At 43.9% G+C, this 115,343-nt stretch carries 104 protein-coding genes and 2 tRNA genes (1 of these 106 running past the window's edge); 44 read left to right on the forward strand and 62 right to left on the reverse strand.

Annotation, left to right across the window (positions count from 1 at the left end; translation table 11 throughout):
• The coding region (locus DLM76_RS05145) for a methyl-accepting chemotaxis protein (protein WP_147455779.1) at nucleotides 1-1,103 on the reverse strand (1,103 nt) is incomplete at its 3' end.
• Nucleotides 1,104-1,499: 396 nt separating this feature from the next.
• Between DLM76_RS05145 and DLM76_RS05155 the strand changes: the two genes are divergently transcribed.
• Complete coding sequence (locus DLM76_RS05155) at nucleotides 1,500-1,949, forward strand: OsmC family protein (protein WP_118964577.1); 450 nt, start codon at nucleotides 1,500-1,502, stop codon at nucleotides 1,947-1,949.
• Nucleotides 1,950-1,981: 32 nt separating this feature from the next.
• Here DLM76_RS05155 and DLM76_RS05160 read toward each other — a convergent pair whose 3' ends face one another.
• From DLM76_RS05160 to DLM76_RS05170, 3 genes are all read right to left on the reverse strand, one after another.
• Nucleotides 1,982-5,149, reverse strand: a complete 3,168-nt coding sequence (locus DLM76_RS05160; protein ID WP_118964578.1) for a SpoIIE family protein phosphatase — start codon at nucleotides 5,147-5,149, stop codon at nucleotides 1,982-1,984.
• A gap of 197 nt (nucleotides 5,150-5,346) precedes the next feature.
• Nucleotides 5,347-6,807: an NAD-dependent succinate-semialdehyde dehydrogenase gene (locus DLM76_RS05165; protein WP_118964579.1), complete on the reverse strand. Its 1,461-nt coding sequence runs from the start codon at nucleotides 6,805-6,807 to the stop codon at nucleotides 5,347-5,349.
• A 104-nt stretch (nucleotides 6,808-6,911) separates the two neighbouring features.
• The gene (locus DLM76_RS05170) at nucleotides 6,912-8,732 is read right to left on the reverse strand and encodes a GMC family oxidoreductase (protein WP_118964580.1); all 1,821 of its coding nucleotides are present in this window, start codon (nucleotides 8,730-8,732) and stop codon (nucleotides 6,912-6,914) included.
• A gap of 119 nt (nucleotides 8,733-8,851) precedes the next feature.
• On the opposite strand from DLM76_RS05170, the gene DLM76_RS05175 reads away from it, so the two are divergent.
• From DLM76_RS05175 to DLM76_RS05190, 4 genes are all read left to right on the forward strand, one after another.
• A complete protein-coding gene (locus DLM76_RS05175; RefSeq protein ID WP_118954582.1) occupies nucleotides 8,852-10,285 on the forward strand; it encodes a flavin-containing monooxygenase in 1,434 nt (477 codons plus the stop codon).
• Nucleotides 10,266-11,303, forward strand: coding sequence for an alpha/beta hydrolase (locus DLM76_RS05180; RefSeq protein WP_118964581.1), 1,038 nt, complete (start codon nucleotides 10,266-10,268; stop codon nucleotides 11,301-11,303). The genes DLM76_RS05175 and DLM76_RS05180 overlap by 20 nt, the downstream gene beginning before the upstream one ends.
• 105 nt (nucleotides 11,304-11,408) lie before the next feature.
• Nucleotides 11,409-12,737 (forward strand): alkaline phosphatase D family protein, encoded by a 1,329-nt coding sequence (locus DLM76_RS05185; protein ID WP_118964934.1) that lies wholly within the window; start codon nucleotides 11,409-11,411, stop codon nucleotides 12,735-12,737.
• Nucleotides 12,738-12,742: 5 nt separating this feature from the next.
• Nucleotides 12,743-13,567 carry an alpha/beta hydrolase gene (locus DLM76_RS05190; protein ID WP_174714641.1) on the forward strand — a complete coding sequence of 275 codons (825 nt, stop codon included), beginning with the start codon at nucleotides 12,743-12,745 and terminating at the stop codon, nucleotides 13,565-13,567.
• Nucleotides 13,568-13,574: 7 nt separating this feature from the next.
• Here DLM76_RS05190 and mtnP read toward each other — a convergent pair whose 3' ends face one another.
• The 7 genes from mtnP to folE all read right to left on the reverse strand — a co-directional run bounded on the left by mtnP (nucleotide 13,575) and on the right by folE (nucleotide 22,011).
• Nucleotides 13,575-14,438, reverse strand: a complete 864-nt coding sequence (gene mtnP, locus DLM76_RS05195; RefSeq protein ID WP_118954580.1) for an S-methyl-5'-thioadenosine phosphorylase — start codon at nucleotides 14,436-14,438, stop codon at nucleotides 13,575-13,577.
• A gap of 95 nt (nucleotides 14,439-14,533) precedes the next feature.
• Nucleotides 14,534-16,102, reverse strand: coding sequence for a methyl-accepting chemotaxis protein (locus DLM76_RS05200; protein WP_118964582.1), 1,569 nt, complete (start codon nucleotides 16,100-16,102; stop codon nucleotides 14,534-14,536).
• Between the two features lie 135 nt (nucleotides 16,103-16,237).
• Nucleotides 16,238-17,350, reverse strand: a complete 1,113-nt coding sequence (locus DLM76_RS05205) for a poly(ethylene terephthalate) hydrolase family protein (RefSeq protein ID WP_118964936.1) — start codon at nucleotides 17,348-17,350, stop codon at nucleotides 16,238-16,240.
• Between the two features lie 99 nt (nucleotides 17,351-17,449).
• The gene (locus DLM76_RS05210) at nucleotides 17,450-18,286 is read right to left on the reverse strand and encodes a bifunctional helix-turn-helix domain-containing protein/methylated-DNA--[protein]-cysteine S-methyltransferase (protein ID WP_118964583.1); all 837 of its coding nucleotides are present in this window, start codon (nucleotides 18,284-18,286) and stop codon (nucleotides 17,450-17,452) included.
• Between the two features lie 170 nt (nucleotides 18,287-18,456).
• Nucleotides 18,457-19,230 (reverse strand): cobalamin-binding protein, encoded by a 774-nt coding sequence (locus DLM76_RS05215; RefSeq protein WP_118954577.1) that lies wholly within the window; start codon nucleotides 19,228-19,230, stop codon nucleotides 18,457-18,459.
• A gap of 11 nt (nucleotides 19,231-19,241) precedes the next feature.
• On the reverse strand, nucleotides 19,242-21,206 hold the full coding sequence (gene acs, locus DLM76_RS05220) for an acetate--CoA ligase (RefSeq protein ID WP_118964584.1): 1,965 nt from the start codon (nucleotides 21,204-21,206) through the stop codon (nucleotides 19,242-19,244).
• Between the two features lie 253 nt (nucleotides 21,207-21,459).
• Nucleotides 21,460-22,011 (reverse strand): GTP cyclohydrolase I FolE, encoded by a 552-nt coding sequence (gene folE, locus DLM76_RS05225; RefSeq protein ID WP_118964585.1) that lies wholly within the window; start codon nucleotides 22,009-22,011, stop codon nucleotides 21,460-21,462.
• Between the two features lie 186 nt (nucleotides 22,012-22,197).
• On the opposite strand from folE, the gene DLM76_RS05235 reads away from it, so the two are divergent.
• Nucleotides 22,198-23,460 (forward strand): glycosyltransferase family 4 protein, encoded by a 1,263-nt coding sequence (locus DLM76_RS05235; protein WP_118964587.1) that lies wholly within the window; start codon nucleotides 22,198-22,200, stop codon nucleotides 23,458-23,460.
• 82 nt (nucleotides 23,461-23,542) lie between these two features.
• Here DLM76_RS05235 and DLM76_RS05240 read toward each other — a convergent pair whose 3' ends face one another.
• The 4 genes from DLM76_RS05240 to DLM76_RS05255 form a co-directional block, all read right to left on the reverse strand.
• Complete coding sequence (locus tag DLM76_RS05240) at nucleotides 23,543-23,731, reverse strand: DUF1289 domain-containing protein (RefSeq protein WP_118954572.1); 189 nt, start codon at nucleotides 23,729-23,731, stop codon at nucleotides 23,543-23,545.
• Between the two features lie 5 nt (nucleotides 23,732-23,736).
• Nucleotides 23,737-25,524: a cation:proton antiporter domain-containing protein gene (locus tag DLM76_RS05245; protein WP_118954571.1), complete on the reverse strand. Its 1,788-nt coding sequence runs from the start codon at nucleotides 25,522-25,524 to the stop codon at nucleotides 23,737-23,739.
• A gap of 270 nt (nucleotides 25,525-25,794) precedes the next feature.
• Nucleotides 25,795-26,340, reverse strand: a complete 546-nt coding sequence (gene hpt / locus DLM76_RS05250; protein WP_118964588.1) for a hypoxanthine phosphoribosyltransferase — start codon at nucleotides 26,338-26,340, stop codon at nucleotides 25,795-25,797.
• Complete coding sequence (locus DLM76_RS05255; protein WP_118964589.1) at nucleotides 26,337-26,882, reverse strand: SixA phosphatase family protein; 546 nt, start codon at nucleotides 26,880-26,882, stop codon at nucleotides 26,337-26,339. The genes hpt and DLM76_RS05255 overlap by 4 nt, the downstream gene beginning before the upstream one ends.
• Nucleotides 26,883-26,929: 47 nt before the next feature.
• Between DLM76_RS05255 and DLM76_RS05260 the strand changes: the two genes are divergently transcribed.
• Nucleotides 26,930-27,604, forward strand: coding sequence for a hypothetical protein (locus DLM76_RS05260; protein ID WP_118964590.1), 675 nt, complete (start codon nucleotides 26,930-26,932; stop codon nucleotides 27,602-27,604).
• A 144-nt stretch (nucleotides 27,605-27,748) separates the two neighbouring features.
• Here DLM76_RS05260 and DLM76_RS05265 read toward each other — a convergent pair whose 3' ends face one another.
• The 7 genes from DLM76_RS05265 to DLM76_RS05295 form a co-directional block, all read right to left on the reverse strand.
• Nucleotides 27,749-28,333: a hypothetical protein gene (locus DLM76_RS05265; RefSeq protein ID WP_429946404.1), complete on the reverse strand. Its 585-nt coding sequence runs from the start codon at nucleotides 28,331-28,333 to the stop codon at nucleotides 27,749-27,751.
• A gap of 25 nt (nucleotides 28,334-28,358) precedes the next feature.
• Nucleotides 28,359-29,798, reverse strand: a complete 1,440-nt coding sequence (locus DLM76_RS05270) for a M43 family metalopeptidase leptolysin (protein ID WP_118954567.1) — start codon at nucleotides 29,796-29,798, stop codon at nucleotides 28,359-28,361.
• A 110-nt stretch (nucleotides 29,799-29,908) separates the two neighbouring features.
• Nucleotides 29,909-31,027, reverse strand: coding sequence for a quinone-dependent dihydroorotate dehydrogenase (locus DLM76_RS05275; RefSeq protein ID WP_118964591.1), 1,119 nt, complete (start codon nucleotides 31,025-31,027; stop codon nucleotides 29,909-29,911).
• Nucleotides 31,028-31,053: 26 nt separating this feature from the next.
• Nucleotides 31,054-32,145, reverse strand: a complete 1,092-nt coding sequence (locus DLM76_RS05280) for an ABC transporter permease (RefSeq protein WP_118964592.1) — start codon at nucleotides 32,143-32,145, stop codon at nucleotides 31,054-31,056.
• A complete protein-coding gene (locus DLM76_RS05285) occupies nucleotides 32,142-33,098 on the reverse strand; it encodes an ABC transporter ATP-binding protein (RefSeq protein ID WP_118964593.1) in 957 nt (318 codons plus the stop codon). Before DLM76_RS05285 ends, DLM76_RS05280 begins: the two co-directional genes overlap by 4 nt.
• 67 nt (nucleotides 33,099-33,165) lie before the next feature.
• A complete protein-coding gene (locus DLM76_RS05290) occupies nucleotides 33,166-33,897 on the reverse strand; it encodes an SDR family oxidoreductase (protein WP_118964594.1) in 732 nt (243 codons plus the stop codon).
• Between the two features lie 61 nt (nucleotides 33,898-33,958).
• Nucleotides 33,959-34,849, reverse strand: coding sequence for a fructosamine kinase family protein (locus DLM76_RS05295; RefSeq protein ID WP_118954563.1), 891 nt, complete (start codon nucleotides 34,847-34,849; stop codon nucleotides 33,959-33,961).
• A gap of 111 nt (nucleotides 34,850-34,960) precedes the next feature.
• Here DLM76_RS05295 and DLM76_RS05300 point away from each other — a divergent pair, with 111 nt between their 5' ends.
• Together DLM76_RS05300 and DLM76_RS05305 are read left to right on the forward strand one after the other, a co-directional pair.
• On the forward strand, nucleotides 34,961-35,890 hold the full coding sequence (locus DLM76_RS05300) for a glycosyl hydrolase family 18 protein (protein ID WP_118964595.1): 930 nt from the start codon (nucleotides 34,961-34,963) through the stop codon (nucleotides 35,888-35,890).
• A gap of 192 nt (nucleotides 35,891-36,082) precedes the next feature.
• Nucleotides 36,083-37,498 (forward strand): hypothetical protein, encoded by a 1,416-nt coding sequence (locus DLM76_RS05305; protein WP_118964596.1) that lies wholly within the window; start codon nucleotides 36,083-36,085, stop codon nucleotides 37,496-37,498.
• Here the strand turns inward: DLM76_RS05305 and DLM76_RS05310 are convergent.
• Nucleotides 37,491-38,471 carry a GlxA family transcriptional regulator gene (locus DLM76_RS05310; RefSeq protein ID WP_118964597.1) on the reverse strand — a complete coding sequence of 327 codons (981 nt, stop codon included), beginning with the start codon at nucleotides 38,469-38,471 and terminating at the stop codon, nucleotides 37,491-37,493. The genes DLM76_RS05305 and DLM76_RS05310 overlap by 8 nt on opposite strands.
• A 157-nt stretch (nucleotides 38,472-38,628) precedes the next feature.
• Between DLM76_RS05310 and DLM76_RS05315 the strand changes: the two genes are divergently transcribed.
• Nucleotides 38,629-39,018, forward strand: coding sequence for a DUF1304 domain-containing protein (locus tag DLM76_RS05315; protein WP_118964598.1), 390 nt, complete (start codon nucleotides 38,629-38,631; stop codon nucleotides 39,016-39,018).
• A 132-nt stretch (nucleotides 39,019-39,150) separates the two neighbouring features.
• On the opposite strand, the gene DLM76_RS05320 is transcribed toward DLM76_RS05315, so the two are convergent.
• The 8 genes from DLM76_RS05320 to DLM76_RS05355 all read right to left on the reverse strand — a co-directional run bounded on the left by DLM76_RS05320 (nucleotide 39,151) and on the right by DLM76_RS05355 (nucleotide 48,918).
• Nucleotides 39,151-39,972 carry an NADH-quinone oxidoreductase subunit B family protein gene (locus tag DLM76_RS05320; protein WP_118964599.1) on the reverse strand — a complete coding sequence of 274 codons (822 nt, stop codon included), beginning with the start codon at nucleotides 39,970-39,972 and terminating at the stop codon, nucleotides 39,151-39,153.
• Nucleotides 39,969-41,378: a hydrogenase large subunit gene (locus DLM76_RS05325; RefSeq protein WP_118964600.1), complete on the reverse strand. Its 1,410-nt coding sequence runs from the start codon at nucleotides 41,376-41,378 to the stop codon at nucleotides 39,969-39,971. Before DLM76_RS05325 ends, DLM76_RS05320 begins: the two co-directional genes overlap by 4 nt.
• A complete protein-coding gene (locus tag DLM76_RS05330; protein WP_118964601.1) occupies nucleotides 41,379-42,587 on the reverse strand; it encodes a proton-conducting transporter transmembrane domain-containing protein in 1,209 nt (402 codons plus the stop codon).
• Nucleotides 42,584-43,204 carry a formate hydrogenase gene (locus DLM76_RS05335; RefSeq protein ID WP_118954555.1) on the reverse strand — a complete coding sequence of 207 codons (621 nt, stop codon included), beginning with the start codon at nucleotides 43,202-43,204 and terminating at the stop codon, nucleotides 42,584-42,586. The genes DLM76_RS05330 and DLM76_RS05335 overlap by 4 nt, the downstream gene beginning before the upstream one ends.
• Nucleotides 43,205-43,219: 15 nt before the next feature.
• Nucleotides 43,220-44,107: an NADH-quinone oxidoreductase subunit H gene (locus DLM76_RS05340; RefSeq protein WP_118964602.1), complete on the reverse strand. Its 888-nt coding sequence runs from the start codon at nucleotides 44,105-44,107 to the stop codon at nucleotides 43,220-43,222.
• On the reverse strand, nucleotides 44,074-45,795 hold the full coding sequence (locus tag DLM76_RS05345; RefSeq protein WP_118954553.1) for a proton-conducting transporter transmembrane domain-containing protein: 1,722 nt from the start codon (nucleotides 45,793-45,795) through the stop codon (nucleotides 44,074-44,076). The genes DLM76_RS05340 and DLM76_RS05345 overlap by 34 nt, the downstream gene beginning before the upstream one ends.
• 21 nt (nucleotides 45,796-45,816) lie before the next feature.
• Nucleotides 45,817-47,781: an alginate export family protein gene (locus DLM76_RS05350; protein ID WP_118964603.1), complete on the reverse strand. Its 1,965-nt coding sequence runs from the start codon at nucleotides 47,779-47,781 to the stop codon at nucleotides 45,817-45,819.
• A 168-nt stretch (nucleotides 47,782-47,949) separates the two neighbouring features.
• Nucleotides 47,950-48,918 carry a sodium-dependent bicarbonate transport family permease gene (locus tag DLM76_RS05355; RefSeq protein ID WP_118954551.1) on the reverse strand — a complete coding sequence of 323 codons (969 nt, stop codon included), beginning with the start codon at nucleotides 48,916-48,918 and terminating at the stop codon, nucleotides 47,950-47,952.
• Between the two features lie 679 nt (nucleotides 48,919-49,597).
• Here DLM76_RS05355 and DLM76_RS05360 point away from each other — a divergent pair.
• From DLM76_RS05360 to purT, 3 genes are all read left to right on the forward strand, one after another.
• Nucleotides 49,598-51,229, forward strand: a complete 1,632-nt coding sequence (locus DLM76_RS05360; RefSeq protein WP_118964604.1) for a helix-turn-helix domain-containing protein — start codon at nucleotides 49,598-49,600, stop codon at nucleotides 51,227-51,229.
• A 168-nt stretch (nucleotides 51,230-51,397) separates the two neighbouring features.
• Entirely contained in the window at nucleotides 51,398-52,558 is a 1,161-nt protein-coding gene (locus DLM76_RS05365) for a FecR family protein (RefSeq protein WP_118954549.1), read from the forward strand.
• Nucleotides 52,559-52,665: 107 nt separating this feature from the next.
• On the forward strand, nucleotides 52,666-53,829 hold the full coding sequence (purT, locus tag DLM76_RS05370; protein ID WP_118964605.1) for a formate-dependent phosphoribosylglycinamide formyltransferase: 1,164 nt from the start codon (nucleotides 52,666-52,668) through the stop codon (nucleotides 53,827-53,829).
• Here purT and DLM76_RS05375 read toward each other — a convergent pair.
• Nucleotides 53,826-56,249: a 1-acyl-sn-glycerol-3-phosphate acyltransferase gene (locus DLM76_RS05375; protein WP_118954637.1), complete on the reverse strand. Its 2,424-nt coding sequence runs from the start codon at nucleotides 56,247-56,249 to the stop codon at nucleotides 53,826-53,828. The genes purT and DLM76_RS05375 overlap by 4 nt on opposite strands.
• A gap of 107 nt (nucleotides 56,250-56,356) precedes the next feature.
• Between DLM76_RS05375 and DLM76_RS05380 the strand changes: the two genes are divergently transcribed.
• Entirely contained in the window at nucleotides 56,357-57,148 is a 792-nt protein-coding gene (locus tag DLM76_RS05380; protein ID WP_118954547.1) for an LIC13411 family adhesin, read from the forward strand.
• A gap of 4 nt (nucleotides 57,149-57,152) precedes the next feature.
• Here the strand turns inward: DLM76_RS05380 and DLM76_RS05385 are convergent, their stop codons facing one another.
• Nucleotides 57,153-57,524, reverse strand: coding sequence for an LIC13410 family lipoprotein (locus tag DLM76_RS05385; protein ID WP_118954636.1), 372 nt, complete (start codon nucleotides 57,522-57,524; stop codon nucleotides 57,153-57,155).
• Nucleotides 57,525-57,652: 128 nt separating this feature from the next.
• Between DLM76_RS05385 and DLM76_RS05390 the strand changes: the two genes are divergently transcribed.
• A complete protein-coding gene (locus DLM76_RS05390) occupies nucleotides 57,653-58,627 on the forward strand; it encodes an NAD-dependent epimerase/dehydratase family protein (RefSeq protein WP_118964606.1) in 975 nt (324 codons plus the stop codon).
• Here the strand turns inward: DLM76_RS05390 and DLM76_RS05395 are convergent.
• Together DLM76_RS05395 and DLM76_RS05400 are read right to left on the reverse strand one after the other, a co-directional pair.
• A complete protein-coding gene (locus DLM76_RS05395; RefSeq protein WP_118954545.1) occupies nucleotides 58,624-59,070 on the reverse strand; it encodes a MarR family winged helix-turn-helix transcriptional regulator in 447 nt (148 codons plus the stop codon). The two genes, DLM76_RS05390 and DLM76_RS05395, sit on opposite strands and share 4 nt — an antisense overlap.
• Nucleotides 59,071-59,108: 38 nt before the next feature.
• Nucleotides 59,109-59,594: a glutathione peroxidase gene (locus tag DLM76_RS05400; RefSeq protein WP_118964607.1), complete on the reverse strand. Its 486-nt coding sequence runs from the start codon at nucleotides 59,592-59,594 to the stop codon at nucleotides 59,109-59,111.
• A gap of 177 nt (nucleotides 59,595-59,771) precedes the next feature.
• Here DLM76_RS05400 and DLM76_RS05405 point away from each other — a divergent pair, with 177 nt between their 5' ends.
• Complete coding sequence (locus tag DLM76_RS05405) at nucleotides 59,772-60,527, forward strand: type 1 glutamine amidotransferase domain-containing protein (protein WP_118964608.1); 756 nt, start codon at nucleotides 59,772-59,774, stop codon at nucleotides 60,525-60,527.
• A gap of 47 nt (nucleotides 60,528-60,574) precedes the next feature.
• Nucleotides 60,575-62,371, forward strand: coding sequence for a monovalent cation:proton antiporter-2 (CPA2) family protein (locus DLM76_RS05410; protein ID WP_118964609.1), 1,797 nt, complete (start codon nucleotides 60,575-60,577; stop codon nucleotides 62,369-62,371).
• A 316-nt stretch (nucleotides 62,372-62,687) separates the two neighbouring features.
• On the opposite strand, the gene DLM76_RS05415 is transcribed toward DLM76_RS05410, so the two are convergent.
• From DLM76_RS05415 to DLM76_RS05440, 6 genes are read right to left on the reverse strand one after another with little or no spacing between them, the layout of a single operon-like run.
• A complete protein-coding gene (locus DLM76_RS05415) occupies nucleotides 62,688-63,482 on the reverse strand; it encodes an LA_1326/LA_4305 family lipoprotein (protein ID WP_118964610.1) in 795 nt (264 codons plus the stop codon).
• Between the two features lie 49 nt (nucleotides 63,483-63,531).
• On the reverse strand, nucleotides 63,532-63,786 hold the full coding sequence (csrA, locus tag DLM76_RS05420) for a carbon storage regulator CsrA (RefSeq protein WP_118954540.1): 255 nt from the start codon (nucleotides 63,784-63,786) through the stop codon (nucleotides 63,532-63,534).
• The gene (gene fliW / locus DLM76_RS05425; protein ID WP_118954539.1) at nucleotides 63,787-64,239 is read right to left on the reverse strand and encodes a flagellar assembly protein FliW; all 453 of its coding nucleotides are present in this window, start codon (nucleotides 64,237-64,239) and stop codon (nucleotides 63,787-63,789) included.
• 52 nt (nucleotides 64,240-64,291) lie between these two features.
• Nucleotides 64,292-65,557, reverse strand: coding sequence for a flagellar hook-associated protein 3 (locus DLM76_RS05430; RefSeq protein WP_118954538.1), 1,266 nt, complete (start codon nucleotides 65,555-65,557; stop codon nucleotides 64,292-64,294).
• 39 nt (nucleotides 65,558-65,596) lie between these two features.
• Nucleotides 65,597-67,507: a flagellar hook-associated protein FlgK gene (flgK, locus tag DLM76_RS05435; protein ID WP_118954537.1), complete on the reverse strand. Its 1,911-nt coding sequence runs from the start codon at nucleotides 67,505-67,507 to the stop codon at nucleotides 65,597-65,599.
• A 31-nt stretch (nucleotides 67,508-67,538) separates the two neighbouring features.
• Entirely contained in the window at nucleotides 67,539-68,066 is a 528-nt protein-coding gene (locus DLM76_RS05440; RefSeq protein WP_118954536.1) for a flagellar protein FlgN, read from the reverse strand.
• A gap of 281 nt (nucleotides 68,067-68,347) precedes the next feature.
• On the opposite strand from DLM76_RS05440, the gene DLM76_RS05445 reads away from it, so the two are divergent.
• The gene (locus DLM76_RS05445) at nucleotides 68,348-69,397 is read left to right on the forward strand and encodes a M23 family metallopeptidase (RefSeq protein ID WP_118964611.1); all 1,050 of its coding nucleotides are present in this window, start codon (nucleotides 68,348-68,350) and stop codon (nucleotides 69,395-69,397) included.
• A gap of 78 nt (nucleotides 69,398-69,475) precedes the next feature.
• Here the strand turns inward: DLM76_RS05445 and DLM76_RS05450 are convergent, their stop codons facing one another.
• Nucleotides 69,476-69,772, reverse strand: a complete 297-nt coding sequence (locus tag DLM76_RS05450; protein ID WP_118964938.1) for a DUF1905 domain-containing protein — start codon at nucleotides 69,770-69,772, stop codon at nucleotides 69,476-69,478.
• Between the two features lie 83 nt (nucleotides 69,773-69,855).
• Nucleotides 69,856-70,953, reverse strand: coding sequence for a hypothetical protein (locus tag DLM76_RS05455; RefSeq protein ID WP_118964612.1), 1,098 nt, complete (start codon nucleotides 70,951-70,953; stop codon nucleotides 69,856-69,858).
• Between DLM76_RS05455 and DLM76_RS21530 the strand changes: the two genes are divergently transcribed.
• Nucleotides 70,952-71,548: a hypothetical protein gene (locus DLM76_RS21530; RefSeq protein WP_158586022.1), complete on the forward strand. Its 597-nt coding sequence runs from the start codon at nucleotides 70,952-70,954 to the stop codon at nucleotides 71,546-71,548. The genes DLM76_RS05455 and DLM76_RS21530 overlap by 2 nt on opposite strands.
• A gap of 94 nt (nucleotides 71,549-71,642) precedes the next feature.
• Here the strand turns inward: DLM76_RS21530 and DLM76_RS05465 are convergent, their stop codons facing one another.
• Nucleotides 71,643-71,972, reverse strand: coding sequence for a hypothetical protein (locus tag DLM76_RS05465; RefSeq protein WP_118964613.1), 330 nt, complete (start codon nucleotides 71,970-71,972; stop codon nucleotides 71,643-71,645).
• Nucleotides 71,973-72,001: 29 nt separating this feature from the next.
• On the reverse strand, nucleotides 72,002-73,240 hold the full coding sequence (rocD, locus tag DLM76_RS05470) for an ornithine--oxo-acid transaminase (RefSeq protein WP_118964614.1): 1,239 nt from the start codon (nucleotides 73,238-73,240) through the stop codon (nucleotides 72,002-72,004).
• Nucleotides 73,241-73,404: 164 nt separating this feature from the next.
• Between rocD and DLM76_RS05475 the strand changes: the two genes are divergently transcribed.
• The 3 genes from DLM76_RS05475 to DLM76_RS05485 are packed head-to-tail and all read left to right on the forward strand — an operon-like array spanning nucleotide 73,405 to nucleotide 74,778.
• The gene (locus DLM76_RS05475; RefSeq protein ID WP_118964939.1) at nucleotides 73,405-73,779 is read left to right on the forward strand and encodes a TRL-like family protein; all 375 of its coding nucleotides are present in this window, start codon (nucleotides 73,405-73,407) and stop codon (nucleotides 73,777-73,779) included.
• Between the two features lie 6 nt (nucleotides 73,780-73,785).
• Nucleotides 73,786-74,373, forward strand: coding sequence for a hypothetical protein (locus DLM76_RS05480; protein ID WP_118964615.1), 588 nt, complete (start codon nucleotides 73,786-73,788; stop codon nucleotides 74,371-74,373).
• 18 nt (nucleotides 74,374-74,391) lie between these two features.
• Complete coding sequence (locus tag DLM76_RS05485) at nucleotides 74,392-74,778, forward strand: DUF423 domain-containing protein (protein WP_118964616.1); 387 nt, start codon at nucleotides 74,392-74,394, stop codon at nucleotides 74,776-74,778.
• On the opposite strand, the gene DLM76_RS21670 is transcribed toward DLM76_RS05485, so the two are convergent.
• Complete coding sequence (locus DLM76_RS21670) at nucleotides 74,775-75,104, reverse strand: hypothetical protein (protein ID WP_167450730.1); 330 nt, start codon at nucleotides 75,102-75,104, stop codon at nucleotides 74,775-74,777. The two genes, DLM76_RS05485 and DLM76_RS21670, sit on opposite strands and share 4 nt — an antisense overlap.
• Nucleotides 75,097-76,650 carry a carboxypeptidase M32 gene (locus DLM76_RS05490; RefSeq protein WP_167450731.1) on the reverse strand — a complete coding sequence of 518 codons (1,554 nt, stop codon included), beginning with the start codon at nucleotides 76,648-76,650 and terminating at the stop codon, nucleotides 75,097-75,099. The genes DLM76_RS21670 and DLM76_RS05490 overlap by 8 nt, the downstream gene beginning before the upstream one ends.
• 75 nt (nucleotides 76,651-76,725) lie before the next feature.
• On the opposite strand from DLM76_RS05490, the gene DLM76_RS05495 reads away from it, so the two are divergent.
• Nucleotides 76,726-76,797, forward strand: a tRNA-Gly gene (locus DLM76_RS05495).
• A gap of 75 nt (nucleotides 76,798-76,872) precedes the next feature.
• Nucleotides 76,873-77,487, forward strand: coding sequence for a DUF6935 domain-containing protein (locus tag DLM76_RS05500; protein ID WP_118954528.1), 615 nt, complete (start codon nucleotides 76,873-76,875; stop codon nucleotides 77,485-77,487).
• A gap of 108 nt (nucleotides 77,488-77,595) precedes the next feature.
• Here the strand turns inward: DLM76_RS05500 and DLM76_RS05505 are convergent, their stop codons facing one another.
• The gene (locus DLM76_RS05505; RefSeq protein WP_118954633.1) at nucleotides 77,596-77,793 is read right to left on the reverse strand and encodes a hypothetical protein; all 198 of its coding nucleotides are present in this window, start codon (nucleotides 77,791-77,793) and stop codon (nucleotides 77,596-77,598) included.
• A 60-nt stretch (nucleotides 77,794-77,853) separates the two neighbouring features.
• A complete protein-coding gene (lpxD, locus tag DLM76_RS05510; protein WP_118964617.1) occupies nucleotides 77,854-78,912 on the reverse strand; it encodes a UDP-3-O-(3-hydroxymyristoyl)glucosamine N-acyltransferase in 1,059 nt (352 codons plus the stop codon).
• A 283-nt stretch (nucleotides 78,913-79,195) separates the two neighbouring features.
• Between lpxD and DLM76_RS05515 the strand changes: the two genes are divergently transcribed.
• Nucleotides 79,196-80,128 carry a ferredoxin reductase domain-containing protein gene (locus tag DLM76_RS05515; RefSeq protein ID WP_118964618.1) on the forward strand — a complete coding sequence of 311 codons (933 nt, stop codon included), beginning with the start codon at nucleotides 79,196-79,198 and terminating at the stop codon, nucleotides 80,126-80,128.
• Nucleotides 80,129-80,354: 226 nt separating this feature from the next.
• Nucleotides 80,355-80,570, forward strand: coding sequence for a transcriptional coactivator p15/PC4 family protein (locus DLM76_RS05520; RefSeq protein ID WP_118954526.1), 216 nt, complete (start codon nucleotides 80,355-80,357; stop codon nucleotides 80,568-80,570).
• Between the two features lie 21 nt (nucleotides 80,571-80,591).
• On the opposite strand, the gene DLM76_RS05525 is transcribed toward DLM76_RS05520, so the two are convergent.
• Nucleotides 80,592-82,211, reverse strand: a complete 1,620-nt coding sequence (locus DLM76_RS05525; protein ID WP_118954631.1) for an anti-sigma factor antagonist — start codon at nucleotides 82,209-82,211, stop codon at nucleotides 80,592-80,594.
• Nucleotides 82,212-82,398: 187 nt separating this feature from the next.
• On the opposite strand from DLM76_RS05525, the gene DLM76_RS05530 reads away from it, so the two are divergent.
• The 5 genes from DLM76_RS05530 (at nucleotide 82,399) to recR (ending at nucleotide 85,358) form a co-directional block, all read left to right on the forward strand.
• Nucleotides 82,399-82,818 carry a nucleoside deaminase gene (locus tag DLM76_RS05530; RefSeq protein WP_241548203.1) on the forward strand — a complete coding sequence of 140 codons (420 nt, stop codon included), beginning with the start codon at nucleotides 82,399-82,401 and terminating at the stop codon, nucleotides 82,816-82,818.
• A 35-nt stretch (nucleotides 82,819-82,853) separates the two neighbouring features.
• Nucleotides 82,854-82,937: transfer RNA gene (locus DLM76_RS05535), tRNA-Ser, on the forward strand.
• Between the two features lie 10 nt (nucleotides 82,938-82,947).
• The gene (gene dnaX / locus DLM76_RS05540; protein ID WP_118954524.1) at nucleotides 82,948-84,420 is read left to right on the forward strand and encodes a DNA polymerase III subunit gamma/tau; all 1,473 of its coding nucleotides are present in this window, start codon (nucleotides 82,948-82,950) and stop codon (nucleotides 84,418-84,420) included.
• A 4-nt stretch (nucleotides 84,421-84,424) separates the two neighbouring features.
• Nucleotides 84,425-84,772: a YbaB/EbfC family nucleoid-associated protein gene (locus DLM76_RS05545; RefSeq protein WP_118954523.1), complete on the forward strand. Its 348-nt coding sequence runs from the start codon at nucleotides 84,425-84,427 to the stop codon at nucleotides 84,770-84,772.
• Nucleotides 84,765-85,358: a recombination mediator RecR gene (gene recR, locus DLM76_RS05550; RefSeq protein ID WP_118954522.1), complete on the forward strand. Its 594-nt coding sequence runs from the start codon at nucleotides 84,765-84,767 to the stop codon at nucleotides 85,356-85,358. Before DLM76_RS05545 ends, recR begins: the two co-directional genes overlap by 8 nt.
• On the opposite strand, the gene DLM76_RS05555 is transcribed toward recR, so the two are convergent.
• The 5 genes from DLM76_RS05555 to DLM76_RS05575 form a co-directional block, all read right to left on the reverse strand.
• Nucleotides 85,355-86,929: a hypothetical protein gene (locus tag DLM76_RS05555; RefSeq protein WP_118954521.1), complete on the reverse strand. Its 1,575-nt coding sequence runs from the start codon at nucleotides 86,927-86,929 to the stop codon at nucleotides 85,355-85,357. The genes recR and DLM76_RS05555 overlap by 4 nt on opposite strands.
• Nucleotides 86,930-86,932: 3 nt before the next feature.
• Nucleotides 86,933-87,781 (reverse strand): transporter substrate-binding domain-containing protein, encoded by an 849-nt coding sequence (locus DLM76_RS05560; RefSeq protein ID WP_118964620.1) that lies wholly within the window; start codon nucleotides 87,779-87,781, stop codon nucleotides 86,933-86,935.
• A gap of 62 nt (nucleotides 87,782-87,843) precedes the next feature.
• Nucleotides 87,844-89,157: an OmpA family protein gene (locus DLM76_RS05565; protein ID WP_118964621.1), complete on the reverse strand. Its 1,314-nt coding sequence runs from the start codon at nucleotides 89,155-89,157 to the stop codon at nucleotides 87,844-87,846.
• Between the two features lie 201 nt (nucleotides 89,158-89,358).
• Entirely contained in the window at nucleotides 89,359-90,612 is a 1,254-nt protein-coding gene (gene serS / locus DLM76_RS05570) for a serine--tRNA ligase (protein WP_118954518.1), read from the reverse strand.
• Nucleotides 90,605-91,414, reverse strand: a complete 810-nt coding sequence (locus DLM76_RS05575) for a TatD family hydrolase (protein ID WP_118954517.1) — start codon at nucleotides 91,412-91,414, stop codon at nucleotides 90,605-90,607. The genes serS and DLM76_RS05575 overlap by 8 nt, the downstream gene beginning before the upstream one ends.
• 119 nt (nucleotides 91,415-91,533) lie before the next feature.
• Between DLM76_RS05575 and DLM76_RS05580 the strand changes: the two genes are divergently transcribed.
• Genes DLM76_RS05580 through DLM76_RS05590 form a run of 3 tightly spaced genes read left to right on the forward strand, consistent with a single transcriptional unit; the run spans nucleotide 91,534 to nucleotide 93,410 of the window.
• Nucleotides 91,534-92,553 (forward strand): M23 family metallopeptidase, encoded by a 1,020-nt coding sequence (locus DLM76_RS05580; RefSeq protein WP_118964622.1) that lies wholly within the window; start codon nucleotides 91,534-91,536, stop codon nucleotides 92,551-92,553.
• Nucleotides 92,554-92,901 carry a bactofilin family protein gene (locus DLM76_RS05585; protein WP_010573154.1) on the forward strand — a complete coding sequence of 116 codons (348 nt, stop codon included), beginning with the start codon at nucleotides 92,554-92,556 and terminating at the stop codon, nucleotides 92,899-92,901.
• Entirely contained in the window at nucleotides 92,898-93,410 is a 513-nt protein-coding gene (locus tag DLM76_RS05590) for a YaaR family protein (RefSeq protein ID WP_118954515.1), read from the forward strand. The genes DLM76_RS05585 and DLM76_RS05590 overlap by 4 nt, the downstream gene beginning before the upstream one ends.
• Nucleotides 93,411-93,460: 50 nt before the next feature.
• Here DLM76_RS05590 and DLM76_RS05595 read toward each other — a convergent pair whose 3' ends face one another.
• From DLM76_RS05595 to DLM76_RS05615, 5 genes are all read right to left on the reverse strand, one after another.
• Nucleotides 93,461-94,483: a metallophosphoesterase gene (locus DLM76_RS05595; protein WP_118964623.1), complete on the reverse strand. Its 1,023-nt coding sequence runs from the start codon at nucleotides 94,481-94,483 to the stop codon at nucleotides 93,461-93,463.
• A gap of 198 nt (nucleotides 94,484-94,681) precedes the next feature.
• Nucleotides 94,682-95,557, reverse strand: a complete 876-nt coding sequence (locus DLM76_RS05600; protein ID WP_118964624.1) for a ParB/RepB/Spo0J family partition protein — start codon at nucleotides 95,555-95,557, stop codon at nucleotides 94,682-94,684.
• A 2-nt stretch (nucleotides 95,558-95,559) separates the two neighbouring features.
• Nucleotides 95,560-96,321, reverse strand: a complete 762-nt coding sequence (locus tag DLM76_RS05605) for a ParA family protein (RefSeq protein WP_118954512.1) — start codon at nucleotides 96,319-96,321, stop codon at nucleotides 95,560-95,562.
• A complete protein-coding gene (locus DLM76_RS05610; protein WP_118964625.1) occupies nucleotides 96,299-97,063 on the reverse strand; it encodes an RsmG family class I SAM-dependent methyltransferase in 765 nt (254 codons plus the stop codon). Before DLM76_RS05610 ends, DLM76_RS05605 begins: the two co-directional genes overlap by 23 nt.
• 609 nt (nucleotides 97,064-97,672) lie before the next feature.
• Complete coding sequence (locus DLM76_RS05615) at nucleotides 97,673-99,127, reverse strand: M20/M25/M40 family metallo-hydrolase (protein ID WP_118964626.1); 1,455 nt, start codon at nucleotides 99,125-99,127, stop codon at nucleotides 97,673-97,675.
• Nucleotides 99,128-99,281: 154 nt separating this feature from the next.
• Here DLM76_RS05615 and DLM76_RS05620 point away from each other — a divergent pair, with 154 nt between their 5' ends.
• On the forward strand, nucleotides 99,282-100,010 hold the full coding sequence (locus DLM76_RS05620) for a hypothetical protein (protein WP_118964627.1): 729 nt from the start codon (nucleotides 99,282-99,284) through the stop codon (nucleotides 100,008-100,010).
• 126 nt (nucleotides 100,011-100,136) lie between these two features.
• On the opposite strand, the gene DLM76_RS05625 is transcribed toward DLM76_RS05620, so the two are convergent.
• Both DLM76_RS05625 and mnmG read right to left on the reverse strand, forming a co-directional pair.
• On the reverse strand, nucleotides 100,137-100,337 hold the full coding sequence (locus DLM76_RS05625; protein WP_118964940.1) for a DUF1963 domain-containing protein: 201 nt from the start codon (nucleotides 100,335-100,337) through the stop codon (nucleotides 100,137-100,139).
• 1,143 nt (nucleotides 100,338-101,480) lie between these two features.
• Nucleotides 101,481-103,388, reverse strand: coding sequence for a tRNA uridine-5-carboxymethylaminomethyl(34) synthesis enzyme MnmG (gene mnmG, locus DLM76_RS05630; protein WP_118964628.1), 1,908 nt, complete (start codon nucleotides 103,386-103,388; stop codon nucleotides 101,481-101,483).
• A 141-nt stretch (nucleotides 103,389-103,529) separates the two neighbouring features.
• Between mnmG and DLM76_RS05635 the strand changes: the two genes are divergently transcribed.
• The 9 genes from DLM76_RS05635 to dusB form a co-directional block, all read left to right on the forward strand.
• Entirely contained in the window at nucleotides 103,530-104,453 is a 924-nt protein-coding gene (locus DLM76_RS05635) for a branched-chain amino acid transaminase (protein ID WP_118964629.1), read from the forward strand.
• Nucleotides 104,454-104,458: 5 nt separating this feature from the next.
• Nucleotides 104,459-105,397, forward strand: a complete 939-nt coding sequence (locus tag DLM76_RS05640; protein WP_118964630.1) for a DNA polymerase III delta subunit-related protein — start codon at nucleotides 104,459-104,461, stop codon at nucleotides 105,395-105,397.
• A gap of 309 nt (nucleotides 105,398-105,706) precedes the next feature.
• Nucleotides 105,707-107,047, forward strand: a complete 1,341-nt coding sequence (gene dnaA, locus DLM76_RS05645; RefSeq protein WP_118964941.1) for a chromosomal replication initiator protein DnaA — start codon at nucleotides 105,707-105,709, stop codon at nucleotides 107,045-107,047.
• A gap of 310 nt (nucleotides 107,048-107,357) precedes the next feature.
• Nucleotides 107,358-108,479: a DNA polymerase III subunit beta gene (gene dnaN / locus DLM76_RS05650; RefSeq protein WP_118954505.1), complete on the forward strand. Its 1,122-nt coding sequence runs from the start codon at nucleotides 107,358-107,360 to the stop codon at nucleotides 108,477-108,479.
• A gap of 3 nt (nucleotides 108,480-108,482) precedes the next feature.
• Nucleotides 108,483-109,580: a DNA replication/repair protein RecF gene (gene recF, locus DLM76_RS05655; protein WP_118954504.1), complete on the forward strand. Its 1,098-nt coding sequence runs from the start codon at nucleotides 108,483-108,485 to the stop codon at nucleotides 109,578-109,580.
• On the forward strand, nucleotides 109,577-110,041 hold the full coding sequence (locus tag DLM76_RS05660; protein ID WP_118954503.1) for a DciA family protein: 465 nt from the start codon (nucleotides 109,577-109,579) through the stop codon (nucleotides 110,039-110,041). The genes recF and DLM76_RS05660 overlap by 4 nt, the downstream gene beginning before the upstream one ends.
• 66 nt (nucleotides 110,042-110,107) lie before the next feature.
• Nucleotides 110,108-112,033: a DNA topoisomerase (ATP-hydrolyzing) subunit B gene (gyrB, locus tag DLM76_RS05665; RefSeq protein WP_118964631.1), complete on the forward strand. Its 1,926-nt coding sequence runs from the start codon at nucleotides 110,108-110,110 to the stop codon at nucleotides 112,031-112,033.
• 18 nt (nucleotides 112,034-112,051) lie between these two features.
• Nucleotides 112,052-114,556, forward strand: coding sequence for a DNA gyrase subunit A (gyrA, locus tag DLM76_RS05670; protein ID WP_118964632.1), 2,505 nt, complete (start codon nucleotides 112,052-112,054; stop codon nucleotides 114,554-114,556).
• A 4-nt stretch (nucleotides 114,557-114,560) separates the two neighbouring features.
• On the forward strand, nucleotides 114,561-115,343 hold the 5' portion of the coding sequence (dusB, locus tag DLM76_RS05675; protein WP_118964633.1) for a tRNA dihydrouridine synthase DusB. 174 nt of this gene lie beyond the right edge of the window; 783 of the gene's 957 nt are visible here — the first part of the coding sequence; it begins with the start codon at nucleotides 114,561-114,563; its stop codon lies off the right edge, out of view.

Genomic DNA, 115,343 nt, shown 5'->3' on the forward strand with positions numbered 1-115,343 from the left:
TTCAAAGAAAGAAGATTCGTTCGATCCGCAACCTCCGACATGATCCGATTCACTTCTCCCACGCTCCGGAAAGAATCCCCTAAAGAAGATAACGATTTGGCAAGTTCTTCCACAAAACCCGTCACCATCGAACCGGATTTACGAACCTTATCCATACTTTGATCCAAGGTTTCGTTAAACTGCGAAATTCTTTCGATGATCGATTTTAGATTACTGCTATGTCCGATCAAACTTTCAATATTGCTAAATTGATTTTTTACGTTATCGGAAGAATTCTCCGTTTGCGATTGAAATTCCTCCATTGTCGAGCTGATCTCCTCGAAGGAAGACGCGTGATCCGAAACCAATGTAGAAAAATCGTTCATAAAGTTCTTTAAGTTTAAGGAAGATTCTTTAAGTGCGCGAGCGGATTCTCTCATTTTATCGCTTCTTTCGGCGATCAATCTATGAGAGTCTTCCAATTCTTTTTGTCTAAATTCGGAGTTTTCTCGAAGTCGCATAAACAGTTTCACGAGAATTCTCACGATAAACGTGCAGGCAAAGATGAACAGAATCTTGGTGATTTGTTCGGAGAATGCCGCGTGCCCTAAAGAATTGGCAAGTTTCGGTTCCTCGGTAAGAACCAAACCGTATTGTGTGGCCGTATAAACGACGACAATATGCGCGAGCGCGGACGAGGACCCGACCACAAGAATAAAGTTAGGCGCAAGCAGCAAACCGGCATAGATGATGTAAAGATAACTGATTCCGTACAATACGGAACTTTTAACCATTCCCGACGTATAATCGGGGCTATCCATCGCTGCGCCGAACATCGCGCAAAATAGAGCGCCGACGTCCGCCAAAATAAACACCTTACTTAAGGTATGGGAAAGAGTTCCGGTGGTCTTAATTTTATAAAGACTATAAAAGAAATACAGAAGCATCGTCGTAGTTCCGCTCAGATACAAAGTGTTCTGAACTACGTTGCTCCGGTTCCAACCGATCGCGATCGAAGAATAATACAGCAGAATTAATCCGAGCCGAATCCAGTTGATGTAAGAGGGACCAGAGGCAATGATTTCCTCGTCCGTTTTTCGTGAGGATTCTTTCTTGGATGTCATGGTACTAATGACGAGAATTTACTTCGAAAAATCAATGGTTTTTCTAAAATGGAAATTTATAATTTACAAATTCGGATTTACAATTCGGAAGAACGTTAAGCGGCTTGTATTCTTATAACTTGCCGTTCCGAAAATCGAATTTTAGGAAACATTGATTCACTTTTCTCGAATGTTTTCCGCAGAGTCGCGGTCGCTCTTAAACGATTGCATATTCCGAATGCGTTCATTATAAGATTCCACCCCATTAGGGACGGTTTTTTTTGTTCATTCGATCCGCATTTTGATCGGGCTTCATTCATTTTGCCGCATTCATTTTTTTTAACCTGCGTCGAATAAGAAATTTCTTTTTGAATTCGATCTGATTCAATAGGACTTTTATAATTAGAGGGAATGATCATGTCTGAACATAAAATTGGCTTATATTGGAAAAAAGGACCCGAAGAATTCAAATATGACTCGTATGACCGAACACATTCGATTCAATACGACGGCGGTCAGAAGTTATTCGGATCTTCCACTCTGGAAACCTACGGGAAAGCGGAACATACCAATCCGGAAGAATTGTTGGCGTCTTCCGTTTGTAGCTGTCATTTTTTAACCTTTCTTGCGGTCGCGGCAAAGAGCAGATATGTCGTGTCCGAATATCAAGACCATGCGGTCGCCACATTGGAAAAGAACGCGGAAGGTAAGATGGTCGTAACGAAAATCGATCTTTATCCAAAGATAACATTCGAAGGCGAGAAGATCCCCGATTCGGAGGCATTAGCCGATCTTCACGCGAAATCTCATCGGAATTGTTTTATTTCGAATTCGATCAAATCGGAAGTCACGATCCATCCTCAGTGAAGGAGGATGAACGACGGATATTAAGGCCGAACTTATTCGGTTTCGGCCATCGTATGCGAATACTTTCTGAGCACTTCCTGAATCTTTAAAATCACTTCGTGGTGCGGATCCACCGAAAGCGCGATCTCCACCATTTCCATCGCTCGTTTATAATTCTTTAATGCGATGTAAATTTGCGCTAGATTCACGAGATTTTTCATGTGAGTCGGTTCTCTCAGTTTCAATCGTTCTCCGAAATCCAACGCCTTCTGAAGACTTCCGGCTTTGCGTGCGGCCGTAGAAGCGATATATAGAATTTCCTTATCAACCGGTTTTAAGTTCAAGTAATCTTCCGCGTAGAGAGCCGCGTTTCTGTAGTCCTTCTTTTTCAAAAAAAGACTTACGAATAACTTTTTGACTTCGGGAACTTGGTTGTTCAAAGATTCGGCTTGTTCGAGATAGGAAATCGCTTCTTCGATTTCTTTGTTGCCCGCGCCTTCCTTCGCTTTTTTGAGAAGTTCCCTAATTTGTTCCCTCTCGTGAGCTTGTGCGATTTTCGACTGGGTTAGATTTTCCTTAAATGAAACTCGAACCAAAGAAAGGTCGTCCGTTAAACTTCCTTGTTTTCGAATACCGTCGTAAATCGATTGAAGTTCTCCGTTGGCCTCTTCTACCTTTCTCAAGAATAATTTTTCGTCGTCGTTGATGATTCTTCCACCCTCGCGATCGGTTCCGATCAACAGATCGTCTCGTCCGTCCGAACCCGCGATGATGATATCACCCGGTTCCATTTGGAAGGTTTTGATAAAGACGCTTCCTTCCATACCGGTCGTTCCGAGTTTTCGGAACATCAGATCGTCTTCGATAAAACTTGCGATTCCGTCCCGATACAACACGGTCCAAGGGTGTTCCGCGTTGATAAAGTAAAGAAGTCCCGCTTCATCATCCACAACGCCTAACACGAGTGAGACGAGCATAGACCCGTCGAAACTTTCAAAGACCTTGTGTAATTCTAAAAATGCGTTTTTCAACCAGCGTTCGGGAGATTGTTCCTTCATCGTGGCGGCCATTTTCGTTCTTTCGATGATCGATTCAAAAACGGCCCCGAGTACGAGCGCCCCGCCCGCACCTTGCATGGATTTTCCCATCGCGTCCGCGTTTAAGAAAACGGTATAATATCGATCCTGCAGTTCGATTCCGTTGGAGATATTGATGTCCCCTCCGATCTCGTCGTTGAATCTTCTAAAAGAGAACTTCTTTTTTTGTTCGATCAGAAAATCCACTTTTACGTTTTCCTGACGAGCCTTGTTCGAACCGAGAGGTTTGATCAAAAGAGAAGTTAAGAAATAATCTCCGTCCTGTTGTTGTTTCAATTCCTGAACTTCTTCGAGAGTTTGCTGAAGTTCTTTGGTTCTTTCTTTTACCTTCTCTTCCAGTTCTTCCGCGTATTGCTGCAGACGTTTTCTCGCGGCTTGAATCGACCTCGCCATTCTGTTAAACGAACGGGCGATAAATCCGATCTCGTCCTCGACTTTCACTTGAAGACGGTATTCTAAGTTGCCGGAATTCGCTTCCCTCAAACCGATCACGACGTCTTCCAATGGATTGAGAAGCGCGCCTTGAAAGAAAAAGCGGAAACCGAAAAGAACTAAAACCAAAATGCAAAGCGCGGATATATAAAGAATCTTTCCCGTCGAATGGAGATATTCGCGGAGCGATTCGTATCGAAACCCGACTTCGTATATTTTGGAACCGGCCTCGGAAACGTAAAAATAAGAGATATAGTGCTTAGGAACATGGCCGCCTAACTCGTATATGCGTTCGCCTTTGTACGTTCTTTCATCCTGTTTTCTTATCTGAGTCAGGAGCGTTTGAAAGATCTGATCTCTTTTCGCTGAATCGGTCACGTTCGAATTCAAAGCGGCCTTTTTAAGTTCCTTCAAATACGCGTCGATTCCCGGAACATTCGATTGAAATAACTTCTCCAGTGCGACCGGGTCGTTTTTTTCCTTCGCAGGAAGATGAAAGTATTTATTTCTAAGTACAACCAGTTTCTTTTCCAAGTCGTCGAAAAAAGACTCCAGATCCTTTCCCGAAAGGTTTTTCGAATCCTTTTTCGAGGAAAGATATTCCCTCACGCCGGCTTTGTAGGCTTCAAATCCGGGAGGAGAATTTTTTAAAATGGAATCCGATCTTTCAATCAATTCTTCGTTTCCAAGAACCGGAAGTTCGAAAAGGGTATGTGCAATTTTAAAAAAACGGAATTCTCGCAAAACCGATTCGTTCGGCTGAAGTGAATTTTTGATCGAACTGGATTTCGCGGAATCTGATTCCGAATCGTATTCGAAAACGTATTCGATGTCTTTTGAAACTTCCAAACCGGATACGGATAAGCGGACCTCTTTTCGTTTGATCAGATCGTAGGATTCTTCGTATTTATTGAAGATGAACAAACTGACGATTTGTAAAATTAAGAAGAAAGTCGCGAGCGTGATTCCGGTAATTCTGGAAAGGATCGAAGTCTTTTCACTCGTATAGTTGATATAACCCACGAGAATTACGAACAACCCGATCACGAGAGAAATATCCAATACGGTTTGATATAATTCTCTCGAAACCGCCCCGTCGCGGCTCATCGCATTCAAAATTCCGGGGAAAAGAGTGACTAACGTCAAAGGAATGAGAATGATACCCGTGATGATTCTTTCCTTACCTTTGAGCTTAACCATTCTCCAGACGCCGATCCCCATGAAGATGAAGGTATAAAGAATGATGACCGCCGAATAAATCTTATAAAAGTAATTGATCTGAAAGTCCCAGTAATGCCCCGAAAAGTAGAACACTCTTTTGGCGGGAAAGGATTCATACAAATACCAAGCGCAAATGAAGAGAACTCCTGCTAACGCGATGGAAAAAAGCGGTACCACGATCTTTCTGGAAACCGGTTCCGGATAGTGAAGAAAGAACATGATCAAAAATAGAAATCCGAAAAACGGGGAAGGAATTACGATCCATCGATGAAACACGGACCAAGGTCCGTAAAAAGGAAATCCCACCATGTAACCGAGATGAAATATCCCGAGACAAAGCAAACCGATGCTGATATACATCGTGCCGGATGCCTTTTCCTGGATGGAGAAGAAAAAGAAGGTTGTGAACCCGATAAAGAGGACTCCGATCAACGAAGCCAATGAAAAGTAATTTAAATAAATCAGATCCATAAGACAGGCACTCTAAAAACCGCTTAAAATTATTATCGTCAAGCAAAAAGGAAATTTGAGCTCGTATATCGTACGTTATACATTACAAATCATCAAAAACTTCTGTACAAGAACGAAAGTTCGAATAGAAATCATCGAAATCGAATGTTGCTCTGCATAAAGAGATATCACACAAACGAACTGTGATTGTTTGCTACTCAAAAACCACCGATACAGACATATTTGACGTTAAGATATTCATGAATTCCGTATTTTGATCCTTCTCTACCGAAACCCGATTCCTTAACTCCTCCGAAAGGAACTTGTTCGCTGGAAATCAACCCTTCGTTGATCCCCAACATTCCCGATTCGATCCGTTCGGAGAGAAGACGAATCTTTTTGTAATCGGTCGAATACGCGTATGCAGCTAACCCGGAAGGTGTAGAATTCGCGATTTGGATCGCTTCTTCTACGGAATCGAAACGATAAATCGGCGCTATGGGACCGAAAATCTCTTCCCGCATCGAAAGGGAATCTTCGCTCACATCGGAAATAACCGTTGGAGAGAAAAATAATTTGCCCGGTTCGATTCTTTTCCCGCCTAGCAGCAGTTTTGCGCCGGTCGTCTTTGCATTTTCAACGTGATGTTCCATTTTAAGAACCGCCGCTTCGTTGATGAGCGGTCCCACGTTTACGTCCTTTTCCAACCCGTTGCCGGTCTTTAATTGTAATACCGCTTCTGAAAACAAACTTATAAACTCGTTATAAATTCCTTTCTGAACCAGAAATCGATTCGCACAAACGCAGGTTTGACCCGAGTTTCTAAATTTGGAAAGAATCGCACCTTTCACCGCAGCTTCTAAATCCGCATCGTCGAAAATCAGAAACGGGGCGTTCCCTCCTAATTCGAGGGATAAACGTTTCAAAGTTTTGGAACTTCTTTCCATGATCAACTTTCCCACTCGAGTGGATCCGGTAAAACTGATCTTCTTCACATCGGGATGATCGATTAAAGTGTTCGCGATTTCTTCGGGATAACCCGTGAGGACTTGAAAGACACCTTCCGGAATTCCCGCTTCTTGCGCAAGTGCTGCTAAAGCTAAAGCGGAGAATGGCGTGAGTTCCGAAGGTTTGCTGATCACCGTACAACCCGCGGCCAAGGCCGCCGCTGCTTTGCGCGTAATCATCGAAGAAGGAAAATTCCAAGGCGTTAAAATCCCGCAAACTCCCACGGGAAGTTTTAAGACTTCGATCTTCGTATCTTTTCTATGACTGGGAATGATATCGCCGTACGTTCGCTTCGCTTCTTCGGCAAACCATTCCAAAAAGGAAGAAGCGTAATCGATTTCACCTCTGGATTCGTTCAGAGGTTTTCCCTGTTCCAGAGTCATGAGAAGCGCGAGGTCTTCGCGATTCTTTTTCATCTTATCGGCCCAGTTCCGAATGAGAACCGCACGTTCTTTGGCGGGTCTCGCGGACCAATCGGAAAACGCTTCCTTGGAAGTATCGATCGCTTCCAACGTTTCCTTTTGTCCCAAAGCAGGAACGGCGCCTAACACTTCTAAGCTGGCTGGATTTTGAACCTGAATTTTCAGATCCGGATTTCCCTCGTTCCAAGAACCGCGCCAATACGCTTCCTGTTTGAATAATTCTTGTCTATGCAGAAATTCTAAACTCAAAATCGGACCTCGTCCTCATCTTCGTTCTGAAAACGAGGAAATGAAAGAAGAATATACCGTGCATTCGAAATTTTTTGAAACGAACTCACGATCCTCGAATTCGGTTATTTGCGAATCTTGCTTCCTTTCACTCCGTTTGAATTCCGTTTTTGTTTGACCGTCGCCTTCGATTTAGAACTTGGATCGGACTTCGACGCCGTTTGCTTTTTCGAACCGGACTTCTTTTCGCGAGTACCGAGAATCGAAGAGATTCCGAATTCTTTCTCGAAACGATATTCGATCGGTTGAAATCCTTCTTTCGGAGGAATCAAGGACATCGCTCGTTCGGTGATCGCCGTAATCGAAAGACTCGGATTGACTCCGAGATTGACGGTGATCATCGAGCTGTCGCAGATTCTCAGATTTTGATAACCGAAGACCCTGTTTTGAAAATCGATCACTCCTTCCTTTTCGGAATCTCCCATAACGCAACCGCCCATGATATGCCCCGTAATCGGAGCGTTTAACAGAACGTCGTTGATCGAACTTCTAGGAACTCCTCCGGTTTTTCGGGCGATCTTTCGTGCGGTGTCGTTCGCGATCGGAATGTAAGAAGGCGTTTTTTCTCCTTCGGTCAAAGCCGAACTCATCGTCTTTTCAAACGGCCAAGCGAATCGTCTGGTTCGAACCAAACGAATCTTGTTATCCAACGTCTGCATCACCAAAAGAATCAAGGACCGTTTTGCAAAACCGAAAGGCCACGAAGCTTGAAAAAAATACAACGGATTGGTAAATAAGGTAAGAAAGTATTTGAGTGGCCTCGGAAATTTTCCGCCTCCATCGGTAAGTACGGATGCGATCGTTCCGAAAAAATCCGAACCCTTCGGATATCGAACCGGTTCCATGTGAGTATGTTCATCCGGATGAATGGAAGAAGTGATCGCAACCCCGTTGGAATAATCCACGTCCTTCTTAAAATTAGTAATCGCTAATACGGTTTCGCTATTCGTACGAACGCTGTCGCCTAAGACAGCCGAAACCCTCGGCATCTTTCCCTTTTGTTTCATTTTCAGAAGCAAACCGACCGTTCCCATAACGGCCGCGGAAAGAATTACGTTTTTTGCATAGAATGTCTTTTTCGGAAACCCGAAAAGACCGGTCGTAGATCGGGTTTGAATTTGATATCCGAATTCTCCCGTGGCTGCTGGGTCGGGAACGCCGGATTCGTTCAGAGGTATCAGAGAAACGACTTTAGTTTCCGGAAAAATTTTAGTCCCCATCCTTTCGGCAAAATAAAGATAATTCTTATCAAGCGTATTCTTTGAATTGAATCTGCATCCGACCATACAACCGCCGCAGTGATTGCAAGTCACACGGTCCGGACCCTCCCCCAAGAAATACGGATCTTTCGTAAGTTTTCCCGGCTTTTCTCCAAAAAAAACTCCGACGGGCGTTGGACGGAATGTTTCCCCTCTTCCCATCTCTTCCGCGATTTCCTTTAAAATAAAATCGGATTCGTAGAGCTGGGGATTTTGGGTAACACCTAACATGCGTGATGCGACCGAATAAAACGGAAGCATTCCGGACTTTCCTCCCATTTTTTTAAAAGCCGGAGAATCGAGAACCTTATCGCCCGGAACATAAAGAGTATTCGCATATACTAAACTTCCGCCGCCGACTCCCGCGCCGCTAACAAGAAAGAAATCCTTCAAAAGATTCAAACGTTGAATTCCGTAAAAACCGATGCGGGGCATCCAAAGATATTTGTTAAGCGACCAGTTTGATTTCGGAAAATCCTCGGATCTCCATCGCTTTCCCGATTCAATCACGGCAACGGAATAACCTTTCTGACTCAAACGCATCGCCGATACGCTTCCACCGAAACCGCTGCCTACGTTCACATAATCGAAATCATAGTGAACATTTGTTCTCTTTTTCTGTTCCATAAGGATTCATTCCTATTTCCGTGAAATATAAATTCAAAACATTTTTTAATTGACTATGTTATAATTTAAAAGCTGTATCATAATTCCTAACGTATCATCGATAAAAACAGGAGAAGGATATGTCTTCATTGCCGAGTGTTTGTGTGATCGGGGCGGGTTCAAGCGGCATCGCCGTTTGCAAGGCCCTCAAAGAGAAAGGGATTCCGTTCGATTGTTACGAAGCAGGAAGCGAAGTAGGAGGCAACTGGAGATTCAACAACGATAACAAGATGAGTAACATCTACAAGTCTCTGCACATCAATACGCATCGTGATCGTATGGAATACAGAGATTATCCGATGCCCCGCACGTATCCCGATTATCCTGGTCATCAAAAAATTCTGGAATACTTTATCGATTACGTGAATCATTTCGGATTTCGTAAGAACATTCACTTCAAAACGCCCGTTGTTCACGTCGAACGTCAAGAAGACGGAACTTGGTTGGTTCAAACCGGTGACGGTAAACAAAAATACTACGACGCGCTCGTAGTATCGAACGGCCATCACTGGTCGCAACGATGGCCCAATCCTCCATTCCCCGGCAAGTTTACCGGAAAGATCATTCATTCGCATTCTTACGTTGATCCCGATAATCCGATTAAATTAACCGGAAAACGAGTCGTCGTTCTCGGTATGGGAAATAGTGCGATGGATATCACTGTGGAGCTTTGTCGTCCCGGCGTCGCAGCGAAGGTTTTCTTAGCGGCGAGAAGAGGCGCTTATATTATTCCGAATTACCTTTTCGGAAAACCGCTCGACAAGTCCACCGAACTGATTCCGGTTCACACACCGTTCTGGTTGAAGAGTTTTATCATGGGTCTCGTATTACGTTTCGGAGTAGGAAACGTGCAGGACTTCGGTTTACAAAAACCGGATCACAAACCGGGAGCGGCCCATCCTACGATCTCACAGGATATTCTCGTTCGATTGGGAAGAGGAGACGTGACTCCGAAACCGAATATCGAATCGTATAACGGCAATAAGGTGCGATTCGTCGACGGAAGCGAAGAGGAAGTCGACGCAGTCATTTATTGCACAGGCTACGACGTGAAGTTTCCTTTCTTCGACGAAAATTTTCTTTCCGCAAAGGACAACCACCTTCCGCTCTTTCACAGAATGATAAAACCGGAATACAACAATCTTTTCTTTGTCGGTTTGTATCAACCTCTGGGGGCGATTATGCCTCTCGCGGAGTTCCAAGGAAAATGGATTTCCGAATATTTAACCGGAAACTACGAACTTCCTTCCTCGGAGGAAATGAATCGATCCATCGAAAAATACGAATCGAAAATGAAGAAACGTTATGTGGCATCAACAAGGCACACGATGCAGGTGGACTTTGAGGACTTCTTATACGATATGAAATCGGAATTGAAACAAGGAACCAAACGCGCTTCCAAAAACGGAAACAAACTTTCGGTAGAAGCGATCGCACAGCACAAATCCACATTCAAGAACGGAGTTTCGTCGAACGGATTCAAAAAGAAAACTCGTGCTCTCGCGAAAGTTTGAACGATTCCTTTTAAAGTGGATTCTCCGTTTACCGGAAAACTTTCTTCGGAAAATTTCCGGCGGAACGACTACCAAACGGGGAAGAATTCTCGACGCGAAAATTCAAATCGGACTTTTTCTCGCTCGTATTAAACCGAAGATCGAAACCCTTGCTCCGAAAGAAGCAAGGATCTTCTTTAAAAATTCCATGTTCCTCTTTGATCTGGAACCGGACCTCGGAATTCAAATTGAGAATCTCCTAATTCCGGTCGAGGACGGAAATATCCAAGCTCGATTGTATCGATCGAATTCATCCATCGAAACAACACCGGCGATCGTTTATTTTCACGGAGGCGGTTTTGTTATCGGCGACTTAGAAACGCACGATCCGCCGTTGCGTTATATCGCTAAGAGTTCCGGAGTTACCGTAATCGCGGTCGATTATCGTTTAGGACCGGAGCATAAATTCCCAACGGCGGTCGAAGATGCCTTTGTCGCTTATCAATGGATCCTGAAAAACGCAAAGACGTTGAGAATTCTCCCTAAAAAAATCGCGGTCGGCGGCGACAGTGCGGGAGGAAACTTAGCCGCAAACGTTTGCATTCTTTCTAAAAAGAAAAAAATACGATCCCCGTTCTTTCAACTTTTGATTTATCCGTATTTGGATCTTTTTCGAATGAGCAAAAGCAGATATGAATTCGGAAAAGGGTACGCGTTAACCAACGACCTATTGGACTTTTTCAACGCGCATTATCTTCATTCTCCTCGGGAGGGAAAAGAAATCGCAGCTTCTCCGATTCTTCATAAAAAGATTTCGGACTTTCCACGCACGTTCGTGCAGTTAGCGGGTTTCGATCCTCTGCAAGACGAAGCGATCGAGTTTATCGAAGCGTTAAAAAAGGTCAAAGTCCCGGTTGAATTTCAGATGTATGAAACATTGGTTCACGGATATTTCAACTTTGCCGGGTTAATCCCCGACGCAAAGAAAGCCCTCGACGGCGCTGTTTTGTTAATTCGAAAGGGATTCGGGATCAAATAAAAGCGGATTCTTTTTGAAGCAGAATCGTTTTTCATTTTATACAAACTTTATCTTGAATTTTTAAGCGTTTCAACCAGGGTAATGGATTCAATGGCTATTCCGTTTATGAAATTCCGAATTCTTAAAAACCCATCCATTCTACTTTCTTTTTTGATCGTTTCCGTTTTTCCTTTGAGCGGGGAACCCGCAAACATCGTTTCCGGACCGATGCTCGGGTATTCCACTCTCAAAGAGGTTCTTGTTTGGGTGCAGATGGATCGAAAATCCATCGTAACATTAGAATATTCTGAAATTGGAAATCCCAAAAACAAATTCATATCCGAAGAAATCCATACGAATGCGAAAACGGGTTTTATCGCAAAGTTGATCGCGGATAAGGTTACTCCCGGTAAAAAGTATCATTACAATTTACTCGTAGACGGAAAACGAATCGAAGCAAAACATCCGCAAACGTTTCAAGCTCAATCGTTTTTTGCGGCCGGACAAGATCCTCCTTCTTTTTCCTTTGCGCTGGGAAGTTGCGCCTATGTCAACGAAACCGAATACGATGTTCCGGGCAAACCTTACGGCGGGGAATATTTTATCTATAACTCCATCCTTTCAAAAAAGCCGGATTTTATGCTTTGGCTTGGAGATAATATCTATCTTCGGGAAACGGACTGGGATTCAAGAAGCGGATTCTTTCATCGGTATCGACATCAGCGCGGAATTTCGGAACTCGCGCCGTTCTTCGCGTCCGTTCATCAGTATGCGATCTGGGACGATCACGATTACGGCCCGAACGACGGCGATTCTTCCTTTTGGATGAAAGATACTGCGGAAGAGATGTTCAAGCTTCATTGGGGAAATCCAAATTATGCCAAAGAAGGGACTTACGGTTCCTTTACTTGGGGAGACGTTCAGTTTTTTCTTTTGGATGACCGAACGTTTAGAACGGCTAACAGCAATAAGGTGATCGGTCCGCGACAGATTCTGGGGGAAAAACAATTTCAATGGCTCGTAAATTCTTTGGCTTTTTCGAAAGCCGCATTCAAGTTTGTCGCGATCGGAGGACAGTTTCTCAATCCGAACGCGGTTTACGAAAACTACGCGACGTATCCCGAAGAACGGAATAAAATTCTTTCCGCGATTCGCGATTTGAAAGTAAAGAATCTGATTTTTTTGACGGGCGACCGCCATCATACCGAACTCAATCTTCTTAAGGAAGAAGGAGCGGAACCGATCTACGATTTTACCGTTTCGCCTTTGACTTCGGGTTATTATTCTCCGATCACCGAAAAGAATTCTTTACGCGTGGAAGGGACGCTCGTGGATCGAAGAAACTTCGGGATGATTTCTGTCTCCGGAAAACGGGGAGAAAGAAAACTTACATTACAAATCTTTGATGCAATGGGTAAAGAAGTCTGGAAGAAGGAAATTCCTCCGAGTCCGTGAGCAGTATGAAAACTTCCATGAATCTGATTTTCTTATTTTTATTCGGTTTTATCCTTTTCGTTTTGTTTCTGATTTGGTGGAATCAGGACAAGCTCGTCTTTTTTCCGGAAAAACTCCCGGACGATTTTACGTTTCATTTTCCGGAGGCGTCTCAAGAAATCAAACTTCAAACACCGGACGGCGAAACGAGTTACGCCCTTTACTTCGAGGCAAAAAAGAACGACTCCCAAAAAACGATCTTATTCTTTCATGGAAATGCGGGGAGTCTACGCACTTGGGGCGGAATCTACGAAGACTTTCTTCCTTTAGGATGGAATATTCTCGTAACGGATTATCGGGGATACGGGAAAAATACCGGAACGATTTCGGAATCCTCGATGAACGAAGACGCCGAACTTTGGCTGCGTTATCTTCTCGAAGAACGGAAGATCCCACGGACTTCGCTTATCATTTACGGACGTTCGATCGGGACGGGCGTAGCCTGCGACCTTGTCTCCAAAAATCCGGATCTTCCTTTGTTTCTGGAAACCCCGTTTACGGACTTGCCTTCTCTTGCAAAAAACTATTATCCGTTTTTAAAACCTTGGATGCTGCGGTTCCAATTTAAGAATTTGAAAAAATTGGAATCGGTTCGATCCAAGATTCGGATCTTTCACGGAACCGAAGACGAAATCATTCCGTATTCGAACTCGGAAATTATATTCAAAAAGTTGAAAGAACAAAATCGGGATGTTTTGTTATATACGATTCCGGAAGGCTCGCACAACGACCTGACCGTATTTCCGGAATATCACCAGGCCTTGAAAAAAAGCCTGGATGAAATTCGGTAAATCTCGATCAGAAATATTCGGGGAAAAGAACCTTCAATTTTTTAACGGTTTCCGGATTTCTTTTTTCGGGAGCGGTGATGAGAGAATACTTAGTGCTGTTTTTCAAAGTCAGATCGTCTCCGTTTCCGATCACGTGAATGAGTTCCGCTAAAAGTTTTTTTGCGGTTTCCGCGTTCTTGCTTAAGTTCGCAATCACCATTTCAACGGTAACGGATTCTTCCCCTTCTCTCCAGCAATCGTAATCGGTGGACATGCAGATCATCTGATATGCGATCTCCGCTTCACGCGCGAGTTTCGCTTCGGGAAGAACGGTCATGTTGATGATGTCCGCTCCCCAAGAACGATACAAATGCGATTCCGCTTTTGTGGAGAACAACGGCCCTTCCATACAAACGAGAGTTTTGCCCGTATGAATTTCCAATCCGATCTTCTTTGCGGTTTGTTCGATTCGTTTGCCGAGGTTGTGCGAAAACGGTTCCGCAAAAGGGGCATGAGCGACGACTCCGTTTCCGAAATACGTCGAGTTTCTAAAACGAGTGCGGTCGATGATCTGAGAAGGTAGAACGAAGTCGAGAGGCTTGATTTCTTCTCTTAAGCTTCCCACGGAACTGAATGCGACGATTTCTTCCACGCCGAGTTGTTTGAGCGCGCAGATGTTCGCGTGATTCGGAACCTCCGGAGGAGAAAGAAAATGTCCGATTCCGTGTCTTGGTAAGAATGCGATGAGTTTTCCTTTGTATTTACCGATCTTGATTTTATCGGAAGGTTTTCCCCAGGGAGTATCGGGATAAACTTCTTCGATCAACTCCATTCCATCCAGGCTATAGAGTCCCGTTCCACCTATGATCGCCGCTTTAACATTATGAGACATGAGTCCGTTCTCCTAAAGAAAGTGTAATTTCTTCAAGGACAGTTTCGGAAAACGGACCTAAATTGTAAATCGGAAGTGATTCAAACGAAACGGATTTAGACCACGCTCAAAGCCTTCAAATCTCTGGATTGCGTTTTGATCTGAAGAACTCCATCCTGAATCTTGCCGGATTCCTGCGTGATTTCGTTTACTTCTTTTTCCAATTCGAGCATCGCCTTCATCATTTCTTTCTGACCGGTCATCTGCTCTTCCGTGGAATAATAAAGTTCGTCCGATAATCTCTTTACCTTTTCGAGATTTCGAACGAAGTTTTGAACGATCTCCGTTCCTTGTCCGTAGAGAATATTCATCTCTTCAATCTTGGAAGCGGTAACGTTGATCTTGACGCTTTGGCTTTCGGTAAGATGTCCCGTGTCCATGGAAGCTCGGTTTGCATCCTTGATAAAATCGAGAGATTCTTCGACGACCTTGGAGATCATCTTTGCGTTGTTCGCGGTGAACTCGGCGAGCTTGGAAACTTCTTGAGCGACCACGGCAAATCCTCGTCCGGCGGCGCCCGCACGAGCGGCTTCGATCGAAGCATTCAACGATAGAAGATTCGTTTTATCCGCGATCTCTCCGAGAATCCGGTTGATCTCGTCGACTCGCTGAAACGAGTTCGAGATGTTCTTCAAGAAATCGCTCGTCTTGTCCACGGATTCCTTCACGAAATCCATCTCCGCTTTACTTTCTTTCGCGATCGTATCGAGGCCTTTGGAGTGTTCCGAAATTTTCGCGATCAATTCCAAAAGAAGCTGAGAATTCCGGTTGAGTTCGATCAAGTTCTCGTTTTGAATTCGGATCGAATCGGCATTGTTTTCGGAAGCCTTCGCCAAAGACGCGATCACGGCATTCACTTCCTCCAGCGAGGCGGCTTGCGATTCCATCTTCGCACTGGTCAAACTCGTAAACTCGGAGAAATTACTCACGGAAACTTCCAAGGTTTCCGCGGAAGTATGAATGACTTTTCTGTTATTCTCCAGCTTGGTAAGAAATTCGCGATTCTCCTTAAAATAGGAAGAAGCCTCTTTATACAAATTATCAAAAAGATTCATCAATCGATACAGGATGAAACTTACGCTCGACATGAAGATGATCTTCGTGATTTCCGCGCTGAGTTTTACATAACCCGGGGTCATGTTGATCGTGTTGTCTTCGGAAAACTTTAACCCATGAAGAACCGAGTTCGTCAAACCGATCGAATACCCGATGGAACAAAAAAGACCGACGATGATCACGAAATTCGGACGTCCCAGTAAACCGGAATAAGCGATGATAAAATAATATACGGAATAGAGAATCGCGTTTTTCAGAACGGGGGCGACGATTTCCGCCGAAACCATTCCGTCTAAAAGGATCGTGGCGCTCAGTAAAAGAGAATCGAATATAATGAATATCTTATGAAAGATCGGATATATGTTGAACTTTTTGTAGATAATAAAACCTACGATCGTGTAGACGAACATAAACGCGGCCGCGGAAGAATGGATGATTCGAATCGTGGGGTGAAGCGCTTTTAAACTCGAAGCCAAGGAAAGAAGCATCATAATCATAATTCCCATTCTGGAATAATATGTGAGCGCTTCTCCTTTCTTACGAATGGATTCAATGGACTGCTTGGACATAGACCAAACGTGTACAGAATTTGATTAAAGTAAATGAAAACTGGATTCTAACTTCGAAATGAAATCACCGTATTATAAAAGGACAAATTCATATTTTATCTGAATGAACTTCTGACATCGTTTCGAAATTTAGATTTACAATCTAGGATTGTTTGAGCTCGAAAATGGTTGGTAAAAGAAACTTTCTGGGTGCAACGGAGCCGGTGCATCCGTCACTGTCATCGTTTTGACTGCCCGTCCGTCAGGATAAACGCCCATATTCTTTTGATTCGTTGAACCGTTCCCCAAGGCTATGTCCTTTGCCGCGGCTGAACCTGTATAAGTATATGTAGCAAGTGCATCGAGTTGTCTCCAAACTCCATAATAATCAAGAACGTCTAACGCACCTAACCCGATGATCGTATTTTTGATCGGAGTATAATGATCCGCATCAAGAACGGTTCCGTTGTACGTTTCGGAATAAACGATTTCAAAGTCCTTTTCGGCGGTCGCGATTCCGATTTGATTGAAGATGTCGATCGCCATTCGATTGTCGACGACGCTGTCGTTATCGTAAATTTGTACGATCATTTTTGTCGCATTCGTAAACTGAGCGAGCTGTGCGTTCGTGATCGAAAAAGAATACCAGGGCGCGAGAAGAAATACGAACGAGCCGTTCCCACCCCATCCTTTTTGAACGATTCCCTGATGCGCCAAATACGGAGTCGCTCCTCCTCCGTAGGAATGACCCATATAACCGACTCGAGTCGTGTCGATTATATTAGAAAATTGTGAAACGGCATAATTGATTCCGTCCAACATATATTTATAATTTTCTGTGGGAGGTCTTGTGTCGGATATATAAATCGGAAACACGACGACGTAGCCTTTTGATACGTAGAAATCGATCAGCGGAAAGTACGCTTCCGCAGAAGGAGCGCTAAAGCCGTGCATTAAAAATAGAACCGGGGCTTTAGCGGATAGATCGGACGGATAATAGACGCAAACGTTTCGGGGAGCGCTCGGATTCGGCAGAGCGGTAACGGAAACAGTACGAGTGCCTCTCGCCCCAAACCCTTGCGAAATGGGCGGAATCGGTCCGCTTCGAGAAACAGGAGTGATCGCACACGTATCGATCAAATATGGATAGCTCAATATCAGAAGGATTTCCATCCAAGAATCGAGAGCGTCTTTCTTCGGCTTCTCGTTAAAATCGACTTTGCAAAACGTAAAAATAAGAATGAGAAACGCAACGAACAAACGATTCATAAAAAGTCCTAAGGGCAATCGGTCTTGAATCAAAGATTTCGCGATTCTTATCCTTTGTCCAAAACTATATCCGAACCGTTTCGATAGAATTTTAAAAATTTAAGAGCGAAGGTTCGTTTGACTCGCCTCCCAGCCGATCATCGCCATTTTCCGTTCGGAACCCCAGCGGTATTCTCCGATTCCTCCCGTGCTTTTAATCACGCGATGACAAGGTATCAAATAACCGATCGGATTTTTACCGATCGCGGTTCCTACCGCCCGAGAAGCGCTTTCCTGACCGATCGATTCGGCGATGTCCGCATACGAAACCAAGTTCCCTTCCGGAATTTTTAAGAGGGCTTCCCATACCTTGATCTGAAAATCCGTTCCTTTCAGATGAAGGCGGATTTTTTCCTTTTCGGGTAATGCCTGATCGAAAAATCGCACGACCCGATCCTGATTTTCGTCGGTTTGTTCCGTAAGATCGGCTTGTTTCCATTGTTCTTTCAGCTCGGAAACTATTTCCCTCTTTGGAATATCATAAAAATATAAATTACAAATTCCTTTTTCCGTGGAGGCAACGACGTAATTTCCGAAAGAGCTTTTCTGAAAGCTGTAACGGATTTGAAGTTTTTCTCCGCCGTTCTTGAATTCTCCCGGGGTCATCCCTTCTATCTTTACGAATAAATCGTGCAACCGGCTTGTACCGGATAAACCGGTTTCAAATGCGGCGTCGAACAAAGTGGATTGCGGTTTGGAAAGAATCGACTTCGCGTTTTGCAAAGTCAGATATTGCAGAAATTGTTTCGGACTCACTCCGGCCCATTCGGTGAATAATCTTTGAAAGTGGAACGGGCTTAAGTTGACGGACTTTGCGATTTCATCCAATTCCGGTTGAGAAGTCGCATGCTTTTGAATAAACTGGATTGCGTTCGCGATTTTTTCGTAGTGATCCATAAACCTAATCGTATTCCAAGTCTTCTATTTTAAAAACCCGATCCTTGCTGTTTTCGGATTTTTTAGGAAGAATTTTATAATCCGTTTTGTCTTTGATTGTTCCGTAAGAGCGAATCCGTATGAGTTCGAATATCGCTCCGTTAAGCAAAATAAATCGCCGTTTAAAAAAATTAAGAATGGATCAGCTTTACCAATTGATCGATTCCTTCTTCAAAAAGAGCCGGTCCCGGTTGAAGTATGATCGAAGGATCAAGTTCATACACTTTCCGATGGATGATCGCATTGGTAGCTTGCCATTCGGGATGATTTTGAACCCATTCAAAGTTCATCGGTTTACCGCACCAAGATCCGATATATACGTCGGGATTAGACGCAGCCACGGCATCGGCTGTGATGATTCTATCCTTTGCTAAAGACTTTGTTTGGAGTTCGGCGAAACAATCCTTGCCGCCCGCGATTTCAATGAGTTCGCTTACCCAGGAAATTCCGGTGATGATCGGTTCGTCCCATTCCTGGAAAAATACGTTCGGTCGATTTTCCGATTTGTTTTCGTTTTTGATTCTTTCCAACTTCGATTTCCAACCGTCGACCAAGGTTTGTGTTTCTCTTCCCTTTCCGACGATCGAGCCGAACAACAGCATTGTATCTAATATTTCGTCTAACGTTCTTTGATTGGTTATAAGAACGTTGAGGCCTTCGGCGATCAGATCTTTCGCGAGGTTCGCCTGTATATCCGAAAACCCGACGACAAGATCGGGATGAAGATCCTTAATTCGTTTCACATTTCCGTTGATAAACGCGGAAACTTTCGGTTTTTCCTCTTTAGCTCGAAGAGGTCGAACCGTATACGCTGAAATTCCAACGATGCGATCTTCTTCTCCGAGCATATAAAGAAGCTCGGTCGTTTCTTCCGTGAGACAAATGATTCTTTGAGGACCGATCAGACGTTTTACCTTCAGCTGTGAAATTTCTTTTTGTCTTCGATCAGCTTCTGAACTACGGACGGATCGGCAAGAGTCGAAGTATCACCGAGGCCTTCGAATTCTCCCGAAGCGATCTTTCTCAAAATTCTCCGCATAATTTTTCCGGAACGCGTTTTCGGAAGTCCAGGCGCCCAGTGAATCACATCCGGTCTTGCGATCTTGCCGATCATCTTTTCGACCGTTGCGATCAGATCTTTTTTCAAAGCGTCGTTGGTCGTAACTCCTTCCTTCACCGTTACGTATGCGTAAATTCCCTGACCCTTGATGTCGTGCGGAAATCCCACAACCGCGGCTTCGGCGACGGACTTGTTTTCGACAAGTGCGCTTTCGACTTCCGCGCTTCCGATTCTATGACCGGATACGTTGATCACGTCGTCCACGCGTCCCGTGATCCAATAATAACCGTCCTTATCTCGGCGCGCTCCGTCTCCGGTAAAATAATATCCTTTGAATTGGGAGAAATACGTTTCAAAGAATCGTTTCGGATCTCCGTAAACTCCGCGCATCATCGAAGGCCACGGCCCTTTGATACAAAGATTGCCTGAGACTTCTCCCTTTCCGGTAATTTCGATTCCATCGTTGTCGACGAGCACGGGTTGAACTCCGAAAAAAGGCAAGGTCGCCGAACCCGGTTTCTGCGGAATCGCGCCGGGCAACGCGGTAATCATGATCGATCCCGTTTCCGTTTGCCACCAAGTATCTACGATCGGACATTTTCCTTTTCCGATATTTTTGAAATACCATTCCCAAGCTTCGGGGTTGATCGGTTCTCCAACCGATCCCAAAAGACGCAAAGAACTCAGATTTCTTTTTTGAATCGGCTCCAGTCCTTCTCTCATCAAAGCGCGGATCGCGGTCGGAGCCGTATAAAAAATATTCACACCGTATTTATCGATGACGTCCCAAAATCTTCCCGCATCGGGGTAGGAAGGTACGCCTTCAAACATAACGGAAGAAGCCCCGTTGGAAAGAGGACCATACACCAGATACGAATGCCCCGTGACCCAACCGATGTCTGCGGTACACCAATACGTGTCTTCCGGCTTGATATCGAATACGTAATGAAACGTTAGATTCGCTCCGAGAAGATAACCTCCCGTCGTGTGCAGAACTCCTTTCGGTTTTCCCGTGGAACCGGAAGTGTAAAGAATAAACAAAGGGTCTTCCGCATCCATCGGTTCCGGTTTGCAATACGCGGGAAGTTCGGGATCGTTCATCAAAAAATGATACCAGTAATCCTGACCGTCCTTCCAAGTCAGACCGGATTCGTTTCCGGTGCGTCGAACTACGATCACCGTCTTTACGTTTTCTTTGGATTTCTCCAAAGCGAGGTCCACGTTCTTTTTAAGTTCTACGGGTTTTCCTCCGCGATAACCTCCGTCTGCCGTGATGATCAACTTCGGTTTACAATCGTCGATTCTGCTTTGCAACGCTTCGGGGGAAAATCCTCCGAATACTACCGAGTGAATCGCACCGATCCGAGTACATGCAAGAATCGTAATAGCCAATTCGGGAATCATCGGAAGATAAACGAGAACCCGATCTCCCTTTTTTACTCCGTAATTTTTCAGAACGTTTGCGAGACGATTCGTTTCGCGATAAACGTCGTAATACGTAAGGACTCTGGATTCGGAAGGATTATCTCCTTCCCAGATGAGTGCGGCTTTGTTTTTGAGAGGGGTCTCGATATGACGATCTAAACAGTTGTAGGAAACGTTCAGTTTTCCGCCTTTAAACCATTCTACTTTTGCGTTTTTAAAATCATGACTGAGAACCTTGGTCCACTTTTTAAACCAAGTCAATCGGTTGGCTTCTCTTGCCCAAAACTTGTTGGGATTTTCGATGGATTCTTTATAAAGTTTTTTATAGTCTTTGAGAGATATATTCGTGTTCTTTTTAAATTCTGCGGATGGCGGAACCACTCTTTCTTTTGCCATGACTTCCTCCGGATTCGGTAAAGAATGTTTCTTTTTTTTTCTCTGTCTACCAAATTGCGGAAAAGAGGAAGGGAAATGGATTTCTGCATTTCACAGAAATTGAAATGAGCGCGAGGGTTACAACCTACGTTTGCATTCTATTGAGTCGCGATTCAGTTTATATTGATATCTAAGGACTTCGTGCTTCGCCTTCGCTCTTCACGAGTCCTCAATCTCGCGTTCGGAGCAACACCGTTGCTCCTCGGCGCTGCGATTAGGTGGAACCGGTGCGGATGAGATCTAAGAATTCGGAGCGAGTCACCATATTTTCTTTGAACGCTCCCAACATGCAGGAAGTGAAAAGTTCCGAGTTCTGTTTTTCAACTCCGCGCATCATCATACAAAGATGTTTCGCTTTGATGACGACGGCGACTCCTTGCGGTTCGAGAACGTCTTGAATCGCGTATGCGATCTGTTCGGTGAGACGTTCCTGAACTTGAAGTCTTCTGGCAAACACGTCCACGATTCTGGGAATTTTACTGATCCCGATGATCTTTTTATTGGGAAGATAAGCGACATGAGCTCTTCCGTAAAAAGGTAAAAGATGATGTTCGCAAAGAGAATACATTTCGATGTCGCGCACGAGAACCATACCGTCGGTGGGTTCTTCAAAGATGGCGCCGTTGACGATCTTAGTGATGTCCGCGCGATAACCGGACGTCAGAAAATCGTACGCTTTTTTTACGCGTTTCGGAGTATCGAGAAGACCTTCCCTATTCGGATCTTCTCCGATCGATTTTAGAATGTTTACGATGTTATCTTCCAAGTTAAACTCTCTTCATTCAATTTCCCGTTTTTCACCGGGAGTCTTTCATTAGATTCCTTTCGGAGAATTTCGGTATTCTTTTTTTCGAATCTCGGATCTATTCCCATTCTCGAAAGTGGCTTCGGAATCATCCATCGGATTTTCATTTTCTTGCAGATTTCCAACGCACGTGAATCCTGTCCGATCATGGGAATCCGAAAAAAAGAAGGAACAAACAACGCCAATTTGGCGATCGGATTGGATGCCCGGATGATCGCACATTCCGGAATCGGGATGAGAATCCGGGGCCTACTAAAACATCTCGGACCCGCTGCGGTGAAGGAAAATCTGGAGATCTATTTATTTGGGGACGTAACAACGATTCGCAACGAAGGAATTCCCTGCCATGAGGTTTCGAGTTTGTCCGACTTGGATGAGAATTCCAAGGCAACCCGAATCGCAACCGACGTCGCAAAATCGAATTCGAATCAAACACAAAAAAATTCAGGGGCTTCTTCGAAAGCGAAAGAGTTTTCGTATCCGGTCGTATCGTATTCTACCCCGATTTATTCTCTGAAGGAGTTTCTCGGTCATCCTCTTATGGGGAGAATGGATCTTCTGGACATTCCTCACTTCAACGCGCCTTTGCCGTATTTGAAAAAATCGATCGTAACGATTCACGATATCATTCCGTTTCGGATGAAAGAGTTTCATTCCGGTTTTGCAAAACGCGTTTATATGCAGGTGGTATTTCGCTTATTGAAATTCTTTGCAAAAAAGATCGTCTCGGTCTCCGAATACACAGCTCAAGATTTGGAATCCGTTTTTCATTTTCAGAAACGGGAAATCCGTGTGATTCACAACGGGATCGACGAGTCTGTATTTTATCCGGCTTCCGCATCCGAAAAGAAATCCTTCCTCAAAAAATATAAACTCAAAGAAGGATATCTTCTCAGCGTTGGAATCGGCAAAGGTCATAAGAATTTGAATTTCGTTGCGAACGTTCTAAAACCTTTGTGGGATTCCAAACTTCTGAAAACCAAATGGGTGTTAGGCGGAGCTTCCGGAAAAATTCCGGATTATCTGCAAAACGACGTTGATGGTTACGAAGAATTCATTCTTCCCATGGAACGTTTGTCTTTGGACGAACTTCGTTGTCTGTATTCCTGTGCTGGGCTTTTGATTTTTCCCTCCAAATACGAAGGGTTCGGCTTTCCTCCGTTGGAAGCGCAAGCCTGTGGCTGTCCGGTCGTTTCTTCAAACGCTACCGTTTTGCCGGAGATATTGCAGGAAAGCGTTTCGTATTTTTCCCCCGGTCAACCGCGGGAACTCGAAATTCTTCTGAAGGAATTTTTAAAAGGTCGGAACTACGGCAAAACTTGGATTACGAAAGGCAAAAAGAATGCCGAACGATTCTCGTGGAAGAAGGCCGCGGACGAAACATTAAAGATTTATAAAGAACTTCTTTGACGTGCGGTTGGAGTTCCTACATTTGTTCCGACAAACCGATTCAGCCGAATTCTGCTTGCAAAAAGAATCAATATTCCTCGCCTTAGCGAAGCTGTTTTTTCTTAGAGAGAATTTCTTCTTTGCGTGCTTTGAGTTTTAAATAGAGATCGTCCCTTTCCGCATCGGAATAACGCGTCCAATTTCCGATCTCTTCGATGGTTCTGAAACATCCTTCGCAAAATCCGGTTTCAAAATCCATCGTGCAAATTTTATTACAAGGCGAACGAACCAAAATTCTTACTTCCCTTTCACTTTAGACTTGGAAGTCGCCTTTTTCCCAACTGGTTTTTTCTTTTTGGATTCGGTCGATGAGATCGCTTGAATCACGGATTTTTCGACTCCGTTCTTTGTATGATCCACGATCGTTTTCATTTCTTTAAATAAGGACATACCGCTGATTCTACCCGGAACGATCACGTGAGCCGCGCCGCTTTCCACTAAAACTTCGGCCTCTTGCACGTCGTCCGTGGTAAGAATGATCGACGGTTGCGTATGATGACAAATCGCCTTGAGAGATTCCAAAAGTCTTCTGTTGGTTGTCCCTTTCAGAATCATATCGGAAATCGTGCAAATCACATAACGTGCGTCTTCGATTCCCAAGTGATGCAGAGTTTCCGGGTTCGCAAGATCTCCGTATGCCCAGCGAATTCCTTTCGCTTCCAAAGATTGACGGAACACTGGATTGAAGTCCACGATAAGAATTCGATTCAGCCATTCCGGTTTCTCTCGTTCGATTCCTTCCAAAAGTCCCTGCGCGATTCTAAAATAACCGAGAATGACGATGTCCCGTTTCGGTTGTCCCGTAATATCCGACTCGGTCCGATCCTCTTCTTCCTTTTCTTTGAGTCCGACGATCGCCAACATCTTCAAAATGAATCGAGAGATCGGATCGTTAAAAAGAATGATATACGTCGAAACGACGGAAGCAAGAATCATCGAAGTTAAAACGGTGGATTCCAATTCTTTGCTGATATGTCCGTAGCCCATTCCCAACGCGAGAATGACCAGAGAGAACTCGCTGATCTGAGCAAGATTCAAGCCGGTTACGATTCCCGCGCGTAAACCCTTGCCGGAAAAATAAACCGGAGTCGCGACCGTGATCACTCTGCTGAAAACGACGAAGACGACCGCAATCAATGAAATCGTAATGATCTGAAGAGAAGGAATCGGGATCTTCATACCCAAGGCAACGAAGAACAAAGTGATAAAGAAGTCTCTAATTCCGGAAAGTTTTGCGATGACGTCCGCACCGTATGGAAACGCGGCGATGCTGACTCCGGCGATCAAAGCCCCCATTTCTTTGGAAAGCCCCGCGCGCTCCGCGAGCCCGCAGAGTAAAAAACACCACGCGATCGAAGTAATCAGGATCAACTCCGGTTTGGAAGCCGCCGCTTGAAACAATCTGGATAAAAAGAATCTACTGATCAAGAACGCGACGCAGATAAGAACCAGACCGATTCCGAGCGATCCCGCAATCTTGAGAATCTGCGGGTCTTGTAAGTTCGGTTGAACTCCCATAAAGATGATGGCCCAAATATCCTGAAGAACCAAAACCCCGATCGTAAGCCGGCCCGCGATCGTACTCACTTCGAATTTATCATGAAGAAGTTTGACGACGATCATCGTGGAACTGATGGCGAGCGCGATCGCAAAGTATAAAAGATCGAACTTTCCCGCCGAACCCGCGAGAATTCCTTTAAAGAACAAAAGACCGAATAATACACAAAAGACGAATTGGCTGATTCCGAGAATGAACATGGATTTTCCCATGCGAGCCAATTCTTTGAGGTCGATTTCAAGACCGATGATGAACAACAAAAGAATCAAACCGATCTCCGAGATCAACTCGATGCTCTCTTCGTTGACCACAAGACCGAAGCCCAAATTCGGTCCGAGCAAAAGTCCCCCGGCCACATAACCCAGAATCAACGGTTGTTTCGTAACTCTGGCAATGTGAGAAAAGAATGTAGCGAAAATGATGCTCAACGCTATATCGTTTAAGAGAGAAAGGGAATGATGCTCCATTAACGGGTATCCTACGGCTGATTTCTTTGTGTTTACTTCTAGTTTCGGAAACAATCTCTCGATAGTTTCTTATAAAACGCCCTATGTGCAAAAATAGGAAAGAATCACGGAGTAAAAAACATTTTTTTTAACGATTCGTTAAAAACATGAATCGAATCAGAAATGAATACGCGTGACTTTGCGAATCGACTCGAATCGCTTGCGGAAATGAAAGAAAAGCGTAGAAAAATAAATCGGTTCCGTTAAATTTCCGGCATTCTGACTTAAAAATTAAACCGAAATATCGCCCGGTTCCAATACGTGAATATCCGGAAGATTTCTGTATTTTCCGTCGAAATCCAAACCGTAGCCGACGACGAACTCGTCCGGAATTCTCCAGCCCACATATTTCACCGGAAATTCTAAGATGTTTTTTCTTTCTTTCAAAAGAAGAGTCACGATTTCAAGACTTGCCGGATTGCGGGTAAAGATATGACGTACGAGATATTGAAGCGTAAATCCCGTATCTAAAATATCTTCCACAAGAATCACGTGACGATCGGAGATGTCGACGCCGATGTCTTTTAACAAATCGATTCTTCCCGTGGAAACGGTTCCGGAGTACGACTTCGCTTGAATGAAATCGATCTCTACGGAAAAAGGAATCGCTCTTGCCAAGTCCGTGAAAAAGAAGACTCCACCGTTCAAAACACAGATCAGAATCGGATTTAGTTTTTTATAATCTTTTGCAATTTCGGAAGCGAGTGCTTTAACTCTTTGCGAAATTTCTTCCTGAGAAAAACGAGTGTGCAGAATATCGGCTCCGACTCGATTCATCCCGGTACCCAGAAGCGAATGATTTTTCCCGGAACCTTTCCCAATTCTTCCCATGAATCCGTTTCCACTTGTATACTTAGAAAGCCGGAGGTTGGGAATTTATAAAACACGGATTCGGAAAGCGATAAGTCTTCCGTCCCTCGAATAAGTCGATTTGCAATCTCTTCGATTCCGGGATTATGACCTAACAAAGCCACATTCTCCAATCGAGTGTCCAACTCTCTCAATTTCACGAGAATGTCTTCGCTATCGGATTCGTATAATTCTTCTGTTGCTATCATTTCGGAAGACAGGTTTCTATTCTTAGTTATACTCTTATAAGTATCCAGAGTCCTTTTAGAATCTGAAACTAAAAATAGATCCGTTTTGAATTCTATCTTTTCCAAATACTTCCGAAGAGTGCGAGCGTTTTTCTTTCCTCGATCGGAAAGAGGTCTTTCGTGATCGGACTTGAACTCAGTTTCCCAATCCGATTTAGCGTGTCTGATTAAATGAATTTGTTTCAACGAACTTTGTCTCTCGCTTTCCCATTCTCCGGTCAACTTAATTTCATTGACAAGATCCAAAAGAAGACTGTAATTATGGGGCTATGAAACATGTCTTTGCGTTAGCAGGAACTGCTTTGCTCGTTTTACTACCGGTAGTGTTAGGTGCGCAGCTAGCGGGTCCTCCCGACGAGGAAAAGGCGAAGAAAGACGTTCAAATTCATTGGCTAAAAAAGAATGCGGGCGATAAAATTCAATCTATCGAAAGCAATGGCGAACCCGTACTTATCGAAAACGCAAAACCGAATGTCGATATCTTATACAAATTTCCATTCTTAGTTACTGCAAAGCGCAAAGATGGCAGCGTAACGCGTACCGAAGTCGGCGCTAATTATGTTTTTGTTCGCACAAAAGGTTGGCTGTTTTCCGAATTGGGTTTCGGTAAGAATATCGTGTTATCCGATCCGGGCAGAGAATCTCCCGATAAAGAAGTCGCACTGAAATTGATCGAAGAAGGTCTGTTATCCGAGCGGTGGAAAGGAAAAACGATCGAAAACCTAAAGATCGGAGAACCGATGGCGGGCAGCGATCTGGAAACGCATTGGTATCGTTATGCGGGTGAATACGAGGTCGCAGACTATAACAGCCGTTATATGTGCACCGGAATGATCGTCCGTTTGTTTAAGGAAGAAGCTTCCGCAAACGATTGGAAATTGGATTGGAAAGAAAAGGGGATTTGCAGACAAAGCGGAGGAAATTCGAACGAAACTTCTCCGTGAAGATAAGATTCGGTTCTTTCTAAGAATTTTTCTTGATTCGATTTTACGATCGATTTTCAAATCGGTCTCCGCAATTCAACAAAACCGATCTTTAACGAACGCTTATCAGAGCGCGTTCTACGAATCCTTTACGATCGAAATCCTTTAAGGATTTTTTATGAAAGGTCCGGTTTTTCTGAAATTCTGATTTTCTCTCAGCTTATCCAAGCTTTCCTTTTTCAATCGATCGGAAAAACGAATCGAACTGACTTTCCCCAACCGAAGTTCTTTCAACGTATTTTGAATCGAAGATCCGATTCGATCGTGAGTTGAATACTGTTTTAGAAAATTCTCCGCTTGAGTCTTATCCAAAAAATAATACGTTTTACCGTAAGAGAACGCGGCCGAATTTCGAATCGAAGGATGTGCGTTTTCGTTCGAAATCGTCGATTCCAAATGATTCTTTGCGGAATTTCCTCCGAAATCGGCGATCAATTCGTTGATCTGAGAAATCGCATACACTCGCAAGTCCGGATCTTTTGAAATCGCGATCAAATATTCCTGGGGATTCGGATTGATCGCAAAGATTTCGCGAATCAAGGTTTCTTTGTCGATATGTCCGGTTTGTGTGGCGATCTCTTTGATTTTATTGTATTGAGTTTGATCCAAGTTTTGCGCTTGAACCGCCGAAGAAATCCATAATAGTAAGAACGTGATTGAAAAAATAAAGTCGTTGGTTTTGAGTTTCATAAGCCGATCCGTTAATTCCATTTTCTTAATATACAAGAGGATGAGAACGAAGCACCCATCCTTGTTCCCCGGTTAATTGAGTTTGATTGATCGTCGGATTTCCGGCCCAAAACATAAGATTGAGTCCCCCGCTGTTGAAAAATCCGTCCCCTAAACATTCTCCCAAACCTACGAGATTGTTTCCGTTTTGATCTCTGCATTCCGGGGTTTCCGGCAAAGGATCCAAAGTGTATCTTCCTTTGATGACGTCCTTTTCCACAGGATGATACAGACCTAAGAAGTGCGCACCTTCGTGCGCGATCGTTTTTGCGAGAAAAACTTGATCGGCCGAACAAGTTAAATCGGAGCCTACCGCTCCGCAACCGGAAGCGGTTCTGTGATTTTCGATAAACACCACCATTCCCGATTTCGGAGTTCCGGCCACCGGAATTCCGGGAATACCGGAAGAGATTCCTAAGATGCCTGCGGGTGCGCTGCTCGAAACGGTATAATCTCGAGTGATATAGATGTTCAAAGAATTCGCGTCCTGAACGCCGGAAGGATTATTTCTATAAAGAGATCCTAATGAATTAGCGACGTCTCCGTAATCATCCGTGATATTCGCAATCGTAAGATACGACGCACCCGCAGCTGCAAGCGATGCGGTTACACTCACGTCGATCTTTACGGTGTTCTGCGCATAAATGTCTTTTACGGTTTGAATCATCGTCGCCATCGCAGCCGTAGTCGGCGTTGTAACGGCTCCCGGAATAAAGATCAGATTGATGTTCAACTTCTTGCGAGATTGCCAAACCTTACTCAAACCGGAAGTCGCGCTTCCGAAAATTCCGTTCGGTTCCGCACGAAATTTATATTCTTCACAGGTTTGAACCGTATTGTTCGTGATTCTTCGAGTTGTGATCGGCGGACTCGGAATGCTCGGTAAAATAAAATCGGTTCCTAGGAGATTCGTTGTAAAGTTATTATATCCAGAACTTGGAGCGTAATATCCAGGCGTCGCGCCGATGGGAAACGCGGTCGCAGCGGAACGATATCCGGCGGATTCGCTTTTACCGCTATCTTGGATTAAATTACCCGCTGCAGTTTCCCAAAGAGGATAAATAAAACGATTCGGATTGGAAGAGAACGCGTGATTTTGCTCCGTATAAACGATTCCCATCGGATTGTTTTTTCCGATTCCGGGAAATTTAACCGTACCAACCAGATATGCCGTTCCTCCATCCGCGTAAGCGCCGCTTTCCGTTAATAGGACTTGGCTCAAAGTGGAAGTGGAAACGCTGAAGTTCGGTGCGCTTCCGCTGGTGCGGACGTTTTCGGCGGGGTCGCAATAATAAAGAGCTTCGTTGATCGCATAAAGACCCAAAAGAAGTTGTAAGTTTTTGGAGGTGTCGTCGTCTCCCTTTCCGGGACAACCCCATATCAAAGAACAGACAATCGAAACTATTACTAAAGATCTTCCCAACATATTCCTTTCTTCCTGACGGTCTTTTAGAAAGCCCTAATATTCTAAAACAATCAATTCGCTTATCGTTCTTTATTTCAATCAAAAGGAAAGAATTCGGGAACGATCACAACCTATTTCGAATCGAAACGAAACTCTTTTTCCTTTCCCACCAAATCCGACACCGATTTTAGATCCTGTTTTTTTAGGAACTGATCCAAAAATTCGAGAATTCTTAAAGGTAAAAAAGGCCCTTGATAAATATAACCGGTATAGATCTGAATTAAATCAGCGCCTGCGAGAATTTTTTCAAGCGCCGCTTTTCCCGAGTCGATACCGCCGACTCCGATGATCGGAATTCTACCTTTTAAAATTTGATAAGCGACTCGAACGAATTCCGTGGATCGATTTTTTAAAGGAGCTCCGGAAAGCCCGCCTTCCTTTTCCACATTCGGATATCGTTTCAGAGAGGATTTATCGATCGTAGTGTTCGTCAGAATCACTCCGTTCAATTTCAAACTCAAAGAGGTTTCGAGCAACGCTTCCAAATCCTTCGTTTCCATGTCGGGTGCAAATTTTACGAACAACGGAATTTTAAAATTCTCCCCAAGTCCGTTTCGAATCCCCTGAATCAGAGAAACGAAATTCTCCTGTTTTTGAAAATTGCGTAACCCCGGAGTATTGGGAGAACTGATGTTGATTACCGCATAATCACCGTAAGGTGAAAGCTTCTTCAGAGTGTAAACGTAATCTTCGATCGCTTTTTCTTCGGGAACGATCTTCGTCTTTCCTGCGTTTATGCCGCGGATCTTTCTTTTTTTCTGGGAAGAAATCGTTTCTTGAGCCAAGTCCGCGCCGGGATTGTTAAATCCCATTCGATTGATGAGAGCTTGATCTTCCGGATAGCGGAATACTCTGGGTTTCGGATTTCCGGGTTGGCCTTGGCCGGTGATCGTTCCGATTTCGATATGACCGAAACCCATGCGAGAAAGAAAGGGATACAATTCTCCGGTTTTATCAAAACCCGCGCCCATTCCCAACGGATTTTCAAACTCGATTCCCGCGACCTTCGTTTTTAAACGATCGCTTTTATACGAGGTCGTCAATTCGATCATAGGTAAAATGCCGGGAAGCTTATTGCTGATTCCGAGCAGCGTCTTTGCAAGATCGTGCGCGGTCTCGGGATCCAGAGAATGAAAGAACGGTTTCAGAAACGTCGAATAAGCGGCTTGTCGAAGAAAAGAAGAAAGCATCTCTGAAACTTTTTAATCCGCAGTGATCAAGACCAGCGAAAAATTCTGATTCCCGCAAAAAGAAAAATCACACCATATACAAACAGCGAAAGCACCGCCGGTAAAACGAAAGCGAATCCCGCTCCTTCGATAAAAACCGCACGCAACGAATCGGCCATCAACGTTAAAGGAAGATTTCTGATAAACGGCAAAACCGCTTCCGGAAAATTCTGATACGAGAAGAAAATTCCGGAAAGAACCATCATCGGAAAGGTCACCGCGTTCACGAGACCGTTTCCGACTTGTGAACCGGCCGCTCTCGATCCGACGAACATTCCGATACAAGCGAATGCAAAGTTGCCGGAAAGATAGACCAAAACCGCGGCCCCGATCGATCCTTCCAACGCATTCTCGAACGTGGAAAGCGTAAAGCCGAGCAAAATCGCGGATTCTACCGCAGTCACGATCAATCGCGTAAAAAAGAAAGAGAGAAGAAAATACAACTTGTTCATCGGTGTTGCGGACATTCTTCTCAAAAGCTTTTTCATCCGCATCTCGATCAAATTCCAACCGACTCCCCAAAGACAAGAGTTCATCACTCCCATCGCGATCATACCGGGAACTAAGTAATCGATGTATCTCGTTCCCTTGGATTCCATTCGTTCGATCTTGGATACGAAACCGGTTTCGTTCGATCGAATCTTAGAAAGCAAAAGAAGATAATCTCTCTGTCCGTTCGGATTTTCTCCGTCAAAGGAAAAATGAACCGCTCCATCCTGAGTTCGTTCGACGATTACGTTCAGCTTCCCGCGTTTGAGATCGCGGATAGCATCTTCTTTGGAAAGAATCAAAAATCGGACGGAAGGTAAAGATCCCGGATTTGCAGTGTGAGAATTCGTTTCGGGTGATTCTTTGTTTGCGCTTTGGGATCCGTTCGAACTCAAGATCGTTTTTAATTCTTCAAGTTGATAAGAATTTTCTAATACTGCGATTTTGACTTCTTCCGAACCCTGTCCCGCAAAAGCGACTCCGAGAATTCCGGCCATCGCGATCGGAAATAAAAACGCCCAAAATAAAATTCCGGGTTCTCTGAAGAATTCCTTCAGCTGAATGCTGACCAATTGAAATATCTGTTTCATCCTTCCAACCCTCTTCCGGTCATACTCAAAAAAAGATCGTCCAGCGTCTTTTTATGACATTCCAACGTGTTTAATTTTTTACCCGATGCGCCGATCGCCTGCATCAACCCGGGAAGATAATCCGCGATCGCGGAAACATAAATTCGAGCTTCGGACTTCGCTTGATCCCAGAAAAATTTATATCTTCCTTTTTCGGGAATCCAAGATTCCGGATTGGAACCGTCTTCCATGGAAAAACGGATGATTTCTCCTCCGTCCGTTCTGCCGAGAAGATCGGAAAGCGTTCCTTGATCCAAAATCTTTCCCTTATCCATGATGATGATCCGTTCGCAAAGAGTCTCCGCCTCTTCCATGTAATGTGTGGTGAGAATCATCGTGGTTTTGTTTTCTCGAAGACGATCGAGAATTTTCCAAACGTCCCGTCTCGCTCCTGGATCGAGTCCGGTCGTGGGCTCGTCCAAAAAAAGTATTTCAGGATAATTTAATATGGAAACTCCGAGCGCAAGCCGCTGCCTTTGTCCGCCGGAAAGATTGCTGACATACGCTTTTCGTTTTTCTTCTAGATTGATCAATTCGAGAATCTCGTTGATTCTTTCCTTTGTGCTTTTGTAAAAAGTTCCGAAAAGATCGAGGGTTTCCTGAACCGTAATCCGATCCATAAAGCGTGTTTCTTGAAGCGCCAAACCGATCTTGGATCGAAGAAATGTTTCGCTTTGTTTCCAAGTGGTTCCGAGAATCGAGATCGAGCCGCCGTCCGGTTTTTGAATTCCTTCCAACATTTCGATCAAGGTCGTTTTACCGGCGCCGTTCGGCCCGAGCAGAGCGACAAATTCTCCCTTAACGATTTGAAGACTGAGATCGTTGACCGCGACCGTGTTTTTAAAACGTTTGACCACGTTTTTGACGTCGATCACCGGCTCCGTAGAACTGTTATGATTCGTATTCTGGTTCAAGAAATGTCCTTTTTATACTACATTCTAAATTTTGAATTCTTTTATGCGCTCCGTTGATTACGGTTTTTTATGCTTTTTTAATCATCCTATAAATCAAAGAAGGAAAAAGTCGGAGTGCGACTCCGAGATACTTTACGACGCCGATTCCGATATACGTACGATCCTTTTCCAGCGCGGCGATAAACTCGTCCGCGAGGGCGGAAGTGGTCAGTTTGTTTCTTCCTCTGCCGGCGGTCATCGGAGTATCCACTTGTGGCGGAAGCATCTCGATCACTTTGACATGGGTCCCTTCGAGTTGATAGCGGAGCGCTTCGGTGAACCTATGTAAACCGGCCTTAGTTCCGCAATAAAGCGGTGCCGACCGTTTCGGAACGAGAGCGAGTCCCGATGTTACGTTTACGATCGCCGATTCGGAATGCGTTTTTAAAATCGGAATTAAAACTGAAATCAATCGGACGGGAATCGTTAGATTCGTTTCGATTTCTTTTTGGATAAACTCCGTTTGATCCGGGTCTTTGGAAAAATCCGGGTTGTATTGAATGCCCGCGTTGTTGATCAAAATATTAAGCGAAGAATATTTTTTGCGGATCATCGATACGAGTTTTTCGAAGTCCGCCGGTTTGGTGAGATCGCATCGAATCGTTTCGATTCCCGGAACGGAGGATAACTTCGAAAGGGAATCCTTGTTTCTTCCCAAAGCAAGAACCGTATTTCCCAAACCCGCAAATCGTTTTGCGAGTTCCAAACCGATTCCGGAAGTTGCACCGGTGATTAAGATCGTATTTCCAGAAAGTTTCATGATCCGCTTATCTTCGTTCCGCAAACGGATCGAGCAAGCAATTCGCGGTTTTAAAACGGAATTAACTCTTACCGTAATAACGCAGAATTTGTCGAAGCGATGAAAGGTACGAAGGTCCGAAAAGGTTGATGTGAACTAAGATCGGATACATCTGCCAAAAAGGAATTCGATCCTTTAAATGGTCCGGGTCGTCGATTCCGGAAGAGGAAAGAATCTGCTGCATCTCCTCCAAGTTCAAAGAACTTCCGAAAAGATTCAACATCGCAAGATCCTGTTCGGGATGAGAGAATGCGATCGAGGGATCGATCAAATACGAATGTCCGTTTTTACCTGTCAGAATATTTCCGGACCAAAGGTCTCCGTGAATCAAACGGGGTCTTGCTTGATTGAGATTCCATTCTTCCGTAAATTTTTCGAATACGTCTCTTACGTTTTCAAAATCCTTCGTCGTGATCAGTTTTCGGGAAGAAGCCAACTCGAGCTGCGTTGTTAAGCGACTTTCCCAAAAGAACTCGGAAAAGGTCGAGTGCCATCGATTCTTTTGCGGAAGCGTTCCTATAAAATTATTCCGTTTCCATCCCCAGGAGTTCGAATCCTTGCGGTAGAGAAGTTTTAGACTTCGGATTAAATCCTCGCGGGCTCCCGAGGCGGAACCCGATTCGACGAAATCCATAACCAACAGCCAAGCGTTGCCCGCTTGTACGATTCCGTAACATTCGGGAACTCTTACACCGATTCGATAGAGTTGTTCCAGGGATTCCTTTTCGGTTTCCGCCATATCGCGGTTTTTGATGACCTTAACCGCAAAGGAATGATGCGGAACTGTGGCGAGATAGATTTCATTTAGGCTGGAGGAATGAAAGGTCACTCTCGGTTTTTGACCGGAATTTAAAATTCCGAGCCTTTCCAAGCCTTCGCAGATCGCCTCTTCTAAACCCGCTTTGATGACCACAATTTCGCTTCCTCCCGGATGACTCCGGTCCTTTTCATCTGATTAGAAAATCGGCCTGAAAGGTTCCCGGATTGATTGAAATTTACAAAATGGTTTTATAATCCGTAAGACGTGAGCATCTTCAGAATTCTTACCGTACTATCCTTGTTTGTCGGAAATGCACTTTGGGCTCAAGTAGCATCCAATCATTGGAATTACGCTTTGTTTACAACGATAGAAACGCGTTCATCCTCTTACTGGACGGAGATTCTTTCCAAATCACATACCATTAGTTATACAGGGAATACCATATTATCAGATGGGACGTTTCGATCAGCGAGACTTCCGGAAGGTTTCGTATCCTTATCGAAGAATCATAAAATTCGACTGATTCCTCTGATCACAGCCGTTTCTAAAAACGGTTCGAGCTTCCTTAAATCGAATGCGACAATGGAATTTGCGATTCGGAATATCATCAATGTCTTACATTCCAATCCGCATTTGGCCGGAATTCATTTGGATATAGAATCCGTTCCTAAATCGGAAATCGCTTCGTATAAACGGTTCCTGAGAATCTTAAAGGAACGTTTCCCCGAGGATCGGGTAATCACAATCGCTATTTTTCCGCAGATAGAGTTTCCAAATCCAAACTATGTGATTCATTCCGATCTCTTTCAAGAAGAAGCGATCGATGAATTTGTACTGATGAGCTATGATTACCATTCTCCGCAAACGCCACCGGGTCCGGTGACTTCCTTATCTCTTACGAAAAAAAATCTGGAATTTTTATCCAAACGGATAAACGCTTCCAAACTCTGGTTAGGGCTTCCTCTGTACGGTTATTTTTGGAATCGAAACGGTACGGTAAGAATTCTCACGCAAAAGGACTTACAAAAGAGAAACAATGATCTCGAAATCGTGGAACACGAAGACGGTTTTTCGATTTTAAAGAATTCGTCCGGAACCGGAGCCGTCACCGATTTAAAAACATTAGAAAAATATAAAGAATTGGCTCAGTCGTTTCGACTCAAAGGGACTGCGTTCTGGAGAATCGGTTTTTAAGTTTGGAATCGAGTTGGTTGGTTCTTCAACCCCGAATTCATCTCGAAGTTTTTTCGGACTTTCGTGTTATCCAAAAAACCTCTGACTCATTTTTAATTTCCGGCTTCTTTCAAATGAATTTACGATTTCCATTCGATTCGTACAATTGGAATCGGGATTCTTTCGAAAAGAATCGGAGAAAGAGGTTTTTTCGTGCAGGAAGTTCATCGATATTTGGATCAATACTTGGAAGAAAACATTCTTCAATCGGAAACGATTCATCGAATGAAACACGTCATCCATGAATTCAGCGTTCGAGCGCCCAAGGTTTTAGTGACGAAGTGCATCGATGGACGCGTCCACGGAAGCAAACTCAAAGGCTATCCGGTGACTACGATTCGTTTTGGAAGAACGGATGGAAATATCGTTTCACCGAACCTTGACAACTTCTGGTTTTGGAACCGCATTGATCGACTGATCAACGACGCTGCCTGCAACACTCCGAATACTCCCGCTCTGTTTATCGCGTATATGCATCGTTCCGATCTTCCCGGTCTCGGCTGCGCGGCCCACGATCACGACGACCAAGCCGCGAGAAAAGCGATTCAAGAGCAGACACAAGCGGTTCGGAAAATGTTTCGTAAAGACAGACTCTACGTGATGGAAGGAATCACAAACACCGATTCGATGGCCGAAACTCTCATCTTCGAAGACGGAATCCGTCTGGATACGACCGAGTTCATCGACAACTTCGACTTCAAACACCCTTCCGATATCTTTCATAAGGCCTTCTTAAAATACCCGATCAAAGATACTGCGACCGCAAGATATGTAGGTTTCAAAACTCCCGAAGAATTATTCGAGGAACCGGAGCTTCGTTTTTTCAACGATTTTCAAACCACACTTTGTATGAAGTCGTATCTCATCCGTGAAACGGCTTCGATCGTCGTTTCGGACGATTTTGAATCGCAAAAACTGATTCAACCGGATTTATTCAACGCGTTGATTCAAAAACTTTTTTCGGTAAAAGACCTTCCGCCCCTTTTGATTCCTGCGCTTTTGTATCAAACGATTTGGAACATCACGTATTCTCTGAATCATAGACGCAAATTGTCCTTTTTAAGCGAAGAGGAAAAATGGAGAATCTTAGACCACGCGGAGGAATTGATCTGCTACGGAGACGGCTTTGAACTCTTGCAAAGAAACAAAGCGATTCTCGTCAAAACCGGAAGAGGAAACGATACGGATGCGTTAAACGTTGCAAGAAGAGTTTTGGAAAAGAATCGTTCGAAACAACCCGCAACCGAACCGATCCTAATTCATCTCAATGCGGAAATTTCGGGAGAACTTTCCGCTTGGGAAGATATCAACGAGAACATAGCCTCTAAGATCAACACCTTGCTGAGAAACTTGGAAGTCGTCTTTCAAGACGTGGAAACGATCGTATTGACTACGTATTCTTATCGGGATCAAAAACGTTTTTATCCCATCCACACAAAGGACGATCCAAGAATCACGTATCCGGTCGATATCTTCGAAGGGATCAATTCCGAAACCTTGTTTTCATCCATGAGTTTAAAATCCAGAGAAGCCATTTATTCGATGGAAAGAATGGGAAAGTTCATTTAAGTCGAACGGGAAGCTTAAGCGAATGACGTCGCCGATGCTCCAGCGGAGTCATTCCGATATAACGCTTAAAAAGAACTCGAAAGAAACCCACGTTTTCATAACCCACTGCGTAACTTACTTCTTCGATGGAATCTCCCGTTTCTTCCAATCGTCTTCTTGCCCATTCGATGCGAAGACGTTGTAAATACGTCGAAGGAGGTTCTCCCGTCGCTTCTTTGAATCTTCTTTTTAAACTTCTGGAACTGATACCGACTCTTTGCGCGAGAGATTCCATCGAGATCGCGGTGTTGAATTCGTTCTCGAGAATATCCTGCGCTGTCGCGATCGGTTGATCGTCGTGATGTTTCTGCGTAGCGAAGGTCATAAACGGAGTTTGCGAAATCCGATCCGAGTCGAGAAGAAAATGTTTCGCACATTTAAGAGCGACCTCTCTTCCGAGAGATTGTTCTAAAACATGAAGACTTAAATCGTAGAAAGCGTTGCTGCCTCCGGAAGTCAGAAATTTACCTTGGTCGATCACTAACTTATTGATATCCAAATGAACGGTCGGAAACATTCTCCGAAAAAAAGAAGCGAACTGCCAGTGAGTCGTCGCGGACAACCCGTCCAACAAACCGGTCGCGGCAAGTAGAAACGCTCCCGAACAAACGCTCGCAATTCTGTCCGCTTTCGTAGAAGCGTCTTTGAGCCATTCGATTTCCAACCCGCATCTGCGTTTGAGATTGAAAACGTTCGGTCCGACCGCGGGGACGATCACGAGATCCGTTTTTTCGCAACGACCGACTAAGTCGGGTTTGATCTGCACATTTCCATGAAGTTGAACGGGTTCCGATTGAATCGCCGCAGTTCGAACGCGGCAGATGGGAGGTTTACGCCGATTCTCCAAATCGATTCCGGCGAATTCAAAAAATTCGCAGAGACCGGTAATGACCGAGGCCGGGGCTCCCGGAATTAATAAAATGACAACGTCCATAATCGGTATTGGAACGAGACTTGGCAAAATCGCAACAAAAACTCCGATTCGGCTAAAAAGTGAACGGCCGAATCACGTCGAAAACTGGCCCGGATACGCCTTTACAAAGAAAAGGCGAACTGTTAAACTACCCCCACAAATTTTAGGAGTTAGACGAATGATTTTAGCCGCAAGGATTTTAGCCGGTATCGTAGGCGCACTTCACGTATGGATTTTTCTGATGGAAAGCGTTCTTTGGATGAAACCGACAATTCACAGACGTTTCGGAGTTACGGATAAAAAGTTAGCGGAAGCGATGAAAGGAGTTTTTTTAAACCAAGGTTTTTACAACCTCTTCCTTGCGATCGGAGCGCTTTACGGAGCGACTTTTTTCGATCTTCATGCTAACTATGCTCCGGCGATCATGATCTTTTCCTGCCTTTCGGTTTTCGGAGCCGGCGTGGTTTTATTCGCTTCTAAACCTTCGATGGCGCGGGCTGCGATCATCCAAGGATTGCCGCCTTTGATCGCGATCGTTTTGATCGGAATTGCCGTTTCCGGCGGATAAAAAAACCGCAAAGAATTTCGAATCTCGAAATCCGATGCGGCTTCGTATTGGATTTTTCTAATATGCTCGGTGACGAACGGTATGCCGTTTTTCGGTTCGTTTTCGTCGCGGAGCGTATTAAAGTTTTTTAAACTACTTTGTTTCTCTTAAATTCTGAACGAATTTGGATAACTCCGCTCGAAAGGAGAATTCTCTCGTCCCCATCAGATAACGGAACGCGGATACGATCACGTCCGGTCTAGGTGGATCTCCTCCGATAAACAGATCCGGTTCTTTCGGAAGTTTGCCGAGTTTAAAAAGTCCTCCTGCAATCGCTTCCGAACCTGCGGCGATAAGCGCCTTCGGAGAAGGCATCGTTTCCCACGCTGTGTCAAGGGGCCCTTCCATATTCGGTCCGACCGGTCCGGAATAGACGAGCGCATCCGCGTGTTTTGGAGAAGCAACCACACGAATCTTACTCGCTTCGGCGTCAAACAACGCATTGAAGCTCGCGTTGATTTCCGCTTCGGTCGTGTTGTTTCCGCTAGCGGCCACTTCCCGGAATTGAAATCCGGTTTTCTTAGTCGCCTTTCTGAATTGTTTTACTTCTTCGGTTTCGACTTCGGGTTTTTCGTCGGGAATACCGTTCGTATAAATGACTTTCAAAGCGTCGCGATCGGTGGAATAAACATGAACGAAACCCGAATCTACGATCTTTCCGTCCGAACAGAACTCGGAACATCTTCCGCACTGAAGACAAGCTCCGTAATCGAAACTCATTTTATCTTTGGAAAGAATCTTCAGGGAATGGGTCGGACAAACCTGTTCGCAGGACTTGCAGGAAAGACAGGACTCGTTGGACGCGAGCACGGGAACCGGAATTCCCCGAGCGTTCGGATTAAAAGGCGAGACATTTTTGTAGTCCATCGTCTTTGCGGGACGAAGAATATTCAATATTTCGAATATAATTTTCATAGGTCGACTCCTACGTAACTCAGGTTGAAGGATTTGTTGTTCAACGGAAAATCCCCGATGTATTCTCCCCTTACCGCCAATTCCAACGCGTGCCAGTTTGGAACGGATACTTCGCGAATATACGCTTCTTCGATCGTCCCTTCGGCGTCCAAATCCAAAGAAACGAGGACCGGGCCTCTCCATCCTTCGACCGAAGAATAATACGTTCCTTTTTTAACGGGAGATTTGGAGGAGGACTTACCGAGTTGTCGATCCAAAGCCGCTTCCAATTTTGGAATCGCTTCAACCAACCACTTGCCGCTGTTCTTCAATTCTTCGTAACGCAGATAAAATCTCGCCCATGCGTCTCCTCTCATATGATCCCGATTGAGATCGAGCGATATAGGCGAACTAAACGCATACGATTTTTCTAAATGACGAAGATCTCTGTTGAGTCCGGTGCATTTTTCCACCATTCCGATAAAGCCGAGATGTCTGACTTGTTTTTGACGAATCACTCCGCAGGACTGAAGTCTTTCCCGGTTTGTGGAAGCGTCGGCCGCGCGTTCGAAATGCGCCGCCACATCCGCGGTTACCGATCGGATTCTTTCCGCGAGTTCGTTTAATTTTTCGCGGTTCAGATTCTTTCTAAGAAGCACTTTACCCGGAGACAAAGCCCCTCTTCCGAAACGATTTCCCGTCAACGCTTCCATCACTCCGAGAGGAACCCCTCTTTGCAAAGAGCAAACGCCTTGCAGCGGATAATAACCGATGTCGCCCGCGATCGCTCCCATATCTCCGATATGAGTCGCGATTCTTTCCAATTCGAGCAAAACGAGTCTTGCAAAATCTAACTCTTGGGGAACCGAGATCTTCTGCGCTTCTTCAAAGATTCTCGAGAAAGCGATCGCATAAGCGATCGTGCTGTCTCCCGAAACCGCTTCCGCATAAGGTAAAGAATCCTTCGGTCCTTTTCCCTTGATTAAGTCGATCAATCCTCGTTTTTGAAAGCCGAGACGAATATCGAGATTACGAATCTCTTCTCCCTTTACGATAAAACGGAAATGTCCCGGTTCGATCACACCCGCATGAATCGGTCCGACCGCGTGCGAATAATGGCTCGCAGGAATCGGTACCTTCAATCCCTTATATACTAAATCCTTAATACCTTTTTTGGTTACGAATTTTTCCACGTCCGTCTTGCGATCCGCGGAGATATATCTTTCGAAATCATAGGAAGAATAATCCTCTTCTCCCTGATCGGTTCCGAGAGAATGCCTGAGAATCCATATCGGATTCGCGGTATCTTCATAAGCTTCCTTTTCGGAATATTCGACGACTTCGTGTTCCACTCCGTCGCTCGTAAGCCAGAAGCGGTTGTAACCCTTTTTACTTTTTCTCGGATACAAACCCGTTACGCTGCGCATTTAAAATTCTCCTTGCAGTAGGTGATAAAATCCCCAGATACCGAGAGCCAACACCATGATAAAAAGTAAAAGCGAGTTGGTCATACGGATCTGCAACGTACCGGCAAATTCCTTTGCGAAAGGCCGGTCTTCCAAATTGAAAAGAGGAACCGTTTTGTAGAGGAGCACTCCGAAAAAGACCAATCCCAAAAACGGAACGGTGATCACGAACCATTGTCCTTGCGTCCAACCCACTTTTAAAAGTAGAAGGTCGTTTACGAAAATCGGAGAACCGGGAAGAACGAACGCGACGAACAAAGATGCAGTATAAAGCGCGAGGGCCTTTTTGTTGATCGAATCCGAAAGAAAGATCTTGCTGAGTTCCCGTTTACCCGCGTCCATTCTCACAATTCCCATCGTTAAAAAGAGAACGGATTTCAACACGATGTTTCCGGCCATTACGAAGTTGAACACCGGATCCGGAAGATCCATCCAAAGAAAAATTCCGATCGCCCCGCTGTGAAAGAGCGCTACTTTCGCGGTCATCATTCTCAAATCGTTTCTTTGATACAACGCGACGATACTTTGTAGCATCGTGATAACACCTAGGATCAACAAACCGTCCGCCGCGCTGAAAGTGGTCGGATACAACTGATGATCCATGTGAATGAACGGTCTTAACGCATAACTTACGGCAACCGGAACAAAGGCCGCGATCAAAGCGGATATTTGACTCGGGCTTTCGCCGTACGTATCGACGACCCAAACGTGATTCGGAAAAAGTCCGAGTTTTGCGGAGTAACCGAAGATCGCCAGCCAAAGTCCGATTTCGATCCACAGATTTTCGGGATGTTCGGATAATTTACCTGCCAGCACTTCCACAGGATGATCGATACCGTGTAACGTAGCCGTAACGATGATAATCCCTAAAAACGCGATCCCCAATCCAAACGAGTTGATCAAAAGAAATTTCCAAGCAATCGGAAAGGATTTGGAAGTTCTGCTCGAAGACACGAGCAGCGCACCCGTGAACGTAGTCGCTTCGATCAAAACCCACTGAAGCGCGAAACCTTCCAGGTTCCATGCGGCAAACGTTAATCCGACACAGAGGATCATCAAAAAAGACCACATTGCGATCTGTCTTTGTCCCCGAGTCGGCGCCAAAATATACGCGAGAAGAATCAGAAATAAAACCGCGGCTCCGATTCCGTTTAAAACGAGAAGACTCATACGGACACCTCTTCTTTTTCGTTTTCGGAAGAACCTTCCATGCTGATTCTCAAAGTCGCCGCCGCACCGATGATAAACACCGCGTCCAAAAAGGAACCGAACTCGATGCCGAGCGGAAGTTCCGTTCTTAAGATTTGCGTCAAAAGAAAGGTTCCGTTTTCAAACACCGCAAAAGAAGCGATCACGCCGACCCAGTGACGTCGAACGACGAATCCCACCATTCCCACATACAAAAGAAGGAACGTGTAAAGAAAGGACATTTGATTCACTTCACCGAAACGAAGTTTAGTAAATCCTAATATAAAAAAACCTACTACGGCCCCTACCATCAACAGCGCGAAAGTGGGAATATAACCCACCTTCGGAAACGTGGATTCAACGGAGTTCGTTCTTCTTGCGGTCCAAAAAAGAATCCAAGGAGTCAAGACGACCTTGAACAAAAGGATCATTCCCGCCAAAAACAAACTGTGAGTCCCGTACCCATTGTTTTCAAACAGAGGAACCAAAAGAAAAACGCTTTGAAACGCGAGCAAAAGCACGAGCCGTTTCAAGCGATTCTCGAGTAGGATCACGACTCCCAAAAGAAGTAGAATTAAATAACTGAATTCTGTTCCCATATAATTTCCTTAAGATCAACCTAACTTGAGGAGAATGCCCAAAAAGAGCATGAAGATAAAATTCAAACCGAGCAATTCGGGAACCCAGAGCCATTTTCTTCGAGTACTGTTCGCTTCGATATAACCCACGCAAACCGAAACGAAAAGAGCTCCCAAGACGGCGACCACATCGAGCCAAAACGGCGAGACGCTTCTGCTCAAAAAGAATTCTCCGTGATAAACGCCCATCTTTGCGACAAAGAGAAACAACGCACACGTTTTGAATTGTTGCGCCAATTCGAACAGCGCCCTTCTGCTCCCCGAGGCTTCCAGCAGCATCGCTTCGTGAACCATCGTAAGTTCCAAGTGAGTTCTAGGATCGTCGAACGGCGGTTTGGCGAGTTCTGCCAAAATCACTAAAGAGGTTCCTAAAAGAAAAAGGCCGCCGAAGGCAAGGCTCGCAAAGTTCGCGTTGAATACGAGGTGCGATTCGAACACGACAAGAACGAGAATCATGATCGGTTCGCAGAAAACGTAGAGAATCACTTCTCTCGCCGCTCCCATCCCCGCAAACGAGGTTCCGTTTTCTACGGAATACGCGAGCAACGCGAATCTCATGATTCCGATTAAGAACGGAATGAGAAGAAAGGAACCCCATTCAAAACTCGCCAAACTCCATACGACTAATCCGGACAAACAAGCGATCATAGGAGAAGTTTCCGTGAAGAATCCGGAAAAAGGTCCGTCCACCGGTTTCTTTCGGATCATTCTCCAGGTATCATACAAGATCTGAAGAACGGGTGCGCCCGCTCTTCCCTGAGCGTACGATCTGATCTTTTGGACAAGACCTCCGCACAAAAACGGAAGAGCGATAAACGATAATACCCGGATTACTGGGTCAAGGTATTTAAGAACAATTTCCATAAATCTCCCTCGGCTAACTTGAGGCCGATAATCACGAACAGAAGAATCACGACGGTCACGGAAGAAAAAGCGAGATTGATCGAAATCGATTCTTCGTCTGCTTCATTGACTCTTGTTTTGAAAGTATTCAAGAATTTTATAATACCGTGAAGTATTCCCTCGTCCAATCTGGAGTTCCCTTCTTCATTGGTGAAATATCTTCCCAAAGAAGGGACCAGAGGATCCGAAATTCCGTCCGAAGGAATGGCGACGTCCGCTCCTCCGTAATTTCCTCCGCAATCCCAAAGCTTTCTTTTGGAAATTTTCGTTCTCCATCCGAAAATTCCTACGAGCGCCATCATACCTAGCCCGATGAAGTTGACGATCGCAAGTCCGCGATACCATTTCTCATCCAGCCATTCGGTCGTCGGGGAATAATAAACCGCGTAAGCAGAAATTCCCAATGATACGAGAAGAATCAAAATTCCGCTTAAAGAAAGAGAATAAAAAATCGAACGGGAAGGTTTATTTTCCTGCCAGTTGTTTCTCGGTCTGGACAAGACCATTCCTAAGAAAATTCTTAAGTGACCTGCGGCGCCCAGCACCAAACCGGAAGATACCAAGATCAACAAAGGAAGTACGAGAATCGCGCTTTGTCCCGGAATTTCCAAAACACCGGCGACTAACTTCACAAAGGTGGCTTCCGATAAAAAACCGGTCGTTCCGGGAATCGCAAGAAAACTAATCGTTCCCAAGCTCAACAAAGAAGAAGGGAGACCGGAAATTCTTCCGACACCGGTATTCTGATCCACATTCGAAAAACCTGATATTTTGGTGAGATATCCGATGGAAAGAAATTGAAACGTCTTGCTGACACTGTGATGAATCAAAGAAAGAATAAAGAGAAACGAAAAGGATCGGCTCAACACCCTCAAACTCTCGACCTCGTTGTCCTTCCATAACGCGGAAAGAAGAATGCAGAGAAACAGAAAGTTCATATTCTCGACCGTGCTGTAAGCGATCGCCTTCTTCGCGTCTCTCGAAAACAAAGACGAAAGCCCCGCCCAAAGAACTCCGAAACCGGCCAGAGGAATCAAAATCTTGATATAAACCGTATTCCCGAGCCAAGGTGCGACGAGTTGATGAAAAAGAATCAAAGGAAGATTCACCAAGATCCCGGAATAAGCGGCGGAAGCGTGCGCCGGTGAACCGGAGTGCGCTTCGGGAAGCCAAAAGTGAAATCCGAAAAACGCGGCTTTAACCAAAAGACCGGCGACCAAAAACATATTTCCGAATTCGCCTTCGGGAGAGTAAATCCAATACGTAAAACAGAAGGCGCCCACTCCTCCTGCAACAACCAACGCGATAAAACTTTTGATCGAGTTCGGTGTCCACTTGCCGCCTTGATACAAAAGAAACGCACTGACAGTGGATAATTCCCAAAAAAGAATCAGCCACAAGGTCTTACCGACCAAGTAGCAAAATCCCGTGCTGAGAAAGAACACAGCGTAACCTAAAAGAACCGTCGTTCTTTTGCGGTGTTCGTATCCGTAAACGTAGATGGAGGTGATCAAACCCAAGACGGCTTGGAGAGTGAGACCAATGAATATGGCCGTGTCTTGTCCGAAAAAATTCTTACCGATCACCCTTCCCGCAAGGAAAGGTGCGATAAGGGACATTGCGACTATCAAATAAGATAGAATGATCATCGGCTGATGAGCCTCCTTTTTCTAAAGCGCGGCGTTCACTTGAAAGAAGAACACGCTCGCGTTGTTCGCGGAAGTGTGCTGTTTCATAAACGCAGCGGGGTTCAATTCAAACTGGTTTGTTGTTCCGTTATAAAGCAACGGACTGTTTCTATAATTTCGAATCGAATTTCCAGCGATCAGAAATCCGGCTCCGGTCCAGATGGACACGTTGTCGTTCACCTGAAACATCCATGTTAAATCCAATTCGTTATATATGTTTCTGCCTGTCGAATACGATTGGGTATACGCATTCCCTGTGTAATTTTCCGTGGAACCTGCCGTCGCCATCGTTCCGGTCGCGTTAGTCGCCGTTGCAACGGGAGAAGACAAAGCGGAACCGGCGATGGAATTCGCTCCTCCGTTGATCGCATACCATGCGTCATTCTTCTGAACCTTGTCGTTGATGATATAAGCGACTTGGAACATACCCCACTTTTCGCTTTTGTAAGTGATGTTCGCGTTCCAAGAACTAAGGTTCTTCGTATCGATGTTTTCGGAAAGACCCGCGACGTTGTTCCAATACGGAATTACCCCGAAGCGAGGATTGACGAGGGTTTGGAACGTTCCCACGCTCCCATCCGCGCGATTGTTATCACCGGAGGCATACGTGTACTGCGCACCCAATCTTAAATTATTGGCGAACGTGTAACCGGTTTGTACGAGGTGAAAGCGACCGGAATACTTGACTCTTTCCGTTCTTGTATCGGCGAGATTTACGCCTTCGATCGATCCGGTGACATCGGAACCCATAAACCGCTTATGAATTCTTTGCCCGTTGTAACCGTTCTGCCACGCGCTTTCGATCGTCCAGTCCCAGGACTTTCCTTCTGGAAGATTGTTCTTATTGGTCCTGTTGGTCAGACGAAAACCGGTCGTGTAAAGCATATCGGTTTGTCTTTTGCGATTTTGCGCTAAAACGTCGTCCGTCGTCGAAGCCGGAGTCGTTTGCGGAATCCATTTCTTAACGACGTCTATATTATAAACGTCTAATACCGCTTCGTTTAAGATCTTAAAACTATTGTATGTTCCGAACAAGGTCGTATCCGATTGAGCAGCGGAGGGATTCGTATTTCCCGGGGTCGAATTCACTTTCGGATCGTTGGAGGAAAGGACACCGTTGACTCCGCTCTGCGTCCAATACGGTCTTGCCGCAAAAAAGTGAGAGCTGAAATTCTCGTAGTCGAACATCAAACGCGCACCGTCATAAGAAAGGCCGTTGATCGTCCAGTTCGCACCGCCCAACATTCTTTGATCTCCATAAGCCCATATTTGTCTACCCACCTGAACTTTCGCATCAAGAGGAAGTTTTTTGATCATCACGAACGCTTCTCGGATGCTCGTGTTGTTCTGAGCGATGGAGTTACTCGGTTTTCCGGGAGTATTCGGATCGGAGCTTAGGGTCGGAGTATTGCTGAAAAAACCCGCACGAATGTCCCCGACATTTGCGGGCGACTCGCCCCCCCAAACCCTTGTGTCCTGGACCGTAACCTTGAAGGTCACGTACGGACTTGGATCGACCAGGAAGTAAAATGCAGTAGTCTGCATAATGCGATCCGTATACGCGTGATTGGATTTATCGAAGTTTAGATTGTTTCTGGATTCGTATCTCGGTCTGAGGTAAAAACCCAACTTGATCCAATCGTTTATCCAAAGTTTATTCGAGTATTTATTCACCGTCTTCGCGAGATCGGGATCGATAAACATGTGACGATTATATTCAGCACTAACGCCGCCCTTCTTCATCGGAGAAACGTAATCCGCGTCGTCCATTTTTGATTCGGTCGAAGGTTTAGCAGCTGCGGAAGAATCACCTGCAGGTTTAACCTCAACCACCGGCGTTGCGGTCGGAGTAGTCGTTTGGGCCAGTAACGCCCCACTCTCGAAAGAGAGGAGAAAGAACAGAATGAAACCTATTTTTACAGTATTTTTTTTTTGATTCGAAGTCATTTTGATTAACTCTTCTTTTTTTTATTTAAGAAAACGATCATCTTCGTCTTCGATTGAATCCTTCCGTTTAAAGAAGGATTCAAATGAGAATTATTGAATGTTTTAGTATTCGTTTTTCTCGGCGATTTTCTGTTTCAATAAAACGGTTCGCCGAAAAAACAACCCTCCTTAGGTCAAAGTCACAAGGTAATAATAAAGGGGAATTCCTGCCACGATGTTGATCGGGAATACGATCGAAAGCGCAACCGTAAGGTAAATACTCGGGTTCGCTTCCGGGATCATATCCTTCATAGCGGCAGGAACGGCGATATAAGAAGCGGATGCACAAAGAACGACGAACATAAGTGCATCTCCCACAGGCATTCCGATAATCTTAGTCAGAACAAGACCCAAAGTAGCGTTTACGATCATCAAACCGATTGCAGCGGCGATTAAAAAGTATCCCACGTGAGCGAGTTCTTTAAATCTGCGCGCCGCTGAAATTCCCATATCCAAAAGGAAGAATGTTAAGATCCCTTTAAATAGGTCATCGGCGAAAACTTTTTCAGCCTTCCAGCCAGAATCGCCGGTGATGTAACCAACGACCAATGCGCCCACAAGAAGATAGATGGAAGATCCGAATAACGCTTCGTGGAACAACGCTTTCCAATTAATCGCTCCGCCACCGTTCATTTTATTTTTATTCAAACGGTCGAGAACGACTGCGATTACGATCGCCGGAGATTCCATCAAAGCCATTCCCGCAACGATAAACCCGCCGTATTCAACGCCGAGATTGTGCAAGAAAGCGCCCGCGGTTACAAAAGTCACTGCACTGATCGAACCGAAAGAACCGGCCAAAGCTGCTGCATTGTGTTTATCCAGCTTAATCTTCAAAACGTAATAAGCGTAGATCGGTACGGTGATCGCCATGATCGAACAGGCGAGCAAAGTAAACAAATGCTCTTGGCTGAATGCGGTACGAGAAAGCTCATGCCCTCCCTTAAAACCGATGGCAAAAAGGAGATACATCGAGAAGAATTTAGACAAGGATTCGGGGATTACCAAATCAGATTTGAAAAAGACCACTCCCATACCGAGGAAGAAAAACAGTACCGGTGGGTTCAGCACATTTTCTAATATAGCGTGCATGTCCATAGTTAGCTAACTCCATGATTAAAAGACACCGTTACTCGATTTGAATTGAAACCTCAAAGGGAGATAGCAGTAATCCAAAGTTAAGGGAAGGAAGAAATCGGAACCCTTTCTCAACTCTCCCCTACTGAAGGAATAGACTTTCCAGGATTATAAAATTGGACAATCACTTTTTGGAAAACTGCGTTTTCAGGAAAATCGGATCCGATTTGTTAAAAAAATCCGAGGGACATAACGCAATAGACTTATTAAACCTTTTTCTATTAAGCTCTAAATCTTTGGCATTTCCATACTCTGCTTAAAGCAGAACCGATTTCATTAGTGAATACGTAATTTGTTTTTATTTTATACCGAATTTTTCGTCTTTTCCGGATTCTTATGTGTTTTAAAAGAATCAAGAAATAGTGTCTAACTTTATAAAATTGGAAGATCGATGAATTTTTCAGATACGATGGTTGAAAGGACCGGTCGAAAAATGAAACCTTTTCTTTTTTAAAGGCAACTTGTAAAAAAGTACTGGTGCAAACCGAGTTTTCTAAGAGAATCCAGTTCGGAATACAAACCGTAAAAATCAGGCACTTTCTTTCTGAGAAAAAATAAAACTCAATTTGCCTCAGAAACCTTTTAAAAAAGAATGATATCGTCTCCGATGAATATTTTAAGACTAGGAATAAAGAGAAGAATGCGAACGAGTTCAACGTTAAAACCCGAAATTTTTACGATGATTCTCAGTGTGTTTCTTTCTTTTTCCTCGATTCTTGCGCACCCGGAATCCGTATTATTGAACGAGGATACTTCCTCTAAGAATATCAGCTCTCTTATAGAATATCGTTACAGAGGACAACAATTTGCGGGATGTTCTCCCGAACATATCGATGGATTAGAGGATTTGGAATGGCATCCCATCTCCGGAAACGTTCTCCGAGTAAAAAGGACGCCATTCGGAAATTGGCTTCGGTTCAGCGTAAAGAATTCCGAAACTTCGCTTCAAAGTAGAATCCTTCTTTTGGGTTGGTTGAACGTCCCCGATACGCAGCTTTGTTTTTTCGATAAAAATGGAAAGTTCGTTTCTTCGAGTTCCGGATATTCCAACTCGACTCCCGACGAAAAGATTCTGGCTTCTTTACCCCATTTCAGAATGGACCTGGAACCGAACGAAAGCCGAATCTTTTATCTTTTCATTCAATCCAACGAAGATATCAATTATCGGATTCGGATTATGGGCTTGGAAGAATACGAACTTCATAAAAGAATGAGATCGATTCTGCCGTATTCGATCATAGGTATCGTCGGAATCGCGGTTCTCTATTCTCTTTTCGGTTATTACCGGTTTAAAGACAAAGTTTTCATTACGTTTCCTTTATATACCTTTTCCGTTCTTCTTACATTCTACTTTCTACACGGAAGAACCTTCGCGGAAATCGCCGGAAACACGAACAATCTATTCCGTCACAGTTACTTTTTATTTCTCGCAATATCGCACGTTTTTCTTTTTCTCTATCTTTTTACGATAGATCGGGCCAATCAGAAAAAAGTATATCGCTCCATGTTTTTCTGGATCGCCGGCGCATTGGGTTCTTTGTATGCTTTGATACCGCTATTTCAAGCCTGGTATGATCATAGAATTCTTCTTTTGGTCGCGACCGTCGGACTTTCGAGTTATTATTTTATCCGAGTTCATTATCAGTTCTTACGCACAAACTCTCCGACCAGCTTGCTTTACACCGCGTCTTGGACCGCTTTTTTATTGTTGGATACGTATAAAACGATTTTTCATTTCGATTTTTATCCGTTTAATTCCTTTTCCGTTTTCGGAGTCGTTCTGTTTCTTCCGTTCCATTCGATCCTAGTCAGTTTTTCGCTGAATGAATTCTTCAATAAAAAAGCGGCGCAGGAATCGGAGGAAAAAGAATCCGCTCAAACGAGAAAATCCACGACTTCCTCCTTGAATGTCAGCGAGATCGTTATCGATATCAAAAACCTTCTCGAAAAGAAAAAGATTTATCTTCAGAAATCCTTAAAGGAAGAAAACGTAGCGAAAGAATTGGGTTTGAGCCTTCATCAACTTTCCGAAATCATCAATGTCGAATTTGGAAATAATTTTCCATCGTTGATCAATCAATACCGTATCGAGGAATCCAAAAAGCTTCTTTTGGATCACCCCGAGGAAACCACTGCGGAAATCGGCGGAAGAGCCGGATTTAGCTCTAAATCTACGTTTTATATGGAATTTAAAAAGTTCACCGGAACCAATCCGAACGCGTTCCGCAGAAAAAAAATCAAAAACGAAGCGGCTTTCGAAAAACGCATCTAAAGAAAATATCTTTTGGCTCGTTCCCTTTTCTGGAATCAGAAATCCGAAATCGGGTTTGTATTTATCGTTTTCGGAAATAAAATATGTTCTAAATCTGGAAAATTCTGCGCTGCAGCCTGTTAAAATTTAACAGATTTATTATATTTTAACTTGGTATAGGAAATTCCAATGCGAACAAAACTGCTTTCCTTTTTAATTCTATCGTCCTTTATTTTAAGCCTCAATCTCTCCTGCCGTTTTATTTCTTCCTTCTTCATTAAAGACGAACCTACCGCTTCCGGGATCATCGTAATCTTTCAAAACGGAGACGTCGTTATCGAAAGAAACGGCAGGAAGCTGAAATCAAAGCCTGGCTTGGTTCTTCAGGAAAACGATTGGATTCAAACTTCTTCCGGATCGATCGACATACAAACCGCACAAGGCGACGTGATTCGAATCAAATCCTACAGTAAAGTCGCATTAAAAAATATTTCCGATCCTAACCGCAAAGAAACAAATCTTTACGTTCAAGCGGGCGAATTGCTGATTAAAACAAACAAGCTCAAAACAGGCGACGCTTTTACGATTTCCACTCCGACCACGGTCGCAGGAGTTCGAGGAACCGCTTTTTCGTTCGAACTAACGAACGGAAAACCTCCGAAAGTCAAAGTCTACGAAGGCGCGGTCGCGATCACATTCAAAATTCCTAAAGAAATACTGGAAGACAGCAAAGCGCTTGATAAGGAACTATATAAGGAATTCGTAACCTTCTTGGAAAAGAACGAAGTCGTTTTGGAGAACGGAGAAGCCTCTTACGTAAAACCGGATTTGGATCACATGATTCAACTCGTTTTGACGAGAATCGAAAAGAACGAAGATATCGCCAAAGAATTCGAAGCGCTTCAAAAGATGGAAAATCCGAATCTTGAAAAGAAAGCTTTTGTAGAAACGCCTCAAGAAAATGCGGAATTAGAAACGCTTGTCCAAGTCGATGAGCAGCTCGTAGAAAAAGCGCTCTTGGAGGAAAATCCGGATCCGACCCAACCGAGGATCGCTTCGATTTCCTCGGAGATAGAAAAAGATCAGGCATCCAGGTTGGATCTAGCTTTGGAAAAAATCGAATCCGATGCGGAAGCGAACGAACTTAAGGATGAGAAAAAAATCCGCGAGTATTACAACGTTCTTGAGATCGTTGTTAAATCGGATGGAACGAAACTTTCCGGTGCGATCTTGACGCAGATCGGAAATCGACTGATTCTTCATACGCCGTCCGGCGTTATTCGTCTGAACAAGGACGATATCGATTACGTCGACTATCATACATTCCAGATTAAAACGAAATCGAAGTAAAAGAAAAACGCAAGATCCGGTTATGATCGGATTTTGCGAGAAATTGAATCGGTTCTCCGATTTTCTTTTTGATCTTTCTAAGAATTCCTACATTCTGCCGACAGGATATGAAAAAGAAAATTCTTCTCTTAGGCTCCGGGGAACTCGGTAAGGAATTCGTAATCGCAGCGCAGCGATTGGGACAACACGTAATCGCAGTCGACTCTTACGATAACGCGCCCGCGATGCAGGTGGCGCACGAAAAGGAAATCATCAATATGCTCGACGGAGATCTTTTGGATCAGGTCGTCGCAAAGCACAAACCGGATCTGATCGTCCCCGAAATCGAAGCGATCCGAACCGAACGTTTTTACGACTATGAAAAACAAGGATATCAAGTCGTTCCTTCCGCAAAAGCGGCAAACTTCACGATGAACCGAAAAGCGATCCGTGATCTCGCTGCAAAAGACCTCAATCTTCTCACCGCAAAATATTTATACGCGTCTTCGGAAGAAGAACTCAGAAAGGCCGTTGAAACATTAGGAATTCCTTGTGTAGTAAAGCCTCTCATGTCCTCTTCCGGAAAAGGACAATCGGTGATCAAATCCAAAGAAGAAATTTCCAAAGCCTGGGAAGCTTCTCAAACCAAAGGGCGCGCCGGAGCCGCCGAAGTAATCGTAGAAGAGTTCATTCCTTTCGATTCGGAAATCACACTTTTAACCGTAACTCAAAAAAGCGGGAGAACTCTTTTTTGCCCGCCGATCGGTCATAGACAAGAAAGAGGGGATTATCAAGAAAGTTGGCAACCCGCCGAGCTTTCCGAAACACAACTCAAAGAAGCGCAAAAGATGGCGGACGCGGTTACAAAAGCTCTGACCGGAGCGGGAATCTGGGGTGTGGAATTCTTTCTTACAAAAGACAAGGTTTACTTTTCCGAACTTTCTCCGCGACCGCACGATACGGGAATGGTCACGTTAGCCGGAACACAAAACTTCAACGAGTTCGAGCTTCATCTCCGAGCGATTTTGGGAATTCCGATTTTGGAAATCGTTCAGGAAAGAAAAGGAGCAAGCGCCGTGATTCTTGCAAGCACGGACGGAAAAACTCCCGAAGTCAAAGGATTGGATGTCGCTTCCGGAATGGCCGAATCGGATTTCAGAATTTTCGGAAAACCGGTTACAAGACCGTATCGAAGAATGGGTGTTACTCTTTCTTATTCCACAAAAGGAGAAGAAATTTCCTCTCTTCGCAAACGCGCAGCGCTGCTCGCCTCTAAAATCAAAATCGATTAAGTCGATTCGTCCGTACACATATTCGCGTAGTACTGGATCAAATTCCGATCCAGTACTTTCGCGTTTCCGTTTTCGACCGAAATGATCTTTCTTTGTTTTAAGACCTTCAAACCTCGATTTAAAATCTCATCCGAATCTTTCGTAAGATAATTTCCTTTTTTCGTAAGAATCGTTTCTTGAATCAGATTCTTTAAATCTTTGATTGCGACATCGGTTCCCGTTTCGACCATCAAACGCGCGATCAATTGGTTCGGGAGAATTCTTCTGTATTTTCTCCACCCTTGCATGATTTCGAAACCGATGGAACCCGTCGGGTCCTCTTCGTGAATATAACGGGAAACGGGAATCGGCTCGCAAAGATCCATGTAGACTTCCGTTCTCTTATAAAAGAAATCCTTAAATCCGGGCTTTTTATCGCTTCCGCAGAATTCCTCGTCTTCGGGAACGTTTTCATAGGACAACGCGATCGGAACGACGATCACTTCGGATCCTGTATGTTTGTACGCATCCACGGAAGTGGATAAGATTCCGGTTTTGATCGGAATAATTCCGCCCGTTCTTGAACGAGTTCCTTCCGGATAGACCAAGGTCGGAATTCCGGCCTCCAGCATCATCGTGGAATATTGGGTTAAACATTCCAAATAGAGAATATTCCGATTTCGTTTTCGATCGACCATATACGCGCCGAGCGATTTCAAAATGTTCGCGAGTCCCGGTGTCGCCATCACTTTCTTATCCGCCGCGTATCGAGGTACGGGAAGTCCGAGCCATTTTAATCCGAAAGCGACTTCCACGGAATCCAAATGCGATCGATGCGTTGGCGTATAAAGAATATCGTATCTTGAAGCGAGCGCTTTGACTTCCTTAACACAACCGCCGATTTTAGGCAATCCCGCTCCCGGTTTAAAACCGCTCAATACGTATCGAGTCGGCGCGATCAAATGAATGAGAGTATCTCGTAGAAACGGTTTGTAATCATCGGCGATCTCGGAAACATAAAAATCTAATATTCTCGTAAGATCCTTGTTTCCCTTTTCCTGAAAGACCGATTCCACTTCTTTCCAAAGTTGAATTTCTTTCGGAATCTGCAAAAGATCCGTGATATCGTTCGCCTCTTGCGCTTCCGCGTATCGTTTTTCCAAAGCCTTGATCAAAAGCGCGGATTGTTTTACGATTCGGTCCGTCATTCCGGGTTGTCCGTTGATATGACGCAGAACGTTTTTGCTCAAAGCTTCTTGAAATTTCTTTCCGGAAGCCATTCCCAAGCCGGACCGTTTCGTTGCGGTTTTGGAAATGTGACGCACTTCGTCCGATGTGGACTTGGAAACGAATCGAATCAATTCCGTCGGTGAAACCCTTCGAGTAAGAATTTGAAACAACGTATTGTACAAAGGAATCTCTACATTCTTCTCTTCCGCCAACGCAGTGATCGACGCCAACGCAAACGCGCCTTCTACGTGACTTTCACTTTGACTTACTTCTTTTTGTATGAATTCGGCAGGATTAAAAAAGAGTTCGATTCTTTCGATGAGATTCGGTTGATCTTCTCCCGAAATCAGCTTGTGGACAAAGCGATGTCCATACGCCTTGTTCCGGCTGTAACGCGACGTGCAGGACGCGATCAGATCTGCGAGACCGTATTCTTGAACGGGTCTGGTCGGAATTCCGAGCGTTTCCAAAAGGGTGAGAATCTCCGAATAACCGAGGCTGATCAATTCTCCTTCGAAGTTGCTCCCGCATTCCGGAATTCCCGATGCGATACCGCATGCGATCGCGATCGGATTCTTCATCACCCCGAACACTTCCAAGCCGACCAAGTCCTCGTAGGTTTTCGTATGATTTCTCGATCCGGCAAACAAGGATTCGAAAATATCCACCGATCTCGGCCCGGAAGAAGCGAGACAATAAAAGCTGTGATGTCCCCGTTTTAATTCTCCCAAAAGATTGGGGCCGTTTACCGCCGTATATTCGATATTTTTAAATTCGTTCGCAGCGGAGAGTTTTTGGATATATTCAGAATATGTAATGCAATTCGATTTTCTTCTTGTCGAAGCGGACAAAAGTCCTTTCGTAAACGTAAAAATAAAATGAGAAGAATTCTTATCCAAAACCTTTGCAAGCTCGTCCAAAATCCCTTCCATCAATCGGGAAGGAACCGCGATGATTAAAACCCAGGATCCGCTTTTTAAAAAATCGAATTCGCTTTTGACGCGGACGTTTTCGGGAAGAGTGATCGAATCTTCGAGCAAAGAAGTGATCCTTTCCTTCTCGATTTTTTGAGCGCGTTTTCTATCGTCATACCAGAGATAAACTTCTTTTGCCTGCGGTGAAAGATATGTGGAGAGAAAGACACCCATCGGTCCTCCTCCTAAAACGGCGATATTTGCGGAAATAAGTTCGGATGGTTTTGTTTCTTCCATTCTGATTGCTATTGAGAAGCGAAGAATGCCGGAAACAATCAGAAAACGTCGTGTTTCGTTTTCTTTTTCATGGTTGCCTAAGGAACAAATCAAAACAGAGTGGGTTTGTGATTTTCTCGAACACGAAAAAGAACGGCGGTTCATCCTTTCTTTTAATTACGTTCATCCTTTATTTATTGATCAGCGCTACGAACTGCGCGACCTATCTTCAAAACAGAAAAAACGACTTTAAGGACATCTTCACAGCGGGCGTGGAAACTCCCGGTTACGGAGCGGGCGTAAGAATCGGTCCTTTAGCCGCGGGCTTTGTGTTTCAAGGCGGAGAATCCGAACCCGGTAAAAGAGATTTAGGAAAAGGATACGGACTAAGAGGCGGATATTTCGGTTCGTATCGATCACAACAATTGATCTTCGGAATTCTAGGCGGAGATACGTTCTTTCCTTTGGGCGCGGAAGCACAAACTTCGGAAACGGAAGAAGCAAGCGAAGAAATTTCTCCCGAAGTTCAAGAAGAACTCAAAAACCTCGCGAACTCGAAAACTCCCGGAGATAAAGTACCTGAATTTTTAAACGAACGATACAATATCAAAAGTCAGAAACTTCGTTATCTTTCCTTTTACAACATCCCGGTTGCGGAACGAAGAAAAAGAAAGAAGGAAGAATTTTACAGACGATTTATCGAAGAACAGACATTCGACCGCAACGATCCCGCCATTCAAAACGCGTTACAGGCTTTGAATAAAAAGAAAGACGGTTATCCGAGAAGTTTTCTCTATCAGATCGAAATTTATCTGGGCGCGTATGTGGGTTTAAGAATCGGATTCAACCCCGCGGAGCTTCTCGACTTTTTAGTCGGACTCGCGGGATTGGATTTAATGGAAGACGACGTGGCGGATTAAACTCTTAGAGTTTATATTCCATTTTCTTAATAACACCTTTCTTATCGATCGTAAGTTTAATGAACTTCGTATCTTCGGTGATGTTCGCCGGTTTTTCCGCCAATGTCTTGTAAGAATTCTTCTGATAATCGGTGGAAACCAAATACCATTCCAAAACCGCTCCGTCCTGCGTGTTCAATTCCACGGATGGAGTTCCGAGAACCGCTTCCGCTTTGATTCGCTTATCTCCTTCTTTTATCATTCCCACTTCAAAGGTTCTAATATCGGAGTTCGGTTGAAACTCCTGGCGAGGAGGTTGTTTCTTTTCTTCGGACTTGCAAAACGAAAGAGCCATTGCACAGGTTACAATCAAAAGCGCTGAAAAAATCTTTTTCATCGTATTCTTCTCTAAGTTTGGATTTTGAACAACAAGGTTGATTCTTATTTTCACTCTGTCCAGATGAAAAATCGGAACGAAATTTAAAAAATTCTTCATTATCTTTCTATCTCCTTCACGATGGCTGCATGAACGAGAAAGGAGATTCCATCCAAACGATTCTTGTCACCGGAGGAAGCGGTTCCCTCGGTTTGATCCTCGTTCCGAAACTGCTCGAACGATACAGAGTTGTTTGTATCGGAAGAAATCTTTCCTCGTATCCGGATACGATTCGGTTTCACAGGAATTTCGTATTTTATGAAATCGATCTTGAGAAGGATTCGGAAATTTCCATCGGAGAAAAACCCGACTTCATCGTTCATCTCGCCGGAAAAGTAAGCGGAGAAGCGGCGACTCTCGAAGATTACAAACGGGGAAACGAACTCGTTACTCAGAAAGTTCTTCGGTTTGCGTCCAAAAATCGAAAAACAGGAATCTTATTTTCGAGTTCCTCTTCGGTCTACGGATTTTCCGAAAAACCGGTTACGGAAACTTCTCCCTTAAAGGGTGATACGTTTTATGCGATATCGAAAATTGCATGCGAATCGATCCTTCAAAAAGGGAAGAATTCTTTCGTGATTCTCCGCATCGCTTCCGTATACGGACCCACGAATAAAAGTTTTTTGAATAAGCTGTTGAAACTATTCCGATACGGAATTCTGCTTTGTTCCGGAAATCCGAACTTTAAAAAGTCGATGGTTCATTCCTCCGATGTGATCGAATGTATCCTTAGCATAGTACAGAAATGGAATAAAGCTTCCGGAAAAATCTACAACGTTGCACATCCGCACGCGTTATCGAGCGAGGACATAGAATCTCTGTTTAAGAAATCGATTCCGGGAAAATTTTTCGTTCGAGTCCGGCTTTCCGGATTGGTTTTATTTTTATTCAACTTGGCGAACTCGATTCTTGCCAAGATCACAAAGAAAAAAATCAATCTCCAATATATCCAGGAATCTTCGATCGTGGTAAGCGATTTGATTCAAAAGGATTTGGGACTGAAGTTTAAAACGGATTTTGAAGAGGGAATCGCAAGTATTCTGCGCCCGGCAAAAGAAAATTAAACTTCGTTTTTTTCGGAAAGAAGAGTCAACAAGCGATCGAGATCGTTCTTTAAATCGGTAAGACTTTTTTTATCCACGTCCAAGTTTTCCAAAAGTTTCGTCGGCACGCAGACGGCTTTGTCCTTCAGCTTCTTACCTTTGGAGGAAAGGTAGATCTCTACGGAGCGTTCGTCTTCTTCCGAACGTTTTCGAATCACAAGTTCCGAATCTTCCATTCGTTTGAGCAGCGGGGTCAGCGTACCGGAATCGAGATATAACTTTTTTCCGATCTCCTTTACGCTGCATCCGTCCTCTTGCCAAAGAACCAATAGAACAAGGTATTGCGGATAGGTTAAGCCCAATTCTTCCAGGATCGGACGATACAAGGCCGTCACGGCTCTGGAACAAGCGTAGAGAGGAAAGCAAATCTGATTTTCTAAAAGGAGTTCTTTCGCGGAAGTCATAAAAGCAACCCGTCCTTTCTATCGGACGGGAATCGTGTTTATTTTTTTAAAAGATCCTGAATTTCTTTTTCGATCTTTTCAGGAGTCGTCATCGGAGAAAAGCGTTTGATTACGTTTCCTTGTTTATCGACTAAGAACTTTGTGAAATTCCATTTGATCGCGTTTCCGAAAAATCCTGTCGCTTTGTTTCTCAAAAACTGAAACACCGGATGAGCGTTGTCTCCGTTCACGTCGATCTTTTTGAAAATCGGAAATTCCACGCCGTAATTTCTTTGGCAGAAAGCTTTGATCGTTTCGTCCGAGCCCGGCTCCTGATGTTTGAACTGGTCGCAAGGAAATCCCAGAACTTCCAATCCGTCCGTTTTGTATTTGTTGTAAAGGGTTTGTAAACCCGCGTATTGCGGAGTAAAAGCACATTCGCTTGCGGTGTTCACGATCAGAAGAACCTTTCCTTTGTAGTCTTCAAGCTTTTGCTCTTTTCCGCTGTTGAGAGTCGCGGTTAAATCATATAATGTCTGGCTCATTTCAATCTCCGTTTAGATTGTGCACAATTTAATTTTACAAAATATATTTTTCCTGTTTTAGTCAAGAAAAAAATCGCGCCTCGAATCGAATTTCAACGGCTTTTATATTTTTTTTTCGTGACCGTGATCTTTCTTCTTCTGTGTTGATTTTTTAAGAGAAGGGATAGAATTCTTCCTATGGCCGCAAAGCACAAGATCCTCATCCCTCTCCCAACCGTTGATTTTGATCCTTCCGAAAGCGCGATTCCTTGGAAGACTCTGAAGGAGAACGGCTTTGAAGTTTTCTTTGCGACGCCGAACGGTAAACCCGGAGTTGCCGATTTTAGAATGCTCACAGGGAAAGGACTCGGAATTTGGAGGCCGCTTTTGATCGCGCATAAAAAAGCGAGAGCTGCTTACGAAGAGATGATCGCGGATTCTAACTTTCAAAATCCTCTTTCGTATCGGGATTTAAAACCGGAGAATTTTTCCGGATTGATTCTTCCCGGTGGACACGCCCCGGGAATGAAAGAATATCTGGAATCGAAAGAACTTCAAGATTTTGTCGGAGCATTCTTTGCCACCGGAAAACCGGTGGGAGCGATTTGTCACGGAGTGGTTTTGGCCGCGCGGAGTAAATTACCCGGAAGCGATCGGTCCATTCTTTTCGGAAAGAAGACGACCGCGCTTTTAAAATCGCAAGAAATGGCAGCGTGGAATCTTACCCGATTGTGGCTCGGAAATTATTATCGGACTTATCCTCAATCCGTCGAGGATGAAGTAAAAGCCGCGCTTCAAGATCCGAAGGATTTTCATTTCGGACCGAAACCCATTTTCCGAGACAATCATAAGAAGTTGAAACGAGGTCACGCTACAATCGACGGAAATTACGTTTCTTCAAGATGGCCCGGAAACGCGCATTCGTTCGTAATTTCTTTTATGAAGTTGTTTTGAGGTCCATTGGGATCGCTTAGATCGTCTAAACTTTTCAAGGAAGAAGAATGCAGGATCATAATTTACTCATTACTCTCATCGTATTTCTTTCCGCGGCCGTAATTTCGGTCCCGCTTTTTAAAAGACTCGGTCTGGGTTCCGTCGTCGGATATTTGATCGGTGGCACGATCATCGGCCCTTGGGGAATCGGATTGATCACCGATGTTGAAAGTATTCTTCATCTTTCCGAGTTCGGAGTAGTTCTTCTTTTATTTTTGATCGGACTTGAATTGAAACCGCAAAGACTTTGGATTTTGCGACGACCCGTTTTCGGTTTGGGGGGGCTTCAAGTAGTTCTTACGTCTCTCGTATTTTTTGCGGCCCTTTCTTTTTTAGGTCTCGAAAATTCACAGGCAATCGTTATCAGTATTAGCATTTCATTATCTTCCACCGCGTTTGCCCTCCAGGTTTTGGGAGAAAAGAACGAACTCAATACGGCCCACGGTAGAACTTCTTTCGCGATTCTTCTTTTTCAAGACTTAGCGGTGATTCCGATTATGGCGATTCTTCCTTTCTTGGGAGAAGCGCATACGGCTCACACATCTCAAGGAAGCGTGAAACCCATTTTGATCGCGATCGGTACGATATCCGCAGTGATCTTAGCCGGAAGATTTTTAGCGAGACCGCTGTTCCGGCTCGTTGCCTCGACGGGGAATCACGAAATCTTTACCGCACTTTCTTTACTGATCGTGGTTGGACTTTCGTTGTTGATGGACCAAGTCGGATTATCGATGGCGCTCGGTTCCTTTTTAGGCGGAGTCATCTTGGCCGATTCGGAATACAGACACGAGCTTGAGTCCAACTTGGAACCGTTCAAAGGTCTGCTCCTCGGTCTGTTTTTTTTAGCAGTGGGAATGTCGATCAATCTCGGTGAAGTCTTAAAAGATCCGCTTCTTGTTATCGCGTTCGCATTAGGCCTGATGTTTTTGAAGGCCGCGATCCTTTATCTGTTGGGAAGAATTTCCAAACACAGCGAAGAGTCTTCTTTGAATCTCGCTGCTACGATTTCCCAAGGCGGAGAATTTGCGTTCGTGATCTTAGGAGTCGGCGTATCACTTTCCATTCTTCCGAGAGACCGAGCCGATCTGGTAATTGCGGTTGTCACTCTTTCCATGGGTTTAACTCCGGTCCTTGGTATCGTTAAGGATAAGGTCGCCGAACTCTTATTTAAAAAAGATTCGGAACTTGAAGAGGACGAAATCGAAGAACAAAACCGCGTCATCATTGCCGGTTTCGGAAGATTCGGTCAAATCATCGCAAGGATGTTGTTCGTTCACCGAATCGGCTTTACCGCTTTGGAACACAATCCTGATCAAGTCAATGTAGCGCGCAAATTCGGTTATAAGATCTATTATGGAGACGCCGCCAAACTCAGTCTTTTGCGTTCGGCCGGAGCGGAACACGCAGATTTATTCATATTAGCGATTCAGGATATAGATGTTTCCGTAAAGGTTGCAGAGCTTGTTAAAAAACACTTTCCAAACCTGACCATCATCGCAAGAGCTCGGAACAGGGAGCACGTTTTTAAACTGATGGAACTCGGAATCAAGATCATCCGCAGAGATACGTTCGCCTCCGCGCTCGAGTTAGCGGGGGAAACTTTGAGTAAACTCGGCTTTCTGGATTCCGAAGTAGAACAAAAAATCAGAAAATTCCGAGCTCACGATGAGCTAACCCTCAAAGGACAGTTTCAAATTCGGGATGATGAAAAGGAATTTATCAAGTTCTCAAAGAACTCGATGCGTCAATTGGAAGCCGCTTTCGAAGCCGATCGGCAAGAGAAGGAAGGAAAGGCAGCGAGCTAAAGCTCTTTGCTTTTTATAAAGTGCTACAAATCACTCTTTTTGATAAAAAAAGCGTCAAATCGAATACGACGTACTCAATAAATTATTACGAGTTGAAACTCAATGTGACGATTCGAATAAAAATCTAACAGCACGAATCGTTTTTCTCTGTCTTTTAGATCCAGTCCAGAGGATATGTTCATTATAGGAAACTTTTCCGTCTTGAACTTCCCATAGAGTTTGGGGCGGAGAAATCCAATTCTCTTCACTATTCTCTCCGGAGTGGCTCTTCGCAGAGCCGCTCCGATTTTTTGAGAATTTCCTTCTTTCAAGACGATTATAGAGATTTTAAAATTTCTTCCCGCTTCTTCTTGTATTCTTCTTCGGAAATTAATTTCTTATCGAGAAGGTTTTTCAATTCGATCAGACGTTTCTCTGCATCTTTCGAAGAAGTTTCTTTCTTTCCTTCGTTAGATTCCTCGTCCTTCGTAGGATTCGAATTCGTTTTTAATACGACGTGGAACTTCTTCTCCTCTCCAAGGTCGTCCTTATAATAAGACAATGTTCCGATTGCGGAATCAGGAATGAAAATTTCCAGAGAAGATTTAGGTTTTGATTCCGAAAGGGAATAGTTCGACCAATCTTGAAACGTATACGGAGTTTGAAAGTCTATGAACTGATTCAATTCATAGAATAGAAAGTGAATCGATTCGGAAGTCGGATACAATAGAAAGACGGTTCTTCGTATTCTTCTTCCCGGATTGATCGGATCTTCCTTTTTTAAAATCCAAAGTTGATACACATGTCGAGGAGAAGCTTCGAATTTATCGAAAGAACGCTGCCCGATTTCAGAACTCAGTTCCTTCGGAAAAATCCGCAAAGCGGTATCGTTCACCAAAGAATCGTTTCGATTCCCCATTTGAAACAAGGCATGCGAGATCAGTTTTTTAAAATTTTGTCTTTGTTCATTTTTGAGATAAGAAACGTTGCGATCCAACCAAGCAGGCGTGTTTTGATCGTTTTCAAAAGAATAAAACGCGATCGAATCGGAGGAATAGTTGAGTTCCTTGCGAATTCCCGCAAAGCACGACACGAATAAAATCGATATAAGAAAAATTCGAAATCGGTTCATAACGAAACCCTGATAGAGTTTCGGGTTAAAAAGAAATTCTTCAAGAAATTTACTCTTTTTTCTTGATGTCCTTTTTCTTGAGAATGTTTCCGATCTTACCGAGATCTTCCGGTTTGATCTTGGTTCCAGCGGCCTTTTTATTCTCTTCTTGAATGTCCTTATAGACTTCGGCCCTGTGAACGGAGACGTTTCTCGGAGCTTTGACTCCGATCTTTACCTGATCTCCTTTGATATCGACGATGACGATTTCAATGTCGTCGCCGATCATGATCGACTCGTTGGTCCGCCTTGCAAGAACCAGCACTTATCCCATCTCCACTGCGGCCGATTCGAGAATCTTTTCCCGAACCGAATGAGATTCGTTTCTTGAAATGAACTGTTTTCCTAAAAGCGTTTCCTTATTGATTAGAATCGGTCCCTGCATGTTCGCTGTCATTAAAGAAGGGTCCTCACCGGGAATCGTTACGATCACCAATGTCAGACTTTCTTTTACCTCGGCGATTCCGATCCCTTGCAGCTCCTGCTCGGGGATCAACGGCTTATATTCCTTTTTAAACAGAGAAGGAGGAATCACCACAAATGCGAGATCCACCTCTTCGACCGATTGCAGCCATTTAAAAACGGATTCCTCTTCCTCTTCGATGAGTGCGAATTGTTTGTAATCCTCAAATCCGAGCAAACCGTCCGGAAAAGATAGAATTTGTTTTTCGGATATTTGCATTTTCCCGAACGGCTTTGTCTGAATCTCGATTCCCATTTTGTATCTTTACCTTCGAAATTTCCTATACGAACGTTTTACCGATCGATTCTTATCTCAGAAAATCCATCAATGTCGGTTTAATAATTTTCGATCCGACGTTCAACGCGTATTGATGAACCGTTTCCAACCATTTCATATTCATGATGGTTTCCGGAAAATCCACTCCTTCGTTTTTCGAAAGAAGTTCGGTCATATAAGACTTATCGAAATCGACTCGTTGCGCGTGTTCTTCCATTCTATTCATTCTCGCACCTACGATCGCGCGGTAACGAAGAATGTTTTCCATCGCCAGATCCAAATCCTGAAGATCTCGTCCCGAAATTCTTTCCTGATCTTTTTGAATCAGGTCGTTTCTAAACTGGATCATCACGTCGAAAACGGAAAGGCCGGTCACCGTCGCCGACTTGGAATAGTTGTTCGGCGGTTCCGAAGTTGCTGAATCGACGAGTCCGATATCTCTTAGGATCGTTCCTCCTTCCACATCCTCCATCCAGATCTGATGCGGCGCGGTGGAACTTAAACTGATGTTATCCTGAGCGAGTTTGTTTGCCTTTACTTCAAGCGGAGAATTGTTGATCTTATCGATGATATCGTCGATCGTATCACCCGCCGAGACGTGAATTTCCACGCCGTCGATTTTGAATTTCTGATCGGAAGAAGCGACGTAACCGGAGTTATCCACCTTGCTCGTGATACTCATATTCGTTCCCCAGAAAACTTTGTTTCCGGGAATCGTTACGGGAATGTATTCTCCCTTTTCGATCTCTCTGAGTTGTTCTCCGATATCGCCGCGATATTCGACTCCGATGTATTGATTCTTCAATTCGATTCCTTGAAGACCTTTGATCTTGGATTCGATCGGTTCGAAAGGAGGTCTTTCGATCACGTGTCCGCCGAATAAAGGACGGCCCGTTGCATCTCTTGTATTTGCGATGTCGACTAAAGCTCTTAAAATCTCGTCGATTTCCTTACCGATCGCGACTTCAAGTTCGAAACCTTTATCTCCTTGATAGATACCGTTGGAAGCCTGAACCGCGAGAACTCTTGCTCTTTGAAACAAGGAACCGATCCGATCGAGTTCTCCGTCGATCTGTTGAAGACGGGAATTACCGTCGTCGATATTTCTTTGAAACGTATCGAGTTCGTTCAACCGGGAACGAAAGAACATCTGATTCGTCGCACGGCCCGGCTCGTCGGAAGGAAGACGAATTCTTTGTCCCGTCGAAAGCTGGTTTTGCGTCTCGTCCATCTGAAGCTGATGTCTGTTTAAATTATGAACCAGACTGTTGTTCTGCATCATGTTCGTAATGCGCATCATAAAATTCTCTCCTTACTCGCGGAAACTTCCGCGAGATTAAGCTCCCAATCGATTGATGATCGTATCGAGAATCTCGTTCATCGTATTGATCATCTTCGCGGATGCGTTGTAAGAATGTTGGAACTGGACCATGTTCGCCATTTCTTCGTCCAGGTTCACACCCATGACCGATTGTCTCATGTTTTCAAGTTCGCTCATAAGATCGTTTTGAATCCCGAATTCCTGCTTCGCTTCCCTTGCTTCCGTTCCCAGCTTGGAAATCAACGTGTTATAAAAATCATCCGTCGTTTTGGAATAATCGACCATCACAGGGCTGTTTCTCAAAGCCGAAGCGACCATCAAAGCGTTACGCCCGTCTTTATGACCTCCGGGAGAATTGTAATCTCCCGTACCGCCCACATCCTTACCGCGAGCCGCGGCGATGTTCGCAACGTTATTCGCAATCGAATCCGCGACTCTAAAATGAGAAGAAGGATGAAAGTGCGGAGTAAGAGTAATGTCTTCGGAACGAGCCTGAAGTTTGTTGATCTCGCCGAGACGTTTATAGTCGTACGCTCCTGCAGGACCGGAAGCCATCAAGATCCCCGTCATTCCTACTAAAAGGTCTCCCGAATCTTCGATATGTCTGAGGATAAAATTCTTATTCGGATGATCGTCGGCAACGGTCGCTTTCAACGCCAATTGATTGTCGTGGTTCATATACGCGACGACGCCGGAGCGAGACGCATTGATCTTCTTAATGATTCCGTTTAACGTGTCGTTTGTCGAATACGGAATCAGAACCGGAGCTTCTTTCGAGTCGGATTGATTGAACGTAATCGTTCCGTTGATTCCGATCGGACGATCCGGATCGATCGTGTTTTTACCGGTTACACGAAAGATCGCAGTAACGTCGTTCTGACCGTCTCCGTTCGAATCGTATTCTCCAAAGGTGTTGATCGACAACGAACGAATATTAAAGAACGCTTGATTCGTGTTTCCGTTGATTCCGAAACCGTCTTTGTGGATTTCATTCACGGCATCCATCACGTTGATGGAGAGAGAATCCACTTGATCGATCTTTTCACGAATGATCTTGTCGCGAACTTCGATCAATCCTTGCAATCTTCCTTTTCTGAGAAGAACCGGATCTCCCGTCGCGGACCAATAAAGATCCAAGAGTCCGTCTTTGGAAGGATTCCCGAGAATATCGATCTTGTTCGCTTTGTTTCCCTGAACCAAAATCTGCTGACCGATAAAGACCATCAATTCGTCCTCGTCGGAGCGGCCGATCGTAACATCCACTAAGGAAGAAAGTTCCTGTAAAAGAGCGTCTCGTTTGTCGTAAAGATCGTTCGGCCGATCTCCGAGCGCCTCGGATTTCCCGATTCTTTCGTTCAGCGTCCGAATGTTTTCGGCGATCGTATTCATATGATACGCTTTCGTTTCGATTTCGCGATTGGCTTGATCTCTTAATTGGGCGAGCTTGCGATAAACGTCCTCGGTTCTGCTTCCGAGTCCGTTCGCTTTTTCGAGAACAACGGAACGATGTGCGTTATCTTCGGGATAATTAGCAAGATCCTCCCAAGAAGACCAGAATTTATCCATCAACGTTCTCAGCGTGGTTCCGTTCGGTTCGTTAAAGACGGTTTCCAGTTGATATAAATATTCGTTACGGGCCGCCCAATAATCCTTATTCCCCGAAGTTTCAATGATACGATCGTCGATAAAGTTGTCTCGGATTCTTTCTATGGAAGCGATCTCGACGCCTTGTCCGATTTGGCCGGGAAGATTGGCGCGGTTCAGAGAAGGATCATACAATGGATCCATCGCGGTCATAGTGACTCTCTGTCTCGCATAATGCTTGTTATCCGCGTTGGAAATATTATGGCCTGTGGTTTGAAGCGCTTGTTGGTGAGCGGTCAAACCGCGCTTTCCGATTTCAAGTCCTGAAAATGTGGATCCCATGGCTTCCTCCTATTACGAAATATAAGATCAATTACGCCGAAGCGTTGAGCATCAAAGCCTGTCTCTTCGGCTGTTTGCGTTCGGGGTTTTTTCCCGAACCGTACGTGTTTACGCCGGATTCCATCGCCTTTTCCTTCATTACGTCGATCGTTCTGGAAAGAATTTCCTGGCGGGTAAGAATCAGCTTCTCGTTCGATTTGATTTTTTCTTTTAAACGATGAAGAACGGATTTTAAGGAAGAACCGTATTCTTTTAAACGGAAATTGGAATCTCGGTCCAGTCGGTTTAAAAAATCGGACAACGTAGGCGCGCCGCCTTCGGGAAGCGCGAAATTTTTGGATCGATAGACTTCTTCGATCGATTTCATGCGAACACGTTCGATCTCGGCGGCCATTACGAGCAGCTCGTATGTCTTTTTAGTAATCGCTTCGAGAGACTTACCGTCGGCTTGAACGACCGCGGCCGATTTTTGAGTCTCCAATTCCAGAACGTTCGAATAGAGATTGATCTCGTCCTGGAAAAGTTTCGTAAGCTGCTCCAACCATTCCTCTTGTTTCATCTGTGTTATCCGATCCCTGCTATCAAGAATCGGTCGAATCGGAAATTTGCTTAGGTAATTTTCAAAGAAAATGGAGAATTCGATTTTTTTAACAGGATCTCGATTCCGAACTAATAAGACATAAGAAGAGCGGGCCTCCAACGAAAGAAAAGTCCCAAAAAATCAGTCGGATTTACTGAGACAGCTTTGTTGTCGAATTGAGAAAAATCCGGAAAGGCAATAAATTTCCAAAACGATTTTAATTGTACGTCCTATCATCCCGAAAAACATAGCAGGAACCAATGCAGAAATATTTCAGAATTTTTTATCTTCTTCTTTTCCTAACCTGTTTCTTAAAAGCAGAATCAATCGTTTCCAAAGACAAAGCCGAATCGAAACAAAAGGACGTAAAGCTCGCTTCGACCATCCCTGCAATTTCCAAAAAGGAAAAAGAGCCCAAGGAAAAACCGAAGAAGAACGTAAAAAAAGAGGACCGAGAATCGGAAATCATCAAAAAAAAGGAGTCTCTCTTTTTCTTTTCGATTCAAACAAGGAAGTTTTCCCAAGGAGAACTTCTGTTCATGAAACTAATTCCCGAAAAAACCATTCTTTCCAAATTGGATCGAATCAAAATTCTCTGGGAGAAAAAGGAAATTCCGTCCACACTGCGGGATGGCGTTCTATATGCGTGGATTCCAATATCACCCGAGTTTGATAAGAAAAGTGGAATATTAGAAATTCAAGATAAGAATCTATTCCGCAAAAACGATTACAAGGAATACGAAATCCCCGTTCACAAAACGAACTTTTCCGAGACGAAGGTTTCCTCCCTAACGATGGATAAAAAATACACTTCTCAGGAACTTCCTCAAGAAACTTTGGATTTTATCGCTGAATGTTCCAAAGCCAAAGCTGAAGCGTTTCAATCCAAAACCGATTTGCAAATCGTTTCCGATTTCGTTTATCCCGTGCAAGAAGTTCACTTTACGAGTCCGTTTTATAAAAGAAGGGTTTATAACAAAACCAAAGGCAAAGCGCACGGCGGCGTCGATTTTAAAGGCGGAGTCGGAACTCCGATCTTTGCGATCAACGACGGAACCGTAATTTTATCCAGACCGATGTATTATGAGGGAAACTTCACCGTAATCGATCACGGCTTGGAAGTGTATTCGTTGTATATGCATCAATCCGAATTGAACGTAAAAGTCGGCGATAAAGTGAAGAAGGGCGACCAAATCGGCAAAGTGGGTTCCACGGGAATGTCGACCGGACCGCATCTCCACCTAGGCTTGCGGGTTCAGGGAACGATGGTGGACCCACTCTCTGTAATCGGCTTTAAACTTTTTGAATAAACGATCGCGACTTGCAAAAAGCATAATTTGATTCTAATTGAACGTGCGCTCTTTGAATTGTCGTCTTTTTGAGGAAGTTTAGAATTCAATCGTGACGGAAGCGTTGATCTTTTGATTTGGCAGGATTCCTTCTTTTTTACGTATGTCCGCTTTGAGAGGCAGAACGTATTTGGGAGAATCCTTTTCCGGAAAGATGGACGTTTTCCATTTCGTACCGCCGATCTCCGCTAAAACGGGAATCATACCCCAGGAAGTTCCTTGAACTAAGGATCGAACTTCTTTAGAAGCCGCAGAAGTTAATGTCAAAAAATGCCAACCGCCTTTTCCGGGATAAACCCAGACTTTGGCCGAAAAACGGATCGTGACCGAGTTCAAAGGCGGATTCGACTTTATTTCAGCTTGAATTTTAGGATTCCATTTTCCAGTCATATATGAGTATATTTAGATATACGAATATTTTATTCCCGCTTGAAACTCTGGAGAATTTTTTCAACGGCCTCTTCGTGCGTTCTTCCTTTGACTAAACTTTCAGAAATATGAAATAAAAACGAATCCGGAAGTTTGTCTCCGGACGCGATGAAGAATCCGGTCTTAGCGTAGCGAGGTCTGAGATTATCGTAGTATGTCCAAAAAACTCCATCCATTCTCTTTTCAAAATTCTCTTCGCCGAGTTCATGAACCTCGATCATTTCGCCTTGATTGATCGCAAGATCCAGAAATTTTAAAAACTCAGGTTTGACCTTGTCGATTTCCAAAAACGGCTCGGGGAAATAAAAAATTCTGATCGACGGATAACGATTCGGATCGGTTTCGCTGGAGGAAATGATTCCCGCGATTTGACCAGTTCCGGTTTGATCCTTCAAGGTGAGATTTTTAGGATTGTGAAAATAGAAATCCTCAGGTAGGGAAAATTGAACCTGAATATCAGAATTCTTTAATGTTCTCGATTCGGAATCGTAGCTCCAGTTCGTAAGTTCTTTCTGTTCCCAGGTCGGTTTAAAAAGAAGATACGACGTCAGAATCTCGGCCTGTTGCAGGGCTTTAAAACTGAGCAGCCCCCCCGTCAAAACCATCAATCCGAGCAAAGCGATTCTGTAAAATACGCTGCTGTCTAAAAAACGGAGAATGAAACCCACTCCACAGTAAACAGCGATAAATATAATTCCGGACCGATTGGAATAAAAATCCGTAAAGAACAGCAATAAGATGCAGGAGACAAAGACGCCCGCTTCGACGATCGGGTTCAAAAGAATCCGGATCGCATCGTAGGTCGTCGCCGAATCCGGACCGATCTTGTACTTCTTAACCGATTCTTCCTTGAGAAGTTTTCCGAACGCGAACGAAATCAGAAAGAAAAAAGCTGTGGCAACCGCGTACGCGCCTAAGACCAAAATCAAAATAAAAAAAACGGGAAGATGACTTTCGTGCAGGATCAGAAAGGAAACTCCGATCACAGAATAAACCAGATAAAGCTTCTGTAAAAAGGAAAGTTCTTGCAGTTTCTTTAGGAAGAATTGGAGTTTCTTCCAGCCAGGAATTTTTTGGAGCCATTTCATGAGTCAGATTACCGGTTTTTTTTCAGATCTGAAAACGAGTTTTGACAGCCTATCTCAGTCTATCCAATCATTTCTTGATACGATCGGAGTAATTACTTCGTTTTTAAAGATCCTTTTTTCCATTGTTCCATTGGACCTATTCCTGGTTTTGATCTTTTCGCTGGTTCTCGTCTTTTTATTCAACACGATCTCTCCGACTACGAGCCGATTGAACTATACCTTAGGAGTTCTGATCGTATCGACGATTCGATCTTTCCTTCACCAATCTCTTTCTCAAACCTGGAACCTAGGACCGGTTTTGTTAACAGCCTTCTATCTTTTGATTCCGGCTTATTCGATTTTTCTGCTTCGTTTCGGATTTCGATATTTCCATAAACTCTATCAGCACAAACGCGCTGTCGATCCGAAGAATTTTGAAACCGCACTCGGAGAAGTTCAAAAATCATTTCACGGCTTTATGGCAAAAAGTTATGGAGAACTTCATTCCGCGGACGCAAAGAATTCTTTGAATAAAAGCGAGTTAAAAGAGCCTCTGGAGAATTTGGAAAGAGCCGTGCAAGGTTTAAAACGTCTTCTTGAGTCAAAGCCGGAGTAATTTACAAGAACAGTTCGAATCGAATCGTTTGTCGGAACAATTTTATAAAGTAATAAAATAGAATTGCAAGCTTGAGCGAAGCTTCCACAGAAGCTCACTCAACCGGTTTGAAAAGATCCTTCACTGCGTCCTTTGCTTTGGATTGATTGAAATCTTCGCGATCGATCAAGATCAGATCGAGACCTTCTTTTTCAAGACGATTGAGAATTTTCGCGATCTCCGCCGGTGATTTGGAGTTCGTAGCTAAATAACGAAACTTCGTTTTGCATTCCGGACAGGAAGTATCCTTCGTATAATTCAAACCGAGGTGCTTGCAGTTTCCGCAAGTTCCGTACAAGTCGTCGATCAATAATAACTGGGAGGAAACTTCGGAAACGCTTAACTTATTCCAAACTCGGATGTATTTTTTATCGTCGGCTTGCATGACTTTCTTTGGATACTTCGATTTTCTTCCTAGTCAAGACAAAACCGAACCGCGTCGTCGATAATATCGCAGGCGGAATTCATCTCGTCGGCTTGAATGACGAGAGGAGGAGCGAATCGAATCGTATGATCGTGCGTTGTCTTTGCAAGAAGTCCTAATTTCAGAAGTTGATTGCACACTTCCTTCGCCGCCGACTTTCCGTTCTTTTCCCTGAATTGAATCGCGTTCAACAAACCTTTTCCGCGCACCGCTTCGATCGCATCTTCGTATTTGGATTTCAAAAGATTCATTCTCTTACGGAAAACTTCTCCCATTTGGAAAGAATTTTCCGGCATTTTTTCTTCGATCAAAACTTGAACCGCACGTTTAGCAACCGCGCATGCGAGAGGGTTTCCTCCATATGTGGAGCCGTGTTCTCCCGGTCGAATCGTCAACATCACTTCGTCTCTGGAAAGTATTCCGGAAACGGGAAGAATCCCGCCGGACAACGCTTTTCCCAAAACGAGAATATCCGGTTTTACGTTTTCATAATCTCCTGCGAGAAGTTTTCCCGTTCTTCCCAAACCGGTCTGCACTTCGTCAAGAATCAATAAAGCGCCCGCTTCGTTGCAGAGCCGTTTGCATTCCGCGAGATAACCTTCGTTCGGAACGATGATTCCCGCTTCTCCTTGAATCGGTTCGACCATAAAGCCCGCGACATTCTTATCCTGCAAAGCGAGTTTCAGCGCATTCAGATCGTTAAACGGAATGATTTCAAATCCGGGGACAAACGGCCCGAAGCCGGTCGTACTCAAAGGATCCGTGGATGCGGAAATAGCGCCGATGCTTCTTCCCCAAAAATTCCCGGAAGCGAAAAGAATCTTAGCCTTGTTTTCCGGAATTCCTTTTACTTTATATCCCCACTTCCTGCAGAGCTTCACCGAAGTTTCGGCGGCTTCCACGCCGGTGTTCATGGGAAGAAGCCTTTGGTAACCGAGTAAGTTCGTTAGATATTCTTCATATTCTCCGAGTTTAGAATTATAAAATGCTCTCGAAGTCAGAGTGAGTTTTTGAGATTGCTCGATCAAAGTCCGAACGATTTCAGGATGACAATGTCCTTGATTGACCGCCGAATACGCGGATAAAAAATCGAAGTAACGTTTTCCTTCGACGTCGTATAAGTAAATTCTTTCGCCTCGGTCCAATACTACGGGCAACGGTTCGTAATTCGCAGCACCGAAATTATTTTCCAATCGAATGTAATAGGATGAATCCTTAACGAGAGACATACTTCCTATTGAAGAACAAGATTCGACCGATACAAGGAAATTTTTTATCCGGCATCGAAACGGGATTTTTTTCTTTCGAAAAACGATTCGCGATTCTTTTCCCTTGACTTTTGTTTTTTGCGAAATCAAATTTTCCGAAGTTTCGGAGCGTTCAGGAATACACAATGAAGATTTCATCGATAAGAATTTGTCTCATACTTTTGATTACATTTATTACAATCGGGAATTGCATTTACACGAATGTAAAAACTCCCGGCTGGTTCTATTCGCAGAGTTATACGGACGTCCGCGGAATGGAACCCGTTGGAAAACTTTCGGGACAATCCTGCGGAGAAAGTTGGCTTTGGCTCGTTTATACGGGCGATGAAAGTTACGAAGCCGCCGTTCAAAACGCGATTCAGGATAAGGCGGATCTTCTCTTCGACGTTCAAACGGATTACTACATCAAATCGATATTCTTTAATCTCTATTTTTACAAATGCACGCGAGTGACTGGTATCGGCGTAAAACTTCCTCAAAGATTGATGAAGAAAGAGTAGAAAGAAATGAAGGTTTTTCTTAAAATTCCCACCTTATTCTTATTAGGTGTGATTTTACTTTTGAATTGTGCCCTTCCGATCGGAAGTCGCAGAACGCTCGTAAAACGGAATCCGATGCCGTATCCAACGGAGCCTGTGTTGTCCGTAGAAAATCAGGTTTCCATTGCGGGAACGTATTTCAGAGATCCGTCGATTCATTACGGAAACGCCTCCACAAGGCTGCGCTTGTTCGGATTCGATGGATTCATCCATTCCACTTCTTCTCTTCCGCATAAGGATATGTTTCACGGTTCTCTTGACGATTGGGACTGGTCCAAACATAGAATCATTCGCTTTGAAGGGCAAAGCCAAGGTTGTCAAAGAGGAGTTACGTTGATTCTTCCTTTGAGACAAGGAGAACGGGAAGCGTTGGTGCCGGTTTCTTTCGTTTTCGGCAAGACGAGTTTTTATGACGAACTCAAACAAGAGATGGAAAAGAATAAGATCAAAGCCTTGTTCGATTCAAGATTGGATATAGAACAAACCGCGTATCTATTCTTCTTAATCCAAAAAAGATGCATTCGATTTCGAAGTTATGCTATTCAGGAATTTTAACGGAATTTCATTGAGTCTATGACAGGAAAACAAAAAACGATTCTCATCCTTTCCGCTTTTTCCGGATTTCTCGGTGTTGCGTTAGGCGCCTTTGGTGCGCACGCCCTCAAATCCTTTCTAAGCTTACAAATGCTCGTTATTTATGAAACCGGAAACCGCTATCACTTGATTCACAGCATTCCTCCGCTGCTCTTAGCGTTAACGGGGTACGTGCATGCGAACCGTTTTGCCTGGATTTCCGCGATTTTGTTTCTAACGGGAATTCTTATCTTCTCAGGATCTTTATACATATTGGCGATCACGGAAGTTCGAATTTTAGGAGCGATCACTCCGATCGGTGGCGTTTCCTTTTTGGCGGCTTGGGCTCTTCTAGGATTCTCCGCGTTTACAAAGAAGAGCGACTAACGTTTCGTTCCGTAATAGAACTTGCCTTTTTTCTCGATCAGTTTTCGCGTAATCAAACCTTCCGCGATGATCAAAAGACCCTGGACGGCGGATTCTTTTTTGGAAGTTTCGGCGTCTTTCTGTTCGGTCATCAACTGATGAACATATTGTCTTCGATTGTTTTCCAGAACTCCGAGCATAGAACCGCAAACCTTGCTGTCTCCGATCAAAAAAGCCAACGCTAGAGTTTGCGGAGGCGTTTCGTTGCAAAGATAATAGAGCGCTAAATTGTCAAAGTAGGAAAGTTCTTCAAACGACTTTACCGTGAGTTCTTCTTTTTCATCCATGTTTAATCGATTCCAATTCGATAAGCTTTTGTTCGAGATATTTTACGAGATGGGAAGAATCCGGATCGGAACCGGTCGCTGATCGAACCAGATCTTCCGCGGATTCGTATTTTCCCTTCCAATGGACATTTTTTCTCAGCCAATTGAGGAGAGAAGAAAAGTCTTGGTCCTTCTTCACCTCCGCTGCAAAATTCGGGTTCTCTTTGGAGAACGCTTGAAAGAGCTGGGCCGAATAAATATTTCCGAGCGTGTAAGTCGGAAAGTAACCGAAGGCGCCGCCGCTCCAATGAACGTCCTGCAAAACTCCTTCGCGATCGGAAGGAACATCGATTCCGAATAAATCCTTCATTTTGGAATTCCAGATCTCCGGCAACTCCGCAACTTGTATTTTACCGTTGATGAGCTCCCTTTCAATTTCAAAACGTAGAATGATATGAAGATTGTACGTGATCTGGTCCGCCTCCACTCGTATCAAAGACGGAGAAGACTGATTGATATACGAAAAAAGTTCCGAGAAACTCAGTTCGCTTTCTTGGATGTTTAAAGTCTTGAGAAGAATCGGATAATACATCTCCCAGAATTCTTTGGATCTTCCCACTTGATTTTCCCAGAGTCTGCTCTGTGATTCGTGAATTCCCAAGGAAACGGAATCGTGCAACGGAGAAGGACCGCCTTCGATTTCTGAAATTCCCGCTTCATAAAGAGAATGCCCGGTTTCATGCAAAATACTGAATATAGAAGAAAGGGGATCTTTCAGATCATAACGAGTCGTGATCCGTTTGTCCTTACCGCCGAGCGAAGTTGAAAACGGATGCTCGCTCGGGTCGAGACGGGAGATTTTTGGAGACAATCCTAAAATCGAAGGTAAGATTTCTCCGAGCTGTTTTTGAAGGAAGATCGGAATCTCCCTCGGAAACGGATTCGAGAATTTCTTTCCTCTCGCAACGAGAGGTTTTAAGGAATTCTTTAAATTAAAAAATAACTTTTCCAAGTTCGCAGCTCTTTCGCCGGGTTCATAACCTTCCAGCAAAGCGTCATACGCTTCCGTTTGATAACCATAACACTCGGCTTGTTTTCTGCTGAGTTCCACGATTTTTGAAAGAATCGGAACGAAATCCGCAAATCGATTCTCCTTTCTTGCTTTGGCCCAAACCGCGTGAGCTTTGCTTGTGGTTACGGAAAATTCTTCCACAAGTTCTTGCGAAAGACGGCGAGAACGATCGAGATCTTTGAACAGAATTTCGAATTCAACCTTTCGTTCCTTTTGGCCGGGAAGATTCTTTTGTTCGTTTTCGTTTCTCGCTTTATCAGCAAGTTTGTAAAAACTTTCACCCGCATATTTCGAATGAATCAATCCGGAAAGAAGACCGATCTGCGATCCTCTCTCGGCTCTTCCTTCCTCGGGCAGCGTGATCTCGGAGTCCCAGTGAAGGACGCTTAGAATATTTCTGAGCGTGAAGATCTCTTGATAAACGGATCTGTATTCCGCAAAGGATTTTAGTTCGGTCCGAATCGATTCGGGAAAAAGGTTCTCGTACTCTTTCATCTCAGTGGATAGTAAAAAATCTTCTTTTAGATTGACAAGTACCCTACCCGCAAAAAAATGATTTTTGCACGATAAGCGGGCATGGTGTAATGGCTAGCACTGTAGCCTTCCAAGCTTCCAGTGAGGGTTCGAGTCCCTCTGCCCGCACATCTTTCCTTCCTCTCAGTTTTCACTCGACAATCCGCAAATAATCAATAAATTATAGCGATTCCGGGAGGAGATATGAACCGAATCCGCTTTTCCATTCTTCTTTTATTGACCGTTTTAATTCCGTTTAACCTTTCTTCTCAAAACGAAACAATCTACGTAACTTCGAACTCTTGGCCTAAAGATCTTGCGTCGTTTGATACGTTTCGAAACGAACAATCCACAACCCCGCAGGGCGCGCTGATTTCACTCGTTGCGGCTTTGGATCTATATTCAAAAAACAAGGAAGAGGGGACAAAGGCTTTGATTCTCGTGGTGGATTCTTCCCATCTTTCGCAGGATGTGAACGGATACAAAGGATTCTCCTTAAGCAGAAATCTAACCGACCTCGTCAAAAGACAAATCGAACAACATCCGTACTTGATCGGTTCTTATCTTCCCGGATCGTCCGCTTCGAACGGTTATGTTCCCGGCAGTGAGCCGTATTCATTTACGATCACGGCGAATCGTTTCAGCGGAACGGAAGAATCCGGGCAAAGAAAATTATTCATCCCTTCTTCGGGAGCGGACAGCGCGAGACCGGTTACGTTAAAGCGAAATGCAAAGGGAGTGTGGAAGGCTCAGGAATTTTCCAGTCTTTTAGTCGGAATCAAAAAACCCGATAGGAAGAACGCGGCCGACGATCTTTGATCAGCAAACGCATTCCGGAATTCTAATATACCAATTGTGATCGGTAACTGTAAGACAAGAAATCGGTTCCGACTTTGGAACCGATCCGAAGGATTTGAAAATCCGATTCTATCTCTGAATCGAATTTTCCGATCGATTGTTTTGGATCTCATTCAGGAAAACTATATTGGTCGGGTTGTTTTCCAAAATGCTATCGGCGAGGGTCTCCAACAACTTTCCGATTCTTTTACTTTGGGAAAGATCCGGCTTACGGGAGATTTTATCCGGCTGATTTTCCGGTTTATCTTCGTTCGCTCGGGAATACACGGGAATCCTCCTAAAGGGTGTAAGGGAAAGAATGCGGCGCATTTTTGAGACCTGTCAAGCTCAATCCTTCTCCTCGATTTTAATTCCTGCGTGTTTTTCCAGTTCTTTGATTCGTTTGGCCCATTTTTGAAAGTTCACGAGATTGTGGATGTTTACGCGCACTTTTTGAAATTCCGGAAAGGTTAAACCGTAATCCCAACCCACGAAGATATCTTTTTTCTTGGGAGAATTTCTCAGCGAGGTTCCGCCCGCGATGATCGTTCCCGCAGGAACATGAAGATGATCCGCAACCGCACAAGCTCCGCCGATAATCACGTCGTCTTCAACGATCGTGCTTCCGGCCACACCGCTTTGTCCTGCAATGATGATATTCTTTCCTAAGACGCAGTTATGCGCTACGTGAACCATATTATCGAATTTGCATCCGTTTCCGATGACTGTGTCTTCCAACCCGCCTCGATCGACCGCGCACAAAGAGCCCATCTCCACATCGTCGCCGATGATCACTCCGCCGACTTGAGGAATTTTCGTGTGCGTTCCGTTTACGGTAACGAATTTAAAACCGTCTCCGCCTATCGAACAATTTCCCGAACAGATAAAACGTTTTCCGATGATCACTCCGTGTTGAATGGAAGAATTCGGACCGATATGAGAACCTTCTCCGATCGTTACGTTACGTGAAATTTTCACTCCGTCTTCCAGATACGTGTTCGCTCCAATCACGGAGTTTTCACCGATCACTACATATTCTCCGACCGTTACACCCGGTCCCAACTTTGCGCTCGGATGAATCAGAGCCGTCGAAGAAATTTTTCCGGAAGGGACATAAGGAGGATAAAGAACGTTTAGAACTTCCGCAAGACTCAGTTCAGGATTCGATACGACAAGGCACGGCAATGAAATCTCACGGGAGAATTCTTCCGTTGTAAGAACGACGCTGGAAAGAGTCTTCTTCGCTTCGCTTAACATTTTCTTATTGGAAAGGAAGCTAATGGAACCCTTGGCACCGGGGGATAAGGTAGCGACCTTATCGATCAAAATCGATTCGGGTGATTGAGTATTTACGATCTTAGATCCGCTGATTTTTTTAGCCAGATCCAACAAAGTGATTTGGGGCATGTTTCCCTCGTTTTTATTATTGGATACACGGAGAAATCAGAGATCTGCGGAGTCACTCAAAAAAAGAAAACATAGCCGTTCCGCAGCTTATCAAGTTATAAGAATTATTAAATGCTTTAGCAAAATGACCGCTTCGTGCGGCATTTGCACATTTTGATCGATGAAAATCCCGATTTTGAAACAGCTGCAAGTTTGCGGAAATATCCCGTTTGACGAAATGCCTTCCCCTAAAACCATGTAGGAAATTTGGAAAATTCTTCATTTTTAGGAATTGTACGCGCTCATGAAACCGATCAGAGAACCTCAAATCAATTTATTCAAAAAATCGAATCCGTATAAAGCAAAAGTAATCAGCAACGTTTTATTAACTCCGGAAACGGGCAAAGGAAAAAGACCCAAAAAAGAAGGAGAATCGCTCGTTCATAGAATCACGCTTGCGATCGATCACTCCGCATATCCGTACGTAATCGGACAAAGCGGCGGCGTAATTCCTCCGGGAGAAGATCCTGAAAAAAAAGCGAAAGGTCTTGCGGATGTTGGTTACACCGTGCGTCTTTATTCCATCGCTTCTCCAAGTTACTCTTTCGGAATGAAGGAAGACAACATCGAATTCATCATCAAAAGAGACAACGTATATGATGAAAACGGAAACATCCAATTCAAAGGCGTTTGCTCGAACTACATGTGCGATTTAAAACCCGGCGATGAGGTCGTAATGACCGGACCTTCCGGAAAAAAATTCCTTCTTCCCGTTACGGACTTCAGCGGAGACATTATGTTTCTCGCAACCGGAACCGGAATCGCTCCTTTTATCGGAATGAGCGAAGAACTTTTGGAACACAAGCTCATCAACTTCACTGGGAACATCACTCTCGTTTACGGAGCGCCTTACTCCGACGAACTCGTAATGATGGACTACCTCCGTGGATTGGAATCGAAGTATAAAAACTTCAAGCTCGTTACCGCAATTTCTAGAGAGGAGAAGAATTCTTTCGACGGCGGAAGAATGTATATCTCTCACAGGGTTCGTGAACAAGCCGATGCGGTGAAGAAAATTCTGAACGGCGGCGGACGTTTCTACATCTGCGGCGGACCGAAAGGAATGGAAAAAGGCGTGATCGAAGAAATTCAAAAGATCGCGGGCGATACCGGAACCTACGAAGAATTCAAACACCACTTAGAAGGCGCTCATCAGTTGTTCGTTGAAACTTACTGATCGTATTCTAAATTCTTAAAATTCGAAGCCGAAGGAAATTTCGATTTCTTTCGGCTTTTTTATTTTGAAATCCTGATCGAGTCAAAAAACGGATCGATGAAATTTGCGTCCGTTGTTATTACTGGTATAAGAATTACATTTAATTATGCATTTGTGAATTGTTTCCTGAAGACCGGCGCCGCTGGCAGCCTTCCTAAGTTCAGGTGCAGTTCCGGGAGAATTGTGAATGGGAATCATCCGCGACGTAGACAAGGGCAGAGGAGAAGTGATTCGGGTGGAAGTATCCGAATACAAAGGAACTAAATATCTGAACCTTCGAGTTTGGTATACGGACAAAGACGGCGAAAAAAAACCGACTCAAAAAGGAATCGCCATTCCTCCCGAACTCTACGACGAAATCAGGGAAGCAGTGATCGAAGCGGAAAGCGAAGTCAAAGAATAACTGAATTCTTTGCGATGTGATTCAAAGACTTCTTTCCTGAATCACATCGTTGATCACGATCCGAGCCGCTTCTTCCGTATCCGCAACCCGAATGTGACTTTCCAATCTTGTGATCGAGAAAACCTTTTTCACCGAATCTCTCAAATCGGAAACCACCAACTCGCCGCCTCTTCTTTTCAGCCAACCCGAAATCTGAATCAAAGTTCCGATCGCCGACGAATCGATATAGGAAGAAGCTTTCAGATTGATGACGATAAACCGAAACCCTTCGTGCATTTTTTCCTGAATGTTGGTCTTCAACTCGGGACATTTATACAAATCGATATCGCCCGTGGATTTATACACAAAGATCTGATCGTGATATTCGATATCCTCGGAAATAGGATCGATGTTTCTATATTGAATGTCAGAAGCACCGGCCATCAGATGTTTTCCTGCGGTTTTCGAATTCTCCTTAATCTTCGTTTCCAGCGCCTCCAAACGTGATTTCAAAGAACTCATTACATCGGGCGCGAGATCGATCTGATGATCCACATCCTTAATCAACACACTCAGGATTTTAGAAGCGTCTTCCAACGAACCTTCTTTAATCAAAGAACTCGCCTTCTTCAAAGCCTTTCCCGATTTTGCGACGATCGTTTCCACGATCACGTCCGCGTCTTCTTTAACCGATTGCGATTTCCAATCCGGCTTTAACTCGAACTCTACGTTTTCCAATTTCATCTTTTCGGAAAGATTGTAAAACGAACTGGAGATTTTGATTCCTCCGATTTGATCCGAGTTGTGAATCAGATTTTCAGGATGAGTTCTGACCCGAACCACGATATTTCTAATGTCGTCCGCGCGCATATCTCCGCATTGAAGAACGACCGATTTGATTCTGCTCGGTTGATCCGGATCCATTTCGGTATAAAAAGGAATGTCGCTTATCAATTCTAAGAACTCCACGTCTTTCCCGAACAAAACTTTCGTCTCGATGGATTGCGCGTATAAGGAACCGATATCTCCGAACTCGCGGAAAAAAATATCTCCGGTTCCTTCAGGACTTTCGATGTAATAAAAATTTCCGCCGCCCGCATCCGCGATATCCTTCAAAAGAATCTCGTTGAAGTCGTCTCCGAAACCGATGACGGTTGTCGATATTCCTTTTTTATAATGGTCGGAAGCGATCTGAATCAGATCCACTGGATCGGTGATTCCTTGCGTAGGATTTCCGTCCGTTAATAGAATCGCGCGTTTATACACGGATGGATCGGAAAACATTTCCAAACCGCGTAACGTGTGCAGCCAACCTCCCGATAAGTTTGTGGAAGTTCCCGGAAGAATCGTATGAATCCGATTGACGATCGAAGTTTTTTCGACGAGTTGTACGATCGGTTGAATGACGTGAATGTCTTCCGCGTATGCGACGACGGAAAGAAAATCTCTTCGAGTCAACCAGTTGACCAAGGAGGAAGCCGCTTGGATGACCGCTTCCAACTTTTCTCCTTTCATAGACCAGCTTCTATCGATCGCCAATCCTAAGACGATCGGTCTTCGATCGGGATTAGCCGCTCCGGTTGGAGAATTCAGACGGATTAAGACGGAATTGTTTCTGTTTTCCGAGACTTCGTTATGTAAAAACTTCGCGGAGAGAATCATTCCGTAGAAAAAACCATTTACCGAAGGTCCGATCAAGAAGAATTTGTAGAGTATCTCTATGCACGGATCTCTAAATGATAAGAATCCACTTCCGAATCAGCGAAATCTTTCCGCACGGAAAGATGCTGAAAAAGAAAATTCGGATCTCGAGATCGACGATTCCATTCTTCGCGACTTTATACAAAGAATGGAGAATCTCGTTTTGCATGCAGGAGAAGAAATTCCCAGCTTTACTAGAATTTATCACAAACACGAACTCGTCTGCGAGACGTTTAACGAAGTGGAGAAGAACAAGGATTCTTCCTTTCATAGCGAAATTCTTTGTATTCGAGACGCGAAGGAAAAACTGAAAACTCGTTATCTCTCGGATTGTATTCTCATCACTTCTTTGGAACCGTGCTTGATGTGCGCGGGAACGATTCTTCTTTCGAGAATTCCGAAAGTCATTTATCTTTTGCCCGCGAAACAAGGAGAAGGAATTTCTTCTCTCAGCATTGAAACGATCTATTCTCGAAATTTTTTCCCGGAACTCGTTTGTATTCCGGCGGAGATTTCTAAAAACGCGTTCAAATCGTTTTTCAAAGCCAGAAGAAAGAAATTCAATTGACGTACAGCCTCTCGACAGAATTCCTGAAAGCAATAGGAGAAGTGTCAGAGTGGTCTATTGTGCATGCTTGGAAAGCATGTGTGCCAAAAGCACCCCGGGTTCGAATCCCGGCTTCTCCGACTCCGTATTATGGCAGGAACTCACGAAGTCCTTTCCCGGAAGTATCGCCCGCAGAGATTTCGGGACGTAATCCATCAAGACCTCGCCATAGGCGCCCTTCAAAACGCTCTTAAATCCGGTAAAATCGGTCACGCTTATATCTTCTTCGGGCCGCGCGGAGTCGGTAAAACAACCATCGCAAGAATTCTCGCGAAACGTTTAAACTGCCAGAACCCGACCGACAACGAACCTTGTAACGAATGTTCTTCCTGCACCGAGATCACGCGCGGAATTTCCAGCGACGTTCTCGAGATAGACGCCGCGAGCAACCGAGGCATCGAAAACATCCGCGAACTCAGAGACAACGTTAAGTTCGCTCCGATGGGCGGGAAATATAAGGTTTATATCATAGACGAGGTCCACATGTTGACGGACCAGTCTTTTAACGCTCTATTAAAAACTCTCGAAGAACCTCCGTCTCATATCGTCTTCGTTTTAGCAACGACCGAGTTTCATAAAATTCCCGAGACGATTCTTTCCAGATGTCAGGATTTTATTTTTAAAAAAGTTCCTTTGTCCGTTCTTCAGGATTATTCAGAAAAACTCTGTAAAATCGAAAACGTTCAGTACGATCAGGAAGGACTTTTCTGGGTTGCGAAGAAGGGCGACGGCTCCGTAAGAGATATGCTTTCCTTTATGGAACAAGCGATCGTCTTCACCGATTCCAAACTTCTCGGAGCCGGAATTCGGAAAATGATAGGTTATCACGGGATCGAATTCTTGACTTCGTTTATCAAAAGTCTCGTCGATCCGGACAATCATTCCAAGGCTCTTGAAATTCTCGAATCGCTTTATCAGGAAGGTCAGGACATTTACAAATTCCTGTGGGATTCGATCGAATTCACTCATACATTGAATTTAATCCGCGATTCTCTTGCCGATCCGGAGTCCGTTAACTTTCCGAAAGAAGATCTTGTAAAGATGAAATCCGATTTCGAGAACGTGGATTCTTCCAAACTCAATTTCCTTTCGGGTAAACTTTTCGAAATCTACGAAAGAATCAAAACGATCCGTCTGAGAAACTCTTTCGAGATCAAGGTCTTTACGGAGATCCAAATCAAGAAGCTGGTTGAAGAATTAACTTATCCAAGCTTAGCTGGTTTGGTCGATCGGATCAATCATCTGATTTTGATGGTTCAAGGTTCTAAGAACGCCGCTCCCGAAGCGGAACGCCGCAATCCTGTCTCGACCGAGTCTTCCGTTAAAAACGCTCCTCAAAGCGAAGCTTCTAAAAAAAAAGATGACCCGCTTTCTCAAGCGATGGAATCTCATTTCGAGTCTAATGAACAGGATTCAAACACGGAATCGATGTCGGCTGAAAGTTCGAAACCTTCTCCAACTTCCGAATCGAATCCTCAGAAATTCGATACCAGCACCGAGATAAAGAAAAAATTTCTTGGTACGGAAGTGGATCGAAGTAAAATTCCGAGACTGGATTCTTAACGTTATGTTTGATAAGATCAAAAACTTTTCCGAACTTCTTTCCAACATGGGCGCGTTCCGTGAAAAAATGGAAGAGGTAAAAAAACGCATCGCTGCGATCCGCGTGATGGGCGACGCGGGAGCGGGAATGGTGACCGTTACCGCAACCGGAGAAGGTCAGATTACGAACGTATTCATCAACAAACAACTGTTCGACGCGGACGACAATAAAATGCTCGAAGACCTCGTAATGGCCGCGACAAACGACGCTCTTAAAAAAGCGAGAGAAGCGACCGCTTACGAATTCCAATCCGCTTCAGGCGGTTTGGATTTTTCTGAAATTTCTAAAATGTTCGGCGGAAATCTTGGCTAATCATCTTCTCGACGAAATGGTGGAAGCCCTTTCTTCTCTTCCCGGTATCGGAAGAAAGAGTGCGTTTCGTATCAGTTTTCATCTTTTGCGTTTGGAACAGGGGCTTTTCAATCAATTCATTCATCAGCTTACGGACACCAAGAGCAGAATCAAATTCTGCAAACGATGCGGTTCGTATGCGGAAACGGAAGTCTGTGATATATGCACTTCCGAAAAAAGAGACACGCATACATTCTGCGTTGTCGAACAACCGGAAGACATCTTTTTTATCGAGAACACAAGAGAATTTCACGGCAAATATCACGTGTTAAACGGAGTCATTTCCCCGTTGGAAGGAGTGGGTCCGAGAGATCTTAGAATCAAGGAACTTCTGGAACGAATCGAACCGGAACAAGTGAAAGAAGTTTTGATCGCGACCAACCCGACTTTGGAAGGCGACGCGACCGCGGATTATTTAGCGAACCAGCTCAAACCTCTTTCGGTGAACGTAACCCGAATCGCATACGGCATTACGGTCGGAGGTTCGATCGAACTTTCGGATCAATATACTTTGGGAAGAGCGATCCGTTCCCGCCTTCAACTTTAGAATCTATGCTCCGCAGTTACGAAAAATTCCCGAAGAATTTTTCCCTGCGTCGTATCTAAGTAAGCCTTCAACCCGTCGCCCGCGACAAAGTAACCGGATCTCATCAGGATCTGCATATCTCGAAACGCATTCCATCTTAAGTTGACGTTGATCTCGTGTCCGAAGAAAGCGCTGGTCTTATATCCGTTTTCAAAATTGAAGTAGCGGTTGTTTTCGATATACGGAGATCGAGTTCCGTATAAACGATAATAACCTAAGGTTAAAAGCAAAGGACCGTAGACGACAAAGTCTCCGTTGATTCCATACTCGTATAGACCGCTCGAATCCTTTCCCGAAAAAAGCGCGTAACCCCCGGTAAAGTCGTTTGCGATATTGGATATGGAGTATCCGGGCATCAACGTTTTGTAACCTCCGCCTCGGAGATTCGCTTTGGTTCCGTCCTTATCGAATCCGGGACGTCCCGTACTTCCGACCCCGATCAAGTTAATCGTAAGATTCTCGCTGTAACGATACGAAAATTGCAGATCGGCCATTCCACCTGAAATTCCGTGTCTGCTGTATCGATTGTATAAGATGTTTCCAGCGCTATCTCGATAGGGATCCAACGCTTGAACCGTTCCATGATTGTAAATTCCGTGAACGACAAATCCGAAATTAGACAGGTTGATCTCGTTCATAAAACCGTGCCAAAATAATTGGCCGACTTCGCTATCCAGAGCGATCACATTTCCTTTCGCGTTCGTCGTCTTATCGATCGAGTTGATCGTATCATCCAAAAAGTAAGAATAAAGTTCGTGTTTTACGTTGTTGAAAAAACTCGTTTTGATTTCGTAAAAGTAAATATTCGTACCGACGTAATTCTTATCCGCGTACGTATTCTTATCCAAATCAAGCTGCGCGTTCTGTCTCGCAACGAACCAACCCGCTTCGATCGTCGTGTTCCATAAACGAAAGTCTTTGTTGATCGTAACGCCCGTTCCAGGCGTAAACACGACCCTTCCTCGTGCGGAAGAAAAAAGCTGCTGACCGACCCGTAAACTGAAAGCATCTTCCGGAAGTTTAAAGTTCAAATATAAAAACGTGGTTTGGATGTTCACCGGGGCGCTGAAACCGGCTTCTCCTCCTTGTCCCGGACCGGTCGTCGAGTTTTGACCGAAGCCTTTTCCTCCGAACGTGATGTCCCCGACCTGAACTCCCCAAAGCGCTTCGAAGTATTTCGAAGTGTTGAAGTTCATGTTGACGGTCATTCTCGTATCAAAGTAAGAAATGTCTTCTTTACGAGGAGACAAGGTGCTTGGATTTCCCTTGAGTCGTTCCGCGATTTCATTGTCCACTGCGGTTTGGTTTCTTTGTTGTTCTTCGGTTTTGAACGCTTCTTTGTCGTAAGGAGTTGCGGCGGTTTGACGCGAAGTGAAAATATCTCGGCCGAGATTGAATCCGCGAACCCTGTAATTTCCCTGAAAGTCGAGTTTGGTTTTTTCTTCGATCTCTTGGGAAAAAAGCAAAGAAGGAATTAAAAATAACAAAAGGGAATAGAAGCGATAAGCCTTTTTAAAAAGGTCGATGGACACGGATCATTTTACCCAGTTGTTCTGATTAAAATATCGGCTTCTTAACTCTTCCAAAACACCGGTCCGTTTCAATTCCTTGATGAAGAAGTTCAAATTATCCGCAAAAATAAGATCATTCTGCGGAAGCGCCGCGCTGATATTTTCCTCCTGAACGGTTCCCAAAAGGGGAAGGTAATTCGCCCGTAAGGAGGGATTTTTTTGCAACAGGGTGAGAATGAAAAAACTGTCCGCAACGAAGCAAGTCACGTTGTTGCTGACCAGATTGTCGACCGCGATCGAATCGGAAAGATAACTGTAAATCGGAAGTTTGGAATATTTTTTCTGAAGATAAATGTGGTTCGTAGAATTGGAACGAACGGAAAAACTCACGAGCCCGCTCAAAGTGGAAAGATCCGCAAGACTTATAAAACGTCTCGAAGTGACGATGTTTCCTTCCGGTTCGGGGGGAAGAATCTTTTTACTCACAAGACCGGCCGGAGTCGTAACGAGATACGGATCCGAAAACGTAACCTGTTTTCCTCGGTTTAGGTCCGTAGACATTCCGGCTAACGCGAGATCGATTTTACCGGCTTTGATGTCCTCAGAAAATTGACGAAACGTTTTTAACGGAACGAGCTTTAAAGAGACGCCGAGATAATCCGCGTAAAGTTTTGCAAGCTCCGCGTCGATTCCCGGATAACCTTCTTTCGGATTTTCGATATAGAACGGTTCGTATTGCTTATTGACGCCGACTACGAGTTCCTTTTTGGAAAGAATCTTTTCCAATCTCGAACCGGCATATTCCGATTGAGAAAAAAGTGCAAAGGGAAAAACGAGAACTAAGAGCAGGCTAAGGATTCTTTTCTCGAACATGAAACAAATGCTGAATCGAACCTCGTTTTTTTCCAGAGCATTTTAAAGCGAAAACACAATTTCTAAGGACCGAGGATCTGAAACTCGGTTCTTCTATTCTTATAATCCGTCTCGGGATTTTTCTGCGGCACGACCGGTTCCGAACTTCCTTTTCCGTCCGTGGTGATTCTTCCGGAATCGATCCCTTTTTTCAGAAGATAATCTTTCACGGCATTCGCTCGATTGCGGCTCAAGACCATATTGTCCTGAGGGTCTCCGTTTAAATCGGTATGGCCCGTGATTTTGATTTTCACATTCGGATTTTCCTTCAAGTAAGAATGCAAATTCTCTAAAATAGAAAAAGAATTCTCCAGAATCTCGTAAGAGCCCAATGCAAAGTGAATGCTGTCGAGCGAAATGGATTTTCCTTTTTCCAATTCTTGAAACGGATTGGAAAGATTGGAATAGATGTCGTAGTCGCGACCGCTTCTTCTGCAAAAATAAAACGTGCGGCCGTCACCCGCTTCCAGATAGAACGCTTCATCTCCCGGCGTATTGATTTCCGGTCCGAGATTGATCGGTTCCGAATAATCGCCGTTCGCAAGAATCGAAGATTTGTATAAATCGTAACCGCCGTAACCTCCGGGCCGATTGGAAGAGAAGTAGATCGTCTTCCCGTCTTTGCCGATCGTGGCGGCGATTTCGGAATACGGCGAGTTGATCGGCTCGGGTAAACTCGTCGCCTTCTCCCAAGTTTTGTTTCTGTAAACCGAAACGAAAATATCGGCTTCCGCAACTTGAGCAAACGGATAACGCGTAAAATACAAATGATTGTTGAACAAGAACGGATTTTCTTCGATCTCTTCCGTGTTTACGGTTCGAGGAAGAACGGCGGGCGCGGCCCAAGAGGAATTCACCTTTTTCGAAAAATACAAATCGCGGGAAACTCCGATCTTCCCGTTGGAAAGTTGAAATTCGATCGCGCCGTCACGATTCGAAGAGAAGATGATTCCTTCTTCTTTGTTTAAGATAAACGGGCTTTGATCGTCGAAGTTCGAATTCAGAACTTCGATCTCTTCTCCTTGCTTCCATACATCACCGACGCGAGTGGATCTATAAAGATCTGTGTAATTGGAATTCTCCCGTTTCGAATAGAAGTAAAGAACGTTGCCATCATCCGTAAGACTGATTCCGAACTCATTGAGATTCGTGTTGATCGAACCTTTTAGTTTCTCCAGTTTCAGTTTGAACGGAGTGGATGCGGAATCGTTCGGTCGGGTTTGCGCGCTCAAAGAAACTATGAGTAAAAAGGAAAACGTACAGAGTGAGACGTTAATTTTACAAAACGAAAGAATTCCGTTTTGAAGGATTCTTTGAGGATTTAAAAAGAAGGACATGTTCGACTCCAGGGATTCTAAAAAGAATCCCTAAGTTCATTATCCGTTTTTTTCAGAAAAACCTGAGCTGAAAAATTCAGAAAATCGAAACAAAGCTTTCGATTGAGTCGGAAATCGATTTTCATTTCAAAAACGAAACTGAACCGAGTCAGGATACACTCTAAAATACTCCGACTTTCGATCGCAAAGGCGAAGGAAATTTTAGAAATACGGCTTCAAAGCTTCCGGAATTCGAACCGTTCCGTCTTCGTTCTGAAAGTTTTCCAAAATCGCGGCGTACGTCCTTCCGAGCGCAAGACCGGAACCGTTGATCGTATGAACAAGTTGGTTCTTACCGTCTTTGGATTTATAACGGATCTTTCCTCTTCTTGCTTGAAAGTCGCGGAAGTTGGATACGGAAGAAATCTCCATATAACGATTCAAACCGGGCATCCAAACTTCGATGTCATAGGTAATGGAGGAATTCGCGGAAATATCTCCGCTGCAAAGAATGATCACTCTATAAGGAAGTTCTAATTTCTTTAGAATGTTTTCCGCGTGGGACAACATCTTTTTATGTTCTTCTTCCGAATCTTCCGGTTTGCAGAACTTCACAAGTTCGACTTTTTGAAATTGATGCACGCGTACAAGACCGCGCGTATCCTTTCCGTACGAACCGGCTTCTCTTCTGAAGCAGGAAGTGTGGGCCGTCACGGAAATAGGAAGCTGATCCTCGGGGATGATTTCGTCTCGATACAAATTGGTTAGAGGAACTTCCGCCGTCGGAATCAGATTGAGTTCGTCCTTCTCGATTCTATAGAATTCGTCTTTGAATTTCGGATATTGTCCTGTCGCGGTCATCGATTCGTCGTTCACCATCACGGGAACCCAGACTTCCGTATAACCGTGCTCTTTCGTATGAACGTTCAGCATGAAATTCATCAGGGCTCTTTCCAATCTCGCGCCGTCCTTCCAATACGTGTACGCGCGCGCGCCCGAAAGTTTTACGCCTTTTTCAAAGTTGATCCAGTTCAGAGATTCTCCGATTTCAAAATGCGGCTTCGGAGCAAAGGAGAATTTCGGAATCGTGCCGATTTCGTATTGAACTACGTTATCGTGTTCGGATTTTCCTTCGGGAACCTTTGGATCCAGAATATTAGGAAGTCCTAAATTGATATCGGAAAGCGCCTTTTCTTCCTGCTCGAGTTTGGTTTCGATCTCTTTGATTTTTTCGCCGACCAGTTTAACCGAAGCGGAAATTTCCGTAATGTCCCCGCCGGATTGTTTGATCTTACCGACTTCTTTGCTGACCTTGTTTCTCTCTTCTCTCAGATTATCGGCTTCTTTTTGAAACTCTCGTTTTCTTTGAATGATCGACTTGAGTTGATCTATGATTCCGATTTCTTTGAAACCTCTGAGTTCCAAAACCTTTTTGAGGTCTTCCGTGTTTTCCGTGATATAACGCAAATCAAGCATTGTGATGGTACGCCTTACGATTCATAAATTTAATACTGTTTTCAAAAAGTCTACGTTCCACTTCGACATTCGATTCTTGTCTGAGTGAAAACATCTTATCCAAAATAAATTTCATATAAGCGGGTTCGTTTCTTTTTCCGCGGAACGGAGGAGGGGCCAAAAACGGAGCGTCCGTTTCGATCAGCATCGATTCCAAAGGAAGTTTTTGAGCGGCTTCTTGAATTTCCGTCGCGTTCTTGAAGGCAACGATTCCCGAAAAAGAGATATAATATCCGATATCGACTAACGCTTTCGCGGTCGGATAGTCGTACGTAAAACAATGAATCACTCCGAACGCTTTGTCTCGAAAGTTTTTTAAAATCGAAACCGTATCTTCTTTCGCATCTCTGGAATGAATCACAACCGGCAGTTGGGTTTTAGACGAACAATCCAAGAAGGCTTCTAAAATTTCTTCCTGCTGTTTTTTCGTATCCGCAGTATGATAATAATCGAGACCGATTTCACCGATCGCCGAAAGTTTCGGATCGCCTAAGTTCTCATATACGAGTTTGAGAATTTCTTCTTTATTGGGAAACTCATGCGTTTCCGTCGGATGACATCCGATCGAATAACGAATCTCTAACGAATCATTCGAATATTCGTTCGCTATAGATTGAGCGCGTAAAGAACTCTCAAGGTCGATTCCGATTTGGACGATCTTTTTTACACCGGATTCCGAAGCATTTTTTAGAGAATCTGCAATTTGCAGACCTTGGGATTGTATTATATCAAGGTGACAATGTGTATCGGCGATAGAAACCATAGAAATCCGGTTTTAGTGAGTCACTTTTTGTGAATTCGATTGACTGAAAAGAGATTTTTTAGGATCTCTTCAGACAGGTCAAAGCGTTCGGCTCAAAACCAAGTTTCGGGACATAAACCGTGGATATTAAAGCAACTTCCGCACTCATTTACTATAGACTCCGTTACAAGTATCAAGAGTACAAGCTCAAACTGGATCTAAAGCTTTCCGAACTCAATCGAAAAGGAAAAGAAAGGCTGACCGTAATGGTCATCCCTCATTCCGAACAGAAAACGATCAACTTTCACATCTCTTACAGAGCGATTTCCATTTTCATCGGAACGATTTTCATTCTTCTTATCATCAGCTCCATCAACGTTTTAAGTCATAGCGGTTCCGTTCACCAATTGACCGAACTCAATCTTTCCAACAAAGACTTTATCCGCCAATCCGCGAAGATGAAAGAAGAAATCAATTCTCTTCACGAATATGTGGAATATTATTACGGAAGATTGGCGAGACTTTACGTTCGACTCGGCGGTGATCCGGCAAAAGTCTCCAAAGGAATCGGAGGAGCCGAGCACCTTTCCACACAACCGCCTTCCATCATTGAACCGAAATCATCCGCTTCTCCCGCGAACGATCTTCCCGAAGGCGCCGCCGTATTTAGATTGAAAGAAGACGTTCACAATCTTAGAATCAGCAACGAACTCACACAAGATATCATTTCGATTCTTAAAAAGAGAAAGAACATCTTAAAACAAACTCCTTCCATTTGGCCGGTGAAAGGTTATGTTCTTTATCCGTACGGAGCTTACTTCAATCCCATCACGGGGAGAAGAGAATACAACAACGGTGTGGACATCGGTTCTTTTGCAGGATCGGAAGTGCTCGCAACGGCTCCCGGAACCGTATATGAAATCGGTTATACAAGAAACACCGGTTACTTCGTAAAAGTCGCACACAAGTACGGATGGAAAACGATCTATTCGAACATGGACCGCTTGAAAGTAAAACAAGGCCAACAAGTTTCTAAAACAGAAGTGATCGGTTTTGTCGGCAAGACCGAAGCTTCTCCGAACTACATGCTCCACTATGAAATCCACGTTGGAACAAGAGCGATCAATCCGTTTGCTTTCCTCAACCAAATTCAGGACTGAATGGCCACAACAGAAGAACACTTAATCGTAAACAGCATCATCGGCGAAGGCGCCGAGTTCAGCGGTGAGTTCAAACTCTCCGGGCTCTTGAGAATCGACGGAATTTTCCGCGGTTCTATAAAAACCGAAGGAAAAGTCCTAATCGGGAAATCCGGAATCGTCGATACGGATATCAGAGCCCGAATTGTGGTCGCCGGCGGTGAAATCAACGGGAATATTTACGCGAGCGAACGGGTCACTCTACTTGCTTCCTGCAGAATGAAAGGAGATATCGTATCTCCTAGAATCGTGATGGAAGAAGGGGTACAATTCGAAGGCAATTGTAAAATCAACCCAGTTGCACATTGAAAGTATTCATACCGCCTTACCAACCTCCTCGAAAAGAAACAGAAACCAAAAACGCGTCCAAAGCTAAGAAGAACGGAGTTTCTTCTTTAAACGGCGGAAGCGCCGCGACTTCCACCGAAGCGGTCGAAACAGTTTCTTCTTCATTCCTTGATATTCTGGAAGAAATCGTTCCATCCGGCTCGGATACTACAAAGGATCTAAACGCACTTTGGAGAGAACTCCCGGAAATCGAAAAAAGATTTTTGGATCTTCCATCTATTGAAAATTTAGAAGCATATCAAAAACACGTTCAAGCGATCACAAAAGCCGTAGTCGATCAAAACATGCGTGTCGAAACTCTTTCCAGAAGAATGAAAGGCGAGGCGAAGAAGATTTATCACGTTGTTAAAATCATCGATGAAAAGATTCAGATCTTGGCCGAATTGATTATGAATGAAGGAAATTCCGCTTTTAAATTGCTGAAATCGCTAACGGACATCCGCGGACTTTTGTTGGATATTCAAGAGTAGTTAAAATCCGAAACGTTCTTTCGGAAATCGGAATAGAGACTGAATAAACTCTAGAATGGATCTTCCGCGTTTAAATCGAGTTGCCGAGCAAGCCGAAAGACTTTTTCAGGAGTTCTAAGAGAATCCTCCAAGTTTTTTACTGTCAGACGGTTTTTCATTGCTAATATTAAGAAAATAGAATATTCATATTCTTTAGCGGCTTGGATAGCAGAGTCAGGTTCAAATTTCTCCAGAATCTGGAAGGCTTTATATTCAAGAATTTCTTTGATACTGGTATAAATTGCCTCTAACGATTGAAACCAATTCTCCACACCGGAGATAAATCCGCTAACTTCCGCTTGTTTCGAATTTTTGACTTTGGAAATTTCCCTTCGAATCTTTTCGAATTCGTATTTTCTCCAAGGCTTTGATCGTAAAACCGCAACCTGCCATTTCTCCATTTCGAATTTCCAATAATTCTTCGGGGATTTGATCGAAAAGATTTTAAAATCCGGAAGAGTAATCGCTGATAAATATCCTCCAAAACAAGCGCCTGTTTCTATTCCGTATATGTTGTCTCCGTATTTTTGAACGATATCTCCTACAACTCGATGACCAAAGAGAATCGGTTTTTGCGTTTTATATAGATTCGTCCAATCTTCAAGTCCGTATTTATTCGTAAGATACTTTTCACCGGAAGTACTTCCGATTAAGACTTCTTTCCTTTGTTCTTCCAACGCTACGTCCGGTTCCAACGAGGCATGGACGATAATTGCAGAGTCCGTCTCGAAATAACACGGGAGATCCTTTGCCCATTTTAAGAATTCTGAATATCGATCCCCGAACTGTAGTTTGACGATTTCCTGCGAATAGGATAGTACCTGATTCACGTGTTTGTTTTCATGATTACCCATAACCACAACGTGTTGCGGATTTCCTTTGAAAAATTCGTAGACTTTCAGCGAATCAGGACCGCGATCCACGATATCACCGACGGAAATAATTCGATCGTTCTTTGTATAACCAACTTCCTTCAAAAGAAGGATCAATTCTTCGTAACATCCGTGAATATCGCCGATAATGATATCTCTCATGTTATCTTATGTATCCTGAAGAAATGTCGATTCCTCTTAAAATTGGAATCTTACGATCGGATGCTAATACGAAATCACTAGAATCTTTCTTTCTCATTCAATCCATGCGGAGATCCGTCTCAGGTTTAAAATGATTTTATTTGATCTTAATAACCGATCGAAGTAAAGGAACTTGATCGGATTTTGAAAGTCGAGAAACTACAAGCCCAAAGCGTTTAGAATTTTTTCCATCGCTTCCAAATTCGGATACGCAATCGTCATCTTTCCTTTGCCGGAACCTTGATTATGACCGATTTCGATCTTCATAGAATATTTTCTGCGGAATTTATTTTCAAGTTCGACGATGTTTACGTCTTTACGCGGCTTTTTCTTTTCCGGAGTCGAAGAACGTTCTTCCGTGAGATTGGAAACTAAATCTTCGACTTGTCTCGCGGTTAAACCTTTTTCAGCGATTTGATAGGCGAGTTGTTCGATCTTTTTCCGATCGGCCAAAGATAAAAGAGGTCTCGCGTGACCTTCGGAAATTCTTCCGTTCTTAATCAAATCCTGAACGGAATCAGGCAACTGAAGCAAACGAATCAAGTTCGAAATTGTGGAACGATTCTTACCAACGCGAGCGGAAATATCAGTGATCTTTAAATTCAGTTTTTCGGAAAGGGTTTTGTATGCGATCGCTTCTTCGATCGGATTCAAATCCTCTCTCTGAATATTTTCGATGATCGCCATTTCCATGGATTGATTTTCAGAAACGTTCTTAACAACCGCGGGAATCTTAACGAAACCCGCCAGCTTACATGCGCGATAACGGCGTTCGCCGGATATAATTTCGTAACCGGAATCGGATTGTTTAACGACGATCGGTTGAATGACTCCGTGCGCCTTAATCGTTTCCGAAAGTTCACGAAGAGATTCTTCCGAAAATGTTTTCCGAGGTTGGCTCGGATTTGGACGAATCTCGCTGATCCGAATTTCACGGAGCGCTCCCTCCGAAGAGGATTCGATCGGAGTTTTGTTTTCGTTAACAGGGATTAGATTTCCAAGCCCTCGACCGAGGGCTTTGGGTTTAACAGCCATTCTTAATTCTTCCCTGCGACTTCCAGAGCTAAACTTCTGTAACTCTGCGCACCCACTCCTTCCGGATCATAACTCATAATCGTTTGTCCGAAAGACGGGGCTTCGCTTAATTTTACGTTTCTTGGAATGATGGTCGTATAAACCTTATCTTTAAAATAGGATTTAACGTCTTCGGCGACTTGGTTCGCCAGGTTGGTTCTCTTATCGAACATGGTAAGAAGAACTCCTTCCAGTTCCAAAGAAGGATTGAGTTGGTTCTGAACGAGAGAGATGATTTTCATCAACTGAGTCAAACCTTCGAGCGCGAAATATTCCGTTTGAAGCGTGATCATTACGCTGTCCGCCGCGCAAAGAGCGTTGATCGTTAAGATTCCTAAAGATGGCGGACAATCGATCAAAATGTAATCGTATTCCGTGCGAAGTTCGGAGACCGCGTTTTTCAGTCTGTATTCTCTTTGATCCTCGGCAAGGAGATCGGCCTCAGCCCCGCTCAAGTTGATGTTGGAAGGAATGATATGAAGATTATTTACGTTCGTTCTTTGAATACATTCGTTGGCGGAAGATTCGCCTAACAGCAACTCATACGATGTTTTACCGAGAGTGTTGATTTCGATTCCTAAACCAGAACCGGAATTTCCCTGTGGATCCATATCGATGATCAGAACCTTCTTTCCGATCGAAGCAAGATTGGCCGCGAGATTGATAGAGGTTGTCGTTTTTCCGACACCGCCCTTTTGATTGCTAATCGATACGATCTTTCCCATTTCCGCCCTTACTCTCCTTGCTGATATCCTTCCAAGCTCTTGGATAACCATGCCTCGGGCTAGAAACCTTTTTCAAGAATTTAATATGTCGCATGCCTAAAAAGTCAAGAGAAGGCAGTTCTTCTGAAAATTCTAAACGGAAACCGGAGTAAGAAAGAACCTTCTCTTCTAACTTTGCATCAATATCATGTTTTCCTAAAAATGGGACATAAGTCCCCCCGACTTTGATTAGATTACAAACGGCTTCAACGCTATAGGGATAAGGAATAAATCCCCGTGATACGACATAATTCAGAGAAAGTTTTGATTCTTCTGCGCGTATAAATTGAAATTTCACATCGGTAATCTGATTAGAACGAACAAAAGTTTCCGTATGCGAAAGTTTTCTTTTTTGAGAATCGATTAATACGACAACAGGATGATCCTTCAGACAGCGAAAGAAAAATCCCGGAATCCCCGGTCCGGTTCCTGCGTCTCCGAGTTGAATTCCCTTCCAAGAGCCGACTTTTCTCGTAATCGCAAAGACGTGATAGACGGATTCCAACACGTGACGATCCAGAATTTCTTCCGAATCTCTTTTTGAAAAAAATCCGCCTGCTTCGTTTTTTTCTCTTAAAAACAAAGCATACTTTAAAACCAACTTCCAATCGAATAAATAAATTATTTCTACCGCTTCTTTCGGAAATCTTTCTTTCAATCTTTCCTGAATCGATTCGATGGAGAACTGCTCGGGATCTTGCATGAAACAAGTTTAGAATTTCGATTCGTAGTGTCTCACCGAATTTAAATCGGTTCGAGCTTGAAACGGTTAACCGTCAAAAAAAGGATCACACGCTCAAAGTCGGTGTGATAAGAAAAGGTAATCAAAGCCAAATATTGAAACGGGAGGAAACAATTTAGCTTGTAGGAACTCGTAAGAACTCATTCATCAGATCGATAAAAATTTTGGAAAAGTCGTTCACATTCGATGCGACGTAATTTGTAGGATCTCATACAAGATTTGATGTGCGAAAATGATCCACACGATCTCAAGAGAAATAATCTGTAGGAGCTCACACAATCTTGAATCGCGAAAAGTTTGAATCCGAATTCAACGGAGAATCGTTTGTGGGAACTCCTACAAAACGAAATGTTATTCTTGTATTCTGAGAATCTCAAAAATTGTAAGCGTCCCATCCGATTGAAATTTCAAAACGAACGATGGAGCGAAAATATTTCTTAAACAACGATCGCAAACAAAGAACGACAGTTTCTAAAGTTTAGAAAGGAATTTGGAGGACTTCTTTCGGAAATGAGATACAGAAGGAAGTTCAGAGTAGAACCGTAAACTCTCACTCTGAACTTTATTAGATCAATCGGTAGCGTTATTGAACTCGATCACTGATTTATGAAGAATTTCAATTCCCGTTTTGAGGTGTTCGATCGTTGTACTTTCATTCTTACCGTGAATTCCATCGATCTCTTCCGAAGTCATCAACGCGGGAATCAAACCGTAACACTTGAAGCCCGCAACGCGCAAGTAAGAAGAGTCTGTTGTTCCAGGCGACAAGAACGGAGTGATCACCGCACCCGGCACGACTTGTTGAACGACACCCGATAAGATCTTAAAGTATTTCGAATCAACAGGCGATGTAGTTCCGGGTTCGAGATGTCTCGCCGTTACTTTCACTCTGTATTTTTCACCGAGCTTCTTTACCTTTTCGTAAATTTCATTCTCATTGAAGCCGGGAAGAATGCGGATATCGATCGTCCCGTTCGCTTTCGAAGTAATGACATTGATACCGGCAGGATGCGTATCGACCCCTGTGATACTCACCGAGTTGCTCGTCATCGCTCTTAAATGTTTATTCGAACGGATAACTCCGTTTAAGATCGTTCCCAGCAACGGGTTCCGGGAACGCTTCAAAACGAAAGAATTCGGAAAGGGACTTACTTCTCCCATTTGATAAAAGAAAGAAGCGGTTTCATCTTTGATGATAACTACTTCGTTCATCTTCTTTAGCTCGGTAAGAAAATCGATCAAACTCAATGCAGCATATTGAATCGGTGGAGTGCTACCGTGACCGGAAATATCTTCCGATTCCAAGTCCAACCATACCGCTCCCTTTTCCGCGTGTTGGATGTTGAAAATCTTACTTCCTTTGATAACGACATCTTTCGTACCGACTCCGCCTTCGTTGTGAACAAACTCATATCCATTGAAGATGTCTCTATGTTTTGCGATTAAGAATCTCATCCCGAACTCGGAACGACTTTCTTCATCCGAAACCGCGAGATACATAAGATTCTTTTTGAGTTTGATTCCGGAATCGTGGATTAGAAAGAACGCATAGAGTTCCATGATACCAAGACCCTTGACGTCCACTGCGCCTCGGCCATAAATACGATCTCCTTTTCTAATTCCTGAAAAAGGATGTTCCACCCACTCGGCAGGATCGGCTTCCACGACGTCGATATGACTTGTAAGAATCAGACCGCCTTGCGGATCACTTCCTTTTATCTCTGCCATGATGCTCGCACGCTCGGGTTTACCCGGAACTTCAAAGATCGTAGTTTTGATCCCGCGTTTATCGAAGAGACCTTTCAAAAACAAGGCCGCTTGCTTTTCGTTTCCGCGAACAGTTTTGATTCTTAGATAAGCCTGTAAATCTTTCGAAGCTTCTTCAGCGAGTTTCCCATAATCTCGCTCTTCGAATTTCGACTTCGGCGTTAAGGATTGGATTCCTTTTTCTGTAATAAAGATCGTATAAAGTAAAAACAGTGCGGCGGCTCCTAAAAAGCCGAGTGCGATCTTCTTCCAATTCATTTGTAATTCTCCTCGGTGCGGAAGAAAATAACGTGTCCCGATTTCCTTTCAAGGCATTTACACGAAAGAATCGGATGCTTTTCCTCCCTCGTTTCCGATTTGCCGGTTAATCTTTTTGATTGTTTTCCGATGATTGTAGGGTAGAGGTTATAGTATGATTCGAGTTTTATTCTCCCTTTTACTTTTTCCGGGAATGATCTTCGCGGTTACTCCAGGCAAATGGTCTCATATCGATCAGTATGTTTTTGGAAACAATGTGAACGGTCCCGTTAAAGAAATCGTAAAGAACGCGAGCGGCAAAGTCGTCTATACCGCGACTTATGAATACGACGCTTCCGGAAAATTGATTAAAGAGACTTACTTAAATGCGGAAGGAAAAGCGGACGGCTCGACCGTATTTCAATACAAGGACGGAAAAGTTGTTCGGGAAGAACTCTTTGATAAGGAGAATCTTCTTCTGGAGACGAAGACCTTTCGTTACAATCCGAAAGGCCAGATCGATCTCGTGGAAGTTTTCGATAAAGAGAACAAGCTGCTTTTAAAATCCAATATCATTTCTTGGGATAAGAACTTCGCAAAGTCCGGACAAACCAACTGGCCCGACTCGAAAGAAATCGAAACGTTTACTCTGATCCAAGACGCAAAGAATCCGAAAGCTCTAATTCAGAACATCTACAACGAAGAAAAAAAACAAATTGCTTCGACCAAGTTTGAATACGATGAGAAGGGGAAACTGCTGACGCGGACCAACGTTCAGGGCGAGCAAGAAAGAAAGAATCAAATGAACTACGATTCGAACAGCCAGCTCCAGAGTTTCACGTTTCACGTGAAACAGAACAACAAGTGGGAACTTCAAAAGACGCACGAGTTGATTTACAAGTAATCTCTACCTTTTAGCTGGTTTAAATTAAAAGACAGCTTACACGGAACGGGACCTGTAATTCCTAATTTCATATCCTCACGTTCCGCAAGACGTCTTAAGATATGAGAATAAAAAATCGTAAGATTGTTAGAGGCTCCCGCTCGACGATGAATGCTGACTGATTACGAAAACAGTATCAAAATCCTTAAGATTGATCTGGCATCCGAAAGGAATGTCTTCACCCGTATTATTTTGCGGGAATAAAGCTCCATGAGGAAGGTCGGGATTACCGCCGAATTTAGATTTTCCTAAATCAACTTTTGACGCGGCGGAAGTGAGAATTTTTATTGCGGCTTCGTTAGAAAGGCTCTTTCTATTTTAGTAACTCCTAAATACAAACCCTCCGATCAAACACAGCGAACGCAGATCTTCGACATTACTAAACGTAGATGAAGAATTCGATCCTTGCAATCGAGTGTATAGAAATCCTACAGGACCTCTCGAAATATAAATGGAATTTCTCGATTTTCATTCGTTCTTCACTTTCGTTTTGAATGTATCTGCGAATAAAGCTACTATCATCATCGATTGAACTTTCTTTAATTTAAATAGGAAGCGTCTCCGCTGAGAACCTCGGAAATTTCCCAATTCCAAAAGAAGACTCGGGGTTGATCTGATTTTTCAAAAAGCGTTTCATGTGAAACGCGGTGTTCAGGGTCGGAACTCCGAGGGAAAATATAAAATCAAAAGGTCGCGTTCCGCTTCGAGATGGATGAGCTCAAATCACTTTAAGGACGACCAAGACTCGCGACTTGAATTTGTCATTCTCGATTCTTTTTTCTTCGAAACTCCATAAGATTTTGCTTGAACGGTTCAGAGAAATTGGATCAAACAACATCGACCTGAAATACGACGATGTCGTCGTATTGTTTTAGCTAAGATTGTAGCTTTAGGTTTCAAGAAGAAAGTCTCGAAACTCAGAGGAGCGCAAGAAAAACGGAAGACTATAACGCGGTTACACATCTCAACGATATACAATCGTTTCCCTCACTTCTAAGTTTTGAAGATACTAGAATTCCTAAACTTCAAAGAAAACGAATCGATCTCACAAATGTGTTTTTGAATCAGACTTGTAGAATTTCGATCACGCTCGGACGAATTCACTCATGTTTTCATGAGAATTTGAAACCACATTCGTCGTAAGTTCAAGCGGTGCTTATCAGAGCAGCGCGAAAAAGTTCTGATACTCGCACTGAAATACCCAAAGAGACTTTATCAAGACATAGCCAGAAAAGAAAAAGCCCGGTGTGTATCCGGGCTTTCGAAAAACGTTTCACATGAAACGCGACTCAGATCCGAGTTTTGGTCGGAACTCTAATCAGGTTGTTGGAATCCTTGTCGGTGTTCCAACCGCGACACAGTTACTTGCAGGAAAAATCTCAAACTCCAGCAATCATTGTTCCTGCATTCTCGATCGCGAACGAACAAAAATTAAGACGCTTCCGCCTCTTGTTTTCTTTTTCCTTTGATATGATACAACAGCAGATCGACATCGCTCGGATCCACACCGGAAATTTGAGAAGCCTTTTCCAAAGTCATAGGCTTATGAGTTTTCAGTTTCTGAATCGCCTCTTTCTTGAGTCCGGCAATCGATTCGTAGTTTATATCTTCCGGAATCGCAAGATCCAAATATTTATTCTTCCATTGAATCGTTTCAAGTTCTCGTTTGATATAACCTTCGTATTTGATTTCCATCTCGAGAATATTCTTCTCCGATTCCGACCAAGAGTTTACCTCAGGAAGCATAAACTCCACGTCTTCGATCTTAATCTCGGGACGCTTCAAAAAAGAATCCAACTTCATACCGAACTTGTAGTTCGTGATCCCCTTTTGATCTAAAAGATTTTGAAATTCGTCCGAAGGTTTGAGCGGAATCTGATAAATCTTTTCTCGAACCGAGTTTACTCTTTCGTAACGGTCCTTCATCCGATCATAACTTTCCTGATCGACAAGACCAAGTTCGTATCCGTATTTCATCAATCTCTGATCGGCGTTGTCTTGTCTGAGAAGAAGTCTGTGTTCCGCACGGGAAGTAAACATTCTATACGGATCTTCAACGCCCTTGTGAACTAAGTCATCTATCAACACGCCGATATACGATTCGCTTCTCTTGAACAACAAAGGATCTAAATTCTTCAGAGAATGAAGAACACTATAAGCTGCGACCAGACCTTGAGCCGCCGCCTCTTCATAGCCTGTGGTTCCGTTGATTTGCCCTGCGTGATAAAGTCCTTTGACCTTTTTCGATTCAAGTGTGGGTTTGAGTTCGGTCGGATCGACGTAGTCATACTCGATCGCATAACCGGGTCTTACGATTTCCGCATTCTCCAAGCCTTTGAGAGAACGCACTAACTTCCATTGAACTTCTTCCGGAAGACTTGTGGAAACTCCGTTGAGATAGATCTCGGTTGTTTCATATCCTTCGGGTTCGAGAAAGACTTGGTGCCGCTCACGATCCGCGAATCGAACCACCTTGTCTTCGATCGAAGGACAATAACGAGGTCCGGTGCTTTGAATTTGTCCCGAATACATCGGAGATAAACTTAAATTCTCATGAATGAGTTTATGAGTTTCGGCGTTCGTGTAAGTGATATAGCATGGAATTTGTCTGCGAGTGATCTTCTCCGTTGAAAAAGAGAAGGGGGAAGGATTTGGATCGCCGTCTTGAATCGCAAGCACACTCAAGTCGACCGAGTTCTTATGAATGCGCGGCGGCGTTCCTGTTTTCAATCTTCCCAATTTCAAATTGTATTTTGCCAAAGACTTGGAAAGCCCTTTGACGGTCGGCTCGCACATTCTTCCGTTTTCATTTTGATACGTTCCGATATGAACGAGGGAAGATAAGAATGTTCCTGTGGTTAAGATAACGTGGTTCGTATAAATTTCAAAACCGCGGCCTGTCTTTACTCCGACTACTTGATCGTTTTCGATGAGAAGTTCTTCGACCGTATCTTGACGCATCGAAAGATTCTTTTCCGCTTCAAGAGTATGTTTTACTTTCAGTTGATATTCTTTCTTCTCCGCTTGAGCGCGCGGCGCCCAAACGCTCGGGCCTTTGGAAGTGTTGAGCATCTTAAATTGAATTCCGGTGTTATCGATCACCTTGCCCATGATGCCGCCGAGTGCGTCGACCTCTCTCACCATATGTCCCTTAGCGATACCGCCGATCGCGGGGTTGCAGGACATCTGACCGATCGTATCCAAGTTCATCGTAATCAAAAGAGTTTTCGCACCACCTTTCGAAGCGATGTAAGCGGCTTCCGAACCCGCATGACCCGCGCCGACAACGACGCAATCAAAACGATTCGGGAAAAAAGATTGGTTCTTGGATTCGATCATCGAGATTTAACTTCCTGAAAATAAATTACTAATTTTAGAATGGGATGTTTCGCAACGTTCGGGCTTCGATCGTAAGATGAATCGACAGGAGACCCGATACATTGATTCATGGAATTATATCACTTATCAGGTTCCTGTTCTATGGCAGAATCCATCAAGAAACTATCCTATTTCGAAGGAAAAATCCTTCCTGAATCAGAAGCGAAGATCAGCATTCAAACACACGCGCTTCAATACGGAACCACCGTCTTCGGTGGACTACGCGGTTACTACGATAAAGACACCGATAACATCTATCTCTTTCGTATCTTAGACCATTATCAAAGACTGATTAACTCGACTCGGATCATGCAGTTGAAGTTGGATAAGACAAAAGAAGAATTGAGAGACATAACCCTCGACTTGATTCGTCAATGCGGTTACAAAGAGAACATCTATCTTCGTCCTTTCGTTTATACATCAGCGCTGCAACTTTCACCTCGCTTTCACGACGTTCCCACCGAACTTGCAATCTATATTCTTCAGTTGAACGACTACTTGGATACGAAGCGCGGATTGAAAACGATGGTTTCCAGCTGGAGAAGATTCGACGATGCCGTAATTCCAACCTTGTCCAAAGTCTCCGGAGGCTACGTGAACTCGGCTCTTGCAAAATCCGAAGCGGTTCAAAACGGATTCGATGAAGCGATCTTCTTGGACGCGAGAGGATTTGTAAGCGAAGGGTCCGCCGAAAACATCTTCTTAGTACGAGACGGAAAGATCATCACACCGGGAATCAATTCTTCCCTCCTTGAAGGAATCACAAGAAGAAGCGTTCTTCAGATCGCAAGAGACAACGGAATCGAAGTGATCGAAAGAGACATATCCAGAAGCGAACTTTATATCGCCGATGAAGTTTTCTTTTCGGGAACAGGAGTTCAAATCGCATGGGTTTCCGAAATCGATCATAGAAAAGTCGGCAACTCGGAGATAGGACCGATTACGAAAAAAATTCAAAGCCTCTTCTTCAATCTCGTAATCAATAAAGAAGAAAAATACAGACACTGGTTAACTCCGGTTTATTAAGAAGAATGTCATCCTCCGCGTTTCAGCTCGACGAGATCTTAGGACAAGAAGTCGCAATGACTTTTTTAAAAAGATACGTGTCGAAACCGGAGACCATCCCGCCTCTGTTGATCTTTCATGGACCCGATGGAACCGGAAAAGAATCGGCCTCGGAACGTTTCATTAAGAATGTATTATGTTTTGAAGGAACTTCTTGTGGAGTCTGCGCTTCGTGCAAAGCGTTCATGCACAACTCACATCCGGATTACATTCGTTTTCCCGAAGATAGCGGAAAGATCATACCGATCGGAAGCGAAGACAATCCGGAAGAATTTACGATTCGATGGCTGATTCGTTCCCGCTTAAACTACCGTCCTCATCTTTCCCGATTTCGTTTTATCGTTTTTCCCGACGCGTCGTTGATCGGTAACGAAGCCGAAACTGCCTTGCTCAAATCTTTGGAAGAAGCTCCTCCGTTTTCCAGATTCATCTTTATCGTAAACAACATCGACAAACTGAAAGAGACCATTGTCAGTCGAGCGATCTGTGTTCCGTTCCAATATTTGAACCAAAGTGATTTAAAAAAAATTCAGGCGAACATAGGATCAACCGCGCATCCGTTTCAAGGAGGAAGTTTAGTTTCTTCCGAATGTCCAACCGAAGTAATCGAACTCGTTCAGGAAAAAATCAAAGATCGATTGGAAACGCAGCTGGATCTTTTAAAACTAGAGTCGTGGATTCTTTCCTACAAGGATGAACATCCCGAATGGAAGGACAATTTTTCTTACAAGGAATTCTTAGAACTCGTAAGCCTTGTGTTGATCTACGAATATACGCGAACCGGTTACGAAAATAATCTCCCGAAGATCGAAGCGATCTTCGAATTTAAGGGAGAACTTCACAAAAGAATCACCGGAATCGATACGATCGCTCTCTCAAGACTCTTTTTTCGCCTTTCTCTCTAAAGTATATTCTATTTATTGAATATATTTTTGCGTAAAAATACGTTAACATGCGTTAGTCGGAACGGAGGAGACGGACACTTTACCCGTTGGTGACATAATTTATTATCCCTAACATAAACATCTCCTTTTTTTGGGGAGAGATTGCGATTCCGGAATTTTCATTTGAGTACAAGGCTTCTTCCAAAAATACTGTATTCTCATTCGTTGGTCTGCGGAACTCCGTAGACAAAGTGAAAAATCGTTTTATTCCATCGAAACGGAAAAGTTTTTTCGATTCGAATTCTTACATTCACTCTTTGAGTGCGTTTTTTGTTTTTATTATTTTCGGAGGAAGCGTTGAACCTGGTTTGGAACAAAATTTTGGAGGAAGTATCTAAGAAAATATCTCCTCAATACTATGAACGGTTCATCGATACTCTTAAATTAGAGACGCTTAACTCGGAAAAATGTACGATCATAGCTCCTTCTGCGACGATCAAAACTCACGTCGAAAGAAAATATCAAAACATTATCGAAAACGCCATCTTGGAAGCCTGCGGTGATAAGATTCCGGTAGAGATTTTGATCGAAACAAAGGCGGCTTCTCCGCTTCAAACGATTCTGGAAAAATCTTTCGATCAAAAAGATTTTCAATTCAATCCGGATTATACTTTCGAAACGTTTATCGTAGGCGACTGCAATCGTCTTGCTTATACGGCCGCGAAAGAATGCGTTCGTAAACCCGCTGAAATCAATCCGCTGTATTTATTCGGAAGCGTCGGCGTTGGAAAGACGCATTTGCTCCACGCGATCGGATCCGAACTCGTTAAAAAAGATCCTTGGAAGACCGTTTGTTACGTGGATATATCTTCATTTATGAACGAGTTTCGTTTTGCTCTTCAATCGAGAGAATTGATCGAAAGTTTTAAGATGAAATACCAGTCTTACAACTGTCTTCTCGTGGATGACATTCAACTTCTTTCCACAAATGCGGAAAAAACACAGGATGAATTCTTCGCTTTGTTTAATTTTCTTTTTGAAAGAAAAAGACAGATCGTAATCGCTTCCGACCGCCCTAGTTCCGAGCTTGCGATCCATGAACGATTGAAATCACGATTCGTAACCGGAGTTCAAGCAGACATTCAATATCCCGATCGCGAGATTCGCAAAGGAATCGTGACTCACCATTCTAAGATTATGGATCTCGGTCTAAGCGAAGATATTCTCGATTTTTTATCGGATCAAATCGAGGAAGATACGAGACTTCTTCTCGGGGCTCTCAACGATATTTATCTTTATAAAAAATCCTATTCTCTTCTTTTCCTTAACTTGGATAAGGTTAAGGAAATCGTAAAAAACCGTTTGTATCGGAAGAAGAACGTGGAGTTTTCCCACGATCGAATCATCGAATCGGTTGCGAAGGAATTCAATTTGAATGCCGCTGAAATTATGGGGAAAAGTAGAAAGAAGGAACTCATCGTTCCGCGTCATATTTGCTTTTATCTGTTGCACAGCATCTTCAAGGTAAACAAATCACAGGTCGGAAGATTGTTCCAAACACAACATACGACCGTGATTCATGGTGTCCGCAAAGCCGAGGAACTTCTTTCCAACAATAAGGAAATGCGGTTCTTAGTGGAGCGCATCAGTTCCAAATATAAACTTCAATAAGACCGAATTCTTTTCACGAGTTATTGTCGGTTTTATCTACTGTAAATAAACTGTTCATAAACCATCAAAGAATGGAAGAAAAAGATCAATAAATCTGTAAATAAGACATAATGCAAAATTACTGTCGCTTCAGAGTTGAAAATTGACTAAGAATTATGTCGGAAAAGAAAATTCTCTTTTCAAAAAAAATGAGACATATTTCCGTATTCTTTAGGAATAGAAATTTATGTACATATTTACAGGTACTACTCCTACTACTGTACAATAATAAGAAATCTATTTAATTAAGAAAGAATCTAGGAGAGACAAATTGAAAATCAAAGTCAATACATCGGAATTCTTAAAAGCGATTCACGCAGTGGAAGGTGTAATCTCCGCGAGAGAAATAAAATCTGTATTATCAAATCTTAAAATAGAAGCCGAAGGTAAGGAAGTATTTCTTTCCGCAACCGATCTTGAAATTTCCATTAAGACATCCGTGCCCGCTGAAGTGATGCAAGCGGGAAGTATTTCGCTGCCTGCAAAACAGCTTTCCAGTTTTTTCAAAACGATTCACTTTGAAGAAACCACTTTATCTTTGGAAGAATCCGACGGTGACTCTTCGATCGCTTATATCACGGACGCGTCCGGTAAGAACGATTATAAATCCAAAATCAGCGGAATGGATGCGGAAGAAATTAAAACGATTTCGAAAGTGAATCCCTCCCAAGTGTCTTCTTTTCCGAGTACATTGATAAACGACATGATCCGTAAAACTTCTTATGCGATCGCGCATGAAGATCAAAGATTTATCTTTAACGGTCTCTATATGATTCCCGACGGAAATAAACTGATCTTCGTTGGAACGGACGGAAGAAGACTTTGTAAGATCGAACGAAATCTTCCTTCTCCTTTGCAGTTCAAGGATTCTATCATCGTTCCCGCAAAGGCGATCCGCGAAATTTCCAAAATGATCGCGACTTCCGAAACGGGTAACATCGGTTTGATCGACAGTCAAATTTACGCTTCGGCGAATAACATAGAATTGTTGTGTAAGTTGATCGAAGGAAACTTTCCGAATTACGAACAAGTTATTCCTAAAAGTACGAAATTCTCCACAAGCATCAACAAAGAAGAATTTCAAGTTTCTCTCAGACAAGTTTTAACAGCTGCGGAAGAACCTTCTCGTCAAGTAAGACTGACATTCGGCAAAAACAATTTGAACTTGTTCGCGCAAACACTCGGCGCTTCGGAAGCGAGCATCAATAAACCGATCGAATATTCCGGCGACGAAGTTACGATCGCATTCAAAGGCGAATACCTCATGGATATTTTCAGATCGATCGACGACAACGAGGTTAAGATCGAATTCTCCGATTCAAGTTCTCCCGTGATTTTCAAAGATCCGTCCGATCCTGAATTCATTTCGGTCATTATGCCGATGAAGTTGTAAGGAATGTTTCTAAAACATCTCACACTTCAAAATTTTAGAAGTCACGAAGAACTGAGCCTGGATTTCGATTCCAGGCTTATTTTTTTTGTGGGCGATAACGGAGAAGGAAAAACGAATCTTCTCGAAGCCATTTGCATGTTGTCGTGGTTGAAAAGTTTTCGAGAATCCGAAGATTCCAATCTGATTCGATGGGGTTCTGAAAATTATTTTCTTAGAGGAAGAATCAAAGAAAATCAAAAGGAATCCGTTTTAGAAATCGGATTCACCGCGAAACCGAGCGTTAAACGGAAATTAAAATTCAATCAGGAAGAAGTCAAAAAAAGAACGGATCTAATCGGTAAGTTTATCACCGTTTTGTTGACTCCAATGGATTTGAAAATCATAGAAGGCGGTCCGGCTGAAAGAAGAAAATTCATCGACGCTTTTATTTCCTCATTCGATCCGTATTATCTCGACTCTCTCTTGGAATATAATAAAATCTTAAAACACAGAAACGCTCTTTTAAAAACGGGAAGTTCCGATGCTTCTCACCTTTCGATTTGGGATAAAAAGCTGATCGAAAAAGGCGTTTTGATTTTGAACAAACGGAAAGAAATCGTATCGGAATTGAATTCGTATTATCAGTCGAATTTGGATAAACTCAGCGGTGGGCGGGACGGTTTGGAACTTACATATAAACCGAACGTGCAAGACGAAGCCGAATTCTCCGAAAAGATCGGACGGAATTTAGGAAGAGATCTTCGATTGGGTTATACCTCCGTAGGAATTCACAGGGACGATCTTTTTATAGGAGCCGCGGATCGCGACATCACCGAGTTCGGTTCTCAAGGTCAAAAAAGGAGCACGGTAATTGCTTTAAAAGCGGCGACGTTCAATTATTATAAGAATGTTCTGAACACGACTCCGGTTTTACTCATCGACGACGTAATTCGCGAACTCGACGTAAAACGAAGGGAATATTTCGTGGATCTCGTGATCAACGCAGGCCAAGCGTTTTTTACGACCACGGATTTGGAAGGAATTCAAGATTATGTCGGTAAACTTGAAGATCAAAAGCAGATCTTTATGATCCGTCAAGGAACGGTTCAACCCATAGAATGAAAGACGACCTCATTTCATCCAAAAAAATCGAAACGTCGGAATTCCGTTCCATCTTAAATCAGATGGGAATCACCGAAGAGAATCTTCAGGAAAAAATTTCGCTTCATACGCTTCGCAATCGCTGGAAGGAAATCGTAGGTCCGGTCTTTGCTTCTCACTCCGAAGTCAATTCGATCCAATTCGGTAAGTTGAGAATTCTCGTTTCCCATAACGCTTATAAACAAGAATTACTTTTTTTACAAAACCGCATCTTAAGAGAGTCGGCGAGATTCCTGGGTAAAGGAACGGTTCGTTCGATTGAAATTTCCATCGGTAAACTGAGCGCTTCTTATCCTTCTTCTTCCGTGGAAACCAAGGAAAAAAAAGGCTTAGAAGGCAAAGAAGATTTAATCGCCATTCTTGAAAAAGAAACCGATCCGGAAGTTAAAAAACGCTACTTAGAGATTCTTCAATATCTTTGATAACTCGATGAATTTCCTTGCCTCCGTATGGATTTCAGGAAAACTATTCCTGAGGTCCGAAAAATAATGAGCCAAGAAGAAGCAAGCTACAGCGCCGGTCAGATCAAAATTTTAGAAGGTCTAGAAGCTGTTAGAAAGCGTCCGGGGATGTATATCGGAACCCAGGACGAAACCGGACTTCACAAAATGGTCTACGAGGTAGTCGACAACTCCGTCGACGAAGCGATGGCCGGACATTGTACCGAAATTAGAATCAGCATTTTACCGGATAACATCATCGAGGTTAAGGATAACGGTCGAGGAATTCCCGTCGACATTCACCCCGATAAAAAAATTTCAACGATCGAAGTCGTTATGACCATCCTTCACGCGGGTGGTAAGTTTGAAAACGACGCTTATAAAGTTTCCGGCGGTTTGCACGGGGTAGGGGTTTCCGTCGTAAACGCGCTTTCCGAATATCTGGAAGTCGAAGTTCACCAGAAAGGAAAATTTTATACTCAGAAATACGAGAAGGGGATTCCGGTTTCTCCCGTGGAAGCAAAAGGAGAATCTTCGGAAAGAGGGACCATCGTTCGTTTTAAGCCGGACTCTTCCATTTTTACCACGGTAGATTTTCAGTTCGACGTTCTTTCCGCGCGGTTTAGAGAATTAGCTTTTTTGAATAAAGGATTGATTCTGATCGTCGAAGACCGCAGACGCGGTTCCGAAGGGGAGAATCTTTTACGGAACGAATTTCAGTTTTCCGGCGGGATCGTTTCTTTCGTGGAGCATATCAACGAAAACAAACATCCGATGCACAAAGTGATTCACTTTGAACGGAACAAAGACGATGTTTTGGCCGAAATCTCGATTCAATATTCCGAAACTTATACGGAAAACATTTTCTGTTTTACCAATAACATCAACAACAACTTAGGCGGAACCCACTTAGAAGGATTTCGTGCGGCTCTCACGAGAACGTTGAACGACTTCTTAAAAAAAGACACGGTTCTTTCCAAAAAACATCCAACCGGACTTTCCGGCGAAGACGTAAAAGAAGGATTAACCGCCGTTATCTCGATTAAAATTCCTCAGCCTCAGTTCAATTCTCAGACAAAAGAGAAGCTGGTAAACGCGGAGATCAAAGGGATCATGCAAACCTTGAGTTCGGAAGGTTTAACTTTGTTCTTTGAGGAAAATCCGAACATCACGAAAAAGATATTAGAAAAATGTATTCTTTCCGCAAAGGCAAGAGAAGCCGCTCGTAAAGCGAGAGACTTAACCCGAAGAAAAACGGTTCTCGAAGGAGGAGGTCTTCCCGGTAAACTTGCGGACTGTTCCGAAAAAGATCCCGCCCTTTCGGAGATCTATCTGGTCGAGGGTGATTCCGCAGGCGGTTCCGCTAAACAAGGAAGAGATCGAAACACACAGGCGATTCTTCCGCTCAAAGGAAAAATTCTCAACGTAGAAAAAGCGAGATTGGATAAGATTCTTTCCAGCGAAGAAATTCGCGTCTTAGTTTCCGCATTGGGAACGGGAATCGGCGAGGACGAATTCAACATAGATAAAATCCGTTATCATAAAATCATGATTATGACCGACGCGGATATCGACGGTTCACACATTCGCACGCTTCTACTTACATTCTTTTTTCGTTATATGCGGCCTGTGATCGAAAAAGGGTATCTCTATGTCGCGCAGCCGCCTTTGTATCTGATCAAACACGGTAAGAATTCGACTTACGTTTACTCGGATAAAGAAAAAGAGGAATTATTAAAAACGGTCGGAACGGAAAAAGTAGTCATTCAACGATACAAAGGTCTCGGTGAGATGAACCCGGAACAACTCTGGGAAACTACGATGGATCCTTCCAATCGGGTCGTACTAAAAGTGAAGTTGGACGATTTCGTGGAAGCGGAAGAAACGTTCAACATTCTGATGGGCGACGAAGTTCAACCGAGAAAGCAGTTCATCGAAGTCAATGCGGCTAAAGTCGCAAACTTGGATCTTTGATCCGAAGGGAATTTCGAAATGAGTCAAGAGATGGAAAACGAAACAAAAGTCCTGAGTTATAATATCGCCGGAAAACCCGATATCGCGGATGCGTTGAAAAACGGCGTGCGTGTTATTCCTGTAGAAATTGAAGATCAAATGAAAGAAGCGTATCTCGGATATGCGATGTCCGTGATCGTCGGCCGAGCGCTTCCGGACGTGAGAGACGGTTTAAAACCGGTTCACAGAAGAATTCTTCACGCGATGAACGAACGCGCGTGGAGAAGCGATCGTCCTTACGTAAAATGCGCGAAGATCGTGGGGGAAGTGATCGGTAACTATCACCCGCACGGGGACGCTTCGGTTTACGAGGCCCTCGTAAGAATGGTGCAGGATTTTTCTTTGCGCGTTCCTTTGATCGACGGACAAGGAAACTTCGGTTCCATCGACGGTGATAACCCGGCGGCTTACCGATATACGGAAGCTCGACTCGAAAAGGTTGCGGAAGAATTATTACGCGACATCGAAAAAGAAACGGTAAGCTTCTCGCCCAACTACGATGATACGAAACAGCAGCCCGACGTTCTTCCCGCAAACTTTCCGAACCTACTTGTAAACGGTTCTTCCGGAATCGCGGTGGGAATGGCTACGAATATTCCTCCGCACAATCTCAAAGAGACGATCGACGCCGTGATTGCGGTGATTCGCAATCCGGAGATTACGATTCCTGAAATTCTTAAAATCGTTCCGGGACCGGACTTCCCGACTTCCGGAATCATCATCGGCGGAGAAGGTTTAATTTCCGCCTATACGACCGGAAAAGGTTCGATTCGAATCCGTTCCAAAGTGGAAATCGAAGAGAAGAAGAACGGAAGAGAAGTGATCGTCGTCACCGAAATTCCGTATCAGGTAAACAAGAAGGTCCTTCTTGAAAAGATCGGAGATCTCGTTAACGATAAACAGATCGAAGGAATTTCCGAAATCCTGGATCTTTCGGATCGGAAAGGGATTCGAGTCGAAATTCATATTAAGAAAGACGCAAATGCTCAGGTCATTCTCAATCAGCTTTATAAGATGACCCAGCTTCAAGTGAGTTACGGAATCACGATGCTCGCGATTCTCGATAACAAACCTAAGATTTTCAATATTAAGGAAATCTTAACCGCGTATGCGGCTCATAGAAGAGAAGTCATCGTAAGAAGAACTCAGTTCGATCTGGATAAAGCGGAAAAACGCGCGCATATCTTGGAAGGATTGAAGATCGCTCTCGAAAATATCGAAGAAGTGATCAAAGTAATCCGCGCTTCCAAAAATCCTCCCGAAGCGAAACAACAATTGATGATTCGTTTCAGTCTTTCCGAAGTTCAGTCGGATGCGATTCTCGAGATGAGACTGCAAAGACTCACTTCCCTCGAAGTTCAGAAAATCATCGACGAATTGGAAGAAGTCAGAACTTTGATTGCGGATCTGAAAGACATTCTCGCAAAACCTTCTCGCGTAAGCGAAATCGTTTGCACCGAACTGCAAGAGGTCGGCGACAAATACGGAACGAAAAGAAAAACGGAAATCTCCATTGAAAGTATCGAAAGTTCTTCGTTTAACGCCGAAGACTTAATCGCCGACGAAGAGATTGTGATTCAAATCACTTACGATCAGTTCGTAAAACGTCTTCCGATCGATACGTTCAAACGGCAAAAACGCGGCGGAAAGGGAATTCAAGGTCTTTCTCAAAAACGCGACGACGTGATTAAAATCATGAAGGCCGCGATGACGCACGATAGCATCATGTTCTTTTCCAATATCGGAAAAGTGTACGTGATGAAGGCTTACGAGTTGCCGATCGCGTCCAAAGAAGCGCGCGGAAAATCGCTCAAAGCGATCATCAATTTGAGAGAAGACGAATACGTTTCTTCCGTCTTTACGTTCCGCGGAGAGGATATGGAAAAGGATCTTCTGCTGGTAACAAGACGCGGTTTTATTAAACGAATTCAGCTGAAAGAATTTTCCAACGTAAAAAAATCCGGGATCATCGCGATCGGTCTAAGAGACGGAGATGACCTGATCAAAGTGGAAGCGATCGAAGATAAGGATGAAGTTATGATCTTCTCCAGAAAAGGATTGGCGCTTCGTATAGAAGGGAATAGTATTCGAGCGCAGGGAAGAACCGCAAGCGGTGTGACCGGTATGAGACTCTCGGAAGACGATGCGATCGTAGGTCTTAGTAAATTTAAAGAAGGCGAAGATATTTTCGTCGTCTCCGAAGAAGGTTACGGAAAACGTCTCGGCTTTGAAGAATTCGCCGCAAAAGGAAGAGGCGGTAAGGGAATGGCCTATCTCAAAGTTACCGATAAAAACGGATTCTCGGTAGGAACCGGTTCTGTCGGAAGCGAAGACGAAATTATTCTGATCACTCAACAAGGAATGACGATTCGTATCAACGCATTCGATATTTCTAAATTAGGTAGAACCGCTGTCGGCGTTCGTATCGTGGACTTAAAGGACAACGATAAGGTGCAGGATTTTACGGTTCTCGGAGAAAGTTAAGCCTATGATTCAAATCGGAAACGTCTCGATCCCGGGGAGAATTTCTCTTTCTCCCATGGCGGGAATTTCCGATTCTCCGACGCGCAGAATCTGCAGAGAATTCGGCGCGGCATTTTCTTATACGGAATTCGTAAATACGGACGAAATCGTTCATCGCGCATCGAAGGCGTTGAAGATGTTTCGTTTTGATCCGGAAGAACGTCCTGTTACGTTTCAAATTTTCGGCAATCGTTTGGAGATCATCGCCGAAGCCGCGGAAATCATCCAAGAATTAAAACCTGATATCATCGATTTGAACATGGGTTGCTCTACTCGGAAAGTTTCGCTGCGGGGAGCGGGAGCGGGTCTTTTGAGAAGGCCGATCTTAGCCGGAAAAATCATCGAAGCGATGAAAAAACGCGTAAGCGTTCCCGTTACCGCAAAGATTCGAATCGGCTGGGATTCCGAAAGCCGCAACTATGTCGAAGTCGCAAAAATTCTGCAAGAATCGGGAGCGGATGCGTTAACGGTTCACGGACGCACCAAAGAAATGGCTTATACCGGTTTGGCGGATTGGAATGCGATCGCCGAAGTAAAAGCGAACGTAACGATTCCCGTTTTCGGAAACGGAGACATCAAAAGTTTCGAGGAAGCGAATTTTAAAATCAAAGAATACGGTGTCGACGGAGTTTTGATCGGAAGGAATGCGATCGGGAATCCTTGGATTTTTTCCGAAATCAAAAAAGAAGATTTATCTTGGAGCGAAATCTCCGCGGTGATTTTAAAACACCTCGCTTGGATGGTCGAA

This window comes from Leptospira yasudae (assembly GCF_003545925.1).
Taxonomy (GTDB): Bacteria; Spirochaetota; Leptospiria; order Leptospirales; family Leptospiraceae; genus Leptospira; species Leptospira yasudae.

Excerpts from the sequence above, each read along its gene's own strand:
- DLM76_RS05515 (WP_118964618.1), top strand. The coding sequence starts at position 79,196 with ATGAAACCGATCAGAGAACCTCAAATCAATTTATTCAAAAAATCGAAT.
- DLM76_RS21670 (WP_167450730.1), bottom strand. The coding sequence starts at position 75,104 with ATGGATGAAAAAGAAGAACTCACGGTAAAGTCGTTTGAAGAACTTTCC.
- DLM76_RS05560 (WP_118964620.1), bottom strand. The coding sequence starts at position 87,781 with ATGTTCGAGAAAAGAATCCTTAGCCTGCTCTTAGTTCTCGTTTTTCCC.
- DLM76_RS05280 (WP_118964592.1), bottom strand. The coding sequence starts at position 32,145 with ATGAAACAGATATTTCAATTGGTCAGCATTCAGCTGAAGGAATTCTTC.
- mnmG (WP_118964628.1), bottom strand. The coding sequence starts at position 103,388 with ATGATCGAATCCAAGAACCAATCTTTTTTCCCGAATCGTTTTGATTGC.
- DLM76_RS05400 (WP_118964607.1), bottom strand. The coding sequence starts at position 59,594 with ATGAGCCAGACATTATATGATTTAACCGCGACTCTCAACAGCGGAAAA.
- DLM76_RS05430 (WP_118954538.1), bottom strand. The coding sequence starts at position 65,557 with ATGCGCATTACGAACATGATGCAGAACAACAGTCTGGTTCATAATTTA.
- DLM76_RS05340 (WP_118964602.1), bottom strand. The coding sequence starts at position 44,107 with ATGGAAATTGTTCTTAAATACCTTGACCCAGTAATCCGGGTATTATCG.
- DLM76_RS05410 (WP_118964609.1), top strand. The coding sequence starts at position 60,575 with ATGCAGGATCATAATTTACTCATTACTCTCATCGTATTTCTTTCCGCG.
- DLM76_RS05245 (WP_118954571.1), bottom strand. The coding sequence starts at position 25,524 with ATGGAGCATCATTCCCTTTCTCTCTTAAACGATATAGCGTTGAGCATC.
- mtnP (WP_118954580.1), bottom strand. The coding sequence starts at position 14,438 with ATGTCTCATAATGTTAAAGCGGCGATCATAGGTGGAACGGGACTCTAT.
- DLM76_RS05235 (WP_118964587.1), top strand. The coding sequence starts at position 22,198 with ATGGGAATCCGAAAAAAAGAAGGAACAAACAACGCCAATTTGGCGATC.
- DLM76_RS05500 (WP_118954528.1), top strand. The coding sequence starts at position 76,873 with ATGAACCGAATCCGCTTTTCCATTCTTCTTTTATTGACCGTTTTAATT.
- lpxD (WP_118964617.1), bottom strand. The coding sequence starts at position 78,912 with ATGCCCCAAATCACTTTGTTGGATCTGGCTAAAAAAATCAGCGGATCT.
- DLM76_RS05375 (WP_118954637.1), bottom strand. The coding sequence starts at position 56,249 with ATGGAAGAAACAAAACCATCCGAACTTATTTCCGCAAATATCGCCGTT.
- hpt (WP_118964588.1), bottom strand. The coding sequence starts at position 26,340 with ATGAATCGAGTCGGAGCCGATATTCTGCACACTCGTTTTTCTCAGGAA.
- DLM76_RS05330 (WP_118964601.1), bottom strand. The coding sequence starts at position 42,587 with ATGAGTCTTCTCGTTTTAAACGGAATCGGAGCCGCGGTTTTATTTCTG.
- DLM76_RS05620 (WP_118964627.1), top strand. The coding sequence starts at position 99,282 with ATGATTCGAGTTTTATTCTCCCTTTTACTTTTTCCGGGAATGATCTTC.
- DLM76_RS05475 (WP_118964939.1), top strand. The coding sequence starts at position 73,405 with ATGAAGATTTCATCGATAAGAATTTGTCTCATACTTTTGATTACATTT.
- DLM76_RS05530 (WP_241548203.1), top strand. The coding sequence starts at position 82,399 with ATGGAGAATCTCGTTTTGCATGCAGGAGAAGAAATTCCCAGCTTTACT.
- dnaX (WP_118954524.1), top strand. The coding sequence starts at position 82,948 with ATGGCAGGAACTCACGAAGTCCTTTCCCGGAAGTATCGCCCGCAGAGA.
- DLM76_RS05490 (WP_167450731.1), bottom strand. The coding sequence starts at position 76,650 with ATGAAAGAGTACGAGAACCTTTTTCCCGAATCGATTCGGACCGAACTA.
- DLM76_RS05190 (WP_174714641.1), top strand. The coding sequence starts at position 12,743 with ATGAAAACTTCCATGAATCTGATTTTCTTATTTTTATTCGGTTTTATC.
- DLM76_RS05345 (WP_118954553.1), bottom strand. The coding sequence starts at position 45,795 with ATGATCATTCTATCTTATTTGATAGTCGCAATGTCCCTTATCGCACCT.
- DLM76_RS05390 (WP_118964606.1), top strand. The coding sequence starts at position 57,653 with ATGAACGAGAAAGGAGATTCCATCCAAACGATTCTTGTCACCGGAGGA.
- DLM76_RS05660 (WP_118954503.1), top strand. The coding sequence starts at position 109,577 with ATGAAAGACGACCTCATTTCATCCAAAAAAATCGAAACGTCGGAATTC.
- DLM76_RS05350 (WP_118964603.1), bottom strand. The coding sequence starts at position 47,781 with ATGACTTCGAATCAAAAAAAAAATACTGTAAAAATAGGTTTCATTCTG.
- DLM76_RS05360 (WP_118964604.1), top strand. The coding sequence starts at position 49,598 with ATGCGAACGAGTTCAACGTTAAAACCCGAAATTTTTACGATGATTCTC.
- DLM76_RS05445 (WP_118964611.1), top strand. The coding sequence starts at position 68,348 with ATGCAGAAATATTTCAGAATTTTTTATCTTCTTCTTTTCCTAACCTGT.
- DLM76_RS05210 (WP_118964583.1), bottom strand. The coding sequence starts at position 18,286 with ATGGATCACTACGAAAAAATCGCGAACGCAATCCAGTTTATTCAAAAG.
- DLM76_RS05175 (WP_118954582.1), top strand. The coding sequence starts at position 8,852 with ATGTCTTCATTGCCGAGTGTTTGTGTGATCGGGGCGGGTTCAAGCGGC.
- DLM76_RS05355 (WP_118954551.1), bottom strand. The coding sequence starts at position 48,918 with ATGGACATGCACGCTATATTAGAAAATGTGCTGAACCCACCGGTACTG.
- DLM76_RS05310 (WP_118964597.1), bottom strand. The coding sequence starts at position 38,471 with ATGGACGTTGTCATTTTATTAATTCCGGGAGCCCCGGCCTCGGTCATT.
- DLM76_RS05320 (WP_118964599.1), bottom strand. The coding sequence starts at position 39,972 with ATGAAAATTATATTCGAAATATTGAATATTCTTCGTCCCGCAAAGACG.
- DLM76_RS05270 (WP_118954567.1), bottom strand. The coding sequence starts at position 29,798 with ATGTTGGGAAGATCTTTAGTAATAGTTTCGATTGTCTGTTCTTTGATA.
- DLM76_RS05395 (WP_118954545.1), bottom strand. The coding sequence starts at position 59,070 with ATGACTTCCGCGAAAGAACTCCTTTTAGAAAATCAGATTTGCTTTCCT.
- DLM76_RS05545 (WP_118954523.1), top strand. The coding sequence starts at position 84,425 with ATGTTTGATAAGATCAAAAACTTTTCCGAACTTCTTTCCAACATGGGC.
- DLM76_RS05565 (WP_118964621.1), bottom strand. The coding sequence starts at position 89,157 with ATGTCCTTCTTTTTAAATCCTCAAAGAATCCTTCAAAACGGAATTCTT.
- DLM76_RS05160 (WP_118964578.1), bottom strand. The coding sequence starts at position 5,149 with ATGGATCTGATTTATTTAAATTACTTTTCATTGGCTTCGTTGATCGGA.
- recF (WP_118954504.1), top strand. The coding sequence starts at position 108,483 with ATGTTTCTAAAACATCTCACACTTCAAAATTTTAGAAGTCACGAAGAA.
- DLM76_RS05325 (WP_118964600.1), bottom strand. The coding sequence starts at position 41,378 with ATGCGCAGCGTAACGGGTTTGTATCCGAGAAAAAGTAAAAAGGGTTAC.
- flgK (WP_118954537.1), bottom strand. The coding sequence starts at position 67,507 with ATGGGATCCACATTTTCAGGACTTGAAATCGGAAAGCGCGGTTTGACC.
- DLM76_RS05290 (WP_118964594.1), bottom strand. The coding sequence starts at position 33,897 with ATGAAACTTTCTGGAAATACGATCTTAATCACCGGTGCAACTTCCGGA.
- gyrA (WP_118964632.1), top strand. The coding sequence starts at position 112,052 with ATGAGTCAAGAGATGGAAAACGAAACAAAAGTCCTGAGTTATAATATC.
- DLM76_RS05605 (WP_118954512.1), bottom strand. The coding sequence starts at position 96,321 with ATGGGAAAGATCGTATCGATTAGCAATCAAAAGGGCGGTGTCGGAAAA.
- DLM76_RS05405 (WP_118964608.1), top strand. The coding sequence starts at position 59,772 with ATGGCCGCAAAGCACAAGATCCTCATCCCTCTCCCAACCGTTGATTTT.
- fliW (WP_118954539.1), bottom strand. The coding sequence starts at position 64,239 with ATGGGAATCGAGATTCAGACAAAGCCGTTCGGGAAAATGCAAATATCC.
- DLM76_RS05585 (WP_010573154.1), top strand. The coding sequence starts at position 92,554 with ATGGCCACAACAGAAGAACACTTAATCGTAAACAGCATCATCGGCGAA.
- DLM76_RS05595 (WP_118964623.1), bottom strand. The coding sequence starts at position 94,483 with ATGAGAGATATCATTATCGGCGATATTCACGGATGTTACGAAGAATTG.
- DLM76_RS05200 (WP_118964582.1), bottom strand. The coding sequence starts at position 16,102 with ATGTCCAAGCAGTCCATTGAATCCATTCGTAAGAAAGGAGAAGCGCTC.
- DLM76_RS05315 (WP_118964598.1), top strand. The coding sequence starts at position 38,629 with ATGATTTTAGCCGCAAGGATTTTAGCCGGTATCGTAGGCGCACTTCAC.
- serS (WP_118954518.1), bottom strand. The coding sequence starts at position 90,612 with ATGCTTGATTTGCGTTATATCACGGAAAACACGGAAGACCTCAAAAAG.
- DLM76_RS05275 (WP_118964591.1), bottom strand. The coding sequence starts at position 31,027 with ATGCTTTCTTCTTTTCTTCGACAAGCCGCTTATTCGACGTTTCTGAAA.
- DLM76_RS05480 (WP_118964615.1), top strand. The coding sequence starts at position 73,786 with ATGAAGGTTTTTCTTAAAATTCCCACCTTATTCTTATTAGGTGTGATT.
- DLM76_RS05185 (WP_118964934.1), top strand. The coding sequence starts at position 11,409 with ATGAAATTCCGAATTCTTAAAAACCCATCCATTCTACTTTCTTTTTTG.
- DLM76_RS05155 (WP_118964577.1), top strand. The coding sequence starts at position 1,500 with ATGTCTGAACATAAAATTGGCTTATATTGGAAAAAAGGACCCGAAGAA.
- DLM76_RS05520 (WP_118954526.1), top strand. The coding sequence starts at position 80,355 with ATGGGAATCATCCGCGACGTAGACAAGGGCAGAGGAGAAGTGATTCGG.
- DLM76_RS05575 (WP_118954517.1), bottom strand. The coding sequence starts at position 91,414 with ATGGTTTCTATCGCCGATACACATTGTCACCTTGATATAATACAATCC.
- DLM76_RS05335 (WP_118954555.1), bottom strand. The coding sequence starts at position 43,204 with ATGGGAACAGAATTCAGTTATTTAATTCTACTTCTTTTGGGAGTCGTG.
- DLM76_RS05525 (WP_118954631.1), bottom strand. The coding sequence starts at position 82,211 with ATGATTCTCTCCGCGAAGTTTTTACATAACGAAGTCTCGGAAAACAGA.
- DLM76_RS05640 (WP_118964630.1), top strand. The coding sequence starts at position 104,459 with ATGTCATCCTCCGCGTTTCAGCTCGACGAGATCTTAGGACAAGAAGTC.
- DLM76_RS05170 (WP_118964580.1), bottom strand. The coding sequence starts at position 8,732 with ATGGAACAGAAAAAGAGAACAAATGTTCACTATGATTTCGATTATGTG.
- DLM76_RS05265 (WP_429946404.1), bottom strand. The coding sequence starts at position 28,333 with ATGAAACTCAAAACCAACGACTTTATTTTTTCAATCACGTTCTTACTA.
- DLM76_RS05615 (WP_118964626.1), bottom strand. The coding sequence starts at position 99,127 with ATGAATTGGAAGAAGATCGCACTCGGCTTTTTAGGAGCCGCCGCACTG.
- DLM76_RS05600 (WP_118964624.1), bottom strand. The coding sequence starts at position 95,557 with ATGGCTGTTAAACCCAAAGCCCTCGGTCGAGGGCTTGGAAATCTAATC.
- DLM76_RS05440 (WP_118954536.1), bottom strand. The coding sequence starts at position 68,066 with ATGAAACAAGAGGAATGGTTGGAGCAGCTTACGAAACTTTTCCAGGAC.
- DLM76_RS21530 (WP_158586022.1), top strand. The coding sequence starts at position 70,952 with ATGAGTCAGATTACCGGTTTTTTTTCAGATCTGAAAACGAGTTTTGAC.
- DLM76_RS05455 (WP_118964612.1), bottom strand. The coding sequence starts at position 70,953 with ATGAAATGGCTCCAAAAAATTCCTGGCTGGAAGAAACTCCAATTCTTC.
- DLM76_RS05415 (WP_118964610.1), bottom strand. The coding sequence starts at position 63,482 with ATGAACCGATTTCGAATTTTTCTTATATCGATTTTATTCGTGTCGTGC.
- DLM76_RS05205 (WP_118964936.1), bottom strand. The coding sequence starts at position 17,350 with ATGAATCGTTTGTTCGTTGCGTTTCTCATTCTTATTTTTACGTTTTGC.
- purT (WP_118964605.1), top strand. The coding sequence starts at position 52,666 with ATGAAAAAGAAAATTCTTCTCTTAGGCTCCGGGGAACTCGGTAAGGAA.
- rocD (WP_118964614.1), bottom strand. The coding sequence starts at position 73,240 with ATGTCTCTCGTTAAGGATTCATCCTATTACATTCGATTGGAAAATAAT.
- DLM76_RS05260 (WP_118964590.1), top strand. The coding sequence starts at position 26,930 with ATGAAACATGTCTTTGCGTTAGCAGGAACTGCTTTGCTCGTTTTACTA.
- DLM76_RS05465 (WP_118964613.1), bottom strand. The coding sequence starts at position 71,972 with ATGCAAGCCGACGATAAAAAATACATCCGAGTTTGGAATAAGTTAAGC.
- DLM76_RS05485 (WP_118964616.1), top strand. The coding sequence starts at position 74,392 with ATGACAGGAAAACAAAAAACGATTCTCATCCTTTCCGCTTTTTCCGGA.
- DLM76_RS05610 (WP_118964625.1), bottom strand. The coding sequence starts at position 97,063 with ATGCAAGATCCCGAGCAGTTCTCCATCGAATCGATTCAGGAAAGATTG.
- DLM76_RS05635 (WP_118964629.1), top strand. The coding sequence starts at position 103,530 with ATGGCAGAATCCATCAAGAAACTATCCTATTTCGAAGGAAAAATCCTT.
- gyrB (WP_118964631.1), top strand. The coding sequence starts at position 110,108 with ATGAGCCAAGAAGAAGCAAGCTACAGCGCCGGTCAGATCAAAATTTTA.
- DLM76_RS05385 (WP_118954636.1), bottom strand. The coding sequence starts at position 57,524 with ATGAAAAAGATTTTTTCAGCGCTTTTGATTGTAACCTGTGCAATGGCT.
- acs (WP_118964584.1), bottom strand. The coding sequence starts at position 21,206 with ATGGCAAAAGAAAGAGTGGTTCCGCCATCCGCAGAATTTAAAAAGAAC.
- DLM76_RS05365 (WP_118954549.1), top strand. The coding sequence starts at position 51,398 with ATGCGAACAAAACTGCTTTCCTTTTTAATTCTATCGTCCTTTATTTTA.